The sequence below is a fragment of the Martelella alba genome, from assembly GCF_006516955.1.
GTDB classification, from domain to species: Bacteria; Pseudomonadota; Alphaproteobacteria; order Rhizobiales; family Rhizobiaceae; genus Martelella; species Martelella alba.
The window spans coordinates 1-113,447 of sequence record NZ_VHLG01000002.1 but is presented as its reverse complement, the minus strand read 5'-3'; the positions used below and the strand labels follow the sequence as shown (position 1 = coordinate 113,447).

Annotated in this window: 104 protein-coding genes, 2 tRNA genes, 3 pseudogenes, 1 CRISPR repeat array, 1 riboswitch and 1 other annotated feature (1 of these 112 running past the window's edge); of the genes and pseudogenes, 60 read left to right on the top strand and 49 right to left on the bottom strand. The window is 58.8% G+C overall.

The features are described 5' to 3' along the window. Both fabB and fabA read right to left on the bottom strand, forming a co-directional pair. Positions 1 to 44, bottom strand: the 5' portion of a protein-coding gene (gene fabB, locus FJU08_RS04075; protein ID WP_141147708.1) for a beta-ketoacyl-ACP synthase I. 1,180 nt of this gene lie to the left of the window's left edge; the window shows 44 of its 1,224 coding nt (coding positions 1-44); it begins with the start codon at positions 42 to 44; its stop codon lies off the left edge, out of view. Positions 45 to 86: 42 nt separating this feature from the next. Further along, positions 87 to 602 (bottom strand): 3-hydroxyacyl-[acyl-carrier-protein] dehydratase FabA, encoded by a 516-nt coding sequence (gene fabA / locus FJU08_RS04070; protein WP_141147707.1) that lies wholly within the window; start codon positions 600 to 602, stop codon positions 87 to 89. A 307-nt stretch (positions 603 to 909) separates the two neighbouring features. Between fabA and irrA the strand changes: the two genes are divergently transcribed. Further along, positions 910 to 1,332: an iron response transcriptional regulator IrrA gene (gene irrA / locus FJU08_RS04065; protein ID WP_141147706.1), complete on the top strand. Its 423-nt coding sequence runs from the start codon at positions 910 to 912 to the stop codon at positions 1,330 to 1,332. A 9-nt stretch (positions 1,333 to 1,341) separates the two neighbouring features. Here the strand turns inward: irrA and FJU08_RS04060 are convergent, their stop codons facing one another. From FJU08_RS04060 to FJU08_RS04045, 4 genes are all read right to left on the bottom strand, one after another. Then, entirely contained in the window at positions 1,342 to 2,139 is a 798-nt protein-coding gene (locus FJU08_RS04060) for a YdcF family protein (protein ID WP_141147705.1), read from the bottom strand. 45 nt (positions 2,140 to 2,184) lie between these two features. Then, complete coding sequence (locus tag FJU08_RS04055; protein ID WP_141147704.1) at positions 2,185 to 3,207, bottom strand: aldose epimerase family protein; 1,023 nt, start codon at positions 3,205 to 3,207, stop codon at positions 2,185 to 2,187. A gap of 65 nt (positions 3,208 to 3,272) precedes the next feature. Beyond that, entirely contained in the window at positions 3,273 to 4,214 is a 942-nt protein-coding gene (metA, locus tag FJU08_RS04050; protein ID WP_141147703.1) for a homoserine O-acetyltransferase MetA, read from the bottom strand. A gap of 67 nt (positions 4,215 to 4,281) precedes the next feature. Beyond that, a riboswitch (SAM riboswitch) is annotated at positions 4,282 to 4,359 on the bottom strand. Positions 4,360 to 4,436: 77 nt separating this feature from the next. Further along, entirely contained in the window at positions 4,437 to 4,874 is a 438-nt protein-coding gene (locus tag FJU08_RS04045) for an NUDIX domain-containing protein (protein ID WP_141147702.1), read from the bottom strand. 224 nt (positions 4,875 to 5,098) lie between these two features. Here FJU08_RS04045 and FJU08_RS04040 point away from each other — a divergent pair, with 224 nt between their 5' ends. The 3 genes from FJU08_RS04040 (at position 5,099) to adhE (ending at position 10,942) form a co-directional block, all read left to right on the top strand. Further along, positions 5,099 to 5,308: a heavy-metal-associated domain-containing protein gene (locus tag FJU08_RS04040; protein ID WP_141147701.1), complete on the top strand. Its 210-nt coding sequence runs from the start codon at positions 5,099 to 5,101 to the stop codon at positions 5,306 to 5,308. Between the two features lie 43 nt (positions 5,309 to 5,351). Continuing rightward, positions 5,352 to 7,829, top strand: a complete 2,478-nt coding sequence (locus FJU08_RS04035) for a heavy metal translocating P-type ATPase (RefSeq protein WP_141147700.1) — start codon at positions 5,352 to 5,354, stop codon at positions 7,827 to 7,829. A 443-nt stretch (positions 7,830 to 8,272) separates the two neighbouring features. Beyond that, positions 8,273 to 10,942 (top strand): bifunctional acetaldehyde-CoA/alcohol dehydrogenase, encoded by a 2,670-nt coding sequence (gene adhE / locus FJU08_RS04030; protein ID WP_141147699.1) that lies wholly within the window; start codon positions 8,273 to 8,275, stop codon positions 10,940 to 10,942. Between the two features lie 108 nt (positions 10,943 to 11,050). On the opposite strand, the gene FJU08_RS04025 is transcribed toward adhE, so the two are convergent. Continuing rightward, positions 11,051 to 11,911, bottom strand: coding sequence for a C40 family peptidase (locus FJU08_RS04025; RefSeq protein WP_141147698.1), 861 nt, complete (start codon positions 11,909 to 11,911; stop codon positions 11,051 to 11,053). A gap of 383 nt (positions 11,912 to 12,294) precedes the next feature. On the opposite strand from FJU08_RS04025, the gene FJU08_RS04020 reads away from it, so the two are divergent. After that, positions 12,295 to 12,948, top strand: coding sequence for a tetratricopeptide repeat protein (locus tag FJU08_RS04020; RefSeq protein WP_141147697.1), 654 nt, complete (start codon positions 12,295 to 12,297; stop codon positions 12,946 to 12,948). Between the two features lie 148 nt (positions 12,949 to 13,096). On the opposite strand, the gene FJU08_RS04015 is transcribed toward FJU08_RS04020, so the two are convergent. The 9 genes from FJU08_RS04015 to FJU08_RS03975 all read right to left on the bottom strand — a co-directional run bounded on the left by FJU08_RS04015 (position 13,097) and on the right by FJU08_RS03975 (position 19,431). Further along, positions 13,097 to 13,663, bottom strand: a complete 567-nt coding sequence (locus tag FJU08_RS04015) for a hypothetical protein (RefSeq protein WP_141147696.1) — start codon at positions 13,661 to 13,663, stop codon at positions 13,097 to 13,099. 354 nt (positions 13,664 to 14,017) lie between these two features. After that, a complete protein-coding gene (gene yacG, locus FJU08_RS04010) occupies positions 14,018 to 14,215 on the bottom strand; it encodes a DNA gyrase inhibitor YacG (RefSeq protein ID WP_141147695.1) in 198 nt (65 codons plus the stop codon). Then, complete coding sequence (locus FJU08_RS04005) at positions 14,212 to 14,838, bottom strand: Maf family nucleotide pyrophosphatase (RefSeq protein WP_141147694.1); 627 nt, start codon at positions 14,836 to 14,838, stop codon at positions 14,212 to 14,214. Before FJU08_RS04005 ends, yacG begins: the two co-directional genes overlap by 4 nt. 58 nt (positions 14,839 to 14,896) lie before the next feature. Continuing rightward, the gene (gene infA, locus FJU08_RS04000) at positions 14,897 to 15,115 is read right to left on the bottom strand and encodes a translation initiation factor IF-1 (RefSeq protein ID WP_018067566.1); all 219 of its coding nucleotides are present in this window, start codon (positions 15,113 to 15,115) and stop codon (positions 14,897 to 14,899) included. A 234-nt stretch (positions 15,116 to 15,349) separates the two neighbouring features. Next, positions 15,350 to 15,820 (bottom strand): UPF0262 family protein, encoded by a 471-nt coding sequence (locus FJU08_RS03995; protein WP_141147693.1) that lies wholly within the window; start codon positions 15,818 to 15,820, stop codon positions 15,350 to 15,352. Positions 15,821 to 15,824: 4 nt separating this feature from the next. After that, positions 15,825 to 17,060 (bottom strand): histidinol dehydrogenase, encoded by a 1,236-nt coding sequence (gene hisD / locus FJU08_RS03990; RefSeq protein WP_407943683.1) that lies wholly within the window; start codon positions 17,058 to 17,060, stop codon positions 15,825 to 15,827. A 104-nt stretch (positions 17,061 to 17,164) separates the two neighbouring features. Next, complete coding sequence (locus FJU08_RS03985; protein ID WP_141147691.1) at positions 17,165 to 17,605, bottom strand: DUF2948 family protein; 441 nt, start codon at positions 17,603 to 17,605, stop codon at positions 17,165 to 17,167. Positions 17,606 to 17,713: 108 nt separating this feature from the next. After that, positions 17,714 to 19,006, bottom strand: coding sequence for a UDP-N-acetylglucosamine 1-carboxyvinyltransferase (gene murA, locus FJU08_RS03980; protein ID WP_141147690.1), 1,293 nt, complete (start codon positions 19,004 to 19,006; stop codon positions 17,714 to 17,716). 242 nt (positions 19,007 to 19,248) lie between these two features. After that, a complete protein-coding gene (locus FJU08_RS03975; protein WP_141147689.1) occupies positions 19,249 to 19,431 on the bottom strand; it encodes a hypothetical protein in 183 nt (60 codons plus the stop codon). A 161-nt stretch (positions 19,432 to 19,592) separates the two neighbouring features. Between FJU08_RS03975 and FJU08_RS03970 the strand changes: the two genes are divergently transcribed. Beyond that, positions 19,593 to 19,667, top strand: a tRNA-Thr gene (locus FJU08_RS03970). 336 nt (positions 19,668 to 20,003) lie between these two features. Here FJU08_RS03970 and FJU08_RS03965 read toward each other — a convergent pair. Then, positions 20,004 to 20,144: pseudogene (locus tag FJU08_RS03965) on the bottom strand (transposase); the annotation flags it as partial. A 146-nt stretch (positions 20,145 to 20,290) separates the two neighbouring features. Between FJU08_RS03965 and cas3 the strand changes: the two are divergent. The 8 genes and pseudogenes from cas3 to FJU08_RS03925 all read left to right on the top strand — a co-directional run. Further along, a complete protein-coding gene (gene cas3 / locus FJU08_RS03960; RefSeq protein WP_141147688.1) occupies positions 20,291 to 22,549 on the top strand; it encodes a CRISPR-associated helicase Cas3' in 2,259 nt (752 codons plus the stop codon). Between the two features lie 27 nt (positions 22,550 to 22,576). Continuing rightward, positions 22,577 to 23,275 (top strand): type I-C CRISPR-associated protein Cas5c, encoded by a 699-nt coding sequence (cas5c, locus tag FJU08_RS03955; protein ID WP_141147687.1) that lies wholly within the window; start codon positions 22,577 to 22,579, stop codon positions 23,273 to 23,275. After that, a complete protein-coding gene (cas8c, locus tag FJU08_RS03950) occupies positions 23,272 to 25,044 on the top strand; it encodes a type I-C CRISPR-associated protein Cas8c/Csd1 (RefSeq protein WP_141147686.1) in 1,773 nt (590 codons plus the stop codon). Before cas5c ends, cas8c begins: the two co-directional genes overlap by 4 nt. Then, positions 25,041 to 25,991 (top strand): type I-C CRISPR-associated protein Cas7/Csd2, encoded by a 951-nt coding sequence (cas7c, locus tag FJU08_RS03945; RefSeq protein ID WP_141147685.1) that lies wholly within the window; start codon positions 25,041 to 25,043, stop codon positions 25,989 to 25,991. Before cas8c ends, cas7c begins: the two co-directional genes overlap by 4 nt. Positions 25,992 to 26,008: 17 nt before the next feature. Then, positions 26,009 to 26,662, top strand: coding sequence for a CRISPR-associated protein Cas4 (cas4, locus tag FJU08_RS03940; protein WP_141147684.1), 654 nt, complete (start codon positions 26,009 to 26,011; stop codon positions 26,660 to 26,662). 5 nt (positions 26,663 to 26,667) lie between these two features. After that, on the top strand, positions 26,668 to 27,702 hold the full coding sequence (cas1c, locus tag FJU08_RS03935) for a type I-C CRISPR-associated endonuclease Cas1c (protein ID WP_141147683.1): 1,035 nt from the start codon (positions 26,668 to 26,670) through the stop codon (positions 27,700 to 27,702). Positions 27,703 to 27,711: 9 nt separating this feature from the next. Then, a complete protein-coding gene (cas2, locus tag FJU08_RS03930) occupies positions 27,712 to 28,002 on the top strand; it encodes a CRISPR-associated endonuclease Cas2 (RefSeq protein ID WP_141147682.1) in 291 nt (96 codons plus the stop codon). 210 nt (positions 28,003 to 28,212) lie between these two features. Then, positions 28,213 to 28,645: direct repeats of the CRISPR family, unit length 32 nt; unit sequence GTCGCCCCTCACGCAGGGGCGTGGATCGAAAC. Between the two features lie 102 nt (positions 28,646 to 28,747). Beyond that, positions 28,748 to 28,957 (top strand): annotated as a pseudogene (locus FJU08_RS03925) (integrase core domain-containing protein); the annotation flags it as partial. Between the two features lie 336 nt (positions 28,958 to 29,293). On the opposite strand, the gene FJU08_RS03920 reads toward FJU08_RS03925, so the two are convergent. Then, complete coding sequence (locus tag FJU08_RS03920; RefSeq protein WP_141147681.1) at positions 29,294 to 30,583, bottom strand: MFS transporter; 1,290 nt, start codon at positions 30,581 to 30,583, stop codon at positions 29,294 to 29,296. A gap of 98 nt (positions 30,584 to 30,681) precedes the next feature. On the opposite strand from FJU08_RS03920, the gene FJU08_RS03915 reads away from it, so the two are divergent. Then, positions 30,682 to 31,590 (top strand): LysR family transcriptional regulator, encoded by a 909-nt coding sequence (locus FJU08_RS03915; RefSeq protein ID WP_141147680.1) that lies wholly within the window; start codon positions 30,682 to 30,684, stop codon positions 31,588 to 31,590. 17 nt (positions 31,591 to 31,607) lie between these two features. Here FJU08_RS03915 and FJU08_RS03910 read toward each other — a convergent pair whose 3' ends face one another. Together FJU08_RS03910 and FJU08_RS03905 are read right to left on the bottom strand one after the other, a co-directional pair. Then, positions 31,608 to 32,462 (bottom strand): universal stress protein, encoded by an 855-nt coding sequence (locus tag FJU08_RS03910; protein ID WP_141147679.1) that lies wholly within the window; start codon positions 32,460 to 32,462, stop codon positions 31,608 to 31,610. A gap of 94 nt (positions 32,463 to 32,556) precedes the next feature. Beyond that, on the bottom strand, positions 32,557 to 34,059 hold the full coding sequence (locus FJU08_RS03905) for a SulP family inorganic anion transporter (protein ID WP_141147678.1): 1,503 nt from the start codon (positions 34,057 to 34,059) through the stop codon (positions 32,557 to 32,559). A 72-nt stretch (positions 34,060 to 34,131) separates the two neighbouring features. Beyond that, positions 34,132 to 34,187 (bottom strand) — a sequence feature (sul1 is cis-regulatory element that is thought to sense ions involved in sulfur or methionine metabolism; They are found in Alphaproteobacteria). Positions 34,188 to 34,430: 243 nt separating this feature from the next. Between FJU08_RS03905 and FJU08_RS03900 the strand changes: the two genes are divergently transcribed. The 3 genes from FJU08_RS03900 to FJU08_RS03890 all read left to right on the top strand — a co-directional run bounded on the left by FJU08_RS03900 (position 34,431) and on the right by FJU08_RS03890 (position 38,758). After that, positions 34,431 to 36,620, top strand: a complete 2,190-nt coding sequence (locus FJU08_RS03900; RefSeq protein WP_141147677.1) for a putative bifunctional diguanylate cyclase/phosphodiesterase — start codon at positions 34,431 to 34,433, stop codon at positions 36,618 to 36,620. Between the two features lie 134 nt (positions 36,621 to 36,754). Continuing rightward, positions 36,755 to 37,228 (top strand): NUDIX hydrolase, encoded by a 474-nt coding sequence (locus tag FJU08_RS03895; protein WP_141147676.1) that lies wholly within the window; start codon positions 36,755 to 36,757, stop codon positions 37,226 to 37,228. A gap of 54 nt (positions 37,229 to 37,282) precedes the next feature. Beyond that, complete coding sequence (locus FJU08_RS03890) at positions 37,283 to 38,758, top strand: inorganic phosphate transporter (RefSeq protein ID WP_141147675.1); 1,476 nt, start codon at positions 37,283 to 37,285, stop codon at positions 38,756 to 38,758. A 44-nt stretch (positions 38,759 to 38,802) separates the two neighbouring features. Here FJU08_RS03890 and tlpA read toward each other — a convergent pair whose 3' ends face one another. Next, the gene (gene tlpA, locus FJU08_RS03885; protein ID WP_141147674.1) at positions 38,803 to 39,462 is read right to left on the bottom strand and encodes a thiol:disulfide interchange protein TlpA; all 660 of its coding nucleotides are present in this window, start codon (positions 39,460 to 39,462) and stop codon (positions 38,803 to 38,805) included. Between the two features lie 23 nt (positions 39,463 to 39,485). On the opposite strand from tlpA, the gene argH reads away from it, so the two are divergent. The 4 genes from argH (at position 39,486) to FJU08_RS03865 (ending at position 45,243) form a co-directional block, all read left to right on the top strand. Beyond that, entirely contained in the window at positions 39,486 to 40,892 is a 1,407-nt protein-coding gene (gene argH / locus FJU08_RS03880) for an argininosuccinate lyase (RefSeq protein ID WP_141147673.1), read from the top strand. A 99-nt stretch (positions 40,893 to 40,991) separates the two neighbouring features. Then, positions 40,992 to 41,270: an LPS translocon maturation chaperone LptM gene (gene lptM, locus FJU08_RS03875; protein WP_141147672.1), complete on the top strand. Its 279-nt coding sequence runs from the start codon at positions 40,992 to 40,994 to the stop codon at positions 41,268 to 41,270. 17 nt (positions 41,271 to 41,287) lie between these two features. Next, a complete protein-coding gene (lysA, locus tag FJU08_RS03870) occupies positions 41,288 to 42,550 on the top strand; it encodes a diaminopimelate decarboxylase (protein WP_141147671.1) in 1,263 nt (420 codons plus the stop codon). A 131-nt stretch (positions 42,551 to 42,681) separates the two neighbouring features. Next, a complete protein-coding gene (locus FJU08_RS03865; RefSeq protein WP_141147670.1) occupies positions 42,682 to 45,243 on the top strand; it encodes a TIGR02302 family protein in 2,562 nt (853 codons plus the stop codon). Between the two features lie 70 nt (positions 45,244 to 45,313). Here FJU08_RS03865 and FJU08_RS03860 read toward each other — a convergent pair whose 3' ends face one another. Then, a complete protein-coding gene (locus FJU08_RS03860; protein WP_141147669.1) occupies positions 45,314 to 45,673 on the bottom strand; it encodes a response regulator in 360 nt (119 codons plus the stop codon). A gap of 165 nt (positions 45,674 to 45,838) precedes the next feature. Next, positions 45,839 to 46,381 (bottom strand): hypoxanthine phosphoribosyltransferase, encoded by a 543-nt coding sequence (gene hpt / locus FJU08_RS03855; RefSeq protein WP_141147668.1) that lies wholly within the window; start codon positions 46,379 to 46,381, stop codon positions 45,839 to 45,841. A 241-nt stretch (positions 46,382 to 46,622) separates the two neighbouring features. Between hpt and ftsE the strand changes: the two genes are divergently transcribed. The 4 genes from ftsE to FJU08_RS03835 all read left to right on the top strand — a co-directional run bounded on the left by ftsE (position 46,623) and on the right by FJU08_RS03835 (position 50,250). Further along, positions 46,623 to 47,282 carry a cell division ATP-binding protein FtsE gene (ftsE, locus tag FJU08_RS03850; RefSeq protein WP_181409764.1) on the top strand — a complete coding sequence of 220 codons (660 nt, stop codon included), beginning with the start codon at positions 46,623 to 46,625 and terminating at the stop codon, positions 47,280 to 47,282. Then, positions 47,275 to 48,312 carry a cell division protein FtsX gene (locus tag FJU08_RS03845; RefSeq protein WP_141147666.1) on the top strand — a complete coding sequence of 346 codons (1,038 nt, stop codon included), beginning with the start codon at positions 47,275 to 47,277 and terminating at the stop codon, positions 48,310 to 48,312. The genes ftsE and FJU08_RS03845 overlap by 8 nt, the downstream gene beginning before the upstream one ends. Before the next feature lie 334 nt (positions 48,313 to 48,646). Beyond that, entirely contained in the window at positions 48,647 to 49,324 is a 678-nt protein-coding gene (locus FJU08_RS03840) for a YdcF family protein (RefSeq protein WP_141147665.1), read from the top strand. A 131-nt stretch (positions 49,325 to 49,455) separates the two neighbouring features. After that, positions 49,456 to 50,250 carry a lysophospholipid acyltransferase family protein gene (locus FJU08_RS03835; protein ID WP_141147664.1) on the top strand — a complete coding sequence of 265 codons (795 nt, stop codon included), beginning with the start codon at positions 49,456 to 49,458 and terminating at the stop codon, positions 50,248 to 50,250. 7 nt (positions 50,251 to 50,257) lie between these two features. Here the strand turns inward: FJU08_RS03835 and FJU08_RS03830 are convergent, their stop codons facing one another. Beyond that, complete coding sequence (locus FJU08_RS03830; protein WP_141147663.1) at positions 50,258 to 50,812, bottom strand: gamma-glutamylcyclotransferase; 555 nt, start codon at positions 50,810 to 50,812, stop codon at positions 50,258 to 50,260. Positions 50,813 to 50,857: 45 nt separating this feature from the next. Here FJU08_RS03830 and FJU08_RS03825 point away from each other — a divergent pair, with 45 nt between their 5' ends. Beyond that, complete coding sequence (locus FJU08_RS03825; RefSeq protein ID WP_141147662.1) at positions 50,858 to 51,856, top strand: DUF2125 domain-containing protein; 999 nt, start codon at positions 50,858 to 50,860, stop codon at positions 51,854 to 51,856. A gap of 306 nt (positions 51,857 to 52,162) precedes the next feature. Here FJU08_RS03825 and FJU08_RS03815 read toward each other — a convergent pair whose 3' ends face one another. The 3 genes from FJU08_RS03815 to FJU08_RS03805 form a co-directional block, all read right to left on the bottom strand. Then, a complete protein-coding gene (locus tag FJU08_RS03815; protein ID WP_141147660.1) occupies positions 52,163 to 53,098 on the bottom strand; it encodes a prephenate/arogenate dehydrogenase family protein in 936 nt (311 codons plus the stop codon). Continuing rightward, the gene (hisC, locus tag FJU08_RS03810; protein WP_141147659.1) at positions 53,095 to 54,213 is read right to left on the bottom strand and encodes a histidinol-phosphate transaminase; all 1,119 of its coding nucleotides are present in this window, start codon (positions 54,211 to 54,213) and stop codon (positions 53,095 to 53,097) included. Before hisC ends, FJU08_RS03815 begins: the two co-directional genes overlap by 4 nt. 106 nt (positions 54,214 to 54,319) lie before the next feature. After that, positions 54,320 to 55,069: a class I SAM-dependent methyltransferase gene (locus FJU08_RS03805; RefSeq protein ID WP_141147658.1), complete on the bottom strand. Its 750-nt coding sequence runs from the start codon at positions 55,067 to 55,069 to the stop codon at positions 54,320 to 54,322. Positions 55,070 to 55,154: 85 nt separating this feature from the next. Here FJU08_RS03805 and gloB point away from each other — a divergent pair, with 85 nt between their 5' ends. Then, positions 55,155 to 55,925 (top strand): hydroxyacylglutathione hydrolase, encoded by a 771-nt coding sequence (gloB, locus tag FJU08_RS03800; RefSeq protein WP_141147657.1) that lies wholly within the window; start codon positions 55,155 to 55,157, stop codon positions 55,923 to 55,925. 14 nt (positions 55,926 to 55,939) lie between these two features. Continuing rightward, positions 55,940 to 56,371 carry a cupin domain-containing protein gene (locus FJU08_RS03795; protein WP_141147656.1) on the top strand — a complete coding sequence of 144 codons (432 nt, stop codon included), beginning with the start codon at positions 55,940 to 55,942 and terminating at the stop codon, positions 56,369 to 56,371. Between the two features lie 9 nt (positions 56,372 to 56,380). Here FJU08_RS03795 and FJU08_RS03790 read toward each other — a convergent pair whose 3' ends face one another. The 4 genes from FJU08_RS03790 to FJU08_RS03775 form a co-directional block, all read right to left on the bottom strand. After that, positions 56,381 to 57,262, bottom strand: coding sequence for a hypothetical protein (locus tag FJU08_RS03790; protein WP_141147655.1), 882 nt, complete (start codon positions 57,260 to 57,262; stop codon positions 56,381 to 56,383). 286 nt (positions 57,263 to 57,548) lie between these two features. Next, positions 57,549 to 58,385, bottom strand: a complete 837-nt coding sequence (locus tag FJU08_RS03785) for a hypothetical protein (protein WP_141147654.1) — start codon at positions 58,383 to 58,385, stop codon at positions 57,549 to 57,551. Positions 58,386 to 58,809: 424 nt separating this feature from the next. Continuing rightward, positions 58,810 to 59,691 carry an aromatic amino acid exporter YddG gene (gene yddG, locus FJU08_RS03780; protein WP_141147653.1) on the bottom strand — a complete coding sequence of 294 codons (882 nt, stop codon included), beginning with the start codon at positions 59,689 to 59,691 and terminating at the stop codon, positions 58,810 to 58,812. Continuing rightward, a complete protein-coding gene (locus tag FJU08_RS03775) occupies positions 59,688 to 60,467 on the bottom strand; it encodes a DUF3108 domain-containing protein (protein WP_141147652.1) in 780 nt (259 codons plus the stop codon). The genes yddG and FJU08_RS03775 overlap by 4 nt, the downstream gene beginning before the upstream one ends. A gap of 234 nt (positions 60,468 to 60,701) precedes the next feature. Between FJU08_RS03775 and rpmB the strand changes: the two genes are divergently transcribed. Both rpmB and FJU08_RS03765 read left to right on the top strand, forming a co-directional pair. Continuing rightward, positions 60,702 to 60,998, top strand: a complete 297-nt coding sequence (rpmB, locus tag FJU08_RS03770) for a 50S ribosomal protein L28 (protein ID WP_141147651.1) — start codon at positions 60,702 to 60,704, stop codon at positions 60,996 to 60,998. A gap of 97 nt (positions 60,999 to 61,095) precedes the next feature. Further along, the gene (locus FJU08_RS03765) at positions 61,096 to 61,734 is read left to right on the top strand and encodes a VUT family protein (RefSeq protein ID WP_141147650.1); all 639 of its coding nucleotides are present in this window, start codon (positions 61,096 to 61,098) and stop codon (positions 61,732 to 61,734) included. Between the two features lie 114 nt (positions 61,735 to 61,848). Here the strand turns inward: FJU08_RS03765 and FJU08_RS03760 are convergent, their stop codons facing one another. Beyond that, positions 61,849 to 63,279, bottom strand: a complete 1,431-nt coding sequence (locus FJU08_RS03760; RefSeq protein WP_141147649.1) for a mannitol dehydrogenase family protein — start codon at positions 63,277 to 63,279, stop codon at positions 61,849 to 61,851. 313 nt (positions 63,280 to 63,592) lie between these two features. On the opposite strand from FJU08_RS03760, the gene FJU08_RS03755 reads away from it, so the two are divergent. Next, entirely contained in the window at positions 63,593 to 65,065 is a 1,473-nt protein-coding gene (locus tag FJU08_RS03755; RefSeq protein ID WP_141147648.1) for a hypothetical protein, read from the top strand. A 248-nt stretch (positions 65,066 to 65,313) separates the two neighbouring features. Next, complete coding sequence (locus FJU08_RS03750) at positions 65,314 to 66,249, top strand: hypothetical protein (protein ID WP_141147647.1); 936 nt, start codon at positions 65,314 to 65,316, stop codon at positions 66,247 to 66,249. Between the two features lie 35 nt (positions 66,250 to 66,284). Here FJU08_RS03750 and FJU08_RS03745 read toward each other — a convergent pair whose 3' ends face one another. Genes FJU08_RS03745 through FJU08_RS03735 form a run of 3 tightly spaced genes read right to left on the bottom strand, consistent with a single transcriptional unit; the run spans position 66,285 to position 70,548 of the window. Further along, positions 66,285 to 68,660 carry a glycoside hydrolase family 31 protein gene (locus tag FJU08_RS03745; RefSeq protein WP_141147646.1) on the bottom strand — a complete coding sequence of 792 codons (2,376 nt, stop codon included), beginning with the start codon at positions 68,658 to 68,660 and terminating at the stop codon, positions 66,285 to 66,287. 6 nt (positions 68,661 to 68,666) lie between these two features. Next, entirely contained in the window at positions 68,667 to 69,977 is a 1,311-nt protein-coding gene (locus FJU08_RS03740) for a TRAP transporter large permease (protein ID WP_141147645.1), read from the bottom strand. Between the two features lie 13 nt (positions 69,978 to 69,990). Beyond that, positions 69,991 to 70,548 carry a TRAP transporter small permease gene (locus tag FJU08_RS03735; protein ID WP_141147644.1) on the bottom strand — a complete coding sequence of 186 codons (558 nt, stop codon included), beginning with the start codon at positions 70,546 to 70,548 and terminating at the stop codon, positions 69,991 to 69,993. Between the two features lie 216 nt (positions 70,549 to 70,764). Here FJU08_RS03735 and FJU08_RS03730 point away from each other — a divergent pair, with 216 nt between their 5' ends. The 4 genes from FJU08_RS03730 (at position 70,765) to uxuA (ending at position 75,598) form a co-directional block, all read left to right on the top strand. Next, on the top strand, positions 70,765 to 71,760 hold the full coding sequence (locus FJU08_RS03730; protein WP_141147643.1) for a TRAP transporter substrate-binding protein: 996 nt from the start codon (positions 70,765 to 70,767) through the stop codon (positions 71,758 to 71,760). A gap of 47 nt (positions 71,761 to 71,807) precedes the next feature. Next, entirely contained in the window at positions 71,808 to 73,616 is a 1,809-nt protein-coding gene (locus FJU08_RS03725) for a glycoside hydrolase family 2 protein (RefSeq protein WP_141147642.1), read from the top strand. After that, positions 73,601 to 74,368: an FCD domain-containing protein gene (locus tag FJU08_RS03720; RefSeq protein ID WP_141147641.1), complete on the top strand. Its 768-nt coding sequence runs from the start codon at positions 73,601 to 73,603 to the stop codon at positions 74,366 to 74,368. Before FJU08_RS03725 ends, FJU08_RS03720 begins: the two co-directional genes overlap by 16 nt. Positions 74,369 to 74,440: 72 nt before the next feature. Further along, complete coding sequence (uxuA, locus tag FJU08_RS03715) at positions 74,441 to 75,598, top strand: mannonate dehydratase (protein ID WP_141147640.1); 1,158 nt, start codon at positions 74,441 to 74,443, stop codon at positions 75,596 to 75,598. 128 nt (positions 75,599 to 75,726) lie between these two features. Here uxuA and FJU08_RS03710 read toward each other — a convergent pair whose 3' ends face one another. Then, positions 75,727 to 76,278, bottom strand: a complete 552-nt coding sequence (locus FJU08_RS03710) for a VOC family protein (protein WP_141147639.1) — start codon at positions 76,276 to 76,278, stop codon at positions 75,727 to 75,729. Positions 76,279 to 76,372: 94 nt separating this feature from the next. Here FJU08_RS03710 and FJU08_RS03705 point away from each other — a divergent pair, with 94 nt between their 5' ends. The 3 genes from FJU08_RS03705 (at position 76,373) to FJU08_RS03695 (ending at position 77,955) form a co-directional block, all read left to right on the top strand. Beyond that, entirely contained in the window at positions 76,373 to 77,047 is a 675-nt protein-coding gene (locus FJU08_RS03705) for a TetR/AcrR family transcriptional regulator (RefSeq protein WP_141147638.1), read from the top strand. A gap of 120 nt (positions 77,048 to 77,167) precedes the next feature. Further along, positions 77,168 to 77,488 (top strand): hypothetical protein, encoded by a 321-nt coding sequence (locus FJU08_RS03700; protein ID WP_141147637.1) that lies wholly within the window; start codon positions 77,168 to 77,170, stop codon positions 77,486 to 77,488. Between the two features lie 122 nt (positions 77,489 to 77,610). After that, positions 77,611 to 77,955 (top strand): hypothetical protein, encoded by a 345-nt coding sequence (locus FJU08_RS03695; protein ID WP_141147636.1) that lies wholly within the window; start codon positions 77,611 to 77,613, stop codon positions 77,953 to 77,955. Between the two features lie 36 nt (positions 77,956 to 77,991). Here the strand turns inward: FJU08_RS03695 and FJU08_RS03690 are convergent, their stop codons facing one another. From FJU08_RS03690 to FJU08_RS03675, 4 genes are all read right to left on the bottom strand, one after another. Next, positions 77,992 to 78,963: an esterase-like activity of phytase family protein gene (locus tag FJU08_RS03690; RefSeq protein WP_141147635.1), complete on the bottom strand. Its 972-nt coding sequence runs from the start codon at positions 78,961 to 78,963 to the stop codon at positions 77,992 to 77,994. After that, complete coding sequence (cobT, locus tag FJU08_RS03685) at positions 78,960 to 80,855, bottom strand: cobaltochelatase subunit CobT (protein WP_141147634.1); 1,896 nt, start codon at positions 80,853 to 80,855, stop codon at positions 78,960 to 78,962. Before cobT ends, FJU08_RS03690 begins: the two co-directional genes overlap by 4 nt. Before the next feature lie 10 nt (positions 80,856 to 80,865). Further along, positions 80,866 to 81,858, bottom strand: a complete 993-nt coding sequence (gene cobS / locus FJU08_RS03680) for a cobaltochelatase subunit CobS (protein ID WP_141147633.1) — start codon at positions 81,856 to 81,858, stop codon at positions 80,866 to 80,868. A 64-nt stretch (positions 81,859 to 81,922) separates the two neighbouring features. Next, positions 81,923 to 82,555: a J domain-containing protein gene (locus tag FJU08_RS03675; RefSeq protein WP_141147632.1), complete on the bottom strand. Its 633-nt coding sequence runs from the start codon at positions 82,553 to 82,555 to the stop codon at positions 81,923 to 81,925. A 121-nt stretch (positions 82,556 to 82,676) separates the two neighbouring features. On the opposite strand from FJU08_RS03675, the gene FJU08_RS03670 reads away from it, so the two are divergent. Beyond that, a complete protein-coding gene (locus tag FJU08_RS03670; RefSeq protein WP_141148122.1) occupies positions 82,677 to 82,958 on the top strand; it encodes a BolA family protein in 282 nt (93 codons plus the stop codon). Between the two features lie 6 nt (positions 82,959 to 82,964). On the opposite strand, the gene FJU08_RS03665 is transcribed toward FJU08_RS03670, so the two are convergent. From FJU08_RS03665 to FJU08_RS03655, 3 genes are read right to left on the bottom strand one after another with little or no spacing between them, the layout of a single operon-like run. Continuing rightward, entirely contained in the window at positions 82,965 to 84,275 is a 1,311-nt protein-coding gene (locus FJU08_RS03665; RefSeq protein ID WP_141147631.1) for an HlyC/CorC family transporter, read from the bottom strand. Then, entirely contained in the window at positions 84,262 to 85,389 is a 1,128-nt protein-coding gene (gene aroB / locus FJU08_RS03660) for a 3-dehydroquinate synthase (RefSeq protein WP_141148121.1), read from the bottom strand. The genes FJU08_RS03665 and aroB overlap by 14 nt, the downstream gene beginning before the upstream one ends. A gap of 5 nt (positions 85,390 to 85,394) precedes the next feature. After that, entirely contained in the window at positions 85,395 to 85,991 is a 597-nt protein-coding gene (locus FJU08_RS03655; protein WP_141147630.1) for a shikimate kinase, read from the bottom strand. 96 nt (positions 85,992 to 86,087) lie between these two features. Here FJU08_RS03655 and xerD point away from each other — a divergent pair, with 96 nt between their 5' ends. The 4 genes from xerD (at position 86,088) to FJU08_RS03635 (ending at position 90,116) form a co-directional block, all read left to right on the top strand. Further along, positions 86,088 to 87,047: a site-specific tyrosine recombinase XerD gene (gene xerD, locus FJU08_RS03650; protein WP_141147629.1), complete on the top strand. Its 960-nt coding sequence runs from the start codon at positions 86,088 to 86,090 to the stop codon at positions 87,045 to 87,047. 77 nt (positions 87,048 to 87,124) lie between these two features. Further along, on the top strand, positions 87,125 to 88,078 hold the full coding sequence (locus FJU08_RS03645) for an acetyl-CoA carboxylase carboxyltransferase subunit alpha (RefSeq protein WP_141147628.1): 954 nt from the start codon (positions 87,125 to 87,127) through the stop codon (positions 88,076 to 88,078). A 356-nt stretch (positions 88,079 to 88,434) separates the two neighbouring features. Next, a complete protein-coding gene (locus tag FJU08_RS03640) occupies positions 88,435 to 89,868 on the top strand; it encodes a L,D-transpeptidase family protein (protein WP_141147627.1) in 1,434 nt (477 codons plus the stop codon). After that, complete coding sequence (locus FJU08_RS03635; protein WP_407943682.1) at positions 89,862 to 90,116, top strand: sulfurtransferase TusA family protein; 255 nt, start codon at positions 89,862 to 89,864, stop codon at positions 90,114 to 90,116. The genes FJU08_RS03640 and FJU08_RS03635 overlap by 7 nt, the downstream gene beginning before the upstream one ends. Here FJU08_RS03635 and FJU08_RS03630 read toward each other — a convergent pair. Both FJU08_RS03630 and FJU08_RS03625 read right to left on the bottom strand, forming a co-directional pair. Further along, complete coding sequence (locus FJU08_RS03630; protein ID WP_141147625.1) at positions 90,103 to 91,194, bottom strand: CobW family GTP-binding protein; 1,092 nt, start codon at positions 91,192 to 91,194, stop codon at positions 90,103 to 90,105. The genes FJU08_RS03635 and FJU08_RS03630 overlap by 14 nt on opposite strands. An 11-nt stretch (positions 91,195 to 91,205) precedes the next feature. Beyond that, complete coding sequence (locus tag FJU08_RS03625; RefSeq protein ID WP_141147624.1) at positions 91,206 to 92,303, bottom strand: D-alanyl-D-alanine carboxypeptidase family protein; 1,098 nt, start codon at positions 92,301 to 92,303, stop codon at positions 91,206 to 91,208. A 149-nt stretch (positions 92,304 to 92,452) separates the two neighbouring features. On the opposite strand from FJU08_RS03625, the gene FJU08_RS03620 reads away from it, so the two are divergent. Both FJU08_RS03620 and FJU08_RS03615 read left to right on the top strand, forming a co-directional pair. Next, entirely contained in the window at positions 92,453 to 93,616 is a 1,164-nt protein-coding gene (locus FJU08_RS03620) for a M20 aminoacylase family protein (protein WP_141147623.1), read from the top strand. Between the two features lie 93 nt (positions 93,617 to 93,709). Then, positions 93,710 to 93,786 (top strand) — tRNA-Arg (locus FJU08_RS03615). Positions 93,787 to 94,260: 474 nt separating this feature from the next. Here the strand turns inward: FJU08_RS03615 and FJU08_RS03610 are convergent. Next, positions 94,261 to 95,202, bottom strand: coding sequence for a LysR family transcriptional regulator (locus FJU08_RS03610; protein WP_181409739.1), 942 nt, complete (start codon positions 95,200 to 95,202; stop codon positions 94,261 to 94,263). Positions 95,203 to 95,393: 191 nt separating this feature from the next. On the opposite strand from FJU08_RS03610, the gene FJU08_RS03605 reads away from it, so the two are divergent. The 7 genes from FJU08_RS03605 (at position 95,394) to FJU08_RS03575 (ending at position 102,498) form a co-directional block, all read left to right on the top strand. Beyond that, complete coding sequence (locus FJU08_RS03605; RefSeq protein ID WP_181409738.1) at positions 95,394 to 96,971, top strand: ABC transporter substrate-binding protein; 1,578 nt, start codon at positions 95,394 to 95,396, stop codon at positions 96,969 to 96,971. Between the two features lie 67 nt (positions 96,972 to 97,038). Then, positions 97,039 to 98,019, top strand: coding sequence for an ABC transporter permease (locus tag FJU08_RS03600; protein WP_141147620.1), 981 nt, complete (start codon positions 97,039 to 97,041; stop codon positions 98,017 to 98,019). Next, complete coding sequence (locus FJU08_RS03595) at positions 98,016 to 98,957, top strand: ABC transporter permease (RefSeq protein WP_141147619.1); 942 nt, start codon at positions 98,016 to 98,018, stop codon at positions 98,955 to 98,957. Before FJU08_RS03600 ends, FJU08_RS03595 begins: the two co-directional genes overlap by 4 nt. Before the next feature lie 11 nt (positions 98,958 to 98,968). Continuing rightward, a complete protein-coding gene (locus FJU08_RS03590; protein ID WP_141147618.1) occupies positions 98,969 to 99,955 on the top strand; it encodes an ABC transporter ATP-binding protein in 987 nt (328 codons plus the stop codon). Further along, entirely contained in the window at positions 99,955 to 100,956 is a 1,002-nt protein-coding gene (locus FJU08_RS03585) for an ABC transporter ATP-binding protein (RefSeq protein ID WP_141147617.1), read from the top strand. Before FJU08_RS03590 ends, FJU08_RS03585 begins: the two co-directional genes overlap by 1 nt. Continuing rightward, positions 100,956 to 102,032 carry an alpha/beta hydrolase family protein gene (locus tag FJU08_RS03580; protein WP_181409737.1) on the top strand — a complete coding sequence of 359 codons (1,077 nt, stop codon included), beginning with the start codon at positions 100,956 to 100,958 and terminating at the stop codon, positions 102,030 to 102,032. Before FJU08_RS03585 ends, FJU08_RS03580 begins: the two co-directional genes overlap by 1 nt. Before the next feature lie 97 nt (positions 102,033 to 102,129). Then, the gene (locus FJU08_RS03575) at positions 102,130 to 102,498 is read left to right on the top strand and encodes a hypothetical protein (RefSeq protein WP_141147615.1); all 369 of its coding nucleotides are present in this window, start codon (positions 102,130 to 102,132) and stop codon (positions 102,496 to 102,498) included. A 244-nt stretch (positions 102,499 to 102,742) separates the two neighbouring features. On the opposite strand, the gene FJU08_RS03570 is transcribed toward FJU08_RS03575, so the two are convergent. Then, the gene (locus FJU08_RS03570) at positions 102,743 to 104,035 is read right to left on the bottom strand and encodes an O-antigen ligase family protein (RefSeq protein ID WP_141147614.1); all 1,293 of its coding nucleotides are present in this window, start codon (positions 104,033 to 104,035) and stop codon (positions 102,743 to 102,745) included. Position 104,036: 1 nt separating this feature from the next. Further along, a complete protein-coding gene (locus FJU08_RS03565; RefSeq protein ID WP_141147613.1) occupies positions 104,037 to 105,581 on the bottom strand; it encodes a GumC family protein in 1,545 nt (514 codons plus the stop codon). 326 nt (positions 105,582 to 105,907) lie between these two features. Between FJU08_RS03565 and FJU08_RS03560 the strand changes: the two genes are divergently transcribed. Beyond that, positions 105,908 to 107,263 carry a WecB/TagA/CpsF family glycosyltransferase gene (locus tag FJU08_RS03560; RefSeq protein WP_210245181.1) on the top strand — a complete coding sequence of 452 codons (1,356 nt, stop codon included), beginning with the start codon at positions 105,908 to 105,910 and terminating at the stop codon, positions 107,261 to 107,263. An 83-nt stretch (positions 107,264 to 107,346) separates the two neighbouring features. Here the strand turns inward: FJU08_RS03560 and FJU08_RS03555 are convergent, their stop codons facing one another. After that, positions 107,347 to 108,372: a polysaccharide biosynthesis/export family protein gene (locus FJU08_RS03555; protein WP_328592405.1), complete on the bottom strand. Its 1,026-nt coding sequence runs from the start codon at positions 108,370 to 108,372 to the stop codon at positions 107,347 to 107,349. A 413-nt stretch (positions 108,373 to 108,785) separates the two neighbouring features. Here FJU08_RS03555 and FJU08_RS03550 point away from each other — a divergent pair, with 413 nt between their 5' ends. The 5 genes and pseudogenes from FJU08_RS03550 to FJU08_RS23045 form a co-directional block, all read left to right on the top strand. After that, complete coding sequence (locus FJU08_RS03550; protein ID WP_210245179.1) at positions 108,786 to 110,063, top strand: oligosaccharide flippase family protein; 1,278 nt, start codon at positions 108,786 to 108,788, stop codon at positions 110,061 to 110,063. Positions 110,064 to 110,065: 2 nt separating this feature from the next. Next, complete coding sequence (locus FJU08_RS03545) at positions 110,066 to 111,004, top strand: glycosyltransferase family 2 protein (RefSeq protein ID WP_141147610.1); 939 nt, start codon at positions 110,066 to 110,068, stop codon at positions 111,002 to 111,004. Between the two features lie 22 nt (positions 111,005 to 111,026). After that, entirely contained in the window at positions 111,027 to 112,022 is a 996-nt protein-coding gene (locus tag FJU08_RS03540; RefSeq protein ID WP_210245178.1) for a glycosyltransferase family 2 protein, read from the top strand. A gap of 19 nt (positions 112,023 to 112,041) precedes the next feature. Further along, entirely contained in the window at positions 112,042 to 113,049 is a 1,008-nt protein-coding gene (locus tag FJU08_RS03535) for a glycosyltransferase (RefSeq protein WP_181409736.1), read from the top strand. A gap of 3 nt (positions 113,050 to 113,052) precedes the next feature. Beyond that, a pseudogene (locus FJU08_RS23045) lies at positions 113,053 to 113,264 on the top strand (IS3 family transposase); the annotation flags it as partial. Positions 113,265 to 113,447 lie beyond the last annotated feature (183 nt).

Here is a 113,447-nt window from a genome sequence, read left to right as displayed (position 1 = left end):
ATAGACGACACGATGCCCAAACCTGTGACGACGACACGTCTCATTTTGATTGACCTCTCCTCATATCTCGCGTCAGGCGGGCTGCCTCAGGCAGTCTTGTCCTTGGACAGGCCGACGCGCAGGTCGCTTGCCTGATAGATCGTTTCGCCATCGGCCTTCAGCCAGCCATCGGCTGTGCCGAGAACCAGGCGGCCACGCATGACGCGTTTGAAGTCGATACCATATTCCAGAAGTTTGACCGTGGGGCGAACCATGCCCTTGAATTTCACTTCGCCGGTGGAAAGCGCCATGCCGCGACCTTCCTCACCCAGCCAGCCCAGGAAAAAGCCGGTCAGCTGCCACATGCCGTCCAGTCCCAGGCAGCCCGGCATGATCGGGTTGCCCTGGAAGTGACAGGGGAAATACCAGTCATCGGGGCTTACATCATACTGAGCGCGGATAAAGCCCTTGTCATGGGCGCCGCCGGTTTCCGAAATCTCTGTGATCCGGTGGACCATCAACATGGGTGGCAGCGGCAATTGCGCGTTGCCGGGACCGAAAAGTTCGCCCCGGGCACATTTGAGAAGATCCTCATAATCGAAACGCGACTGTCTTTTTTCCATAAAAACTCTGCTTCCCTTCGTTCGGCGAAGGTTTCTCGTTCGCTTGTACAAGATAAGGGGAAAACACGTTGCGACACTGCACGCAAGCGCTTCCTGCCCAAAATCTCAGAAACCGTCACCAGATCGGTCCACCCGACCGCATACAGGAAGCGATTGCCTGCCGCCAGAGCGAATCCGTATTCGCACCGTATTTGGCGTCTAATTTCCGCCATCGCAAGGGTGTGACTATTGAAAGCGATTCTCAATCCGGTTATATGCTGATGGTAATTGGCTTTTGTTAGCGTATAGGTTTCTTGAATTGACGAAAGTGTCGGTTGCAATTGAACATCGCCTGTCCGAGGACAGGCTCAGGGCGTGCGGGCTCCGGCCGACACGTCAACGTGTTGCGCTGGCCGATCTGCTTTTCGCCAAGGGTGACCGGCATGTGACCGTCGAGGAACTGCATGGCGAGGCCCTGGGCGCCGGGTTCCCGATTTCGCTCGCCACGGTCTACAATACGCTGCATCAGTTTACAGATGCGGGCATGATTCGCGTGCTTGCTGTCGAGGGTGCGAAAACCTATTTCGATACCAATACCTCCGATCACCATCATTTCTTCATTGAAGGTGACAATGAGGTGATCGACATTCCCAATAGCGGTCTGTCGCTGGAGCAATTGCCCAAGCCGCCGGAGGGCATGGAAATAGCCCATGTCGATATTGTTGTCCGGCTACGCCAGAAGCGTAGCTGAAGCGCTGCGTCACGATCTTGCTGACGGCAGAAATGTCTTCGTTCGTCCCATCATCCGATAAGACAGCAGGCCGAACCATTCACGGATCGCCGTGCTGGTGATGTCCGCATTGGATGACGGGCGGTCGAGGCTCAGGCCAAACCGCTCATCACCACGGGTGCGAAAATCCGTTGGCCATGGCAGAACCGCGATGCCCTGCCGCGCAAAAAGCGACATGGCGCGCGGCATGTGATAGGCTGAGGTTATCAGCAGAAGATCGCCACGGAACCCTGTTTGCCGCAGCAATTTGCCGGTAAAGGCGGCATTTTCAGCCGTATTGCGGGATGCTGGCTCTTCAAGCAGGTTGTTCTCATCAACGCCAAGAGCGGCAAACAGCCGGAGCGCGGGAGCCGTCTCGCCTTCTGTGGCGCGGCCGATGGCATTGTCGCCGCCCGAGACCACAATTTTCATCGCCGGATAGAGCCGCGACAGCCGCACCGCCTCGATATAGCGCTCGCCCGCACGGGTCAACGCATAGCCGCCGCGTGCGGCCGAAAGGCTGGTATTGATGCCGCCGCCGAGAATGATGGCGGCCGCAGGGGGCTGGTCAAGTGTCGGGCGGCTGAAGCGCCTTTCCAGCACCAGCATGGCCATGGTGCCGGCATTGGTAAATAATGTCACTGTCAGGATGAGTGCCGCGAGCCCGCCGAAAAGGCCGGACAGCACGCTGCTCCCCGCTGCAAGAGCGAGGAGTGAGAAAAGCATCAGAAGCAGGCTCATGACCAGCGGCTGAATGGCAATCCAGAACAGTTTGGAAAAGACAAACATCGCCGCCTTCTTTCGATAACGCACCTAAAGCGGCAGCGTTCAGGGTTACGCCTTCTCGAAGATGTAATCAGTATCCTGCACCAGTTTCTCGCCGGGGCGAAGCACGGCATTGGGGAAGCCCGGATGGTTGATGGCGTCGGGCCAGACCTGGGTTTCCAGGCAGAAACCGGCATAGGGGCCATAGGGCTTGTCCGCAAGGCCGGGGGCCGGGTCGCCGACATGCACACCGGCATAGAACTGCACGCCTGCCTCCGTGGTCGCAACGGAGAGGCGGATACCGGATGCGGGCGAGAAGGCTTCAACCACCTTGCGCTTGGCGACACGTTCGGCTGACAGGCAGAAATTGCTGTCATAGGGCACCTGCAGCCCGTCTGCACCAAGCTGGCCGATCGTTTTCGGTGTACGGAAATCGAATTCGGTGTCTTCGACCGGGCGCAATTCACCGGTCGGGATCAGCTTGTCGTCGGTTGGCAGGTAATGTTCCGCGGCGATCATCAGTTCATGGTTGAAAATCGTGTCTTCACCGGAAAGGTTGAAATAGGAATGGTTGCAGAGATTGGCGAGCGTCGGCCTGTCGGTCTCGGCCTCGTAGATCACCGAAAGCGTGCCATTGCCGGATAGCGCATAGCGGGCGCGGATCACCGTATTGCCGGGATAGCCGCCGCGGCCTTCCGGATCGGTGATGACGAGGGTGACATGATCCTCGGCGATCTCCTCGAATTCCCACATGCTGACGGCGGTATTGTTGAAACCGCCATGCAGATGGCTGATGCCATTCTCGTTCAGATCAAGCTGGTAACCGATGCCATCGAGGGTGAAGACGCCGTTGCCGATACGGTTGGAGCAGCGTCCGGGCGTTGCGCCGAAAAAGGGAGAATGGGCCGGATAGGGTTCAAAGGTCGGGTAACCGAGCACCAGCGGTGCATCATGGCCGTCCAGTCTGAGATCCTGGATGACAGCGCCCCAGTTGATGATCTTGGCGGTCAGTCCGCCGCCTTTGATCGTGACGCGGTAAACCGTTTCTCCCGTCTCCGTCGTTCCGAAGACTTCCTGTTCCGGCTGAGCCATGGTGCTCACTCCTCCAATGCGAATTCAAATCGATTTGTGTGGCGCGGATTGTGCGCCGGAAGCCTTCAGCCCGCAAGCGGGGCCTGACGTTCCTGACCGATTTCTTCGAGCAGATAGGGGGTGGTCTGGTAGATCTCGTTGATCCAGTTGCCAAACAGCAAATGTGCGTGCGAGCGCCAGCGGTTGAGCGGTGCACGTGTGTCATCATTACCGGGGAAATAATTGAACGGCAGGTCGATCGGCACCTCGGCGGCGACGTCGCGGAAATACTCATCCGCCAGCGATGAGGAGTCATATTCCACATGGTTGAACATGTAGAGACGATTGGCGAATTCCTCATGGGCAAGACACACGCCGACCTCATCAGATTCCATCAGGATCTCGATACTGCCGGCTTTTTCGATGTCGGTGCGGCGCACTTCGGTCCAGCGGGAGACCGGGATCTGGAAATCATCGGAGAAGCCGTTGAGATAGATCGAGGCTGGCTTCAGGTTGCGGTGGCGGAAGACGCCGAAGGCCTTCTTGTCGAGAAGATGTTTCGGCACACCATGGAAATGATAGATGGCGGCCATCGCGCCCCAGCAGATATTCATCGTCGAATGGACGTTGGTGGTGGTCCAGTCGAGGATCTGCTTCAGTTCATCCCAATAGGTGACCTCTTCAAAATCGAGAGTTTCCACCGGGGCACCGGTGATGATGAAGCCATCGAACTTGCGGTCGCTGATCTCTTCCCAGGTGTTGTAGAAGTTCAGCAGATGCTCGATCGGTGTGTTCTTGGCCTGGTGGCCGCCGATGCGCACCAGCGTCAGTTCTACCTGCAGCGGCGAAGCGCCGAGCAGCCGGGCGATCTGCAGCTCGGTCTTTATCTTGTTCGGCATGAGATTGAGAAGCGCGATCTGCAGCGGGCGGATATCCTGCCGCGCGGCAACGGTTTCCGTCTTGACCCGCACACCTTCGGCAACAAGCGTCTCATAGGCGGGCAGCGCATCGGGAATCTTGATAGGCATCGTCTTCACCATCCCAAACAAAAACCGGCCGCAGGCAGATCGCTGGCCGGTCGCAAGGGGCAAAGAAATATGACACCCGGCGGCCCTTTAGCGACTTGTTTAACGTGGCTGCAAGCCGGCCGGCCAAATCACCACAGGAAAGCGCTATTTAGCGCTGGAACTGCCGGACGTCAATCTTGTTGTCCTTGGGTGCGCAAGGCAACGGCTTTCATGTGTTCTGCTTTAGGCGAAAACCGATTGCAGTGACGGCCAGAAAAGCGGGGCATCCATGGCAAGACCAATCTGTGCCCGGGCTTCCTTCCACGGCAGGAAGAACAGGCGAAAGCGGATCGGCGGACTTCCGTCGAAAGCATGGTTTTCGAAGTGGATCCATTCGTGCTGCTGCGGGCTGCCAAGCGTGACGGAGAAGACATGACGGCGGTGGTGGTGCTTTTGACCGTCTCTGTCCCAGTGAACGGACAGATAGGATCCGTGACTTTGCCACACCGCCGCCCCGCTGAGCCCCGTTTCCTCGTAGAATTCGCGTTGGGCACCCGTCAGTGCATCTTCGCCGGGCTCCAGCGTCCCACCGGGCACCTGCATGGGCACGAACGGAAAATCGGGTTCGTCGAAGACCAGAAGTCTGTCGCCGAGCACTGCATAGATCAGAACCTTGTTCATCCGTTCACCCCAGACGGGAGGGTCGTCGAGGCGGCAAAGGCGATCCAGAGATTGAGGTCCATGTCATTCCTCCTGCAGGCTGGTCCGGTCTGCAGCAAAGACAGCGCGGTTGCCTCAGGGCAAGTGGCAATTGGCCTTGCTGCGCGAAAAATCGAGAAAGCCTCTTGACCTTCCAGTCACTGGAAGCCCCATCTTCAGATCATCTCAAGACGGGAGTATCAAATATGACTGAGAAAATGACTTTGTCCATCGATGGCATGGGCTGCAGCAAGTGCGTTGAGAAGGTCGAGAAGGCGCTCAGCGCCATCGACGGCATTTCCGGCGTCAGCGTCAACCTGGAAGGCAAGTCGGCAAGCTTTGAGCTTGCAAGCCCCGCCAGTCGTGATCAGGCGGTCGAGGCGGTGGAAGATTCGGGCTACGACGTGGTCGGCTGAGCCGTCCGCGCCGCCCGCAGAGAACCAGCCAAGGAGCGTTTTCATGGAACAGGCAGTTCAAAAGCCTGCCAGCCGCAGCAGGCTTACACTTCACCTTCCCGTATCCGGCATGACCTGCGCGTCCTGTGTCCGGAGCGTGGAACGTGTGGTCGGCAAGGTCGAGGGCGTGGAAACGGTTTCCGTCAATCTGGCGACCGAGGCCGCCGATGTCGCGCTTTCAGATCCTTCGGCGCGTGAACGCGTCGTTGCCGCGATCGAAAAGGCCGGCTACGGCGTGCCGCGTCGCGAATTCGAGATCGGCGTTTCCGGCATGCATTGCGCATCCTGTGTCAAAAGCACCGAACGGGCGCTGATGAAAGTGCCGGGCGTGATGGCCGCCAATGTCAATCTGGCGACCGAGCGGGCACAGGTCTCAGCCGTTGCCACGGTGGCACTCGATGATATCGAGGCCGCGATTGAAAAAGCCGGCTTCGAGCCGCATCGGATCGGCAATGTTCAAGATGCTGCCGCCGCACAGGATGAGGCCCGCGAGGCCGAGCGCAAGGCGCTAAAGCGTGATCTTGGCATTGCTGCCATCTTCACCCTGCCGCTTTTCGTTCTGGAAATGGGGTCGCATCTCGTTCCCGGCCTCGGCCATCAGCTGATGACCTCGGTCGGGACCTTTCCGCTGCATCTCTTCTATTTCGTGCTGGCAACCATCGTTCAGTTCGGCCCCGGCCGGCGTTTCTACGTCCATGGCATCGCCTCCTTCCGCAGGCTGTCGCCGGACATGAACGCGCTGGTGATGCTGGGCTCCAGTGCGGCCTGGCTCTATTCCACGGTGGCGACCTTTGCGCCGCAGATCTTTCCTGAAGGCTCGGCCCAGGTCTATTTCGAATCCTCCGCCGTCATCGTGACGCTGATCCTGGCTGGCAGGTTCATGGAGGCCAAGGCCAAGGGGCGCACCTCGGCGGCAATCCGCCATCTGATGGGTCTGCAGCCGAAAACCGCGCGTGTCAGACGGGGCGAAGGCGAGGTCGATCTGCCGATCGGTGAACTGAAGAAGGGTGATGTCGTCATCGTTCGTCCCGGCGAGCGGATCGCCGTTGATGGTGTCGTGGCCTCGGGTTCATCCTATGTTGACGAGGCGATGATTTCCGGCGAGCCGGTCCCCGTCGAAAAGAAGGACGGCGATGCCGTGACCGGCGGCACGATTAACAAGACCGGCAGTTTTACATTCCGCGCCACCGCTGTCGGTTCCGACACGGTTCTGGCGCGGATCGTCAAGATGGTTGAAACGGCGCAAGGGGCAAAGCTGCCGATCCAGGCCATGGTTGACCGGGTGACCGCCGTCTTCGTGCCCGCGGTGCTGACGGCCGCCTTCATCACCTTCCTGATTTGGCTATTTGTCGGTCCGTCGCCAGCACTCACCTTTGCCGTGATCAATGCGGTGGCCGTTCTGATCATCGCCTGTCCCTGTGCCATGGGGCTTGCAACGCCAACCTCGATCATGGTCGGAACCGGCCGGGCCGCAGAGATCGGCGTGCTGTTCCGCAATGGCGCAGCGCTCCAGCAATTGCGTGATACCGCGCTGGTCGCCTTCGACAAGACCGGGACACTGACCGAGGGCCGCCCCGAGGTGACCGATATTCTGCTGCGCGAAGGCGGTGACCATGATGCGCTGCTGAGGTTCGCCGCCGCGGCTGAAGCCGGGTCGGAGCACCCGCTTGCTGAAGCGATTATCGCAGCTGCCAGGCAGAAGGGGCTTGCAGTTCCGGCCGCCAGCGCGTTTGAAGCCCTGCCGGGGCAGGGGCTGACGGCGACCATTGATGGCAGCAAGGTTGCAATCGGCGCCAGGCGTTTGATGGGCTCGCTCGCTATCGATACGGCCGCGCTGGATGCCGGGGCTGAAAAGCTTTCGAAACAGGCCCGCTCGCTGATCTACGTCGCGGTTGAAGGAAGGCTTGAGGGTGTGATCGGCGTTGCCGACCCGGTCAAGCCTTCAGCCCGCGACGCCATTGCCGCCCTGCATCATGCAGGGCTGAAAACGGCGATGATTTCCGGCGACAATGAAAAGACGGTGCGTGCGATCGCGGCAGACGTCGGCATCGACACGGTTATTGCCGACGTCATGCCGGACGGCAAGGTCAAGGCGCTGGAGGCGTTGCGGACCCAATTCGGCCCCGTTGCCTTTGCCGGGGACGGCATCAATGATGCCCCGGCACTGGCCTCGGCCGATATCGGCATTGCCGTCGGTACCGGAACGGACATTGCCATTGAAACGGCGGATGTGGTGCTGATGGCGGGCGATCTCGGCGGTGTCGTTTCTGCCGTCCGCCTGTCGCGGGCAGTGATGCGCAATATCGCGCAAAACCTGTTCTGGGCCTTCGCCTATAATGTCGTGCTCATTCCGGTTGCCGCTGGCATTCTCTATCCGGTCAACGGCACGCTGCTGTCGCCAATGCTGGCCGCCGCCGCCATGGGGCTTTCCAGCGTCTTCGTCCTGACCAACGCGCTGCGGTTGAAGCGCTTCCGGAGCTGAGATAATTCGAAAGCAGGATTACCAGGCCCGGCTGACAGTTCAGCCGGGCTTGTTTGGATTTGTCTGACTTGGGGCTTGTAGTCTATTTTCTTTGCGTTAACCTTGTCGCATGCGGTCTCGGGGGCGTTTTGTGATGTTGAAAACCGCATTTCATGAAATTGACAAAAGAAAATTCCGGGAACGGAAAGAAAAGCGCCGGCCGGTTGATCCCGATCAAAAGAGCGTGGTTTAAAACGATTTATATCTGCGTCCGGTGAGACGGAAGGTCTTCATCGGTCCGGGTAGAACGGGCAGGGTGCCTGTCGCATAGGTGCCAAAAAGACCCTGTATCGGAAGTGAAGATTTGAACGTGATGAGGTCGGATTCCCAAGACCGGCTTCAGCTATCCGCCACAAGATCTAGAAGCCATTGTCGTAATGGCGTTGAAGCGCAGGAGAGAACCCATGCCGGCCATCAGCACGACCGAACTTGACCAGCTTGTTGCCCGGACCAAGGCGGCGCAACAGAAGTATGCCAATTACACCCAGGAACAGGTTGATTACATCTTCCGCTGCGCGGCCCTTGCGGCCGCAGACGCCCGCATTCCGCTCGCCCGCATGGCGGTCGAGGAAACGGGAATGGGTGTGATGGAGGACAAGGTTGTCAAGAACCACTTTGCCTCGGAATATATTTACAACAAGTACAAGGATGAGAAGACCTGCGGCGTGCTCTCGGAAGAGCCCGAATATGGCATTCTCACCCTTGCAGAACCCGTCGGGCTGATCTGCGCGATCGTGCCGACCACCAACCCGACCTCGACGGCGATCTTCAAGGCGCTGATTTCGCTGAAGACCCGCAATGGCGTGATCTTCTCGCCGCATCCGCGTGCCCGTCACTCGACCTGCCAGGCCGCCCGCGTCGTGCTTGAAGCCGCGGTGAAGGCCGGTGCGCCGAAGGACATCATCAGCTGGATCGATGAGCCGACCGTTGAGCTGTCAAACGCCCTGATGCATCACCCCGACATCAACCTGATCCTGGCCACCGGCGGTCCCGGCATGGTCAAGGCTGCCTATTCGTCGGGCAAGCCGGCGATCGGCGTCGGTGCTGGCAACACGCCGGCCGTGATCGACGAATTCGCCGATATCAAGCGCGCCGTCGCCTCGATCCTGATGTCGAAGACCTTCGACAATGGCGTGATTTGCGCCTCGGAACAGTCGGTTGTCGTCGTCGACAAGGTCTATGATGCCGTGCGTGAGCGCTTCATCAGCCATGGCGGCTACATCCTGTCGGGCAATGAAGCCGGTGCCGTACGCGACATCATCATGAAGAAGAACGGCGCGCTCAATGCCGATATCGTCGGCCAGTCGGCCGCCAAGATCGCCAAGATGGCCGGCATCGACGTTCCGCCGCGCACCAAGGTGCTGATCGCCGAAGTGGAAGATGTGAGCGACGAGGAAGTCTTCGCCCATGAAAAGCTTTCGCCGACGCTTGCCATGTACCGCGCCAAGAATTTCGAAAAGGCCTGCCAGACGGCAGCCGATCTGGTCGCCCTTGGCGGTATCGGTCACACCTCGGTGCTCTACACCGATCAGGATCTGCAGCAGGGCCGTGTCAGCACCTTCGGCGAAAAGATGAAGACCGCCCGTGTGCTGATCAACTCGCCCGCCTCGCAGGGCGGTATCGGCGACCTCTACAACTTCCGCCTGGCGCCGTCGCTGACGCTTGGCTGCGGTTCGTGGGGCGGCAACTCGATCTCGGAAAATGTCGGCCCGCAGCACCTGATCAACAAGAAAACGGTCGCCAAGAGGGCTGAAAACATGCTGTGGCACAAGCTTCCGCCGGAAATCTACTTCCGCCGTGGTGCGCTTCCCTTCGCACTGGAAGAGCTCAAGGGCAAGAAGCGTTGCCTGATCGTTACCGACCGCTTCCTGTTCGAAAACGGCTATATCAACGAAACCGTCACGGTCCTGAAGGGCCTCGGTATTGAAGTCGAAACCTTCTTCGACGTTCAGGCCGATCCGACGCTGGCTGTGGTCCGCAAGGGCTGGGAACTGGCCCGCTCGTTCGAGCCGGACATCATCCTTGCCCAGGGTGGCGGTTCGCCGATGGATGCCGCCAAGATCATGTGGGTGATGTATGAACATCCCGAAGTCGAGTTTGCCGATCTGGCACTGCGCTTCATGGATATTCGCAAGCGCATCTACAAGTTCCCCAAGCTCGGCGTGAAGGCCAAGTTCGTTGCCATCCCGACCACCTCGGGCACCGGTTCGGAAGTGACGCCATTTGCCGTTGTTACTGATGAACAGACCGGCGTGAAGTATCCGATCGCTGATTACGAGCTGACGCCGAACATGGCGATCATCGATGCCGATCTCGTCATGCATATGCCGAAGTCGCTGACCGCTTTCGGCGGTATCGATGCCGTGACGCACGCTTTGGAAGCTTATGTCTCGGTCATGGCCAATGAATATTCGGATGGCCAGGCATTGCAGGCGCTGAAGCTTCTGAAGGAATATCTGCCTTCGGCCTACAAGAATGGTGCCAGTGATCCCAAGGCCCGTGAACAGGTTCACAATGGCGCAACCCTTGCCGGTATCGCCTTTGCCAATGCCTTCCTCGGCGTCTCGCACTCGATGGCCCACAAGATCGGCGCGGAATTCCACCTCGCTCACGGTCTGGCCAATGGCCTGCTGATTGCCAATGTCATTCGCTACAATGCGGTCGATAACCCGACGAAGCAGACGGCCTTCAGCCAGTATGACCGTCCGAAGGCGCTGTGCCGCTATGCCGAGGTTGCCCGCCATCTGGGTCTCGGCGGCAAGACGGATGAACAGTCGGTCGAGAACCTGATCAACTGGGTTGAGGAATTGAAGAAGGACATCGATATTCCGGCTTCGATCCAGGCTGCTGGTGTGCCGGAAGCCGATTTCCTCGACAAGGTCGATCATGTCTCGGATCAGGCTTTTGACGATCAGTGCACGGGCAGCAATCCGCGCTACCCGCTGATCTCGGAAATCCGTCAGGTCCTGCTGGACAGCTATTATGGCCGAGCCTACCAGGAAGGCGTTGCCTATGAGGAGCCCAAGGGGGCGGAAGAAAACGGGGCTGTTGTGTCGCTGAAGGCGCGCAAGTAAAGCCGACCGCTACCTTCTAAAAGGCCATGCGCCGCGCAGCAGATATGATGCGCGGCGCATTTTCATTTGAATTGTCCCGAACGCGCGGTCCGGGCCGCTTAAGCCGGATCAGACAAAAGCGGCCGGGCGCAGCCAGCTGGTCGGCCGGCCGTAATGGCGGGCGATGCGGGTGACTGCTTCGTCAAGCGGCTCGCGATTGACGCGCATGGTGGCGCCATTGGCGTGAATCATGATTTTTTCATCTTCCATCATGCCGACATGGCCCTTCCAGAAGACGAGGTCGCCGCGTTTCAGTGCCTTGCGGGTCAATGGCTCGCCATCCATCAGTTCCTGCATGTCGCTGTCGCGCGGCACCGTGTAGCCGGCCAGCATCATCGACAGCTGTACCAGGCCGGAACAGTCGATGCCAAGGCCTGAGCGTCCGCCCCAAAGATAAGGCGTTTCAATCAGCCGGATTGCGGTTTTTACCGGGTCAGGCTCGATCACGGTATCGACCGGATGGCAATGATCGGCAAAGACGGCAGTGCCATCCGAACAGGTCAGATAGCGGGCGCCGCGTGTTTCCGTCTCTCCGGTGAAGACGAGGCGGCAGCCCATCGACAGTGCGCTGACCGGGCCGGTGCGCAGATCGGCTTCCGGGTAGAGGAAGCTGCGCGGGGCGCTGACAATATGCGTCACGGCCGGCTCGCGCAGCGAAAGCATGGTCGCGGGCAGATAGCCGACATAGGAATCGAAGCGGGCCTGCACCCAGGCCCAGCCTTCATTCTGCTCAAAGACATCCACCGTTTCGCCAAGCAGAAGCTGTGTATCGATCCCGGCATTGGCTCTGGGTTCGGGACGCAATGGCGCGACAGGCACGATCACCTGTGCCTTTTCCGGCGATACGAAGCGTTGAGCCCTGATCAACCCCGACAATCTGCTGTCGGCAAGGTCGTTACGAAAGGCATGCAGGCGCCGGTCAAGTTCCATGAATTGAGCACTCCGGGATCCGATTATTGTCCGCAGAACCTAGGCCTGCGGCAGGTGAGGATGGGGTCGACATGTTTTTTTCGAAATCCGTGCACCGTTCTGGTTGCATCAAAATTTGTCCGTCAACTCAGGTTATTGGCATCCATGCGTCTTTTCCGTCTGGCATGATCCTGCGACAGTGCGGCAAGGTCGACTGGATGTGATTCTATGCTTATCACGAGAAAAACACGCTTTGGGGAGAAAATAGATTGGCTGTCATCAGACGTAACTTTGGAATTGCGGCCTGTGCCTTGGGATGCCTGCTAACGGCTGTTTCCGGCTGCGCAAGCTCCCGCGGGTATCGGGTTTCGTCCCCGGTGGCTGGCCCGGTCGATGAAATTGCCATGATGTCGCCTTCACAACTGGCGCAGATCAGTCCGCGTCTGGTCAAGAATTATCAGGTGTCGCCGGGCAATCTGGCCAGTGGTATTGCCTATGCCGAATATCTTAAGGCGACCGGGCAGTATCAACAGGCCGAAACCGTTATGCAGGATGTGGTAAAGCGCAATCCGCGATCGGTTGCTGCGCAGGTCTATCTATCGCAAGCCCAGGCCGCCTTGGGCCACTATCCCGATGCATTGCGCAGTGCACGCAACGCCATCAGGCTTGATTCGGGTGAATGGCGTGGTTTCAATCAGGAAGGCCTCGTGCTGGATCAGCTCGGCCAGCCGCTTGATGCGCGGATGCGTTATCGTCAGGCGCTTGAACTGTCCCCCGGCAACCCGGTGGTTCTAACCGATATGGCCACGTCCTACGTGCTGACGCATGATCTCGATACGGCAGAAGATTATCTGCGCCAGGCTGTTTCCCGGCCCGACGCCCAGCCGGAGGTGCGAAGCGATCTGGCAATCGTCGTTGCGCTGAAGGGCGATCGCTCCGAGGCCGAGCGGATTGCAACCACCGGCGTTTCGGCCGATCAGGCGCGGCGCAATCTTGCAGCCCTCGCCGCCGCCATGGCACCGGGCGGTGCCTGGCAGCAATATGCCGCGGACAGTTAGCAGTTCCGGCATTTGCTCTGTTCGGGGTGGCGTGTGGTGGTCAGGCCAGTCATGCGCCGAAAGCAACTAAGCGAAGTTTACCGGCTGATTTCGGCAGGTCGGACGCTCATCTCGTCACGTTATGCGTGAATGAGGGCTTTGGTTGAACTCAGTGAGCCCGCAGATAAGTCAAACCGCAGCCAACAAGAGCCAGACCCAGAAAAAAGACCGGGAGGCGCAGTAACCGCCAGCAGCTCTGCCATTTTCGAGGGGGCGCGGAAAGGGCACTCTCTGTGGCGCAGGGGGCGTTTGGAGACAGGGGGCGGCCAGCCAGCGCCGCCAGCCTCTGATCCGGGGAGAGCAGGGCCATGATCCGGGTCAGATCGTTCCCTTCGGCATGTTCGAGCGCGGCGAATAATACGGTATCGCGCAGGCCGGCGTTCTGCTGAACCAAATCGTCCTCCGCGATCGCTTTCAGCAGTGATGATCTACCCGCAGATGGGGTCGCCATTATGGTGTTGGCAAGCAGGGCCTTCCTGCGCCAGAATGACGCCGTCCTCAACTGCGCCACCAGGGCTTCGGGATCTTCGGTGGAAATCGCCGGATCGGCGGCTTTCGCGCCGCTTCGATGGCTGTGCCTGATGTGGCGCCATTTGCGTGCCTCGGACCTTGTTTCAGGGCACGTTGGGCTAAGCTGGCCAGGATCCTGTTCCACGGTGGTGCGGTTGTTTGTCATCAGGTCATCACAGGATAGCGGAACGATTTGATGGAGCGATACCAGTCGATATCTGACTTCAGGCTGATTATATGGTGGCAACCTAAGCAAGATTTAATCAATTGGCCACATCATCTTTGACGTGAAATCTGTCAAAAATAGGTTTGGTCATTTTCCGTCGGCTATATAATCGGACTATATTAGTCTCTACGGCGGGCCCTGTGCTTTCGGGGCGGGCGATTGACAGCGCGGTTGTTCGAAATTGACCGCGCAGGCTCAGGGCATCGTGCTGCTGATCGCGCGAAGGTGGTCCGATATTTGCAGAAAAGATCCCAATTTTGATCGAATATCGATCAATTATTGGCCGATGTCGCCCTATTCATCGTCAAAGCCGCCGGCTTTTGATTCGTCTTCGGCAACAGGGATGGCGTAGGAGCCCTTGAGCCAGCGAGACAGGTCGAGATCGCGGCAGCGCTCGGAGCAGAAGGGGTAGCTCTCACGTACAGAGGGGCGGCCGCATTCAGGGCAGGGACGCGGTTTGCGAAGGGGTTCAATCGAGGCTTTCTGGGTCATGAATTATCTTCCATCCATCCCGCTGTGCAATCGAAGCCGCGACCGGCAAGCAGGTTTGCAGTCTCGTAAAGCGGCAGACCGACCACGGCGGAATAGGAGCCGAGGATACGGGTCACGAAGGTCGCCGCCAAGCCCTGAATGGCGTAGGCGCCCGCCTTGCCCTTCCAGTCTCCGCTCCTGATATAGGCATCATATTCATGCGGTGAAAGAGGCTTGAAGCTCACACGGCTTTCGACGATCCTGAGCGAGGGGGGCTCGCCGCCGATCACCGCGACCGCAAGCCCGGTATAGACGCGGTGCGTGCGGCCGGAAAGCAGGGACAGGCAATGGCGCGCTTCTGCCTCTGTTTCGGCCTTCGGCAATATCCGCCGGCCGACGGCAACCACGGTATCGGCAGAAAGAACCAGCGTGCCCGCTTCCTCGCCGGCCGGATCGATCATCGCACGGACGGCTTCTGCCTTGCCACAGGCCAGCCGTCCGGCCAGTGCGCGCGGCGTTTCACCGGCAAGCGGCGTTTCGTCGATATCGGCGGGAATGATCCGGTCCGGCGAAATGCCAGCCTGTCTGAGCAGGTCAACGCGGCGCGGAGAGGCGGAGGCCAGTATCAGTCGGTGCGCGGCCACAAATACACCTGTCTTTCTGCCTGCGGGGATTGAGGGGCGCGGCGGAGCGCCACCCGAGTTACTTGAAACGATAGGTGATGCGGCCCTTGGTCAGGTCGTAGGGGGTCATCTCCACCAGAACCTTGTCGCCGGCGAGAACGCGGATACGGTTCTTGCGCATGCGACCGGCCGTATGGGCGATGATTTCATGTTCGTTTTCCAGCTTCACCCGGAAGGTCGCATTCGGCAGCAGCTCGACCACGACGCCGGGGAACTCCAGGACTTCTTCTTTAGCCATCTAGTCTTTGTCTTTCTTTTCCGGGATCAAGGCGCCTTTGCCGATCCCTCTTCGATTTGCGGCGGAAACTACACGTTCCCGTCAGATTTGTGAACCTTGTTTCATGGCGATCAGGCCGCTTTTACGCGCAGTTTGCAGGGCTATGCGCGAAATGCGGGCAAAAAACGATTGCGCTGCCGATCGTGAACGTTAGCGCCTATTTAGTGGAATGCGCGCCGCGCGGCAAGGGGGCGCTCAACCGCGCCAATAGAGCACGCAAACCAGCGTGAAAAGCCGCCTTGCCGTGTTGAAATCGATCTCGATCTTGCCCTTCAATCGGTCCTGCAATGTTTGCGAGCCTTCATTGTGGACACCGCGACGGCCCATGTCGATGGCCTCGATCTTCGCGGTCGAGGCAGTTTTGATCGCTTCGTAATAGCTTTCACAGATCATGAAATAGTCCTTCACGATCCGGCGGAACGGCGTCAGCGACAGGATATGGGTGGCAACAGGATCGCCGTTTTCAAGCCTGATGTCGAAGACCAGCTTGTTCTCTGCCAGCGAGAGGGTCAGCTTGTATGGACCGCCATCATGGCCGAGCGGATGGAAGCTGTTTTCCTCCAGCAGGTCAAAAATGGCGACCGCCCGTTCGTGTTCGACATCGGGCGAGGCGCGGCCGATGCTCTCATCGAGCACAACATCGCTCAGCCTGAAGTCGCCTGCCATGGCTTCATTCTCCGCGGTTAAGCCTGATGGCGACCGATCGTGCATGGGCGCCGAGACCTTCGCATTCTGCAAGCTTTATAGCCGGTGGCGCAAGCGCTGCGAGCTGATCTGGCCCCAGACGAAGGATTGAGGTGCGTTTGACGAAGTCGAGCACGGAGAGGCCCGAGGAAAAACGCGCCGAACGCGCGGTCGGCAGAACGTGGTTCGAACCGCCGACATAATCGCCGATCGCTTCCGGCGTGAAGTGGCCAGCGAAAATGGCACCGGCATTGCGCACCTTGGGGATCAGGCTGTCGGGATCATCAACGGCAAGTTCCAGATGTTCCGGTGCGATGCGGTTGGCAAGCGGCATGGCGGCATCAAGATCGGTAACGGTGATAATGGCGCCGTAATCATGCCAGCTGGCACCGGCGATCTCGCCGCGTGGCAGCGTCTTGAGCTGGCGTTCAACGGCAGTTGCAACTGCCTCGCCAAGGCTGCGGTCGGTGGTGATCAGGATCGACTGGGCGGCGGTATCGTGCTCGGCCTGGGCCAGAAGGTCAGCGGCGATCCAGTCTGGATTGTTCTCGCCATCGGCAATGATCAGCACTTCCGAGGGACCGGCGATCATATCGATACCCACCGTGCCGAACACGGCACGCTTTGCCGCTGCGACATAGGCATTGCCGGGCCCGACAATCTTGGAAACAGGCCTGATCGTTTCGGTGCCGTAGGCGAGCGCACCGACAGCCTGAGCGCCGCCAATGCGATAGATTTCGCTGATACCGGCAATGCGGGCGGCGGCAAGAACGGCGGGGTTGACTGCACCCTTCATCGCCGGAACGACCATGACGATGCGCTCGACACCGGCAACCTTTGCCGGTACGGCGTTCATCAGCACCGAGCTTGGATAGCTGGCCGTGCCGCCCGGCACATAAAGCCCGACAGCCTCGACAGCGGTCCAGCGGCTGCCGAGCTGAACGCCGATCTCATCCTCATAGAGATCGTCCTTCGGCATCTGGCGGGCATGGTGGCTGCGGATGCGGGCCTCGGCGATGGTGAGCGCCTCAATCACCTTCGGGTCGACTGCAGCGATGGCGGCGTCGACTTCGTCGGCGGAAATCGCCATCGGTGTGACGGCAAAATCAACGCTGTCGAAGCGTGCGGAATAGGCCGCAAGCGCTGCATCGCCATTCTCGCGCACATCCTTCAGGATGGCATCGACGGTGTCGCTGACATCCTTCGATACTTCGCGCTTCATTGAAAGCAGCGTTTTGAACTCGTCTTCGAAACCGGCATCCGCCGCGTCGAGCCACTTTACCACGTCAGTCCCCTTGCCTTGAATGATCCATTGCCGGTGGCCGCTCAGCCCCTGTGACGGGGCGTTGCGCGCGCCTCCCAGCTGCCGGAAATATCGCTCAGCGCGACTTCGATCACCTCGACATCGAGCATGATCTCGCCGCCGCCGGAAAGCGACAGAATAATCGATCCGTCCGGCCCCTCGCCATTCTTTTCGAACTGGATGGCAAGCAGGTTGGACACTTTATCCGTTGCCCCGCGGATGATGCCGACAGAGCGGACCGCCTGTACCCGCTTGAAGATGAGACTGGTGCGCCGCCGTTCGGGCTTGCGGAAGAAAGACCGCTTCTTCTCCCAGACGAAACGGTTGGCGCGCAGTTCAAACAGCCCCGATTCTTGCGAGAAGCGTGCGTCTTTCGTCAGGAAGACGGCATCCTGCATGTAGGCCGACAGGATGGCGAGGTCTTCTTCATCCAGCGCCATCAGTTTCAGGAGATCGGCAGACATGGTTGGGCTCCGGCGGGTTGGTTCGGTTCACTCCCGAGATAAGCCGCATTGGCTGCTTTCGCAACCACTTGAAGCCGGCCTTTGCCCGCCTTTCACCCGAAATCGGCTTCAGTCGCTGATGCGTTCGACGATTGCGCCGCACTGGGTCAGCTTTTCTTCCAGCCGTTCGAAGCCGCGATCGAGGTGGTAGACCCGGCCGACCGTGGTTTCGCCCTTGGCGGCAAGCCCGGCGATCACCAGCGAGACGGAGGCGCGCAGATCGGTCGCCATGACAGGGGCGCCATGCAGTTCGGGCGTGCCGGTGATCGTCGCCGTCTGGCCGGACAGGGCGATCCTGGAGCCCAGGCGCGCCAGTTCCTGCACGTGCATGAAGCGGTTTTCAAAGATCGTTTCGGTGATGTGGGAAACGCCATTGGCACGGGTCATCAGCGCCATGAACTGGGCCTGAAGGTCGGTCGGGAAATCGGGATAGGGTTTCGTGACAATATCGACGGGGCGGATATCCGTGCCCGAGGCGACGATGCGGATGCCGTCCTCAAGCGCTGTGACCTGTGCCCCGGATGCGGCAATCGCTTCGATGGCCGTCGGCAACAGCGCCGTGCTGGTGTTTTTCAGCGTTACATCGCCACCGGTCATGGCAACGGCGATTGCGTAGGTGCCGGTCTCGATACGATCGGGAAGCACGCTGTGGCGGGCGCCCGACAGCACCTTGACGCCTTCAATCGTGATCGTGCCGGTCCCGGCGCCTTCGATTTTCGCACCCATGGCCTTCAGGCAATTGGCGAGATCGACCACCTCCGGCTCGCGGGCTGCATTTTCCAAAACGGTCGTGCCATTGGCCAGCGTTGCCGCCATCATTAGCGTATGGGTCGCGCCAACGGAAACCTTGGGGAAGACATAGCGGGCGCCGATCAGGCCGCCCTTGGGCGCCTTTGCCTCGACATAGCCGGATTCAATTTCAATCTCGGCGCCGAGCGCGCGCAGGCCATCAATGAAGAGATCGACGGGACGCGTACCGATGGCGCAGCCGCCCGGCAGCGAAACCCGGGCAACGCCTTCACGCGCCAGAAGCGGGCCGATGACCCAGAAGGATGCGCGCATCTTGCGCACGAGATCATAAGAGGCGGTGGTGTCGACAATGGTGCGGCAGGTGAAATGGATGGTGCGCGAATAGCCCTCTTCCTGGCGTTCGCGGCGGCCATTGACGGAAATGTCGACCCCGTGATTGCCGAGAATGCGCATTAGCAACTCGACATCGGCCAGATGCGGCACATTTTCGAGCGTTAGCGTATCGCTGGTCAGAAGCGAGGCGATCATCAAAGGCAGGGCCGCATTCTTGGCGCCGGAAATCGGAATAATGCCGTTAAGCTGGTTGCCGCCGATGATTTTGATCTTGTCCATTGGGTAATCCCGGGTCGCCCCGCCTCTAGAATGCTTGCGACGCTAAGCGCCAGTTGTCCGCCTGATATGATCGATCACGCTGCTTGACAAGCAATAGCGTGGGCGAAGTCACAACAGGTCAGTGTGGCCATCCCATGGCCGGGAGGACAAAATGCCACGTCAGAGTTTATAAAGTCTTTGCAAACCATAAAAACGAGGCCAGCCTTTCGCAGGGGAAGCTGGATGGGGACGCCTGTCGCTGATCACTTGATGTCCGGATCGCGCGCTGCGGGGATGCCGCCTTCCGATTCGGCCTCGCCTGCACGGCGCGCGCGCGCCTGCTGCTTGCGGCGTTTCAGGTTTTCCTTCAGCTTCGCAGCCTCGCGCGCCTTGCGCTGCTCAGTCGGCGAAAGTGCCTTGTCTGCCTTGTCTTTGCTGGTGGTCATCCGTTCTGTTTCCGTCCGTGTCGCCGCAGGGTTATTCACAAAAACTGCTGCATGCGTCAAAAAGAATTCGAAATAGCGTCTTGCACTTGTGCGCCAGCTATGGCAATAGGCCGCTTGCCTGCAGCGACGACATGTTGTCTGCGGCTTCCGGCGACGGAAGGGCTGCTATAGCTCAGGGGTAGAGCACTCCCTTGGTAAGGGAGAGGCCGAGAGTTCAAATCTCTCTAGCAGCACCAGTTATCCTCCTGAAAATAAACGAATTTTCCGACATTCGGCTCCCTGCTTCCCGGTAGGTGAAAGCAGAGAAAACGGTGATTTCCCGTCTCAATCCGGGGAAAATCCGGGAAGTGCGTTATCTTGCCGTTCTGGTGTAGAAAAGCAAATCGCCGCCCCGATAGCCCTCGCAAGCGGCGCCAATAGCATGGCAAACCAAACCTGTTTTGCAGCTAAACAGGATCAGACAGCGAATTCCGGCACGATCCTAAATGCTGCAAGGCATGCCCGCGAATTCATTTTCGGGGGTGCTTGATGTCGCAGAGCTTTGTTCCTCGGCTGCGCTGCTGCGCAGTTTTCTTGTTGCGTTTGGTCCAGTGACGCATTGTGGCAAAAGCGCTTTCGATAGGGTTTGATGTCCTGATGCTCTGCCAGTGTTGGGCAGGCAAGTCGGAGAAGGTCAGCAATTCCTCGTGGCCTTTGATGAGGCATTTGCTGGCAATCTTCGAGGGGCGTAAAATTATAGACAATCGCGCGATTTTCGCCTTGAATAAGTATCTCTAGGTTGCGGCCGGGGGCTTCTGTCATGCCGGCCTCTGTTGGAGGCGTAATGCAGGGTGATGCCGAGCATGCAAATCGGAGGGGCATGGCTTATTTCGCACATTCGTCAAAGGACCAAGGCAAGACGGACTGGCAATTGCTTCTGGATCACTTGCAGGCTACGGCCGGTCTGGCAGGCGAGCGTGGCGCGCCTCTCGGACTTGAGCGGGCTGCCTTTGTTGCCGGGCTGGTCCATGACCTTGGCAAATACAATACACGTTTTCAGCGCCGGATAGCGGGTGACAATCTTGCGGTTGATCATGCAACGGCGGGCGGCAAGGTTCTCTGTGCGGAGATGACCGACAGTGACAAAGCCATGGCGGAGGTGATCGCCTATGCCATTCTGGGTCACCATGCCGGTCTGCCGGATCGCAGGAATGAAACCAATGCCTGTCTCGACTGGCGCATTGAAAACTGTCCCGAAATCAATCCCGACTGGCGTGCTGAACTGGGAGAACTGCCGAAGGATCTGGCGCCGCTCGAACTCATCGGACGTTTTCCGCGAGACGACAGGCAGAAACATGCTTTTGCATGGTCGGTGATGGGGAGGATGATCTTTTCCTGCCTGGTGGATGCCGACTTTCGCGATACCGAGGCCTATTATGCGGGGCTGGACGGTGGGCAAGTTGACCGGCAATGGCCTGAACTTCGGAGATTGTTGCCGACGCTTTCGGCGCGCTATGAGACCCATATGGCGGGGTTTTCCCGTGATGGCGATCTGAACGTGCTGCGGGGGGAGATTCTCGACCATGTGCGCGGCAAGGCTGACGAAAAGCCCGGCCTGTTCACGCTCACCGTGCCGACCGGCGGCGGCAAGACGCTGGCCTCGCTTGGCTTCGCGCTCGACCATGCCAAAGCCCATGGCCACCGCCGCATCATCTATGCCATCCCGTTCACCTCGATCATCGAGCAGACGGCGGCGATTTTTCGCGATGTGCTTGAGCGGGAGGGTGAGCAGATCATTCTCGAACACCATTCCTCCATTGATGAGCAGGCGCGCAAGGGTCGCGAGCCTGCTCAGCAGCGTGACAAGCTGAAGCTGGCCATGGAGGACTGGGCCGCTCCCATTGTCGTCACCACCAATGTGCAATTGTTCGAAAGCCTGTTTGCCGCACGCACGTCGAAGGCACGCAAGCTGCACAATATTGCCGGCTCGATCATCATTCTTGATGAGGCGCAGACGCTGCCCCGTCAATATCTTCTGCCGGTCATGCGGATGCTTCAGGCGCTGGCCGACCAATATGGCTGCACGATCATCCTGTGCACGGCGACACAACCGGCGCTCGGGCGGCGTGAGGGTTTCGATGGTCTGAGGCTTGACGAGACGCGCGAACTGGCCCCCGATCCGCGCGGCCTGGCCGCACATCTTGCCCGCGCACGCATTCGCCATGCGGGCAGGATGGACAATGAGGCACTGATTGAAGCGCTCTGCGAACAGGATCAGGCGCTGGTGATCGTCAACAGCCGTCGCCATGCGCTGGAACTCTACAAGCAGGCGAAAGAGCAGGGTCTTTCCGGTCTGGTTCATCTGACTACACGCCAATGCGCGGCCCATCGCCGGGTCATTCTGGCCGATGTCCGGGCGCGGCTGGAGAACGGTGAGCCATGCCGGGTGATTGCCACAAGTCTGATCGAGGCGGGCGTTGATGTCGATTTTCCCGCAGTCTTGCGCGCCGAAGCCGGTCTGGACCAGATTGTTCAGGCGGCCGGTCGCTGCAACCGGGAAGGAAAGCGCCCGCCCGAGAAGAGCATCGTGACCGTGTTTACCCCGCCGGATTATGCGCCGCCGACAGAGATCAAGGGGCTGATCGGCGATATGGGGCGGATCATCGGGCAGCATGACGATCTGCTGTCGCTTTCCGCCATCGAAGATTATTTCAGGGAGGTCTATTGGCGGGCGGGGGCGAAAGGGCTGGATAGCAAGAAGATTTGTGACGATTTCTCGGTGACGGGCCGTGGCACAGATTTTGCTTATCGCACAGTGGCGGAAAAGTTCTGCATGATCGAAAGTGGTATGGAGCCGGTCGTCATTCCGTTTGATGAAAAGGCGAAAAAGGCAATCGGTGACCTTCGCATCGAAAACATTCCCTCTGGCCGAATCGCAAGGTTGTTGCAATCTTACGTAGTGCAGGTGCCGCCGAAGGCCCGCGCATTGCTTCTGGCGAATGGACATGTCCGCTTTGTTGAGCCGGAGCTGCGCGGCAACCAGTTTGCGGTGCTTGAGATGGCCTCGCTTTACAGCCCCGAAATTGGTTTGTTGTGGGAGAATGCCGACTATCTGGCTGCGGAGAATATGATGGTGTGAGCGCAGCATCGGGAATGGGGGAAAGAATTGCCTTACGGAATCCGACTGAAAGTCTGGGGAGACTATGGCTGTTTCACGCGGCCTGAAATGAAGGTGGAGCGGGTTTCCTATGACGTGATGACGCCATCCGCGGCGCGCGGCATTCTGGAAGCGGTGCACTGGAAACCGGCAATCCGCTGGGTGATCGATGCCATTCATGTTCTGGAGCCGATCCGGTTCCAGTCGATCCGGCGCAACGAGGTTGGCCACAAGGCGCCCGCTGGCAAGATCAAGTCGGCGATGAAGCGTGGTGATCTCGGCGGGCTTGGCATTCTTGTCGATGAGGATCGTCAGCAGCGCGCGGCAACCGTTCTGGTCAGGCCTGCCTATGTCATCGAAGCCCATTTCGAGATGACGGAACGGGCCGGGCCGGATGACAACGAGGCCAAGCATCTCGATATTTTCAACCGTCGCGCCCGCAAGGGCCAGTGTTTCAACCAGCCCTGCCTCGGAACCCGCGAATTTTCCGCCGCCTTCGAACTGATCGAGCCGGATACGCCGCTGCCGCAGGCTGATACTGAACACCAGACGGCAAGTCTTGGCTTTGGCACACCGCGCGATCTCGGCTTCATGCTTTATGACATCGACCACGCGGCAAAGGGGCGGCCATCGCTGTTCTTCCGCGCGCTGCTTGAAGACGGCGTGGTGAAGGTTCCGTCTCCCGGCTCTGCGGAGATCTTGCGATGACCATTCTGACCTCACTGGTTAAGGCCTATGACCGGCTGCCGGATGCGCCGCCGATCGGCTATTCATCGGAGAAGATCGGCTTTGCCATTTCGCTGAATGAGGATGGCAGCGTTGCCTATGTCATTGACCTTCGCGAGGGAGAGGGGAAAAAGGCGCGACCGCGCCAGATGCTGGTGCCGCAGGCCGTGAAGCGGACGGCGGGCATTTCCCCGAATTTTCTGTGGGACAAGACATCTTACGTGCTTGGCGTAACGGCGGGTGAAGGCAGGCGTACGGCAGAAGAGCATGAGGCCTTCGTTGAACGTCACGTAACAGATATTGGCGATACGGATGATATCGGCCTCAAAGCAGTTCTGTATTTTTTGAAGACCTGGAAAGTTGAAAGCTTTTTGGCGCTTGGCTGGCCGGAAGACATGCTCGACCAGAATATTGTCTTCGTGCTGGAAAGCGAGCGATTGGCCAATATCTACCTGCATGACCGGCCTGCGGTGCGTGCACTCTGGTCGGATCTGTCCGCTGGTTCCGGTCAGGCTGACGAGATCTGTCTTGTTTCCGGGAAAAGAGGGGCCGTCGCCCGCCTTCATCCCTCAATCAAGGGTGTGTGGGGTGCGCAATCGTCTGGTGCTGCACTGGTTTCCTTCAATCTCGATGCCTTCAGATCCTACGGGCACGAACAGGGTGAAAACGCTCCGGTCTCCGAAACGGCGGCATTCAAATATACGACTGTTCTCAACCGCTATCTCGAACGCGACAGCGGTCACCGGGTGCAGATCGGCGATGCCTCGACCGTGTTCTGGGCCGATGCCGCTGATCTGAAACGGGCGGAAGAGGCGGAGAGCCTTTTCACCATGTTCATCGAACCGGAGCGCGGAGAGGGCAGTACGGCGGACGATGACAAGGCCGCAACCCGGGACATTGAAATTCGCCTGAAACGCATTCGCGACGGTGCACCGCTTGCCGCCGTCGAGCCTGAGCTGGCCGATGGCGTGCGGTTTTATGTTTTGGGGCTTGCGCCCAATGCCGCACGGCTTTCGGTCCGGTTTTTCTTTGCCGATACATTTGGTGTGCTGACGGAAAACTATCAGCGATTCCTCGCCGATATGCGCATCGATCCGCCACCGCCGGAGGGCTATCCGCCGCTGTGGCGCTATCTTCAGGAAACGGCTGTTCTCGGCAAGCGGGACAATGTGCCGCCCAATCTTGCAGGCGAATGGATGCGCGCCATCCTTTCCGGCACGCGCTATCCGCTGACGCTGCTGTCATCGGTGCTGATGCGCATCCGCGCCGACGGTCATATCAACGCAAGGCGGGTTTCAATGCTGAAAGCCGTTCTCATCCGCAATTTCAACAGGGAGGCTCCGGTGGGACTTGATTCGGACAATACCAATAAGGGCTACCTTCTGGGGCGGCTCTTTGCTGTCTATGAGCAGATCCAGACTGCGGCGCTCGGCAGTCGGGTCAATGCAACGGTGAAGGACAAGTTTTATGGTTCGGCATCGGCGCAACCGCGCAAGGCCTTTGCCTTGCTGGAAAGCGGCTCCGCCAACCACTTGTCCAAGATTGGCAAGCAGAAGCCCGGCTACAAGGTCAATCTTGAAAAGACCGTGGCCGCGATCATGGAGCAGATGTCGCCGGATAATGATCCGTTCCCGGCCTCGCTCAATGCCGAGGAACAGGCGCTTTTCGGCCTGGGCTATTACCACCAGCGCAACACATTTTTCAGGAAAGCGGCAGAGACAGCCGGAACTCAAGGGGAGAGCGAAGAATGACCGTCCTTGCCAATCGCTATGATTTTGCCGTGATCTTTGAAGTCAAAAATGGCAATCCGAACGGTGATCCCGATGCCGGCAATCTTCCGCGCCTCGATCCCGAAACCAACAAGGGGCTGGTTTCCGATGTCAGCCTCAAGCGCAAGATCAGAAATTATGTCGATCTTGCCCATCACGCCGAGGACAGCTTTCACATCTATGTCGAGGAAGGTGCGATCCTCAATGAAAAGCACCGCGAGGCCTACAAGGCGCTTCACCCCGACGATGCCAAGCTGGAAAAGGCGGCAAAGCTGAACCCGAAGGATGATGCCGAGGCGAAAAAGTTGACGGCCTTCATGTGCGCCAATTTCTTTGATGTCCGCACGTTCGGCGCCGTCATGTCGACCGGTATCAATTGCGGCCAGGTCAAGGGACCGGTGCAGATGAGCTTTGCCACCTCGGTGGAGCCGATCATGCCGCTGGAAATCTCCATCACCCGTATGGCTGCCACCAATCCGGCAGAGGCCAGGCAGAAGCTGGAAGGTGACGATTCCCCCGAGCGGACGGATAACCGCACCATGGGCCGCAAGCACATTGTGCCTTACGGTCTCTACGTTGCCCACGGCTTTATTTCGGCGAAATTTGCCGAGCGCACCGGCTTTTCGGAATCCGACCTCGACCTGTTGTTCGAAGCGCTGGTCAACATGTTCGAGCATGACCGTTCCGCCGCCCGCGGTGAAATGGCAACCCGCAAGCTGATCGTGTTCAAACATGACAATGCGCTCGGCAATGCCCCCGCTCATACGCTGTTCGAACGGGTTCAAATCGGTCGCAATATTGGCGGAGACTTCAAGGTCATCGATGACCGTCTCGACAATTATCCGCCAGCACGCAGTTTCTCCGATTACATCGTGACCATCGACCGGGATAATCTGCCTGCCGGTGTCGAGATCATCGAAAAGCTCTGAGATGAGGGGAGGCGGGGATGGCAGATGAAAGCAGGCTTTCCGATCCCGTCCCCATTTCCGCTCTTCAGCACGCCGTTTATTGTCTGCGGCAGGCGGCGCTCATTCACATCGAGCAGGTCTGGGCGGAAAACCGGTTTACGGCGGAAGGTGATGTGCTGCACGCCGTTGCCGACAAGGGTGGCAAGCGCAAGGCGCGTGGCCTGCGCCGGGTGATGGCGCTGCCGGTTGCAAGCCGCCGGCTCAATATTTCCGGCATCGCGGATATGGTTGAATTCCAGCGTGATGACCATGAAACCGAGACGCCGTTTCCGGTGGAATACAAGCGCGGCAAGGCAAAACTGCACCGCGCCGACGAAGTCCAGTTATGCGCCCAGGCCCTGTGTCTGGAGGAAATGACCGGTTCTGCCGTGCCGGAAGGCGCGCTGTTTTACGGCGAAACCAAAAGGCGCGTTGCGGTGCCTTTCGATGCGGATCTGCGCGGGCTGACGGAGGAGACGATTTCAGCCTTCGCGGCCATTCGCGCTGCGGGCAAAACGCCGCCGCCGACCGAAAAACGGACGCGTTGCCGGGCCTGTTCTCTTGTTGAACTCTGTCGTCCCGAGGCTTTCGGTCGCCCGGTTCGGGCCTGGCGGCGACGGCAGGTGGACGGCATGGCAGATGAGGGGGGATAGGGTCTGTGAAAAAGCTTCTGAACACATTTTATGTCACGACCGAGGGGGCTGCCCTTTCCAAGGACGGGGAGAATCTGGTGGCCTCTGTGGAGGGCGAGGAACGCGGCCGTGTGCCACTGCACATGCTTTCAGGCGTTGTCGCATTCGGCGCTGTCTATGTGTCTCCGCCATTGATGGGCGCGCTGGCCGAGGCTGGCATCACGCTTTCGCTGATGAGCCGCAGCGGCCGGTTTCAGGCGCGCGTGGAAGGGCCTGTTACCGGCAATGTCCTTTTGCGCCGGGCGCAATATCGGGCAAGCGATACCCCGCAGGAAATCGTGCGCTCCTTCGTCATCGGCAAGGTGGCAAATCAGCGCGCGGTGCTGATGCGCTCGTTACGCGATTACGGCGATGATTATGCGCCGGAGGTTCGCGAAGGTATGGAGGCCGCCGCCGCGCGTCTGGCGCGGATTGCCCGACGGGCCGAACACGCCGACGACACCACTGATAAACTGCGCGGTTCGGAAGGCGAGGCGGCGAACATCTATTTCTCGGTCTTCGACCATCTGATCCGCTCGCCGGATGCTGAAATCCGCTTTCGCGGACGCTCGCGCAGGCCGCCGCTTGATCCGGTCAATGCGGTTCTCTCGTTTCTGTATACGCTTCTGGTGCATGATTGTCGCTCTGCGCTGGAAACCGTCGGCCTTGATCCGGCGGTTGGCTTCCTGCATCGCGACAGACCGGGGCGCCCGTCGCTGGCGCTTGACCTGATGGAAGAGCTGCGCCCAGTGCTGGCCGACAGGCTGGCCCTGTCACTGTTCAACCGGCGGCAATTACGTGCAGGCGACTTCGAGCAACGCGATGGCGGCGCTGTGATGCTCTGCGATGAGGCGCGCAAGACGGTGATCATGGCCTGGCAGGAGCGCAAGAAGGATGAACGCCAGCACCCGTTTCTCGGCGAGAAAACGCCGCTCGGTCTGGTTGCCTATATTCAGGCGCAATTGCTGGCGCGCCATCTGCGCGGCGATATTGACGCCTATCCACCCTGGTTCTGGAAGTGAGGCTAGATCATGCTCGTACTGGTCACCTATGATGTCAGCGTAACCGAAGGCAATGGCGCGGGGCGGCTGCGTGCGGTTGCCAAGGCGTGCCGTGATTTCGGGCAGCGCGTGCAGTATTCGGTGTTCGAGATCGAAGTCGACCCGGCGCAATGGACCAAGCTGAAAGCGCGGCTGGAAGGCATTATCAATCCCGATGTGGACAGCCTGCGCTATTATTATCTCGGTGCCAACTGGCAACGGCGCGTGGAGCATGTCGGTGCAAAGCCCGCGATCGATCTCAACGGTCCGCTGATCATCTGATCCGGCAAACCAGACATGTCATGGTAAAAGGCAGGTGCGAACCGCAAGCGTGCAGCAAAATGCGGTGCGTTCGCACAGTGTCTTGCTATTTGAAATTGTTAAACGAATTGCTCTCCTGTTCGCAAATGTCCCGGCGCAGGGCCTGCCAACTGTGCGGTTCGCGTTTTCGTACAAGATTGTCCTTGGCGCAAAAAGGCTTAAGCTCACGCCGTCGCCCCTCACGCAGGGGCGTGGATCGAAACATTCAGTGAGATATCCAGGTTATTGCCACCTGCCGTCGCCCCTCACGCAGGGGCGTGGATCGAAACCGCTGATGAGCTGAGCATAGATAGATGATGTCCATAGTCGCCCCTCACGCAGGGGCGTGGATCGAAACACTCGGGCTTATCGAAGCGCGTGACGTCCACCACGGTCGCCCCTCACGCAGGGGCGTGGATCGAAACTTCAATACGATCTCGAAGACTGTGCCGCCGACCGGTCGCCCCTCACGCAGGGGCGTGGATCGAAACCACACCCCGGCTCTCGACCCGCCACCACCTGGCCACGTCGCCCCTCACGCAGGGGCGTGGATCGAAACAGGTTTTTAACGGCCTGCTTGAAATATGATGGCTGTCGCCCCTCACGCAGGGGCGTGGATCGAAACATTCTGCGCCGTAGTCGAATTGACCTCCATGGCGAGTCGCCCCTCACGCAGGGGCGACAGGCCGTCCGGGTGGTACCAGCCTTCCTCGTCTTCTTCGTCTAGCGGCTGTGGCGGTCGATCAAATATGAAGAAATCTACTTTCACGCCTGCAAGGCTGTCGCTGAAGCCAGAGCCGGAATCGGCTGATATCTGAATTTTTACAACAGCCGCCGTCCGCGTTCATCGCTTGACCGCAAGGCACCGGATCAGGCTTGCTTCAACGCGCTGCCCGCGATATCAGCGGCAGCATCAATAAGGCCGGAAACCACTTGAGAACACGGCATTCCGTTGTTCAAACAAACCGAGCCACCTCTTGTAATTCAGCGTTGCCCTTCCCATATGAGGATCAACGCCGAGCGGCGCATTTAACCTTTGCCTGCGTAGCACTGTCACGAAGCTGTGACGGAAATATGCGTAAAACGAGGTGGCTGAGGTTCTCCGCTTCGAGGGTGTGACCACGGATGTACTGGCACATTGGCTCTTGAAGCGGATCATGAGAGGTCGGGGTTTCCCCGGCCTTTTTTGTTTCGAAAGGGCGCAGGTCCGCGCCCTTCAGAGATACCCCGCTCCTTGGACTGGCCGGGTGAGGCGAAAGCCGCCCGGTCTTTTTTATGTCCGGTTGCCGATCAGCGCTATCGCGCCAAGCACCAGGCCGAAAATGGCAAAGCTTGTGGTCAGGCCGACGACGGCGCCCCAGCCGCCATGCTGGTAGAAAAAGCCACCCACCGAGCCCGAGAGGCTCGATCCCATGTAATAGAACAGCAGGTAGAGCGACGAGGCGTGGCCTTTCGCGCCCTTTGCCGCGCGGCCGACCGAGCCGCTGGCGACCGAGTGACCGATGAAAAAGCCGGTCGCCACCAGTGCAATACCGATGAAGATGGCAACAAGCCCGGACATCAGCGTCAGAGTCACACCGGCCAGCATGACGAGAAAGCCGGAGATGATCAGCGGTGCGCGGCCGAAGCGGTCAGCAAGCGCACCGGCAACCGATGAAGAGACAATGCCGAAACCGAAGGCCAGGAATATCATGCTGACGGCTGTGCCGCTCAGATCATAGGGATCGGCCGAAAGGCGGAAGGTCGAATAGTTGAACAGCGTTACGAAAATGCTGGTCAAAAGAAAGCCGATGGCAAAAAGCCGGATCATTTCACCACGCTTCAAGTGCCCGCCCCAGGCGCGGAAGTGAAAGAAGGGATCAAAGCCCTTCTGCGCTTCGAAATGGCGTGAGCGCGGCAGGAGCAGGAAAAAGCCGATTGCCGAGAAGAGGCAGATGAGGCCAAGCGCTTCCATAGCGATCTGCCAGGAGGTGAATTCTGTCATCAGCCCCATGCCGACGCGGCCCATCATGGCGCCGAATCCGTTGCCGGCAATGTAGAGCCCCATGGCACGGCCGAGATGAGCGGGGTCGATTTCTTCCGCCAGCCAGGCCATGGCAACGGCGGGAACGCCGCCGAGCACCAGACCTTCCATGGCCCGGGCAAAGAGCAGGCCATGCCAGCTTGGCAGAACGGCCGCAGCAATGTTGAAGACGGCCGCCAGCAGCATGGAGATGAACATCAGTCCGCGCCGGCCAAGCGCCTGGGAGAAGGCGCTGGCGAGAAAGATCGAGATGGCTAGAAGCCCCGTGGTCAGCGACAGCGCCAGCGAGCTTGCCGCCGGTGAAATGGTGAAGCTTGTGGCAAAATAGGGCAGCAGCGGCTGAACACAATAAATCAGTGAGAAACTGGCAAAGCCGCCGAGAAACAGGGCGATACCGGCATTGCGAAATTCTGTCGTGCCGTAGCGGATCCATTGGTCAGCGACGGGGGCGGCTATAGGAGGCGCGATCGCCTCGACTGGCTGTCTTCCGGGGTCTGAAATGGAAAAACCGGCAACGGCGGATCGTGCATGGGAGGACATGACAAAACCTTTCCGTTCGTTGCCCGGAAAATATGATTATCTTCTCCATATGTCCAATATCTTGCATTGTCATTTGTGATATGTTTTTTAAATGACGTATGGAACTCCGTCATATTCGCTATTTCCTGGCCGTTGCCGAGGAAGAGAATTTCACCCGTGCAGCTGCCCGGCTTGGCATTGGCCAGCCGCCGCTCAGCCTGCAGATCCGTGATCTGGAACGGGAGGTCGGTGTGCAGCTGTTCCATCGCGTGCCGCATGGCGCGGAGCTGACGGAGGCGGGGCGGAGCTTTCTGGCCGCCGTGAAAGGACTTCCGGGCGCTGCGGAACAGGCAAAACAGGCAGCCCGCCGTGCGGCTGGCGGCATGACCGGTCAGCTTTCGCTCGGCTATTCGGGATCGGTTGCGCTGAATCCGCTTTTCCCGGCCGCCATCCGCGCCTTTCGGCGTGATTATCCCGATGTGGTGCTGTCGCTTTCGGAGATCAATTCGGTGGGCCTGATTGCCCGCCTCGTTGATGGCAGCCTCGATGTCGGCCTTGTGCGGCCGTCATCGGCCGATCCTGATACGCTGGAAATACGGCCATTGATGACCGAGCGGCTTGTGGCTGCCGTGCCGTCCAGCCATGTGGCGGCGGCGGCTCAAGGGCCGGTGAAACTGACGGTGTTGAAGGATGATGCCTTCATCCTCACCCCGCGGGCCATTGGTGTCAGCCTGCATGATGCAACGCTTGCCGCCTGCCGGGCCGCTGGGTTCGACCCCTTGCTTGGCCAACCCGCGCCGCAGATCGCCACCATATTGTCGCTGATAGCGGCGGAGACCGGCGTGGCGCTGGTGCCGGAGACCATGCGCCAGTTCAACATTCGCGGTGTTGCCTTTCTCGATGTCGCAGCACCGGAGCCTCAGCAGGTGCTGGCGGTTGCCCACCGCCGGGCGCTGCCTTCAGCAACCGCACAGAATTTCGCCCGGCTGATCCGAAAGATCGCAGCCGGGCGGCAAAGCGCAACATGAAGGGATGAGGGATTGTCTCAACGCAGCAGCAGCACCGGAATGCGGCAGGCGCGCAGCACCGCCGTTGTGGTCGAGCCGATCATCAGCGAGCGGATGCGTGAATGGCCATAGGCGCCCATCACCAGAAGGTCGGTCTTTTCCTCTGCAGCGATATCCTCAATCACCTTCTCGGCATGGCCGGAGCGGATGATGAGCTTTGCCTCGACCTTGGAATGTTCAATGCGGTGGATGGCTTCCTTTGCCTTTTTCGCCAGCGCGTCGCCCTCTTCGCAGACGGAGACGAGCGTGCAGCTGCAGCCTTCGAGAATGTCGCTTGTTGCGACGCGCTCGATCGCCTTTTCCGCGCTCGGCCCGCCATCATAGGCAATCAGCACCTTGTGGATCGGCTTGAAGGAACGGGCAGCGACAAAGACCGGGCATTTGGCCGAGCGCACCGCGCGCTCCAGATTGGAGCCGAGATGGCCGGAGGCAAAGTCAGCACCTTCACCACGTTTGCCGATAACGATGATGCGCGATTGTGTGCAGGTTTCTTCAATCGCTTCAACAAAATCGCCATTTCTGAGCTTGGTCGTCACATCGGCGACGCCGCCGAGCGCCAGCCGTTCGGTGGCAGATTCCAGCAGCAACCGGCCGCGCTTCTGGGCGGTGCGGGCATTGCGGGCATCCAGATCGGCAAGTTCTTCCAGAAGCGCCGTGCGGGCGCCAAGCCCGATCGTGCCGGCGAGATTGACCGGCGCCTGGTTTGCCACCGGCTTTTCGAGAATGTGGACGAGTTCGATTGGCGCACCAATGCGACCTGCCATCCAGGCGGCGTGGTCGCATACGCTTTCGGCATAGATCGAACCATCAATAAAGGCTGTCAGCTTGTCCATGGGTTTCCCCTCTGGCCGGCCTTGGGTGCCGGCCTTTTTAAAGTGTTGAACCTGGCCGGAACGCGCGGGAGATATCTCCCACGCGCGGGGCGCCTCAGTGGCCCTGGTCGAGCGAGCGCTCAAGCGCATCCGGCTTGTCGTGCACGGCCAGCTTGTCGACGATCGTGGCGCTCGCTTCGTTGAGGCCGATGACCTCCACGTCGGCGCCTTCACGCCTGAATTTCAACACTACCATGTCCAGCGCGGAGACGCTTGATATATCCCAAATATGCGCGCGGGAGACATCGATAACGACCTTTTCCAGTGCCTCCTTGAAATCGAAGGAAGCGTTGAAGCGTTCCACCGAAGCGAAGAACAGCTGTCCATGGATATTATAGGTCCTGACCGTCTGATCTTCGGACAGCGTCGAGGTGACGGAGAACAGCCGGGCGATCTTTGCAGCAAAGAAAATGCCCGACAGAAGCACGCCGGTCAGAACGCCGAGTGCCAGATTATGGGTCGCAACGACGACGGCAACCACCGCCAGCATGACAATGGAGGACGAGCGCGGATGGTGCTTCAGGTTCTTGATCGAGGACCAGGAAAAGGTGCCGATCGAAACCATGATCATGACCGCAACCAGCGCCGGCATCGGGATCTGGCTGACCCATTTGTCGAGCACGACAACGAGGATCAGGAGGACAAGGCCGGCAACGAAGGTGGACAGCCGCCCGCGGCCGCCTGATTTCACGTTGATCATCGACTGGCCGATCATGGCGCAGCCGGCCATGGCGCCGATAAAGCCGGTGGCGAAATTGGCAACGCCCTGGCCAACGCATTCGCGGTTCTTGTTGGAGCGCGTATCGGTGAGATCATCGATCAGCTGCGCCGTCATCAGGCTTTCCATCAACCCGACCAGGGCTACGGCCAGCGAATAGGGCAGGATGATCTTCAGCGTTTCCAGCGTGAAGGGCACGGCCGGCAGGTGGAAGGACGGGAAGCTGTCGGGCAGTGCCCCCATGTCGCCGACATGGTTGACATTGAAGCCGAAGATCATCGACAGCGCCGTGATGACGATGATGGCGACCAGCGGCGAGGGTACGGCGCGGGTGACATAGGGCAGCAGATAGATGATGGCGAGTGCGGCCGCAATCAGCGGATAGGTCAGCCACGGAACATGGATCAGCTGCGGCAGCTGCGCCATGAAAATCAGGATCGCCAGCGCGTTGACGAAGCCGGTCATCACCGATTTCGACACGAAACGCATCAGTGAACCAAGGCGGAGAATGCCGAAAATCACCTGCAGCACACCGGCCAGAACTGTAGCGGCCAGCAGATATTCCAGCCCGTGATCGGCAACCAGCGGCGTCATCAGCACGGCTGTGGCAGCGGTCGCGGCCGAAATCATGCCCGGCCTGCCGCCGACAAAGGCAATGATGACGGCAATCGAGAAGGAGGCGAACAGCCCGACCTTCGGATCAACGCCGGCAATGATGGAAAAGGCGATTGCCTCGGGGATCAGCGCCATCGCCACGACGAGGCCGGAGAGGATATCGGCGCGCGGATTTCCGAACCATTCCTGGCGGTAACGGGTAAGCGAAAATGTGTTTGTAGCCATCTTGTCTCAAAATCATCGACATCCGGGCACGGGAAGGGCGTGTTCGGGGTCGCGAATTTTCAAAATTAAAGAGGTTGTCCGGCGGATCGGCGGCCGGAAGAGCCACCCGGATTTTCACCGGGTCCGTGGTTCATTGATAAAAGTTAATAGATGTGAAGCCGCCGGTAAGCAAGGCGCAGCGTGGGCGAATGTGGCAAAAGTCGCGCATTTGCCGCGGTTTCCCTGCCTGATTTGGAGGATGTGGTTTGTTCGGGCGCAACTGGCGCCATCATCATGGTGTCCCGCCACGGCTGAGGGAAGGCAGTATTTTCTTGCCTCAGATGCCTATTTGCCCATATTCGGTCTTATATTAGCACTTTCCGGGCCTTTGAATGACCAAGCAAATAGAGACTTCCAGCCTGTCACGTTTTCTGCTGACGCGTGCGCTTCCGGCCTTGATTGTGACACTGGCGATCGGGGTCGGCGTTCTAGCGCTTCTGGTCTGGTCCAGCCAGCAAACCGACCGGATTTCCCTTGACCGGCAGGCGCGGCTGGTTGAACTCGTGGTTTCCAAGCTGCAGACCGAGACCGCTCATGATCAGGAAAGCGCAACGGTCTGGGATGATTCTGTCGAACAGGCGCGCGCCGGTGACCGCGACTGGCTCAACAGCAATCTCGGCCAGTGGATGCATGACTATTTCGGCATTGACGGCGCCTATGTGCTGGACCCTGCAGACAGGCCGATCTTTGCCTTCACGAATGGTGCCATGGCCGATCCTGCGGTCTATTTTGATATCGCAGACAATGTCGCGCCGCTGGTAAAGGCCCTGCGTGAGAAGATGCGCGCCGGCGATGACAGCCAGGTCAGTGATACGGTGCTGAGCCCGGGCGTCTCGGATCTGGTGGTGGTGCGCAAACATCCGGCCATCGTCAGCGTCAAGCCGATTGTCTCGGATACCGGCGAAATCACCCAGGCGCCGGGAAGCGAATATTTCCACGTCGCCGTTCGCTTTCTCGATGGCTCGCTGATCGATGAGTTGCAGAACGACTATATGTTCGCCGATCTTCGTTTTTCCTGGACACCGAGCAGCAAATCGGCCGAATCCAATCAGCCGCTGAAATCGGCGGAAGGGAAGACGATCGGCTATCTGGTCTGGCATCCCTACAGGCCCGGTTCGGCTGTGATGGCGAGCGTTGTGCCGGTTCTGGTGGCGGTGTTCCTGCTGGCGCTCATCATGATCGCGGTGTTCCTCATTTTCCATCGTCGCCGGGCGGAGGAACTCAAGGAGAGCGAAGAGCAGATCCGCTACCTCGCCTTGCATGATCCCCTGACCGGGCTTCCCAACCGGCTGCATTTCAACAATGAGGTTGATCTGGCGCTTTCGATGCGGCGGGTGCAGCCGATCGCACTGGTCTATCTGGATCTCGACCGCTTCAAGCAGGTCAATGACACGCTCGGCCATCCGATGGGCGATGCGCTGATCCGCGAATTCAGCCAGCGGCTGCAGGCAATCGTCCGCCCGGGCGATGTCATCGCGCGGATTGGCGGCGATGAATTCACCATCATGCTCAGGGGCGATATCGAGGAGATCAACCGCCTGTGTGAGAAGATGGTGGATGCGGCGCGAAGGCCTTTCGAGATCGATGGCAATACGGTGTTTGTCGGCGTCAGTATCGGTGCGGCGCTTGCACCCGTCGATGGCGTCGACCGCGTGACCCTGCTGAGAAAGGCGGATGTCGCGCTCTACTATTCCAAGACCACCGGCCGCGGCCGCTATTCCTTCTTCTCCGATGATATGGATCATACGATCGAACAGCGCCGCCAGACCGAGGCGGATCTGCGGCTGGCCATGCTGGGCGATGATCAACTTCAGGTACACTACCAGCCGATCCGATCGGCGCAATCACGGTGCACGATCGGTTATGAGGCGCTGCTGCGCTGGAAACATCCCGAGCGCGGCATGATTTCGCCTGAGCTTTTCATTCCGGTGGCGGAGGAGACCGGACTGATCGAGGCGCTCGGGCAGCGCGTGCTGAAAGAGGCCTGCAGGGCGGCCGTGAACTGGCCGGCGATGACCATCGCCGTCAATGTTTCCGGCATTGAACTGAATAATCCGGACTATGCGGGCAGGGTTCATGCGGTCCTTGCTGAAACAGGGCTCTTGCCGGAGCGGCTCGAGCTGGAAATCACCGAGACGACGGCCACCGGCGAAACCGATGCCGCCGTGGAAAATCTCAAAAGCCTGCGCGAGGCGGGGATCAGGATCGCAATTGATGATTTCGGAACCGGCTTTTCCTCGCTTAGCCGCCTGCAAAGCCTCAATGTCAATCGCATCAAGATCGACAGAAGCTTTGTCCGTGGTCTGGGACAAGGCGGCGATGACGAGGCGATCGTGCGGGCCATTGTCGATCTGGCTCATGCCAAGGGCCTGAAGACAACGGCGGAAGGGGTGGAAACGCCATTGCAGGATGAAGGGCTGACGCAGATCGGCTGCGACGATCTGCAGGGTTTTCTTTATTCGCGCCCGCTGCCGCGCCACGAGGTTGACCGCCTCCCGCCGGGACCAGCAATAATTTCTTGAACTGTGGTCATGGGCAGGCCGGTATCTCTGCCGATCCACGCTTGCCGCTGGTCTGTTTTGCCCGTGCCTGCTTGAGCTTGTGCCTGTTTTTGATTAGACAGCGGGTTATTGACCCGCTCCTGAATGGTTTGTTGATGTTTTCTTGGATCTGGAACAGCTATCTTGCCCCGCTGCTCGGCCGGCCTGCACGCGTGCAGATCGCCGCCCTGTGTTACCGCATGGAAGAAAACGGGCCAGAGGTTTTGCTGATCACCTCGCGCACGACCAAACGCTGGATCATTCCGAAAGGCTGGCCCATTTATGGCACTGATGGCGGCGGCACGGCATTGCAGGAAGCCTGGGAAGAAGCTGGTGTGAAACCGCGTGGCGGCGCGCCGGTCCGTATCGGCAGTTATCGTTACAAGAAGATCGTTGATGGCGGGCTGCCTGTTCCGACCATCGTCGATGTCTACGCCATCGAGGTCGAGAAGTTGCTTGACAACTTTCCGGAAATGGATCAGCGGAAACGGCAATGGATGAAACCCGAAGCTGCGGCTGAAGCCGTGGACGAGGAACAGCTTAAGGCGATCCTGATGGATCTTTCCGCACTGCTTGAAAAAGCGCGGTAGTACAAAAGCTGGCGCAACGGCCGGGAAGGCTGCAGGATTTCAAGGAAAATCACATTGACTGATGACGCCACCCGGCAGTGGAAGACGCTTGACAAAGACCTCAACCGGCTTTCGCGTCTGGAACAGGCTTCCATGCATACTTCCCGCCCTCTGGTCGGGGTTGGCATCAGCCTGGTATTTGTTTCGCTTGCCGCTGTAGCCGCAGCCTTGTTTGCCGGCGGTGCACCGCAGGGACTTGCCGTGATCGTGGCGTCAGCCTTTGGCGCTTATATGGCACTGAATATCGGTGCCAATGACGTTGCCAACAATATGGGACCAGCCGTCGGGGCAAAGGCGCTCTCCATGCTCGGTGCTATCGCCATTGCGGCGGTGTGCGAAAGTGCGGGCGCCCTGCTTGCCGGTGGCGATGTGGTCTCGACCATCTCGAAAGGTATTGTCGATCCACAGGCGCTCTCAAGTTCGGCGATCTTTGTGCGCGCGATGATGGCAGCGCTGCTTGCTGCATCGATATGGGTGAATATTGCCACATGGATCGGCGCGCCGGTCTCAACGACACATGCTGTCGTTGGCGGTGTCATGGGGGCGGGCATCGTCGCTGCCGGGTTTGGGACGGTCAACTGGCCGACCATGGGCAGCATTGCCGCCAGCTGGGTTATTTCGCCATTGCTGGGCGGTATTTTCGCCGCCGGCATGCTTGCCTTCATCAAATGGCGGATCATGTATGTTGATGACAAGCTTGCCGCTGCGCGAACCTGGGTGCCGGTTCTTATCGGCATTATGAGCGCCGCCTTCGCCACCTATCTGGCCCTGAAGGGCCTGAAAAAGGTGATCGCGATTGATCTCTCCCATGCCGTTGTGATCGGCATCGCCGCGGGGATTATTCTGGGGCTCGTCTCTGTGCCTTTCATCAGGCGTCAGTCCCGCGGGCTGGAAAACCGCAAGGCGTCGCTGAAAGTCCTGTTCCGCCTGCCGCTGGTGATCTCGGCCGGGCTGTTATCCTTTGCTCATGGCGCCAATGATGTCGCCAATGCGGTGGGACCGCTCGCGGCAATCGCTTCCGTGCATGAGACATCCGAAGTGACCGGGCAGGTCGCAATCCCGCTCTGGGTGATGCTGATCGGCGCGCTGGGGATCTCGTTCGGTCTGGTCCTGTTCGGCCCGAAGCTGATCGGCATGGTTGGCAATCAGATCACCAAGCTTAACCCCATGCGCGCCTATTGCGTTGCGCTTTCCGCCGCCGTCACGGTGATAGCAGCCTCATGGCTTGGTCTGCCGGTCAGCTCGACGCATATCGCCGTTGGCGGCGTGTTTGGCGTTGGCTTCTTTCGCGAGTGGTATATGGAGCGGCGCGCGCAGCAGATCCATCGGGACCGCCCGGTCTCCGATATGCCGCATCAGGAGCGGGCGCGCCGCAAGCTGGTGCGGCGCTCGCATTTCATGACCATCATCGCGGCATGGGTGATTACCGTGCCAGCGGCCGCGCTGCTTTCCGCCGGTTGTTTTCTGCTTCTGAAAGCCATTGGCTTTTAGGCCGCATCCAGATTTACGGCCCCTTTCAAAGGTGGCACCGGATTTCAGGACCCGGTGGCGCCCTTGATCAGCGCCTTGGCATCATCGCTTGCCCATTCCGCCGGCCCGCTCATCGAGCCCAGAAGGCAGCCATTTTCATCAATCAGCACCGTTGAGGGCAGGCCGAAGGCAAGGCCATCCTTCTTCAGCGTATTGAAAGCGGTAAGCGTCGGGTCGTGATAAAAGGCCAGTGACTGAATGCCGATCTCGTCCATGAAACGGACAGGCTTTTCATCGCCGCCGGTATCGATGTTGACGGCGACGACCTGAAAGTCATCGCTGCCGAGCTCTTTTTCCAGCCTATCAAGCGCCGGCATTTCCTCACGGCAGGGAATGCACCATGTGGCCCAGAGATTGAGCAACACCGTCTTGCCCCTGAAGGCTGAGAGCGTGGTATCGCCGCCTTCCTTGTTGAATGCGAGATTGGCGACCGGTTTCGGGGTGTCCGCGACAACGAAGGCCGCAACCTCGCCGGTGGCAAGCGGTCGCAGTTTTTCAGCCGTTTGTTTCGCACCCTCGCACTGTCCGGCGCTGGCAGTTTGGTCCGAACCATTGCCAGTGAAGGCGTTTTTCACGTATACCGCGACAGCGCCGGCCAAAAGTCCGGCAACAAGTGCGATCATCACCAGTCTGGCGGAGAGGAGTTTTTGTCTTTTTTTCGTCATTTCATTCTCCAGATAGGCTCATCATGGCTGACGGCAATTCCTCCAACAAGACCTCCAACCAGATGTGGGGCGGGCGTTTCGCCTCAGGTCCCGATGCGATCATGGAGGAGATAAATGCCTCCATCGGTTTCGACAAGGCACTCTATAACGAGGACATTGACGGATCGATCGCGCATGCCACCATGCTTGCCGCAAAAGGCATCATTTCGGAAGACGACAAGTCGGCAATTGTAGACGGTCTTCAGACAATTCGTCGTGAGATCGAAGCGGGCAGCTTCACTTTCTCCCGCGCGCTGGAAGATATTCACATGAATATTGAAAGCCGCCTGCGCGAGATGATCGGATCGGCTGCCGGCCGTCTGCATACGGCGCGTTCGCGCAATGACCAGGTCGCGCTGGATTTCCGCCTCTGGGTCAAGAAGGAACTGGTGAAAACCGAAGCCGCGCTGACACGCCTTATCGGCGTTTTTCTCAAGCGTGCGGAAGAACATGCCGAAACGGTGATGCCGGGCTTTACCCATCTGCAGACGGCGCAGCCGGTCACTTTCGGTCATCACTGCATGGCCTATGTGGAAATGTTTGGCCGTGACCGTTCGCGCGTGCGTCACGCCATCGAGCATCTTGATGAAAGCCCGATTGGTGCCGCAGCCCTTGCCGGCACCGGCTTTCCGATCGATCGCCACATGACGGCCAAGGCGCTCGGTTTTGCCGGTGGCCCGACCCGCAATTCCATCGATACGGTCTCCGACCGCGATTTCGCGCTGGAATTCCTGTCGCTGGCCTCAATCTGCGGCACGCATCTGTCGCGTCTGGCTGAGGAAATCGTCATCTGGTCGACGTCGCAGTTCAATTTTGTCCGCCTGTCTGACAGTTTTTCCACCGGTTCATCGATCATGCCGCAGAAGAAGAACCCGGATGCAGCCGAGCTGGTGCGCGCCAAGACCGGCCGTATCAATGGTTCGCTGGTGGCGCTTCTGACGGTGATGAAGGGCCTGCCGCTCGCCTATTCCAAGGATATGCAGGAAGACAAGGAACAGGTCTTCGATGCAGCCGCCAGCCTCGAACTCGCCATTGCCGCCATGACCGGCATGATCGGCGATCTCACCGTCAATGCCGCGGCGATGAAAAAAGCCGCCGGTTCCGGCTTTTCCACGGCAACGGATCTGGCCGACTGGCTGGTGCGCGAGGCAGGACTTCCCTTCCGCGATGCCCATCACGCAACAGGCCATGCTGTGGCGCTTGCCGAACAGAAGGGCTGTGACCTTGCCGATCTGTCGCTGGAAGAGCTGCAGGCAATCAATCCGGCAATCACCGCAGGCATTTTCGACGTGCTGACGGTGGAGGCCTCGGTCGCCTCGCGCAAGAGCTTCGGCGGCACGGCGCCCGAGGAGGTGAAGAAACAGATTGCCTGGTGGAAGGCGCGCAACTGATAAAGCTTGGTCGTTCGGGCCGATTGAGGGTGCACAAGCCGCCCTCAATCGGCTATCACCAGATCTAGATCAGAAGGCATAGTCTGCTATAGGGCGATCATGAAGACTTCCACCACAGCCATTCTGGCCATGTTGCTGGCCGCCGTTGCGCTTACCGCTTGCGGACGAAAGGGTCCTCTTGAGGTGCCGCAGCCGAAAACCGAGGCCCAGGCCGCGCGTGACGCTGCCCGTCAGGCCGCTGATGAAGACCAGCCGCAAGTTCAGGTGACGCCAGGCAACAAGCCAATCATTCTTGATGGTTCCGGCACCAACGTCACGCCCGAGGTTCTGAAACGTTCGGCCAATAGCAATAGCTTCTTCCTCGATTCGCTCCTCTAGAAATCCAGGGTCCCAAGGTGAACCATTTTCACTATTCTGATGGCGTTCTTTATGCCGAGGACGTTGCTGTCCCGGCGATCGCCGATGCCGTCGGCACGCCTTTCTATGTCTATTCCACCGCCACGCTGACGCGTCACTATCAGGTCTTTGCCAAGGCTTTTGAGGGTACGGACGCACTGGTCTGCTATGCGATGAAGGCCAATTCCAACCAGGCCGTGCTGAAGACGCTGGCCAGCCTTGGCGCCGGCATGGATGTGGTTTCCGAAGGCGAGTTGCGCCGGGCGCTTGCCGCCGGTGTGCCGCCGCAGAAGATCATGTTTTCCGGCGTTGGCAAGACGGTGCGCGAGATTGATCTGGCGCTGAAGACCGGCATTGCCTGCTTCAATGTCGAAAGCGAGCCCGAGCTTGAGGTGCTGAATGCGCGCGCCGAGGCGCTGGGCAAGCGCGCTCCTGTCTCCTTCCGCATCAATCCCGATGTCGATGCCAGGACCCATGCGAAGATTTCCACCGGCAAGAAGGGCGACAAGTTCGGCATTCCCTTCGCCCGGGCCGAGGAGGTCTATGCCAATGCCGCGAAGATGGAAGGCATCCGCATTTCCGGTATCGATATGCATATCGGCAGCCAGATCACTGATCTTGCGCCCTTCAAGGCCGCTTTCAAGCGCCTGGCATCGCTGGTTGAGACGCTGCGTGCCAATGGCCATGAGATCGATCATGTGGATGTCGGCGGCGGGCTCGGCATTCCCTATAAGGGCGACAATGCACCGCCGCCGGATCCGGTCGCCTATGCCGGCGTCGTGCGGGAGGCGCTGGAGGGGCTTAATTGCACCATCGTGACCGAGCCGGGTCGCATGATCGTCGGCAATGCCGGCATCTTCGTCACCGAGGTCGTCTATGTGAAGGAAACCGATGGCAAGAATTTCATCATCACTGATGGTGCGATGAATGACCTCATCCGTCCGACCCTCTATGAAGCCTGGCATGATATCCGGCCGGTGACGCTGCGTCCCAAGGCCGAGCGCATTGTTGCCGATGTTGTCGGCCCGGTCTGTGAGACCGGCGATTTCCTCGGTCAGGGACGCGATCTGGAGCGGCCCGAACCGGGTGACCTTCTGGCGGTCGGAACAGCGGGCGCCTATGGCGCAGTGCAGGCAGGCACTTACAATTCCCGCCTTCTGGTGCCCGAAGTGCTCGTCAATGGCGACCGTTTCCATATCATCCGTCCGCGCGCGACCTATGAAGAGCTGATCGCGCTCGATTCGGTTCCCGACTGGCTCTGATCACACGGTATTTTGAAGCGGAAATGCACTGAAAAGGATAAGCGGGGTTTACCTCGCTCTCGACACAATGCGCATTATTCTTGATGATGGAATAGGCGCATCATAAGATATGCGTCGGGCGAAAGGACGCCATGGCGGATAAGCCGAACGAGACCAGCGCTAGACGTGATGACCTGCCGGAAGATCTCTTGCGGCGGGTGGCGATCAAGCGCAATCGCGCCAGGCTGTCGCTCTTCATTGACGCATTGGTGCCGCGTCTTGTCTGGCCCGTGTCCCTGCTTTTCCTGTTTGTCGCCTTTTCCTGGTTCGGTCTGTTTGCCGTTCTGCCCTTCGTTCTCAGGCTTGCGCTGCTGATTGTCCTGGCTTTCGGATTTGTCGTCAGCCTTTATCCGCTCAGGCTTTTGAAATTCCCCGATCTTGCGGCGGGAAACCGCAGGCTGGAGGAAAAAAGCGGATTGTCACATCAGGCGATCTCGCTTCTTGATGACCGCCCTGCCAGTCCGTCGCCTGAGGCGCTTGAACTCTGGCATGCCCACCGACGGCGGGTGGCGGCGAAAATTCACCATCTCGACAGCGGTGCACCGGCGCCGGATCTGACCCTTCTTGATCCCCACGGGCTGCGCGCAATTCCGGTTTTTCTGCTGTTTATCGGCTTTTTCTATGCATCGTCCAACGAGAGCGGCCGTATCGCGGATGCTTTTGCGCCACCGGCGCCGGGTCGCGAAACCCTGCTGGCGCTGCGGGTCGATGCCTGGATCTCACCGCCCGCCTACACCGGTAGGGCGCCTGTCTATCTGGCGCCTGAAGGCAGTGCCGAAGCGGTCAGCGTGCCTGAGGGGTCTGTGCTGACAGTCCGGCTTTCGGGCGAGGGGGCAGATTCGCAGATCCGTTTCGTCGGCAAGGATGGCACGGCGGAAAATCCTGACGACGCTTCGGCAAAGGCCAGCAGGCTTGCTTCCAGCGCGGCGTTCAACCTGACGGGAGACGGAAAGCTTGAGGCAGCTGGCCGGTCATGGCCGGTGAGCGTGGTGGCAGACCAGCCGCCGGTGATTGCCTTTGCCGCGCGGCCGCACCGCGCCGCCAATGGTGCCCTGGAGCTTGAATATACTGTCAGCGATGATTACGCGGTGACAAAGGCCTATGCCGAAATCACGCCCGCCGATGCCGATACGAGCGGTGCGATCCCGCTCTATCCGCCACCGGATTTCCCGCTGAACCTGCCGCGTCGTAACAGCGAAGACAACAAGGCCGTCACCAGCCGCGATATTACCGAGAACCCGATGTCCGGTTCGCCGGTGACAATCACGCTTGTCGCCGAGGATGCGCATGGCAATATTGGCCGCTCCCGGCCGGTCAGCACCATCCTTCCAGAACGCAATTTCCACGAAATGCTGGCGGCCGCCGTTGCCGAACAGCGACGGATTTTCAGCCTTGATATGCGTGCCATGCCGAAAGCGATCTCCTATAGCGAGGCAATGACGCTGCGACCCGAGGAGACCATTCCCAACATCACTCATTTTCTGCTGATCAAGTCGGCTCAGACGCGCATGAAGCTTGCCCATGACAGGGCCAGCTATCGCGATGTGGCCGACTATATGTGGCAGATCGCAACGGGGATTGAGGATGGCAGCCTTTCCGATGCGGAGCGTCGGCTGCGCGATGCGCAGGACGCGCTGAGCGAGGCATTGAAGAACAATGCCTCTGATGCGGAAATCGCCAGGCTGATGGAAGAGCTGCGCCAGGCGATGCAGGACTATCTGTCTGAAATGGCAAGCCGGATGAAGGACATGCCGCAGGATCAGGCGGTCGACCCGGCGCTGCAGGAAATGCTGCGCCAGAATGATCTTTCAAACCTGCTGGATCAGCTTGAAAATCTCGCTCGTTCTGGCGATCGGCAGGCCGCGCAGGACCTTCTGTCGCAATTGCAGCGGATGATGAACAATATCCAGCCGCCGTCCTCGGCTGAAGCCCAGAACGCCCAGCAGAATTCGCAACTGCGCCAGCAGGTGGACAAGCTCGGCGATCTGATCCAGAAGCAGCAGCAGCTGATGGGCGAGACCTATACGCTGGAACAGCAGTTGCAGGACCGTCTCGAATGGGGTGACCTGCAGGACAATGACAGCGAGGACGGTAAAGGCGCCGATAGCGGCCAGAAGGCGCCGCAGACCATGAGCGCGGATGAATTGCGCGAGGCGCTGAAACAGCTACGTGAGCGGCAGGATCAGCTGGGCGAGCAGTTGCAGGCGCTTCAGAAGGGGCTGAAGGATCTCGGCCTTCCCGAGCAGGACGGTTTCGGTCAGGCCGGTGAGGCGATGAAGGGCGCATCGGAAGCGCTCGGCGATGGCGAAGGCAGCCAGGCGCTTGATGGTCAGGGCAAGGCGCTTCAGGCGCTGCGCGATGGCGCACAGCAGATGATGAACGCCATGATGGCCAATGGCAACGGCCAGCAGGGCGGTCAGGGCGGCTCCATGGCGCTCGGCTTCGGCAATCAGCAGGGTCGTGATCCGCTCGGCCGCAATCCCGGCTCCAACGGCATGGATTTCGGCTCGTCGGTCAAGGTGCCGGATGAAATCACGGTGCAGCGTGCGCGCGAAATCCTTGATGCCATCCGCCGCAAGCTCGGCAGCGATGCGATCCTGCCCAGTGAGCAGCCCTATCTGGAGCGGCTGCTGCAACCTGACGGGACAAAATAGCAAACAAAATAGCCCGGACCAGGGTTGGTGCCGGGCAGTTTTGCTGTTCTGGTTTTAAGGTCGGGAAAGATCAGGCGGCAAGCGCGCGGGCGACGGCGCGGCGGATATCGGGCAGGGCAAAGGGTTTCTGCACCACGTCGATAATCTTTTCCATCAGATCGTCTGCGCGTTCGCGCTGCTCGGCAAAGCCGGTCATCAGCAGGATTTTCATGCCGGGATGGTTGGAATGGGCAGCATGGGCCAGCGCGATGCCGTCCATGATCGGCATGCGCACATCCGACAGCAGCAGGTCGTAATCACCTTCGGCCAGAAGCTCCAGTCCTTCCGCGCCATCGCCAGCTTCCACCGTTTCGTGGCCGTCGAGCCGCAGGGCCCTTGCCACAAAGGCGCGCAGTGATACTTCATCTTCCGTGATCAGGATCCTGGCCATATCGGTTTCCCGCTTTCTCTGTCTTTCATAAACCTATTTGCTTGCCTGTTGTTCCACAGGCTTTGTTGACAGAGAGATCACCAGAACTTTCTTTGCGAGAAGTAAACATCGCATCATGCTGTTCTGGCGTAGTTAACAAGCTGTATTGCAGCCCTTCAGCATCTATTAAGCATCACCCGTCACGACGCCGACAAAGGGCAGTTCGCGGAAAGCGTGAGCGACATCCATGCCATAGCCGACGACGAATTTGTCGGGGCAGCGGAAACCATAGTGATCGGCTTCCAGCGCTTCCTCGCGCTTTTCATGCTTGTCGAGAAGAACGGCGATCGAAACATTGGCCGCGCCGCGTTCGAACAGCATGTTCTTGGCGAATTGCAGTGTGCGGCCCGACTCGAGAATATCGTCGATCAGCAAAATATCGCGGCCCTTGACATCGCTGTCGATGTCCTTGACCAGACGCACGCCCTGGCTCACAGTCCCTGTGCCGTAGCTTGAAAGTGTCATGAATTCCACTTCCGGGGCGAGACCGGATTTGTGCAGGGCGCGGATGAGATCGGCCGCGAAAACGAAAGACCCTTTGAGGATGGCGATAACCAGCAGATCCCGCACCGGGCCCGAGGCGATCTCAACCGCCAGTTCCTCATTGCGTGCCGCAATGGTTTCGGCGCTATAGAGTTCCTCGATCTTTTTTCCGCGTACGACGTGCATCAACATGCTCCCTGGATAAGGCCTAGATCAGGGTTATTAGTGTTTTTATCGATCTGTAGCAATCTTGCCGGGCGCAATCGCCGGAATTGCAGGGCAAAGAGCGGTGGAAAGTTGTATTTTGGCGTCGCTTGACGGACATGCGGGAATCGGGCGTCAGTTAGGTCTTGTTTACCGGCTGTTAATCATGATCGTTAACATGGAGGACCGAATGCAAACGCGACACGGCCGGGAAGCAATGGCTTTGATCCATTTCGAAAATGTTGGACTGCGCTATGGGATGGGCCCGGAGATTCTCCGGGACATGACCTTCGACATTCCGAAGAACTCCTTCCAGTTCCTGACCGGCCCTTCAGGCGCCGGCAAGACGACGCTGTTGCGGCTGATGCTTATGGCGCTGCAGCCGACGCGCGGACTAATCCGGCTTTTCGGGCGCGATGTTGCTGTTATTCCACGCAAGGAATTTCCGATGCTGCGCCGCCGTGTCGGTATTGTCTTTCAGGATTTTCGTTTGCTCGATCATCTGACGACCTATGAGAATGTCGCTCTGCCGCTCAGGGTGCGTGGCAAGGATGAGATGGCCTACCGCTCCGATGTGATCGAGCTTTTGCGCTGGGTTGGGCTTGGCGACCGGCTGCATGTCAGGCCTCCGGTTCTGTCCGGCGGTGAAAAGCAGCGCGTGGCGATCGCCCGGGCCTTGATCGATCAGCCGGAAGTGCTTCTTGCCGACGAGCCGACCGGCAATGTCGATCCGCCGATGGCACGGCGCATCTTAAGTCTGTTTGTCGAGCTGAACCGGCTCGGCACGGCAGTGGTCATCGCCACCCACGATATCGCGCTGATGGATCGCTATGATGCCCGCCGGATGATCCTTTCGGAAGGAAGACTTGAGATCTATGAGTAGCCCACCGCGCAAACAAAAGGGCCGTGCAGGCGTCCGTGAGGGCAAGGTCAGGCAGGCTGGCCAGCGCGCTGCCGCAACGCCGGTGGCGCCGGCACCTGAGCGGCCCTCGCCAATCGTGCCGCCGGGCAATGTCCAGTCGCGGGCGCTGATGGCGGTGATCGCAATCATGTCCTTCCTTGCCTGCCTGACCCTTGGCGGCGTGTCCATGGTCCGCGCGACGGCCTCTGCGTGGCAGGGCGGTATTTCGCGTGAGGTGACAATTCAGATCAAACCGGTCGAAGGTCGCGATATGAATGCGGATCTTCTGAAAGCGCGCGATATTGCCCTGCAATTCGTCGGTACGCTGGACGGGCGGATCGTCGACGAGGCGGCGACGGAGCGTCTGCTGGAGCCCTGGCTTGGTACAGGTCTGGATTTTGACGAGTTACCGGTGCCGCGTCTTGTGATTATTACCATAGACGAGGCAAAACCGCCTGATTTTGCCGCAATGGGCAAGGCGCTGACCGAGGCGCTGCCCAATGCCTATCTTGATGATCACCGTGCCTGGGTTGACCGGCTGTCTGCCATGGCGGATGCCACGACCAGTATTGGCGTTGCGATCATGGCGCTGGTGTTTTTCGCCATGGTGCTGACGGTGATCTTCGCCACGCGCGGCGCGCTCGCCGGCAGTCGCAATATTGTCGAGGTGCTGCATTTCGTTGGTGCTGAAAGCGCCTTTGTCGCCAATCAGTTTCAGCGGCACTTCTTCCGCATTGCATTGAAGGGGGCGATTACCGGCGGTGTGCTGGTCTGCCTGTTTTTCTTTGCCGTGGGCTTCTGGCAGGGACATTATCTGGCGACGCCGGGGGCTGATCAGACAACGGCACTTTTTGGTGCGATTTCGGTCGGCTGGAGCGCCTATCTCGGCATAGCTCTGACAATCTTGATGATCGCCGTTTTGTCGACGCTGACAGCCCGGATAACGGTGATCAGGACCATTCGCGAAATTGATCTTATCCGTTCCGATCCTGGGCGTCTTGACGGGCTTTGATGATCTGCCTGAGCGGGCGGCACATCACGAGAGGCGAGGGGCGCGGTCCGGAAAGGCGTTTCCTGCCGTCCGGAACTGCGCTCATGCCTCTGAAATGCAGGGAAATGGTCGCACGCGCGATGGTTCGCCCCGAATGCGCCATAGTAAACGTGTCAGTCCCTTGACTTGTGCCCGGTTCTGACGCTGTTTCTGCGGCCCTGAGATTGGCCGTGAGAGGTGCTTCGAGACGGGGCGACGGCGACAAGACAGTGCGTGAAGGCGCGCGCCGGGCCATTGACCGGGGAATTGAAATGACATGCAGGCCTGTCTGGGTCTGAGCTGAAAGGAGTGCTGCGTGCAGCATCGGCAGAACGAAACAGGCGATAGTCCGACGGTATCAGCAAAGACGGCAAAGCCGTGGCGGCGGCTTTTCACCCGTCTTTTTGGCGTGGCCGTTGTCTTGCTGATTCTGGTTGCTGCCGGTTTCGTCTGGTTTTCGGCAAATGTGTTTGGCGCGCGCAAGCCGGATACCGCCAATATCGATGCGATTATCGTGCTGACGGGCGGCTCTCACCGGATTGAGGCCGGGCTTGCGCTTCTGGGCGAAGGCGTTGGCGACCGCCTGCTGATTTCCGGCGTCAATCCCTCGACCAGCCGCGAGAGCATCCGCCGCGTGACCGGTTCGGATGGCAGCCTGTTCGATTGCTGTGTCGATGTCGGTTATGAGGCGCTGAACACGCGCGGCAATGCCAGCGAGGCCGCCCGATGGATCCGCGCCCATGATTACAGGCGTATCCTGATCGTTACCAGCAGCTATCATCTGCCGCGAAGCCTGTTTGAGATGCGCACCCTCGATCCCGAAACGGTTTATGTCGGTTATCCCGTCGATCTCGATGCAGAAGGCGAAGCCTGGTATGCAAATCCACGTCTGCTGCGTCTCCTGGGAACCGAATATCTGAAATATATCGGCGCACATATTCGCGTTTATGCCGGTGTTGACCGGGCCATGGCGATGCTGGCGAATGGCGATTGAGCGCGGCCATTCTGTGTCCATCTGCCGGGTTGTGGTGATTAGCGCGCTGGTGACAGGCGCAAAACCGGTTTCCACTTTCCGCTGATTTGCTCTAGAGAATGTCCGGTCCTAATGAAAATACAGGGTTTGGCATGACTGCTTTGCGATCGGTCGCGTTCAATATTGCATTTTATCTGGGAACGGCTGTGCGCATGATCGTGCTCTCGCCATTCTATTTTTCTGTGTCGCGCAAGCGCGCCTATCGCACCGTGGTGCAGGGCTGGGCGGCGTCAATCAATCGGCAGATGCGGTTTTATGCCGGCGCTGATTTTACCATTGAGGGGCTGGAAAACCTGCCCGAGGGCGCCTGCATCATTGCGCCGAAACATCAGTCTGCCTGGGACACCGTGCTGCTTTTACCCTGGGTTGATGATGCAGTTTTCATGCTGAAGCGTGAATTGCTGCAGCTTCCGCTTTTCGGCTGGTACCTGAAGAAACAACGTCAGATCGGCGTTGACCGGGCCGCCAAGGGCGCGGCCATGGCCGATGTCATGGCCCGCACCAAGGCAGAGCTTGAAACCGGGCGCAAGCTGATCATCTTTCCGGAAGGAACGCGTCGCCCGCCTGGCGCTGAACCCGACTACAAGCGTGGCATCGTCCGCCTTTACAAAGATCTCGGCATTCCGGTGGTGCCGGTGGTGATGCATCCGGGCTTTTTCTGGCCGCGCGGCAGCTGGCGACGGCAGAGCGGGCATTTCACCGTTCGCATCCTTCCGGCGATTGCGCCCGGCATGGATGGCAAGGCATTTTTTGCTCAGCTGGTCGAGACCATGGAGGCCGAAAGTGACCGCCTGCTGGTCGAAACGGTTGCCGCCAACCCGCAACTGAAGCTGCCGCCGGAAACGGTTTCGCGGCTCGAAGCGCTCCAGCAGGGTGTGGCCATCTGACGCGGCCTCAGAACCGCCTTGCGGTCGGGTGCAGGGCCTGCCCCTGCCGGGCAATGGCCTCGGCAATGGCCTCCAGCCGTTCGTCTTCAATTCCCATCTGTTTGAGATGACGCAGGGTATTGGTCAGATAGTCGCGATTGGACCCCGCCTGACCGCTTGCGCTACCGGCAAGGCTGGCTGAGACTTCAATATCGAGGCTGCCGGCATACTGGCTGTGGGCGCGGTCCACAACATAGGTCACCGCCGGCACGATTGGTCCGTTTTCAAGGCTGACAGGCAATACGAGTTCGCGGTAGACTCCCGTCACAAGCTCTCGCTCGCGCAGATATTGCATCACGTCGTCCTGTCGCTTCGTTGAAACGGCAAAGGCAACGCCCTCGCAATAGCCGCCGCGATCAAGACCGAGAACAAGGCCGGGCTTTGCGCTGGTGCCGCGATAGATATGAGAATAGACGCAGAGGCTGCGGTGATAACCTGTCAGCCGCCCATGAGATCGCCGCTCGCTGATGAAACCGGGGTTCCACATCAGCGAGCCGTAGCCAAATACCCAAAATTCGTCCATATGCTTTGCGAGTCCCTCATTATGTTTTCAGAATTGGAGAAGTGAATGGCAGCGTCAAGACGTACGCGCAAACTTCTGCGCGTTATCGGTGTTATTCTGGTCGTTATTGTTGTGGCCTATGGCCTCGGCTGGTTTTACGTTGCCCGTACGGTGAAGGCGCGGATCTTCACCCTTCTCGAAGGGACGCAGACCAAGAATGTGATGGTGGAGTGCGGCGACCTTGGCTATCAGGGCTTTCCGCTTCAATTCGGTTTTTACTGCGGCGACCTGCATCTGCGCCAACGCGATGACCGCTTTACCTTCGATCTGCCCAAGCTTGTTGCCGATGCGCCGGCTTATTCGCCGTGGTCCGTCATGGCCCATCTTCAGGGGCCGGCAACGCTGAAGAACGAGGCGGGTTTTCTGCTGCGTTCCGAGTGGTCCAGCTTTGACACCAAGATGATCTATGGCAAGGGTGCGCCGCGCCTTTTGTCCTTCAATATCGAGGGGCTTTCGACTCAGCTGTCAATGCCGGCCGGAAACCAGAGCGCGCTGACGCTTGAAAAGGCGCAGGGTCTGACCCGCAACCAGGATGGCGATCTGGAGGTAGCGCTGGCTGTTGAAAGTGCCGTCATTCGCCCCGAAAACCGCACCCAGTCGCTGATGCCGATGAGCCTCAATCTGGTGGGTTCGCTCACGGATGGCGGTTCTCTGATGGGCGGTGATCTGAACGTCGAACAGCTCAAGGGCAAAAGCGGCGTCATAGATCAGGCGGAATTGACGGTCGGAGACAATGATTCCTACATCTCCGCCAGCGGTCCCTTTTCCTTCGATACCAATGGTTATCTGAGCGGGCGCTTTAAATTCGAGGTCGCAGGTCTCGATGTCGCCGGTCAGATGGCGCAGGTCGCCTTTCCGGATTATACGCAGGTCATCAATACGATTGTCGGCTTTGCCGGTTCGCTCTCTCCGGGCAACAAGAGCATTACCATCGGCATCAATGTCGATGGCGGCAAGGTCTCGATGGGCTTCATCCCGCTCGGCAAGATCCCGCCGCTGAAATAGCGGCAGACAGAACGGCCGGCACCAGAAGAGTGCCGGCCGTCAGACTGTTGACAAGCCTCGCCACCTTTTCTGGAGTCATGCCTGTGCTTGTCACAGGCATCCAGCCGGCGCGCGTCTGCGCGGCGAAAGGACTGTCTATTCATTGCCTTATTTATCTGGATCCCCGTGACAAGCACGGGGATGACGACGGAGAGAGGGGCAGCTCCACCTCAAACGTGTAATATAAATGGCTTTGTCAGCAGCCTGACGGGCCGGCACCAGAAGGGTACCGGCCGTTTTTCGTGATAGTGCTGTTTGAAGCCCGTCTTATCCGTTTTTCTTGTCGATCCCGTGGCGACCAAAGTCGGCTGCATCGACATCCTGCCCTGCCTCGATGATCGAGCGGCGAACGGCTCTGGTACGGGTGAAGAGATCGAACAGCTTGTCACCCTCGCCCCAGCGGATGGCGCGCTGCAGATAGGCCAGATCCTCGGAAAACCGCGCGAGCATTTCCAAGATCGCGTCCTTGTTGTGCAGGCAGACATCGCGCCACATTGTCGGGTCTGACGCCGCAATACGGGTGAAATCGCGAAAACCCGAGGCGGAGTATTTGATCACTTCCGACTGGGTCACGGTTTCCAGATCGGCAGCCGTACCGACAATATTGTAGGCGATGATATGCGGCAGATGCGAAACGATCGCCAGCACCTTGTCGTGATGGGCGGGCGGCATCGTGTCAACATTGGAACCGATCGCCTGCCAGAAGGCGGTCAGTGTTGCGATTGCACCTTCATCTGCGCCATCCTCTGGCGTGAGAATGCACCAGCGCCCGCGAAACAGTCCCTCAAAGCCAGCATCGGGACCGGATTTCTCTGTACCTGCAATCGGATGGCCGGCGATGAAATGAACGCCTTCAGGCACGTGCGGGCTGATCTGCGCGACCACAGATGTTTTCGTCGAGCCGACATCTGACAGGATAGCGCCCTGTTTCAGGCCCGGTGCGATGGTCTTCGCAACCGCACCGGACGCACCGACGGGAACCGAAATGATGACCAGGTCCGCCCCCTTGACAGCGTCAAGCGCGGATGTCGTGTAGCGATCGCCAAGGCCGAGCTCCTCGGCCCGCGCCAGTGTTTCAGGAGAACGCGTCGACACGACGATCTCATCGGCAAGCTTCAAAGCGCGAATGTCGCGCGCCAAGGAGGAGCCGATCAGACCGATGCCGATCAGTGCGATCCGGTCAAAGTGAATTTCAGCACTCATGCCGCATTGGCTTTCCGTCCGAGAAAGGCCTCAAGCGCCGCGATGACGCCGAGATTGGCCTCTTCCGTGCCGATGGTCATGCGCAGTGCATTGGGAAAGCCATAGCCGGCCACCATCCGCAGGATAAAGCCCTTCGAGGTCAGATAGGCATCGGCATCGGGGGCGCGCTTGCCGTCTTCGTCAGGGAAATGGATCAGGATGAAATTGGCGACCGAAGGTGTGACCTTCAGGCCCAGCGCTTCCAGCCGCTCCGTCACTTCGGCACGCCATTTCTCGTTGTGATCAGCCGCCTTTGCCGTGAATGCAGTATCGTTCAGGGCAGCGGTCGCCGCAGCGATTGCCGGGGCGTTGAGGTTGAACGGACCACGCACACGGTCAAGTGCCTGAACAATGTCCAGCGGGCCGTAGAGCCAGCCGACACGCAGTGCGGCAAGACCGTAGATCTTGGAGAAGGTGCGGGTCATCACCGTGTTGTGGCTTTGGGAAACCAGCTCGATCCCGGCCTCATAATCGTTGCGACGGACATATTCGGCGTAGGCCGCGTCAAGTACCAGAAGGACATTGGACGGCAGTGCGGCCTGCAGGCGGCGGATCTCCGACATCGGCTGATAGGTGCCTGTTGGATTGCCCGGATTGGCGAGAAAGACCATCTTCGTCTTTTCGGTGACAGCTGCCAAAATGGCGTCGACATCAACGGTGGCGTTCTTTTCCTTGACCGTGACGGGCTTTGCACCATTGGCCATGATCTGGATCTTGTAGACCAGAAAGCCGTGTTCGGTGATGATTGCTTCATCACCTTCGCCAAGATAGACGTGGCACAGCAGGCCCAGAAGTTCGTCCGAACCGTTGCCGCAGATGATGTTGTTGTAGTTAAGTCCAAAATTGCTGCTGATCGCCCGGCGCAGATCAGCGGCCTGGCCATCGGGGTAGAGTTCCAGCCTGTCGGCGATCGACTTCATCGCCTCAATGGCCTTCGGGCTGGGGCCAAGCGGTGTTTCATTGGAAGAGAGCTTGTGGACCTTGTCCACACCCTCCGCATGATCCTTGCCCGGAACATAAATGGCAATGTCCATGACGCCGGGGCGGGGAGTGGGTTTCAAAGTCTCGGTGCTCATCTTTTCTAAAACCTCGAACAAGAAACGGCGAAATGCCGGTTTCAACGGAAAAAAGGGTTTAAAACGGAACCGGTCATTTGTCGAGGCGACAATGGCCCGCAATTGCCTAGCTTGCGGGCCCTGTCCGTGTGGTCGGCACACCTTGCGGGGCCAGCGCTGGCACATAGACGCGCTTTGCCCGGCGTTGCGCAACTGGAAGCCCCTGATAGAGCCGTTTTTGCGCTTCGACGATGATCACACCGGAAAAGGCTGGCCAGAGTGCCCGGCCCAGGCGCTCGAAATTGCTGCGCAGTCTGAGGATCCAGCGGACCTTGGCTGGTGGAAAAAACAGCGCGTCGGCAAAGCTTCCGGGGGTGAAATTGGTCTGGCGCAGAAGATCGGTGATCTGGCCGCGCGAATAGGGTCGGCCATTGCCGAAGGGGGTATGTTCCAGCCTTGCCCAGACGCCGCGCCGGTTTGGCACGACGATGACCAGTCGCCCGCCCGGGGCCAGCACCCGCCAGATTTCGGCAAGCGTATCGGCCGGGCTTTCGGAAAATTCAAGCGAATGAACCATCAAGAAGCGGTCGATCGACGAATCGGGCAGTGGCAGAGCCTCTTCCGCCACAAGCGCCGTCGCCGACGGTCCGCCCGAGGGCCAGTTGAGTGCGCCCTGGGTCGCCGGCATGAAGGACATGGTCCGCTCTGTCCCCTGTCCCAGCCGGTCGAGATAGGGCAGGCAGTAGCCGAGGCCGACCAGCCGCTCATCCGGCAATTTCGGCCAGATTGCCGACATGGCGGCAGTGATCGACTGGGCCGCGAGGCGGCCGAGGGTCGAATGGTAAAAAGCGCGGAGGTCGACGATATCTGCGTTCATGACGCGGAGTTAATCGCGACGCCGGTTGGACTTCAAGGGGGAAGTGACTACATTCGGATCAAATCAGCGATCACGAGGAAACATCATGGCCCCACTGGAAATCGCCGTCTTCATCTGCCGCTCCGACAATTATGCCGTGCTTTTGCATGATGGCGAAACAGGGCGGACCCTTGCCATTGACGCACCGGATGCAGACGCGATCACAGCCGAGCTTGAGCGCCGGGGCTGGCAGCTGACCGATATCTTCACGACACATCATCACAAGGATCATGTCGAGGGGAATCTGCAGCTGAAGGCGCGTTATGACTGCCGTATCGTCGGCCCGGTGGAAGAGGCGCTCGTTATTCCTGGCCTTGATCTCGCCGTGGGTGAGGGGGACGAACTGGAATTTTCCGGACGTCGCGTCACCGTGTTAGAGACACCCGGCCATACGGCGGGCCATATCTGTTACCATTTTGCCGCAGAAAAACTGCTCTTTGCCGCCGACACGCTGTTCGCCATGGGGTGTGGCCGGCTGTTTGAACGGCCGGCCCTGGATATGTGGCACTCGTTGTCAAAACTTCTCGCCCTGCCGGATGACACCGAGATCTATTTCGGCCATGAATATACGCTTGCCAACGGGCATTTCGCGCTCAGCATTGACCCGGACAATCCGGTGTTGAAAGAAAGGGTTGAGGCTGTGGCAGCACTGCGCGAGGCCGGTGAGTACACCATTCCGACAACGCTCGGGCTGGAGAAGAAGACCAATCCGTTCCTGCGGGTTGCTGACCCGGCAATCCGGGCGCGGCTTTCCATGGAAACGGCATCCGATGCAGAGGTTTTTGGCGAAATTCGCCGGCTGAAAGACGGCTTTTGAACGGAGTGGCGGCCATGATGGCGCGAGAAATCATTGCAATGCTCGGCATGGAACCGCATCCCGAGGGTGGCTTCTATGTGGAAACCTTTCGTGACCTGTCCGATGGCAGCAAGCGTGGCGTCTCCAGTCTGATCTATTTTCTGCTGGAGGCCGGCGATCGCTCTCACTGGCACCGGCTGCATACGGCAAGCGAAGTCTGGCATTTCTATGCCGGTGCGCCGCTGGTCCTGTCCCGCTTTGCCAAGGGTGGCATCAACGACGATCTAGTGCTGGGAACTGATCTGGCGGCGGGCGAACGTCCGCAGGCCATCGTCCCGGCCGGCTGCTGGCAGGCTGCCGAAAGTCTCGGCGATTTCACGCTTGTCGGCTGCACGGTCGCGCCAGGCTTCGATTTCGACGATTTCGAATTGGCGGAACCGGACTGGTCACCGCGTGAACCGGCCTGAGCGGCCGGATCAGATGATTGAGGATTGAAGGCGGAGATTGCCTTTTCGGGTTGCATTTACCCGTGCTCTGTCATGCCATGCGATCACGGAGGCGAGCGGCCTTTCGCTGCCATACATCAGTTTCAGCCGGGCGCTTTCATCGCTGTCATGAACCGCCTGTTCCAGCAGGACATGGAGTTCGAGAACTTCCGATTGCAGTCCCCTGGGACTGGTGCAGTTCCCGTAGAGGCTATCCCTTGCGGCCTTGAACAGGGTGAAGACCTCGGGTGGCGCGGCACCTTTGATCGGGCGCAGGGCATGAATGACAATGCTGGCGACTGCGGGACGGGCGGCGCCGTCCATGCGCTGGGCTGCGTGCGCCAGCGCCAACAAAAGCGCAATCTCACTCTTGACGTTGCCGCGCTTGCGCTCTGTCTGATAGATCGCGCTTGCTGCACGATGCAGCAGTTTCGGTGCTGTCTTGTATTCTGGCAGGCTTTCGGCGAGAAAGATCAGCTGGTTGCGGATCTTGTCGTCGGGCATGGCGCGGACGGCCTCGAGAAAACGGTTGAACTGGAGTGTGAACTCCAGGGTCGAGGGGCTGCGGGCCTCACTACCACTTGTCCAGGCTTCAACGATCTTGAGAAATGCGGTTTCACAAAGCTCGGCATCCTTCAGCCGGACGACCTCTTTCAGGAGTGCCCGCAGAGGTTCGGAATTCTCCCCGGTACAAAGATGGCGCGCCGCCCGCGCCAACGTGTTTTCGACCAGCATGACGCGGCTGGCTTCGGGAAATCCCTTCATCTTTGACAGGGCTTCACAGAATTTCCGGGCAATATCGGCGGAGATGATGCGCTCATGCGCGGACTGTTCCACATCGAGCTGCCGCCTGCGAACGCCAAATCGGGGCATATGGCGCATCAGTGCCGTAAAGCGGGAGGGCGGGCTTGCATTTGCTTGTAGGGCGGCAATCTTGCGCGCGCTTTTCCGCGGCTTCGCGGTCCTGTAGGTCGTTTCCTGGTCTATACCTGATCCAGACGTGGAAGAGAGCGACATCTATTGCAATCCTTCGGCGTTATTATTTTCGCCCACAGATCACCGCTTCGCTATAATAGCGAAATTGAAATTTTAAATGTTTGCAGAACTTGACGCTCTGCCAATTGTGCTCAAGTGCCAATTGGCTTTTTAGCGCAAGGTTTTAGTCCTGATCGGATATGGTGATCTGGATCAGGTCCGGTGTGGTTCCGTCAGCCTTGGGGCCGAGCGTCGGATAGGACCATTCGCGGCCGGCAGAGGTGAAGACGGGTAATGGCCTTTCGGCTACCTCAGGGCTTGCATAGCGCAGCATGTTTGCCGCCTCGGGGCTGCAACTGTCGCATCTATGTTGCAGTTGTGTGTTCAGTTGCTCTGCCTTTGCGGGGGATGAACCCCTTCGATTGGCATAGTCGCCGAGGCTTTTGGCAACGGCCCTATAGGAGTCGAAGAGCCCTTCGCTGCTATTGTTTTCGGTGATAACAGGCAGTCGTGGAATAAGCTGTTCGAGCGTATCGGCCTGCGCGATATTCTTCTCCCGCACATTCGCTCTGGCATTGGGCTCGATAATACGTGTGGTCTTGGCCAGTTGCCGGACGAAGCTGGCAGAAAAGCGTTCTGCCTTGGCGGCGTCGAATTTGCTGTCGCGGATGCTGTCATGCATTGTCAGTAGGGTTTTGACGGCCGATTTGAGCTTGACCGGCTGCATCTTGGTCTGACCGAAGAGTTTGACCACCGTATCAAGCTGCCCTGTGACCTTGTCGCTCGGTGTTCCGGCGGCGGCTTCGACAAAGCTCATATAATGGTTTTCGGACTGGGTCGGCGACAATGCCGGCAGTCTGTCGCTGGCCGACCAGTGCTCGGCGGCTTTGTCAAAGGCACTGGCGCACAAGGCCGGGTCCTTGATGTTGCGAATCATGCTCAATAAGTGTTGTACCGGTTTGGTATTGCCGCTCGCGCGCGCGAAATCCCATGTTGCCTGGGCGAGGTCCTGCTCGATCATGTCCGGCTTGTCTGCGTCACGGGCTTGCGAAAAGGCCTGTGTCAGTGTTTGAAATCGTGTCTCGGCGTCGCGGCGCTCGGTATCACTTTTGCTCAGCCGGAGCGCGCCGGCCGGGCCGCGGCCGAAAATCTGTGAGAGAGATGTTCGCGTCGCCGGGCTCATCTGGTTCAGATTCTGTCTGTTTGCGCCTGGTGGGCGTGAGCGGTAGAGCGTTGCCCGTTGCGGGCTGGAAGTCTCTGGAGCCTTGTCGGTCTGGGCTTTGTCGGTCTTTTGATTGGAACCCGAGATGTTGTTATTTTGCATTTGCCGACGCTCCTCATGCTGGTTTGTCGTTAAACAGCATCAATCAAGCGTGATAACCAATTCGAATTTCCCGATGTTCTAATAGAATTTGGTGCGACTTCAAACCGGGCGAAGATGCAGGCTATCTCTTTGAAGAACGGCGACTAAAGATCAATTCGCGGGCGGCAAGAACGGCGCCGCCGGTGATCAGAGCGCAGGCCGCCAGCACCTGCCATGTCGGTTTGCCGAAGCCGAAGGCGATCAGAATCAGTGTCGACAGCAACGGGGCTGCGTAACTGGCTGCACCGAGGGCCTGGATATTGCCGCGCTTGACGCCGAAGTCCCAGGCGTAAAAGGCCAGGCCCACCGGAAACAGGCCAAGGCCCGCCACGGCAAGCCACTGGAAGGGCGTTGCCGGCCAGACCGTTGTTTCAAATACGAGATGCGAAAGCAGCGACAGAAGCGATGTCGCAAGGCAGAAGCCGGTGACGACGTCGGTGGAAACCTTGTTGAAGGAGCGGGTCGCCAGGGAGTATCCAGACCAGGTGAAGGCGCAGAGAAAGGCCGCGCCGTAGCCAAGGATGTAAGTGCTGTCGAGGCTGAGCCCGCCATTGCGGGTGACAAGCAGCCCGGTTCCGGCAAAGCCGAGTAGGGCGCCGGCGATATGATGCAGGCGGAGTTTTTCACCCGGCAGCAGTGCCGAGCCAACCACAATCAGCAGCGGCCACAGATAGGCGATCAGCCCGGCATCGACGGCGGGTGCGTTTCTGAGGGCGGTGAAATAGAGAAAGTGATAACCGAACAGGCCGGCAATGCCCGTGATCCAGACTTTGCGCGGCTGGCGCAGAAAAATGCGTCTTTCCGGTTTGAGCACAAGAACCACGATACCCGGAAGAGACCCTATGGCAAAGGCGATGGCAGATAGCTGAAATGGCGGCATGGTTCCCGACGCCGCTGTAAACAGCGCCAGAACCGACCACATGACAATTGCGGAAAAGCCAATAAGCGTTGCGCCCAGTGTCATGAAACGCCGAACTTCGTCGCGTAAATGGTGATCCGGCCAATCTTGAGCGGAATATGGGCCAGGACCGGCACATAGACATTCAGCCTGTCATTGAGCGCGAACCAGACGACGAGTTCGGTTGAATGAGCGAGATAGTCGATGTCCTCGTCCTTGCGCTCAAAGCCGGCGATGGGGTGAAAGCGCATCGCGCAGCCTACGGCGCGTCCGGAAAATCCGTTGGTGGAGAAGGGGCGGCTGCCAGCCGGAGCAAGCTTGAGTTCAAGGCGGGTTTCGCCGTCGAATATCGCCAGTGAACCCTGGCAGGGATTGGCTGACGCCGGCAGCATCATGGCTGAAAGCGGGTCGATAACATTGCGCAGGTGGCGGCTCGTGACCTCGACCCAGTTGGAATCGCGCGGCCCGGGATCGGGCGCGATCGTGGCCTGTGTAACCCGGCCATTGCGGTAATAAGCGAGATAATCGCGTGCGTAGTCGCCATCGCGATATTTCAGGCTGAAGCTTTTTGAGTCGGGCTTGCCGTTTTTCAGCGCGCCCTCGACCTCGGCATCGACCTTGAGCGACGTGATCAAGGTGCCAAGGCCGCTGGCCTCGACAGAACCGTCAATGGCGTAGTCATCACCATCCAGAGTGGTCTTAAATTTGGCGTCAGCAATTTTGATGCCGGAAAATGAGATCGTGTAATCTGTCTGAAGTGTTTCATCCTGCGCTTGTGCCTGGGGCAGGAGCAATGAGGAAAATGCAACAATTACAAAAGTATGATATATGGTTTTCAGCATCGCACCGGTCCGCAAACCTGTTATTTAAAGGTAAGTCATAATCCTTTATGTCGCAGGTGACGGAAAAAAAACAGGCGCAAAATGGACCCGTACACCGAAAAAGAGATGCATTGCCTTGACCTTTTTTTCGCCTGCGACTATAGAACCGCAACTTTCCAATGACACGCCAGTTGGATCGCGGGGCAAGGTTGTCTCGTTTTGAACCATTGGGCGCAGACGAAAATAGGTGAACCCATGTCCCGCACGTGCGAATTGACAGGCAAGGGCGTGCAGTCCGGCAACAATGTCAGCCACGCCAACAACAAGTCCCGCCGCAAGTTCCTTCCGAACCTCTGCCAGGTCACGCTGATGTCCGAAGTCACCGGCCAGAGCTATCGTCTGCGCATTTCCGCAGCTGCTCTCCGTTCGGTTGAGCATCGCGGTGGTCTCGATGCCTTCCTCATCAAGGCTGATGAAAAGACCCTTTCGACACGTGCGCGTCTGCTGCGTCGCGAAGTCGTAAAGAAGACTGCTGAACAGGCTGCTGCCTGATCGCATCTAGTCTTTAACGTGTGGCAGGAGCCGACCGCTCAAGCGGTGCGGCTCTTTTGCTTTGGTTTCAACTGGTGGCATATCCCAGGATAAAAAAATGCGGCAATCAACTTTCGTTCTGATTTTCGGCCTGCTCATGGCAGGCGTCGTTCTGGCCTCCAACATCCTCGTCCAGTACCCGGTCGAGGGGACGCTTTACGGAATTTCGCTCAGCGATCTTCTGACATGGGGCGCCTTTACCTATCCCTTTGCCTTTTTGGTGAATGATCTAACCAATCGTCGCTTTGGCCCTTCGGCGGCCCGCAAGGTGGTGGCTGCCGGCTTTGTTGTCGGCGTTGCCTTTTCCTTTTACGCCTCGGTGCCGCGTATCGCGATTGCCTCCGGTACGGCCTTTCTGGTCGGTCAGCTGCTCGATGTGACGCTGTTCAACAGGCTGCGGCGCGGGCGCTGGTGGCAGGCCCCGCTGGTGGGGTCGCTGATTGGCTCCTGCCTCGATACGGTGCTGTTCTTCTCGATCAGTTTTGCTGCCGTTTTCGGCTTTCTCGGGGCCAATGATGACTTTGCGCTTGGTTTCGCGCCGCTCTTCGGGGTCTTCCCCGTGGCCGAAATCCCGCGCTGGGTGTCGTGGGCGCTGGGCGATCTGTCCGTCAAGCTGGCCTTCTCGCTGGTCATGCTGCTGCCCTATGGGGCGCTGATGACCCTCATTCGCCCGATGCAGCCGGCGACGTCCGGCTGAGTGAAAGACGACCGGTTGAAACCAACGAAAAGAGCGCCTCGAGAGGCGCTCTTTTTGCATTTGTCAGCTTTTGCCGCATGATCTTGTTGATCCTCGCTCCGGCCGGATCAAGCTCTAGATGGCGGCTTCGACGGCGCCGCGCGGTCCCTTGTCGGTGATGGCGTCATAGGCATTCAGCACCGTCTGTTTGAAAACGGGATTGGCGGCGAGTGCCGGCGGGAAGATCTGCTCAATGGCGGTGAGGCGATCGATCAGTGCAGCGCCGGTATAATCACCTGCCAGCGCGAGTAGCTGGTCGGCCAGATGGTCGTTGATCTTGGTGCCCTTGTCGGCTGCTTCTTCGAGAAAATGACACCAGCCAGCAATGGCAAGCGCGAGAAGCTTCCAGTCCGTGCCGCGGGTCAGATGAATGGCCACCGACTGCAAAATACGCTGCGGCAGTTTCTGGCTCGTATCCCAGGCGATCTGGGCGGTGCGGTGCTTGAGCTCGGGATTCGAGAAGCGCTCGATCAGGCTCGTGGCATAGGCATGGGTGTCGACGCCGGGCAGATCGGGAAGGGTGGGGCGCTGCTCCGCCAGCATCAGGGTCAGGGCTGCCGTGCGAAACAGCCCGTCTTCCATACAGGCCGCAATGGTCTCATGGCCGGCAAGCCCGCCCAGCATGGCGAGGAATGTATGTGAGCCGTTCAACATTCTGAGCTTCATCATCTCAAAAGGCGTCACGTCTTCAACCAGCATGGCCCCGCTTGCCACATAAGGGGGCATGTCGCCGGCAAAATGGTTCTCGATGACCCATTGGCGGAAGGGTTCACAGACGATGCCATTCGGGTCTTCAACGCCGTCATTGAGGTCCTGGATCAGCTTGCGGCCATGCTCGTCAAGTGCGGGCACGATCCGGTCGACCATGGTGACCGGGAAGGTGCAGGTTTCGCCGATCCAGGCCGCCAGTGCCGGATCAAGCCGCCCGGCAAAGCTCAAAATCGCGGTTTTCGCCAGCTGGCCGTTGTCAGGCAGGTTGTCGCAGGACAGGATGGTCAGCCCGCCAAGTCCCGCCTGTCGCCGCAGGGAAAGCCCGGCAACGATGACACCGATGGCCGTTTTCGGCTGTTCCGGCGTTTCGAGATCCGCCCGGATGCCCTTGTTTTCGAAATCGAGCGCGCCGGAGGCTATGCAATAGCCCTTCTCGGTAATGGTCAGCGCCACGATCGCCATTTTCTCGGCGGTGAAATAGTTAAGCAGGGCCTTGATGCCGTCACGGCGGGGATGGCAGGTACCGATGACCGCACCGACCCGGCGTGCGGTCACGCCGTTGCCGTCGACTTCGGCGACCGTGTAGAATCCATCGGCCTCGTCGAGCGCGGTCAGTTCTTCCGCGCCGGAATTCAGCCGGACGGCGATCACACCGAAGTCACCGCCGGACCTGTTCATGCCGTCTTCGAGATAGACGATCGGGTGGGCCCGGCCGAAGGCGCCAAAGCCGAAATGGAGAATGCGCGGGACAAGTTTTGCGCGGTCATATCCGGATGAAATTTTCTGAACCGTCATGGTTGGTCTCCGCCGGTTTGATTTAGGGTCCGTCAGGATTGGCGGCTGGTGCTGCTTTGCTGGCAACCGTCCCGAATGGCGCGAGATCGGAACGCGGTTCTGTGCACAGCGCGTGCCAGAAAAACTAACAAATAGCAAGTGTCGCAGGCATACAAGGCGGGAAGGCCTGGCTGTCCTGTCCGGCTCCGATTTCAGGAAAAGCGAATTTGTCTTCAGTCATTATTGCGGGATTATATCGGCAACAGTGGCAGGTAATGGCGACTGCATGGGGCGCTTCAGGACCTGAGGTGCAATTTATTCGCGAGGAAATGCTATGCCAATCGAAAGTGCCACGCAGGCCAGTCCGCCGGTCGGAGCATACGGGCAGAACCATGGTGCGGCCGTACCGATGCAGCCGGCCACAATCAGGTCTGCGCAACACGTGGCGGGACCGGCAATGCCTGTGCAGCAGCCGGTGCAATACGTCTATCAGCAGGCGCAGCCGAAGCCATCCTTCTTGCAAAAGGTGATGTCATTCCTGTGCCCCGAGCTGATGCTGATCCGCGACTTGCAATCGCTCCAGCAGACAGCTCAGCGTTTGATGTTGGAGATTGAAAAGCTGCTTCAGCAGGACGGGCAGACGGGGCAGCAGGCGCCGCCTGCCGCCATGCCGCATGGGCCCGCAAGTGTCTATGGGCAGCAACCGCCGCGCAACGCTTACGCACGGCCCGAGTTTCAAGCCGGCGCGCAGCCCCGGCAGGCCAGGGCTGCGAGACCGGAGGCCGCAAAACCGGATGCCTCGCAGGACCTCCCCTCCAGCGGAGGTTTCCGGACCACATCCGTTGCGCGCAAGGGCCCCGGACTTGGAGATGATGCGGCGCGGTCGGCGCAGATGAATGGCTGGCTCGAAAATATCTCCGATGATCCCGTCAAGGGGATGGAGGATATGTTTCACGATATCGACGGGGAACTGAATTACGCCGAGACGTCAGGGCAATTGCCGGATGCTTCAATCGAGCATTATGCGAATGCCATGGCGCTTTATGGCAGCGTCAATGTGAATGAGGGCGAACGCGAATATCTTGCGCGGTGTGCCTTACAGGTCTTCAGCAAGCTCGCTGATGTCGGGGCGGCAATCAGCCAAGCCGCCTTGCATCCGTCTGGTCCGGGCGTGGCCGCGTCGCAGGATGGCCTTGGCGATGCGCAAGCAACGGATCACGGGGTAGCTGACGTTGTGCACGGCCAGGAGAGCGCGACAAGAGCGGAAGATGGTGAAGATGATGATGTGTATTTTGACGCACGGGACCACTTCGAGGCCGAAGCGCCCGGGGCGTATGACTATGCTCGCGAAACGCCTGTCGTCTGGCGCGATGAAAGCGGGGGTATCAATGTTGATCGATGGGGCCCCTCTGGGCTGACATCGGTGCCGCTCTCGCAGGCCGGGCTTGATACGCAGCAAGGCAGCGGATTGCAGCAGGCCGTTGCCTCTCTGGTCGCGGCGGATGAGGTTGCACCGGTGACGGCGGGCTCTAATTCACAGCCTTCAGTGGCACCTCAGGCTGGCGCAGGCGAGCAGGCGCTGCCGCTGAACAGCGCTGGATCCGTCTTCTCGGAAGCCCAAGCGAAGAGCCAGCGGTCTGCTCAACAGGATCGTGCGGGGGGTAAGCGCTCTTCATCGGCATTTAAGGCTTTAAACCTGAATAAATTGAAAAACATTCCAGATAGGATAAATAAGGAGTTGAATTTGAGTGCGCATTACAAGCTATTTCAGTCGAGTTTTAATAATATATCATCGATAATCAAATAATTAAACAATGGTAATGTAGCAATAATTAGAAAAATACGAATTTTATAAATTTAAAATTTCTGCTAGTTGTATTTATATCAGAATATACAACCTGAAAATGAATTTAACCGGCAGGAATCTTGGAATGTCATATTGTTTCGTTGCAAGAAGGGGTGGCGACAGGCGCCAGTCTGCGCCATCATCACGGCACAAGCTGTACTCCGGCATGACGGTTTTCCGCCTGAAGCAAGGCCTGTTGGAGAAGTAACGTGGCAACCAATATCAACAGCATTTTTGCAAAATTCACGAGTGCCATCAGTCGCTCCGGTGGCGCGTCCATGCCCTCCATGACGAAGGCAACCGGCAGGGCCGCAAAAAGCGGGCAGGATCTCGCCAATCTGAAGCAGGCGCATGCGCAGCAGAACGCGGTCTGGCGTGGCGCTCTGACAAATCTGCAGCAAAGGCAATCGGAGCTGAAGCAGCAAGCGAGCGTGGACCGAACGGTTCGGAGCTTGTCGGGCCAGATGGCCAAGGGTAAGCCCGAAGAAAGTTACTCCAAGGCCATGCGCTATATTGAGGCGCATGTGGCGCGTAGTGAAGCGGGCAAGGGCGCTCCAAGTGCGGGCAGTATCCGGCAGTTCAAGTCGCTCCTTAACAGCATGCATCCGCACAGGCTTCCGTCGGGCGATCGCGCGATCTTTGCCGAGCAGCGTGATCAGATGAAGACGAGACTGGATGCGATCTCAACCGCAAGCGCGCCTGCAAATAAGTCAGCCAGCATGCCCGACCTGCGGCAAATTTCCTTGTCCGGCGCATCGGTAGCCGGGCGTCCGGAGCCTTCGCTGCAACGCGCAACCTCTTCTGCGACGCGTGCTGGCCGTGCGCCGCAGCCGGCAATGCAGCGCTCGGCCTCAGCGCCAGCTCTGCGCAGCAGCAATGCCGCCGAGGGGCGTGAGATCGCCAGTCAGAAAATGACGTGGTCGATTGTCATGCGTAACGACAAGGTGGGCGGCAGCAAGATGATGCTGAATGAAATGAAGAACACGCTGGATTTTCCAAAAGGCGGCAAAGCGCTGTCTCAGGCGCAGCGCAGTCATTTCGAAAGCATGCTGGGCAAAATTCCCTATCAGAAGATGACCGACACCGACCGGGCCAGCTGCTTCGATCTCGAAGCGCAGGTCAGGCAGCGCCTGCGGGAAATGTGATCCCGGGTCAAAGGACCCGGGACCGTTGAATGCTGCTAAAAGCTGACCATATCACCATTGCCAACAGTGATGCCGTTGACGCTGATAGCGCGCTTTTCACCAGCCGGTAGCTGAACGCGCGCCGCCTCATAAGCCGGGCGAAAATCGCCCTTACATGCGATTGAAAGCGCAAGGCTGTCACCGGTGCCCGACAGGCCGAATGTCGTCACGCGGCGGGCCTTGTCCTGCTGCCAGTCGACGGTGCGGCCGTCATCCTCGAAAGCGATGCTCTCGGCGGTGAAATCACCCGGGACAGGGAAGATGGCCAGCGTGCGGGCCGTATCGGCTTCGCTGCCAGCCCGTTCGGCGCCCTCCGACAATGTGATCACGGCGCCAGCACGGACGAAGAGAGGCATGCTCTCAAGCGTGACGGGCAGGGTGACCTCGGTTCCGGGCGGATAATAGCTGCCGCTCCAGAAATCCCACCATCCGGTCTGGTTTTCCGGCAGGTAGACGACCCGCTCCGTCGCGCCCTTGTCAACCACATTGGCGACCAGAAGATCACGGCCGATCATGAAGTCGTCGGTCTCGGCGAAGGTCTTCGCATCCTGCGGATGATCGAGGAAGGTCGGACGCAGCATTGGCTCATGCGCCGTGGTGGCAAGCCAGGTCAGCGTGTAGAGATAGGGCGTCAGCCGGTAGCGGAATTTCAGCGCATTACGGATCAGCGGCAGAACCTCGGGATACATCCAGGCCTCATTGGCCGTTCCGTCATCATTCCAGGAATGGATGGTGAAACGCGGATGGAAAATACCGTTCTGGACCCAGCGGACGAAGAGTTCCGGTTCCGGTTTCGGGCCGGAAAAGCCGCCGACATCGTGGCCGACATTATAGATGCCGGAAAGCGACAGTGACAGGCCCATGCGGATATTGTAGCGCACGGTTTCCCAGCGGGTGTAGTTGTCACCGGTCCAGGTCTGGACATAGCGTTGAATGCCGGGGCAGCCGGCGCGCGAGATCAGATAGGGGCGTTCCTCCGGCGCAAATGCGATCTGGGCATCGCGCGAAGCGCGGCTCATCAGCATGGAATGCAGCGGACGGATCAGCGCGACCGGGATTTCCCTGCCAAAGCCGTGGCATCGCGCGCCGTCATCCCAGATCTCATATTCGTTATTGTCGTTCCAGGTGCAGGCGATGCCCCTCTTTAGCAGCTGCTCGGTGACACCCTCTTTCCACCAGGCGACAGCCGCCGGGTTGGTGAAGTCGAGATGCGCCCCCGAATCGTCCCAATAGACCGCATCGGCATAGGAATTGGTCTCGCTGTCGGTCACGAACAGACCGGCATCCAGCGCCTCGGTGAAACGTGGGTGGTCCTGCAAGAGTGCCGGTTTGATATTGGCGATCAGCGTCAGCCCGGCATCGGCGAACTTGGCCGTCATCGCCTCGACGTCCGGAAACTTCTCGTAATTCCAGTTGAAGACGTAGCGCTTGTCGGCAATCGATGTGTAGCCCGATGACATCTGGAAGCTGTCGCAGGGAATGTCATGCTCGGCGAGTTTGGCAAGGAAACCTTCGAGTTCTTCCTGCGCATTTGGCCGGTCGGTATAGGCCATGGTCGAGCCGGAATAGCCAAGAGCCCAGCGCGGCATGAAGGCTGAACCGCCGGTGAGCCTGGTGTGGCCCTTGACCAAGTCGAGCATGTCCGGCGCAAAGGCGAAGTAGTAATCGAGGTCGCCGTCAAGCGCACGCCAGGCACGGAAGGGCTTGTGGTAATTGTCGAGCTCGTTGCCGAGGTCGAACCAGCAGGTGGCGAGATTGTCGTAAAAGACCGAGAATGCGCCTGCATCGGGCGTCACAGTGAAGGTGACCGGCAGATGCTTGTAGAGCGGATCGGTTGATTTGGCATTATAGCCCATGGCGTCGAGATTGCGCATCTCGTAGCGGCGGCCGGAGCGTTCCAGATCGCCGGATTTCTCGCCGAGGCCATAGACGCGCTCACCGGGTTTGCGCAGCAGGAAATGGCTGGCGCGGTGGTCGCGAATGCCGAGCATATAAGCACCGGTCGGACGTTCCTCTGCCAAAAGGGCAAAGTTGCCATCCGCCTGTCTTGCTTCCCAGCGCATGGTCAGCGGATTGGCGATTGAAAGCCGGAGCGTTTCGGTGGCAAGTGTCAGGCTCTCGCCGTCTTCAATGGTGAAGGCGGGCAGGGAGAAGCCTGAAAGATCATCGCGCGCGCGGCCTTCAAAGGCGACGTCATCTTCTGGGGCGATCGACCAGGTTCGGTCGAGACGCCAGTCGCCATCCTTTTTCAGCGAAACCCGGAAGAGCGCGTCTTCGAGCACAGTGATGACGAGGCTGTGGCGGCCATCGAGGAGGAGGGTGACGCCATGGGCGTCACGCGATGAAAGGGTCCAGTTCTTGAGCGTACGCATTGTCTTTTACCCGGCATATCCGAGGAACAGCCGCGGCAGCGCCAGGCTGATGAACGGGATGAAGGTGACCATCAGGAGAACGACGATCAGCGTGATGAAGTAGGGGATCAGCGGCTTGATGACCTTCGGGATCGTGGTCCCGCCAACCGAGCAGCCGATGAACAGAGCCGATCCGACCGGTGGCGTGCAGATACCGACGCACAGGTTGAGCGTCATCATGACACCGAACTGAACCGGATCCATGCCGAGCTTCTGAACAACGGGGAAGAAGATCGGCGTGAAGATCAGCAGTGCCGGCGTCATGTCCATGAAGGTGCCGACGATCAGCAGCACGATGTTCAAAATGATCAGGATCATGATCGGATTATCCGACAGACCGAGCATGAAGTCCGAGATCATGTTGGGGATGTTGCCGAAAGCCATGGCGCGCGACATGGCGATCGAGCAGCCGATCATCATCAGGACAACGGCAGTGGTGACGGCCGATTCGAGGATGATGGAGGGCAATTGCTTGATTGAGGTCTCACGATACCAGACAAAGGCGAGCAGCAGCGTGTAGACAACGGCAATGGCAGAGGCTTCTGTTGCCGTGAAAATGCCGCCGATAATGCCGCCCATGACGACGATGACGAGACCGAGCGGCAGGATGGCGTCAAGACCCTTCTTGATGAACTCGATGACGCTCGGGCGCGGCTGGGTCGGGTAGCCGCGGCGCTTGGCGATGACGCCAGCCACGATCATGATGCCGAGGCCCATCAGGATGCCAGGGACGTAGCCGGCAACGAAGAGTGCTGCAACCGACGTGCCGCCGGTGATCAGCGAGAAGACGATGAAGGTGGATGATGGCGGGATCAGCAGACCGGTCGTGCATGAGGCAATGTTGACGGCGGCCGAATAGGAGGGGTCGTAGCCTTCCTTTTTCTGCAGCGGCGCCATGACGCCACCGACGGCGGCGGCGGCGGCCACGGCCGAGCCCGACAGCGAGCCGAACATCATGTTGGCGAGCACGTTCACATGCGCAAGCGAGCCGGGCAGGGCAAAGCCGATCACCTTGGCGAAATCAATGAGGCGCCGGGCAATGCCGCCGCGGTTCATGATGTTGCCAGCGAGAATGAAGAAGGGAATGGCCAGCAGGGTAAACGAATCAAGGCCGGATGCCATCTGCTGGGCGACGATGAAATAGGACTGATCAATGCCGACAAAGAGCATGAACGTCACGGTCGCGGCGACACCGATTGAAAAGGCAATCGGAACACCAAGCACCATCAGAAGGGCAAAGCTGCCGAAGAGTACGAAGGGTGAATAGGCTGCAAACATTTGAGGCTCCTCCTCAGTCCAGCGGGCCGCCGGCTTCCGCCGGGGCGTCCCCTACCGGGGCCTGTCCATGCAGAACCCGAAGGACCATCTGCACGCAGTAAAATAGTATGATCGCACCCGAGATCGGGATGGCGATGTAGATGAAACCCATCGGCATCTGCAGTGATGGCGAAACCTGACCATTGGCCAGTGTGCGGCTCACCAGTGCACCGCCACCCTTCATCATCACAAAACCGGCAAACCAGGCGATGATGGCCAGAACCACGATTTGTGCGGTCTGGCGCTTCCAGCCGGAAAGCGCCGGCGCCAGAATGTCGATCGCCAGATGGCGGCCCTGGCCGAAGGTATATGCACCGCCGATCAACGCCAGCCAGATGAAAGCGAAACGCGCGATTTCATCGGTGTAGATCGATGGGGACTGAAGGACATATCTGCTGAAGACCTGCCAGACGACGCAGATGACGAGGGCCGAAAAGCCGACAACGATCACGACGCGAAGGAAAATGTCTACCAGAAATGCGATGCCGTCGATAAGGCGGCTGAATATGTCGGTTTGCCTTGATTGCTGCATCCGACCCTCCCTTGATTTCTGAATCGGTGCCCGACGATTTTTCATCGGGGTCTGTCAGACATAAATATGCCGCAAAGGAAAAAATTGGTCAACCAATTATCTGAATGTGGTTGACAATGTGTCGAAATTGGTCGACCTTTTCTCCAGCCGCCACAAAGAGGGCACCCCAAGGCGGTATTTTTCTGAAGGTCCTGCGGGTGCCGGGAGGAAGGACACATGAAACTGATTTCGAAGCTTGCGCTTGTCTCGGGCGTTGCAGCCATTGCCTTTGCCGCTTCGGCAGAAGCCCGTACCTTGCGTTTGAGCGACAACAACACGCCTGATCACCCGGTCAACAAGTCGATCGAAATGATGAGCGACCGTCTTTCGGAACTGACGGATGGCCGGTGGGACATCCAGATCTTCCCGAATGGCCAGCTGGGCACCCAGCGTGAATCGATGGAAATGGTGCAGAGCTGCGCTCTGGACATGGCCAAGAGCAATGCCTCCGAAATGGAAGCGTTTGATGAAGCCTATTCGGCGCTGAACCTGCCTTATCTCTTTGTCAATGAAGATCACCAGTTTGACGTTCTGACCAGCGATATCGGCCAGGAAATCCTCGATTCATCCCATGACAAGGGCTTTCAGGGCATTGCGTGGCTGATGGAAGGCGCCCGGTCTTTCTATGGCGACAAGGCGATCAACACGCCGGATGACCTGCAGGGCATGAAGATCCGCGTTCAGCCGAGCCCCTCGGCCATCCGCATGGTGGAACTTCTGGGCGGCAGCCCGACCCCGATCGCCTATGGTGAGCTCTACAGCGCGCTGCAGCAGGGCGTTGTCGACGGTGCCGAGAACAACCCCACGGCCATGACCGATTCGCGTCACGGCGAAGTGGCGAAGTTCTTCTCCGTTGATGAGCACACGATGATTCCCTCCGTTGTGGTGATTTCGTCCTGCGCATGGGATTCCATGTCGCCTGAGGATCAGGCGGCCTTCAAGACCGCCGCCAAGGAAGCTGCCAAGTTTCAGCGCGAGCAGTGGGATGCGATCTCCGACCAGGCCATGCAGGACATGCAGTCTGAAATGGGTGTGACGGTCAACCAGGTCGATAAGGCTCCGTTCCAGGCCGCCGTGCAGCCGATGTATGACGAACTGGCGACGAAGTCTCCTCAGGTTGCCGATCTCGTCTCGCGCATCCAGGAGGCTGGCAAGAAGTATAGCGGTCAGTAAGCCGTTCAGGCGGCTTTCTACACGATAAATGGCTGGCGGAGGAAACCATGCTTGAGCGTTCGGCAATCGCAGAAAATGCGCTCCAGGCTTTGCATGATGAGGACTATGACCGTCCTTTCAATCTGCAGAACCTGAACAACGAGACCATGATTTTCATGGGTGGGCGTGACGCAATCTCCCTTGATGGAGACTGGAACTTCTGCGTCGATTTACTCGATACGGGCCTCCGCCAGAAATGGTTTGCCATGGAGCCTGCCGATCCCGGCGATCGGCAGGAGCCCTGGGACTATGATCCCTATATGGGGGAAACCGTTGCTGTTCCTTCCTGTTGGCAGATGCTGAAGGAGAAATGGTATTTCTTCGAAGGTTCTGCCTGGTACACACGGGCCGTTGATTTCATGCCAAAGCCTGGCAAGCGCGTCTTCCTGCGCGTCGGCGCGGCGCAATATGACTGTAAAGTGTTTCTCAATGGCCGGTTCATCGGCAACCATTATGGCGGTTCGACGCCCTTCTTTGCCGAACTGACCGGGCTTTTGAACGACGGACGCAACTGGCTGATGCTTTGCGTCAACAATGTCCGCACCACGGACCGCGTGCCGATGCGTAATACCGACTGGTTCAACTATGGCGGCGTCTATCGCGAGGTTTCGCTGGTCGAAACGCCGGAAACGCTGATCCGCGATCTGTTTGTGCGGCTCAATCCCGATCCTGCCGTCAATGAAATTGAAGTCTCGGTCGAGGCTGAAGGTGTCGATCTTGCCCACTTCGAGATCGCCGAGCTCGGCATTGCGATCGATATTCCGCTGGATGGCGGCAAGGGCAGTGCCGCTATTCCTGCAGCCCCGCTGTTGTGGTCGACAGAGCAGCCGAAACTTTATGATGTGGTGCTGACGGCTGGGCATGACCGGGTCACAGACCGCATCGGTTTCCGCCGGATCGAGCGGCGCGGCCGCGAACTCTTTCTCAATGGAAGGCCCATGTGGCTGCGCGGTATTTCCGTTCATGAGGATGATGCCGTGCTTGGCAAGGTCGTCACCGAAGACGATCTGAGGCGCCGCTACGCTGATGCCAAAGAACTCGGCTGCAATTATGTGCGGCTCGCCCATTATCCCCATCACGAACGGGCGGTGGCGCTGGCTGATGAGGTCGGATTGCTGCTATGGACCGAAATTCCGGTCTACTGGGCGATTGATTTCGACAATCCGGCAACCCTGCGTGATGCCGAAAACCAGCTTCTGGAAATGGTGAAACGCGACCGGAACCGGGCCAGCGTCGTGATCTGGTCGGTGGGCAACGAAAATCCCGATACCGATCAGCGGCTTGCCTTCATGCGCCATCTGGCAGACACGGCGCGCACCAATGATCCGACACGGCTGATCGCTGCGGCCTGTCTTGTCAACCATCACAAGCTGAAGATCGAGGACCGGCTTGCCGCCCATCTCGATATTATCGGCATCAACGAATATTACGGCTGGTATGACGAGGACTTTTCCGAATTGCCGAAGATCCTCGCCAATTCGCAGCCTGACCGTCCCGTGGTCGTGTCGGAGACCGGCGCGGATGCCGATATTTCCGACAAGGGTCCGAAGGCTGGCCTGTTTTCGGAAACCTATCAGGCGGAAGTCTATCGCAGCCAGATTGCTACATTGAAGGAACTTGATTTCGTTCGTGGCATGTCGCCCTGGATCCTCTACGATTTCAGGACCGAACGCCGTCAGGGCATCTTCCAGCGCGGCTTTAACCGCAAGGGCTTGATTGCAGCAGACAAGGCAACCAGAAAGGAAGCCTTTGCAATTCTGGCATCGTTCTACCACGCGATGGCTGAGAAGGAGGCCGAGGAATGGGAGACGCTGTAAAACGCCGCTATCAGGAGGTCGCCGAGGCGATCCGTGCCGAGATTGCGTCTTCGACGCTGAAGCCCGGCGACCGGCTGAAGACAGAACGCCAGATGGCCGAGGAAATGGGCGTCAGCCGTTCGCTGGTGCGCGAGGCTGTGATCACGCTGGAGCTGGAAGGTCTGGTTGAAGTGCGGAAAGGGTCCGGCATCTATCTTGCCGAACCGGCCGCAGCGCCCGAGCCGGAAGTTGCCGCCGATGATAGCCTGACCGACGATATCGGCCCCTTCGAATTGCTGCAGGCGCGCCAGTTGCTGGAATCCACCATTGCCGCCTTTGCTGCCGAAATGGTCTCCATGGCCGATATCCGCCGCATGCGTGAGGCGCTCGATATGGAGCGTGAGGCGATCGAGAAGAATTCAGATGATGGCTATGCGGGCGATGAACTGTTTCACCGGCTGATTGCCGAGGCAACACAGAACTCCGTCATGGTCGATCTTCTCGACGAGCTCTGGGCCAAGCGCAAGAAAAGCCGCATGTGGGCGCAGCTGCATATGCGCGTATTCAACAGTGATTACCGCCGCCGCTGGCTGTCTGATCATCGCGCTATTCTGCAGGCCTTGCAGATGAAGGATCCGGCGCGGGCGCGCCAGGCCATGTGGCAACATCTTCAAAATGTCCGTGAAACGCTGATGGCGCTTTCCGATGTCGATGATCCAGCCTTTGACGGCTTCGTTTTCGGCTCGGATGAGCTTGGCAAGATCGTGGGATAGGCGCGAAGGCGCAGACTGCAACAAACAGGGAAGTCTTCAGGCAAGGCTTCGGAAGAACAACAGGAGTTGACGATGAAGGAAAGCTGGCGCTGGTTCGGACCCAAGGATCCGATTTCTCTGGAGGAGATCCGCCAGACGGGGGCGACAGATATCGTCACCGCCTTGCATGAATTGCCGAATGGCGTGCTATGGGAGCCTGAACTGATCGAAAGCCGGCGCGATATGGTCGCAGCCAGCGGTCTCACCTGGTCCGTGACCGAAAGCATTCCGGTCCATGAGAAGATCAAGACGGCCGAGGCGGGCTGGGAGCAGCTGGCCGAGACCTGGGGCCGTTCGGCGCAGAACCTTGCCAAAGCCGGGGTCAAGACGATCTGCTATAATTTCATGCCGGTGCTCGACTGGACCCGCACCGATCTGTCCTATCGTCTTGAAGATGGCGCGCGTGCGCTGCGTTTCGACTATGCTGCCTATGTTGCCTTCGATCTGTTCATCCTGAAGCGCAAGGGCGCTGAGGCTGACTATTCGGCCGCCGATATCGCCCGCGCCGAGGAGGCCTATAAGGCCATGACCGAGGCTGATCAGGAAAAGCTGATCCGCACCGTGATTGCCGGTCTTCCCGGATCCGAGGAAAGCTATACGCTCGATGATTTCCGTGGCCAACTCGCCCGCTATGATGCCATCAACGCCGAGGCGCTGGCCGAGCAGCTGAGCAATTTCCTCAAGATCGTCGTGCCGATGGCTGAAGAGGCGGGCGCCCTGCTGGCGATCCATCCCGATGATCCGCCGCGCCCGCTGTTCGGCCTGCCGCGTGTCGTCTCGACGGTCGCCGATATGGATCGCATGGTCGCTGATGTGCCGTCGAAAGCCAACGGCTTCACCTTCTGCACCGGTTCCTTTGGCGTGCGCGCCGACAATGACCTGCCTGTGATGCTGAAGAAGCATGGCGATCGCGTCTATTTCCTGCATCTGCGCGCCACCAAGCGCGAAGAGGATGGCATGAGCTTCCATGAAGCGCCGCATCTCGACGGCGATGTTGACATGGTTGCCGTGGTCAAGGCCGCCCTTGAAGTGGAAAAGGAGCATGGTCTCCAGATCCCGTTCCGGCCTGATCACGGCCACGCCATTCTCGACGACCAGACCCGCAAGACCAATCCCGGCTACCCGCTGATCGGGCGGCTGCGCGGCCTTGCTGAAGTGCGTGGCATTGCCCGCGCACTCGCGACCCTCTGAGCCACTCCTCCCAGGAGGCCGAAACGCCCCCGGCTCAGCAATAATAACAAACGGGAAGGGTTTCAGCGCCGTGAGATCCTTTCGCTTCTCCCCCCCGAAGCCATTCCGGCCGCCCCAAAAGGGCGGCCTTATTTTTTCGTGCGGCCGGGAAGCGTGCGAAAGGCTGCCTTCATCGTTCCGTCCGGCCAGTCCGGGTGATCCGCTGCCGCCTGTTTCCAGGCTTTGGCTGTGCGGTGATAGGCGCCGGGGGAGGCGATTGCGGGAATATGGGCAAGCTCGAGATGAAAACCGTTGATCGGATCATCGAAGAAGACGGCGTAGTAGCCCGGTGCGTAGAGCGGATATTCGGCCGGCGGATCGGACACGGAAATACCGCGCGGCAGCAGAAAGTCGCGGTGGAACCGGTCAACCTCGCGCCGCCCCGTGGCCCAGAGCGCCAGATGATGCAGGCCGGTGGTGCGGGCTTCATGATCAAGTTTTCCGCCGGAGCGCGCCGGCTGGATGCCGATATAGGAATGCGGGAAGGGAAAGCGCGCCATGTAATAGGTGGAGCGATAGCCGAGATCGAGCGTCCAGAAGCTCTTATAGCCGAGCCAGCCGAACATTTCGTCGAAGAAAGCAACCGATCTTTCGTAGTCGATGACCGATAATTCGATATGATTGACGCCGCGCCAGCGCATGTCTTTCTCCCTTTTCCGGTGATGGGCGGTGTTGACACCATCTGGTTTCAGAGCATATTAGACCAGTGGTCTAAATTTGACAAGGAAGGGTTTTATGGCCGTTGAAAGAGCGATGGCGGAGGGCGATTGTGCAAGGCAGCGGCTTACCGCGCTGAAGCCGGAGCGACGGGCAGCGCTTTATGACGCCGCCCGGCAGGCCTTCATCGCCGATGGTTTCGAGGCCGCATCGCTCAATGTCATCCTGAAGACGGCAGGCATCTCCAAGGGGCAGGCCTATTATTATATCAAAGACAAGGCCGACCTTTTCGCTGCCGTGATTGCCGAGACGCTTGCCGTGCTGGGCGCGCGTCTCGGTTCACCGCTGGGCGATGATTTTGACGGCGATGCGGAGGCCTTCTGGGCCGCTCTTGGTGCCTATATGGGGCGGCTGTCCGTGACCCTGACAGAGGCGCCTGATCTGGCCACGCTTGGCCGTCGTCTCTATGAGAGCCCGGCGAGCCTTGCTGCCGCCGCCGCTCCGGTTGCAGCGCTTCATGCCGCTGTCGCCGCACTGTTGCGTGAAGGTCAGGCCTGCGCCGCCGTTCGCGATGATCTGCCTGAGGATCTTCTGATTGCGACAGTGCTGGCGGCGGCAACGGCGATTGACCGCTGGTTTGCCGAAAACTGGGCGTCACTCGATGCTCAGGAGGCTTTCAGACTGAACCGGGAGAGCCTGATGATGATCCGCAATCTGGTGGCGCCGGGCGCCAAAACGTTGTCAGGGACCTGAAGGCATCGACGAACCCCCGCCATTTTTCCGGTCCTCCCGTTCCACCTATTTTCGCCTAAAGGTTGTCTTTTATCGTATCGCTGATATGTTTGCGTGTAGTCGCGCTTGCCGGGGGAATGAATGAAGTCCGTTTTCTTCAGGATCATGCATGCCAGTGAATTCTGGCGTGTGTTCAATATCTGGGTCGCCATCAATATGGTCGTTCCGCAGGTGATTGACTATTCACGGATTACCCGGACTTTGCATTTCATTCCATTCTATTTCGTTCTGGTTGTATTATTGGCCTGGCTCAACATCCGCTTTCTGCGTGAACACAAAGCCTTGATGATCATGACTGTTGTCTTGAATATTCTGGCCTTTCTGCTGATCAGTGAACTGTCGTTCCCATATGGGCTGTTAAGTGCCGGTCAGATTTTGCGCAGCATGTATTGGCCGTTCTAGTCAGAGAGCGCGGTGGGCAACTCGCGGTCTGGATAGGTTTGCAGCCGAATATGTATCCTAAAGGTTGTTTTTGGTTGGTTCTTCGATAGGATTGCGTGTGGTTGCGCTTGCCGGGGGAATGAATGAAGTCCGTTTTCTTCAGGATCATGCATGCCAGTGAGTTCTGGCGTGTGTTCAATATCTGGCTCGCCATCAATATGGTCGTTCCGCGCGTCGTCTATCTAGGGGTTTTCAAGCCCGGCTTCCACGGTTTGCCACACTATATTGCGCTGGCCGTTTTGATGGTGTGGCTCAATTTCAAATGCCTGGACGATTACAAGGCGTTGATGCTTACCACGATCGTCCTCAATCTTCTTTCATTGCTGCTTCTCGGAGATTTTTCATTTCCATCCGGACTTTACGGCGCATTTCGCGTCTGGCTCTCCACGACCGACTGGTGGCGGTGGCAACAGATGAACAGCTTCTGACGCGTTGAAAATGCGCTCGGCAGATACCGAACGCCCTCAGCGTTCCAGAGCGAATTCCAGCATCAGCGTTGACTGAAACGGGGAGGCGTTGTCGTCGGAGACGAGGATCAGGCTCAGTGAGCCGTCGGGGCGGCGGATCAGATCCATGCCTTCCATATTGTCGATATGGGTCTCGCGGCCCGAGGCCTGCATGATGACCGGGCCGTCAACCAGTGCACCGGGCTTGATCGATGCGCCGGATATGCGGCGGATGCGCATGCCGACGCCCGCCAGAAGCGAGAAGCGGCGCTCCAGCAGCAGCACATCGCCGCCGGGCAGGAAAACGGCGTCGGTCACGTCGAAGCCGTTGGTCTTCACCACTTTGAAAATCCCCTTGTCCGGGCCTTCAACGATCGCCGCGAACAGATGTCCATCGGCATCAACACTTTGCTCGGTGACGGTGATGACCCGGCCCTTGCCGTCAGCGGCAAGCGCTTCGAAACTGCCATTGCGGCGCAGTTCATTGCGGGGGATGAGGAAATCCGGCCCGGGCTTTGCCGTGGCGGTCTCAAAGCCCTTCAGCGGATAACGGTCGATCCGGTGCTGGCCTTCAAAGCCGACGAGCAGCTGGTCGCCATCGATGGCGAGGCTTTCCGAATCCATTGCCGATTTGCCGGCATGCACGCCATTGCGGTTTTTCATCGGGCTGATGGTCACATCGCGGACACCGGACAGTCGGCCGTCGGCTGAACGGGTGATGGCGCCTTCGATCCAGGTACCATTATCGGCGACGGCGATGAAATGCTGGCCATCGGGCCGAAAACGGATGGCCGAGAGCGACTGGAACGCGGCGTTCGGCGAGGCGAGTTTCAGCCCGCCAAGATAGGTCAGACGGCCAAACTGGGTTTCGCTGCCCTCAAGGGCGAAATGCGGAATGGGCGTTGCTGCGACCGGAACCGGGCCGGAAATGGCCGGCGCGGCGGCAACCGCGACGGCAAAGCCAAGGCAAAGGAGGAAGCGGGCGATCAATGCCCGCGTCGTCCGCGGTTCTGTGCCTGCTGTTCCTCAAACAGGGCAGCCAGCTGCTCGGTCATGGCACCGGCCAACTCGTCAGCATCGACAATGGTCACGGCGCGGCGATAATAGCGCGTCACGTCATGGCCGATGCCGATGGCAAGCAGTTCGACCGGCGAACGGGTCTCGATTTCCTCGATCACGGCACGCAGGTGCTTTTCCAGGAAGTTGCCCGGATTGACCGAAAGCGTTGAATCATCCACTGGCGCACCGTCGGAAATCATCATCAGGATGCGGCGCTGTTCGGGGCGTCCCATCAGCCGGTCATGCGCCCAGATCAGCGCTTCGCCGTCGATATTTTCCTTCAGAAGGCCTTCACGCATCATCAGGCCGAGATTGGTGCGCGACCGGCGATAGGGCTGGTCAGCGGACTTGTAGATGATGTGGCGCAGATCATTGAGGCGTCCGGGCGCGGCGGGCTTGCCGTCTTCCAGCCATTTCTCGCGCGATTGTCCGCCCTTCCAGGCCTTGGTGGTGAAACCGAGGATCTCGACCTTGACGCCGCAGCGCTCCAGCGTGCGGGCGAGGATATCGCCGCATGTGGCGGCAACCGTGATCGGGCGGCCGCGCATGGAGCCGGAATTGTCGATCAGCAGAGAGACGACGGTATCGCGAAACTGGGTGTCGCGCTCCATCTTGAAGGAGAGCGCCTGCATCGGATCGATGATCATGCGGGTGAGCCTGGCGCTGTCGAGATAGCCTTCTTCGAGATCGAAATCCCAGGAGCGGTTCTGTTTCGCCATCAGCCGGCGCTGCATCCGGTTGGCAAGACGTCCGACCGCGCCCTGAAGATGGGCGAGCTGCTTGTCGAGATAGGCGCGCAGGCGTGTCAGCTCTTCCTGATCGCAGAGCTCCTCGGCCGTGACTTCCTCGTCGAACTCTCCGGTGAAGACCCGGTAGTCGAGTTTCTCGTTCAGCTCGTCAAAGGGCGTGTTGGGGCGCCTGGTTTCGCCCGCCACTTCCGAATCGGGATCGGCATCGTCATCGAGATCGGTATCGGCCACTTCCGCGCCGTCGAGCTCGCCCTGATCCATCTCCTCGTCGGCGCTTTCGCTTTCTTCGGCGGGACTGGAATCCTGTCCGGCATCTTCCTCGACATTCTCATCGTTCTGGCGATCGGAGCGCGGCTGGTCTTCCTCCGACATTTCTTCGGCGTTGTCGTCGGTGTCCAGATCCTCTTCGGTATAGTCCTCAGCCAGATCCATGGAGGACAGCATCGAGCGGACGACGCGGGCAAAGGCGTGCTGGTCCTCAATCGCGTCACCGAGGCGGTTGAGGTCAACGCCGGCCTTCTGTTCGATGAAATCGCGCCAGAGGTCGAGCACAGTGCCGGCCGATTCCGGCGGCTTTTCACCGGACAGCTTCTCGCGCACCAGCATGGCGATCGCCTCGCTCACCGGAGCGTCATCGCGCTGGTCAATGGCGGCAAAATTTGCCTTGTCATATTTTTCGGCATGCATGGCGGACAGGTTTTTCGCCATGCCGGGCATGCGTCTGGCGCCGATCGATTCCACGCGCGCCTGTTCGACCGCGTCGAAGATCGCCTGGGCATCCGGGCCGCCCGGCGACATCTGCGCATGGGTGACCGGGTTGTGGCAGGACGAGCGCAGTGCCATGGAATCGCCGAGCCCGCGGATCACCGCAAGCTCCTGCAATGTCGGCTTCTTGGAGAATTCCGGCAGCCGGATCTGGTTGCCGGTCATGCCGGGCCGGTCGTGCGAGAACACGACCTCGGTTTCCTGATCGCCGGAAACCGCGCGCACGCAGCCGGAGATCGAGCGGTGCAACGGCTCAAGGTCCACCGGCGCATACGGATTGGTCTTGTGATTATCGCCGCGTCCGGCCATGGGTTTTACCTCAGGCGCTCATGACGACGTTGGCGGCGCTTTCCTTCAGTTCAGTGCCGAAGGCGCGCTGGTAATGTTCAGCCACCAGGGTGCGCTCCAACTCGTCGCATTTGTTGAGGAAGGTGACGCGGAAGGCAAAGCCGATATCGTTGAAGATCTCGGCATTTTCCGCCCAGTTGATCACCGTACGCGGGCTCATGACGGTCGAAAGATCACCATTCATGAAGGACGAGCGGGTCATGTCGGCAACGCGGACCATGTTGGAAACGGCCTCGCGGCCTTCCTCCGTGGCGTTGAAGCTCTTCACCTTGGCGAGGATGATGTTCACCTCTTCCTGATGCGGCAGATAGTTCAGCGTCGTGACGATCGACCAGCGGTCCATCTGTGCCTGGTTGATCTGCTGCGTGCCGTGGTAGAGGCCGGTCGTATCGCCGAGGCCGACGGTGTTGGCCGTTGCAAACAGACGGAAGGCCGGGTGGGGGCTGATGACGCGGCTCTGATCGAGCAGGGTCAGGCGGCCGGAGGATTCCAGCACGCGCTGGATCACGAACATGACATCCGGGCGGCCGGCATCATATTCGTCGAAGACGAGTGCGACATTGTGCTGATAGGCCCAGGGCAGAATGCCGTCCTTGAATTCGGTGATCTGCAGACCATCCTTGACGACGATGGCATCCTTGCCGACGAGATCGATACGGCTGACATGGCTGTCGAGGTTGACGCGCACGCAGGGCCATTTCAGCCGGGCAGCGACCTGTTCGATATGGGTGGATTTGCCGGTACCGTGGAAACCGGAGACCATGACGCGGCGATTATGGGCAAAGCCAGCGAGAATGGCGAGCGTGGTGTCGCGGTCAAAGAGATAGTCCGGGTCAATATCGGGGACATAGGGGTCGTCGGCACTGTAGGCCGGAACCTCAAGGTCGATATCGATGCCAAAGGTCTCGCGCACCGAGACGGTCGTGTCCGGTCCGTTGGAATAATCCAGTTCAATCTTGCTCATCATGTCTCCGTCGCGGCCCAAGCGTGGGGGTCGCCTTCAGTCTTGCCGCAGTTAAGCCCTTGGCCTAACAGAAACCGGCCTGCTTCAGCAATTGGTAGGCCTGAATAACGGCGCGAAATCTTTCTTCCGAACCACGATCGCCGCCATTCGTGTCCGGATGGTGCTTCTTCACAAGCACCTTGTACTGTTTCTTGATATCACTCGCCGTGGCCGATGCGGTCAAGCCCAACGTGTCGAAAGCTTTCGCTTCCAGCGTCTTCAATTTGCGTTCGGGCTTGGAAGCGTGCGGGGCTGCGGCATCACCGTCATGAACAAAGCCGAAGGGATCGCGCATTTTATTGAAGGAGGCGGCACTGCCCGAGCGCTTGGAGCCGTTCAGTGGCGTCTGGCGCGCGGCGCCATTCACGCCAACCGTCCAGGTCGGGCGGTGGCCGGTCAGCGCTTCCTTCTGGTAGCGGGCGATTTCGCCGTCGGAAAGGCCTTCAAAATAATTGTAGCCCTTATTGTATTCCTTCACATGCTCAAAGCAGAACATGAAAAATTTCCCCTCGGCATTGCGGCCGACGGGAGCGCGGTGATTGGCCGGCTTGTCGCATCCGTCCCACTGGCAGATGGGCGCAGAGGTTTCTGCCTTGGCTTGAGCCGGGCGTTTGCGCCGCGTACGGAGGCGGTCGAAATATTTGGAGTCGAGATTCATAGCGGCTGATTATGACCCTCAGTCCCTTCGACAACAAGAATTGACAAAGGGGTTTGTTGCTGGCTTTGTGACCGGTTATCCTTTGCGGCGCGCAAAGCATGTTCAATCGATGGAGAAAATGATGTCGGCAAAAACCGCGATCGAAGAGAAACTTCAGGGGCTCTTCAACCCGGAGCGCCTCGTCCTTGTGGATGAGAGCGAAAGACATGCCGGTCATTTTCATGAGCCAGACGCACCTGAGATCACCCATTTGCGCGTCCGGATCGTTTCGTCCCGTTTTGAAGGGATGAGCCGCATTGCACGGCATCGTGCCGTCAATGAGGCATTACAAGAAGAAATTGCCGCAGGGCTGCATGCCCTGGCAATCGAAGCGGCTGCCCCCGGAGAGGCAACACGCTGGTAGTTCGTTTCAAAGCGTTGCGGCCGTCTCGTCGCCGACGGGGCGGATTCTCAGCTTGGTGATGCGGTTCTTTTCCCGCTTCATAACGATAAAACGCTTGCCGTAAAAGGTGAAAGCCTGACGTTCTTCAGGAATTGTCTGGCTTTCGTGGATGACTAGACCGGCAATCGTGGTCGCTTCCTCGTCCGGCAGGTTCCATTCGAGCGCCCGGTTGAGGTCGCGAATCGGAACCGTGCCATCGACGACGATCGAGCCGTCTGCCTCCTGCTGCACACCGGAAATCTCCAGATCGTGCTCGTCGGCAATGTCACCGACGATTTCTTCGAGGATATCTTCCAGCGTGACGATGCCCTGCACCTCGCCATATTCGTCAACCACGACGGCGATATGGACCTTGCGGCGCAGAAAGGCGTTCAGCTGATCTTTCAGATTGGTGCTGTCGGGCACGAACCAGGGTTTCTGCGCGACCTTGGCGATATCAATGTTGAAGGGCGTGGCGCCAGGCTCCGCCAACGCGCGCGAAAGGTCCTTGGAGTGGACCATGCCGATGATATTGTCGATCGAGCCGCGCCAGACGGGCAGGCGCGTATAGGGGCTTTCCAGCACGGTGCGCACGGCAAGCTCCGGCGGATCTTCGGCATTGACCGCACGCATGGCGGTGCGGTGGATCATCACATCGGAGACTTCCAGCTCACCGAGGTCCAGAACGCCGCCAAGCCGGTCGCGGTCGGCCTTGATCACCGAACCTTCCTTGTGCAGCAGGTCAACGGCGCCGCGCAGCTCATCCTGCGCCGAGAGCATCGAACCGCTTTTCGACAGCGTGACGCCAAAGGCGCCCAGGATCATGCGGACGATGAAATTGACCGCGCTTGAAAGCGGGCCAACCACCAGTACGACAATGCGCACCAGCGGCGCGACGAAGAGCGCGAAGCGGTCGGTTGCCGATATTGCCCAGCTTTTTGGCAGTACTTCAGCAAAGACCACCAGAAGCGCCGTCATGATGAGGGTTGCGTAAGCTACGCCCGAATCGCCGAAAATGCCGAGAAACAATGTCGTTGTCAGCGAGGAGGCGAGGATGTTGACCAGATTGTTGCCGATCAGCAGGGCGCCGATCAGCCGGTCGCGTTGCGTTGTCAGCTGATTGACGGTTGCCGCGTGCTGATCGCCCTTTTCCTCAAGCGAATACATGCGCGCTCTTGAAACGGCCGTCAGCGCCGTTTCGGAGCCGGAAAAGAAAGCCGATATCACGATCAGCGCGAAAATAATCGCCAGTGTCGTGCCGTATTCGGCGAGAAAATGCGTGATGTCACCCATGACCATTGGGATGCTTGTCCGTCAGAAATGCCAGAACTTCAGAGGCCGGAACATCGTCTGCGATGAAAGCTTCGCCGATGCCGCGCGTGAGAATGAAGGTCAGTTTGCCGCCCTTGTTCTTCTTGTCCTGTCCGATTGCCTGCATCAATATATCGGGTGGCGGCAGTTCGCCGTCAATATCATTCATGCGCGTCGGCAGGCCGGCTTCGCGCAAATGTTTCGCAATCCGCCCTGCATCATCGGGGCTGGCGAGGTTCATGCGGGCGGAAAATTCGTGTGCCAGCACCATGCCGATCGCAACACCCTCGCCGTGAACCAGCCGGGCGCTGTCGTAATTGGTCGCCTTTTCCAGTGCGTGGCCAAAGGTATGGCCGAGATTGAGCAGTGCCCGCGCGCCGTTTTCGCGCTCGTCGGCCGCAACCACGTCCGCCTTTGCCCGGCAGCTGACCGCGATCGCCTCTGCGCGGGCATCGGAGCCCGCAAAGATCCCCTTGCGATTCTTTTCCAGCCAGTGGAAAAAATCGGGCCGGTCGATCAGGCCATATTTGACGACTTCTGCATAGCCGGCGGCAAATTCCCGGTCGCTCAGCGTATCGAGCGCGCCGGTATCGGCCAGGACCAGGCCTGGCTGGTGAAATACACCGATCAGGTTTTTGCCTTGCCGGGCATTGATGCCGGTCTTGCCGCCAACCGATGAATCGACCTGGGCCAGCAGCGAGGTCGGCACCTGAATGAAATTGACGCCGCGGCGGACAATCCCGGCGGCAAAGCCGGTCAGATCGCCGATCACGCCGCCGCCGAGTGCGATCACGGCATCGCCGCGTTCGATCCGCGCTTCCAGCACCTCGTCGACCACGGTCTGAAGATTGTCGAAGCTCTTGGTCTTCTCACCGGCAGGCAGCGTTACCGAGAAGGTTTCGATGCCGTCAGTCTGCAGGCTCTCGCTCAGCCGGTCGAGATAGAGCGGCGCGACATTTTCATCGGTGATGATTGCCACCTTGCGGCATTTCAGGCGCGCGAGGATCTCGCCGCCTGCATTTCCGATCAGGCCGGTGCCGATCAGAATGTCATAGCCGCGCGTGCCAAGCTCAACGCGCACAATCTTCTTGTCGTCGAGCATGTCACTCACGATTTTGTCTCCGACTGTTCGTTATAGAGTGCTGCGAGTGCTTTCAAAACGTCTCGCATCACCGTTTCCTTGCGGACATTGCGTGACATGACCGTGACCTCGGCCAGCCCATAGATGGGGTAGCGGCTTTCCATCAGTGCGCGCAGTGTTTCCTTCGGGTTTTCGGTTTTTAGCAGCGGACGGGTGGAGCGCCGTCTGACGCGGTCCCACAGTGTTTCCAGATCCGCCTTCAGCCACATGGACAGGCCCGAGCGGGCAATCATCTCGCGATTGACGGGATTGATGAAGGCACCGCCACCGGTCGAGACGATCGCCGGGCCTTCCGTCAGGATGCGTTCGATGACGCGTGTTTCGAGGGCGCGGAATTCCGGTTCACCATATTTCTGGAAAAGTTCGGATATCGACATGCGGGCGGCCTTTTCAATCTCCGCATCGGTATCGATATAGGGGATGGCGAGCGTATCCGCGACCATTTTGCCGATGGCGGATTTGCCGGCGCCCATGAGGCCGACGAGAATCAAGTTGCGCCCAGCAAGGCCGCGCAACGCCTTCTGACGAAGATTCAGAGGTCCGGTTTCTTGTATTGCGTTCATCTCGCGCCCATTCTTTTGGCTCACCTATCGGCAAATGCGCGGTAAGCGTCAAGGGATTGCGGCACATATTGCCATCTGGACACGGGAAAAGGGTAAATGGCGGCAGATTTGTCCGGCGCCCATGTGGAAGCCTTCATCGAAATGCTGAGTGCCGAGCGAGGTGCGGCGGTCAACACGCTGGAAGCCTATCAGCGCGATCTTGATGATCTGCGCGACTTTTTGACCGATCGCGGCGTCGTGCTGGACAAGGCAAGCTCCGATGATGTGCTGGCCTATCTTTCCGATATGGCAAGACGTGGCTTTGCCGCGACATCACAGGCAAGGCGCTTGTCGGCCATTCGTCAGTTCTATCGTTTTCTCTATGCCGAAGGTCTGCGCGGTGACGATCCGACGGGGATCATCGACACGCCGAAAAAGGGCCGGGCGCTGCCGAAAACCATGTCGGTGGCGGATATCGACCGGCTTCTCGATCAGGCGCAAAGTGAAGCCGCTGCCGCAGGGGAGGCGGGCGACAAGCTTGGGCGGCTGCGTATGGTTGCGCTGATGGAAACGCTTTATGCCAGCGGCATGCGGGTGAGCGAACTGGTGACGCTGCCAGCCTCGGTGCTGACGCGCAAGGGCCGGTTTCTCACCATTCGCGGCAAGGGCAACAAGGAACGCATGGTGCCTTTGTCTAAGCGTGCAATCACGGCGCTTGATGCCTATGGCGCAGCACTTCAGGCCGCCATTGCCCGAGGCGACCTGCCCGAAAGCGAATTTCTGTTTCCCTCAGCTGGCCAGGAAGGTTATCTTTCGCGCCAGGTTTTCGCGCGCGAACTGAAAGGGCTGGCCGCCCGCGCCGGGCTGAAGGTGTCGAGCATATCGCCGCATGTGCTTCGCCATGCTTTTGCCAGCCATCTTTTGCAGAACGGCGCAGACCTGCGTGCGGTGCAGGAACTGCTTGGTCATGCTGATATTTCGACCACGCAGATCTACACCCATGTGCTGGAGGAAAGGCTGCGCGAGCTTGTGGAAACTCATCACCCCCTTGCAAAAAGTGCAAAAAAACGGGATTAAGCGGCAATCTGTATGTAAATGAGAGTAAGGGATGCTCTCCCGGCCGGCCTTAGGGAAGCAGCAGAAAGCGTAAACGAATGTACAGCTATCTCGATTTCGAACGACCCATCTCCGATCTGGAAGCCAAGATCATTGAGCTGAAAAAGATCGCGGGGGAAGACGAAAGCATCGATACCGCCGATGAGGTTCGGCGCCTGGAAGGGCGTGTCACCGAGGCGATGAGCGACATCTACTCGAAGCTTACTCCCTGGCAGAAGGCGCAGGTTGCCCGTCATCCGCAGCGGCCGCACTTCATTGATTATGCCAAGCGTCTGTTCACTGAATTTACGCCGCTTTCCGGTGATCGTAATTTTGGTGACGATGCCGCGATCCAGACCGGGCTTGCACGTTTTCGCGGTCGCCCGGTTGCCGTGATCGGTCAGGAAAAGGGGCACGACACCAAGACCCGCATCAAGCATAATTTCGGCATGCCGAAGCCTGAGGGCTATCGCAAGGCGATCCGCATCATGGATCTCGCCGACCGCTATAATCTGCCGGTCATCTCGCTGGTGGATACGGCCGGCGCCTATCCCGGCATCGGCGCCGAAGAGCGCGGCCAGGCGGAGGCGATCGCCAAGTCCACGGCAAAATGCCTGTCGCTCGGCGTTCCGATGACCTGTGTCATCATCGGTGAAGGAGGCTCCGGCGGGGCCATTGCCATTGCCGCCGGCAACCGGGTCTATATGCTTGAGCATTCGATCTATTCAGTCATTTCCCCGGAAGGGGCCGCCTCTATCCTGTGGCGTGATGCCGCCCGGGCCAAGGAAGCTGCGACCAATATGAAGATCACCGCCCAGGATCTGCGGACGCTTGGTGTTATCGACAATATCGTGCCCGAGCCGGTTGGCGGTGCCCATCGCCATTCCGAGACCGTTATCGATGCCACCGGCGACCAGATCGCCGAGGCGCTTGCGGCGATGGAAGGCATGTCGCCTGATGAACTGCGCAATGACCGCCGGGAAAAATTCCTGGCTATCGGCCGCAATCTGTAAAAGATCCATTACCCGAGATGAACCGAGGCCGCGCGGATTGCGCGGCCTTTTTCGTTCTACAGCATGGAACCGCTCAATTTTCGTTCTCTTTTGCGTGAGTTTGGACTTTCTGACACGCATGACGCTAGCGGCACATGTGAAAACGCGATAAACGGGGCATGCGATTTGTCGCTGCGGTTGGGGACGTGGATGTCAGGCGCCGAAATGCCATTTGTCAAAATTGATCGTTGAACATGGCTGTGTTCAAGAAAAATAAGATTGCGGTTAACGATTTTTGAACATTGGCAGTGCATAAGAAAGGTCCCAGGCAGGCGAGATGCATTGCACTGAGGGCGAAATTCCGGCAGGTTTCTGTTATGCGACTTAACCCACTCATCCCTCTGCTCTTTGCCACCGTAGCACTGACGGGATGCAACAGCTTCTTCGATAGTTCCGCCTTCTCCTCGGTTCAGGAGAAGATGAATTATCCGTTGCCGACCAAGATCGAGGCGCGCATGCGCGCCAACGATATGGCCAGAAATGCGCCGATCACCATCCGCATCTTCAAGGAAGAAGGTGTGCTGGAGATCTGGAAGCAGAAGCGCGACGGAACCTATGGCAAGCTCGAATCCTATGAGATCTGTGCCTGGTCCGGCAAGCTTGGCCCGAAGAAGAAGGAAGGCGACCGGCAGGCGCCTGAAGGCTTCTATCCGCTGACAACGGGGCTGATGAACCCCTATTCGAAATATTTCCTGGCGATCAATACCGGTTATCCCAACCGCTACGACAGTGCCAATGCGCTGACCGGCAGCAATCTGATGATCCATGGTGCCTGCTCGTCTGCCGGCTGCTATTCGATGACCGATGAACAAATCCTGGAAATCTTTGCCTTTGCGCGTGACGCCTTCAAGGGTGGTCAGCAATCGATCATGCTGCAGGCCTATCCCTTCCGCATGACGGCGGCCAATATGGTGCGCCACCGCTATAACGAGAATTACGATTTCTGGGAAATGCTGAAGCCCGGCTATGACTATTTCGAAGTCACGCAAAAGCCGGCCAAGGTGGATGTTTGCGATCGCCGCTACGTCTTCAACGAAAAGCCGGCCAATGCGGGAACCTTCGTATCCTCCGCAGCATGCCCGGCCATGGTGACGACGGTTTCGGCTGATGAACAGGCCAAGATCACCGAATATGAGGCAGACTATCAGAAAGACTATGACAGGGCGTTGAAGAAGAATGCCGACATGGTCTGGATCGACCCGACGGAAGCCCAGCGCAAGGCACTGGTTGCCGATACGCGTCCCGATCCGACCGACGCGCTCTATCAGCCGACCGGTCCCTCGCTTGAGGCAGGGCGCTATCTGACGGTAGAGCAGTATCAGATTGCGCTTGCCAGGGATGGTGGAAAGACCATTCCGACGATTGATGTCCTGACCCAGACGGCTGCCATTCCCGAAAGCCCTGAAGCTGAAAGTGCACAGGATGCCGCAGTCGTCACCGCGCTTGGCGATGCTGCCGCACCGGAAAAGGAAAGCGGCTGGCTTGCCCGCCTGCTGCAGATGGCGCAGGGCAACAATCAGGCTGATGACACGCCGTCGCTGCGTGACAGTATCCCCGCAGGACTGGCGACCGGTGAGACGGCGGTGGCCCCGAGCGATATCGCTTCGGCCGAAGCGCCCTTGCCGCCGGTTCCCGATGTTCCAGTCTCCTCCTCGGTTCCAATTCCGGAGCCAAGCCCGCTTGCTGCCTATGCCGAGGTGGATGCCAACAAGGGCGACCGCGAGAAGAAGCCCTTCTGGAAGTTCTGGTGACACCGGGCTCAGTTGCGCCTGAAATACTGGATCTGCGCGGGCTGAAATGCCCGCTCCCTGCTCTCAAGACGAAAAAGCGCCTTGCTGGTCTTCAGCCGGGCGCTTTGCTCATTGTGATCACCAGCGATCCGCTTGCAGTCATCGATATCCCGCATCTTTGCCGGGAGGAAGGTCACTGCCTGTTGCAACAGGACCGGGCGGAGGAATGCGACCGCTTCACGATAAGGCGGGGCCTCAGCCCGGCTTGAAGCCGAAGGCGGAAAGCGGGTTTTCGGTCAGCGCTGCCCTGTCCGGGCGATCAATTGCCGGGCGGCCGAGGAAAGCGTCAAAAAGGTCCTTAACCACATCTTCCTTCAGATCGGCGGTGATCAGCACCAGACGGCTCGATGGCGTTTCGCCGTCTGGCCAGGCCTTCAGCCGGACAGGTGGATAGATGATCTCCTGAACGCCGTGAATGGCAACAGGCAGGGGCTCGCCTTCAAGCGCCACAACACCTTTCATGCGCAGGATGGAAGGGCCATGACGGGCGGCCAGCATGTCGAAAAAGGCCATCAGATCGGCGCGGGCGATCGGCCGGTCGGCCGAAAGGGCAAAGGCTCGGATGTGCTCGCCATGCCGGTTGACGTCGTGGTGATGGTGGTGGTGGCCGCTATCGGCTTCGTTCAGCCATTGTCCGACCTCTGGCTGACGCCGCGTTGCATCGAACAGGCCGGCTGCCAGAAGCGCGGCCTGCGGATTGGCCAGATCCGCATTGTCGAGCATCTCGGCATTGGGGTTCAGCGCAGCAAGACGCTGTTTCAGTGCCGTCGTCTTCTCTTTGGGTGCGACGTCGGTTTTGGTGATGATCAATCGGTCGGCGACCATTGCCTGGCGCACCGCTTCCTCATGCTTTTCAAGCGTTGAAAGCCCGTTTTGTGCATCGGCAAGTGTGATGACGCCATCAATGGAAAAAGCGGCGGCAATGGCCGGATGGGCAATGACGGCTTTCAGCACCGGAACCGGATCGGCAAGACCCGTCGTTTCGATGACGACACGGCCGATGGGGCGTATTGCCTCCGTCTGCATCCGGTCGAGAAGATCGGCAAGCGTATTGATCAGCTCACCGCGAACGCTGCAGCAAAGGCAACCATTCGACAATTCAACGATGTTTTCGCCGGATTGTTCGACAAGCAGATGGTCGATTCCGACCTCGCCGAACTCATTGATGATGACGGCGGCATCGGACAGCGCCGGATCGGTGAGGAGCCGGTTCAGCAGTGTCGATTTGCCGGCGCCGAGGAAACCGGTGATGATGGAGACGGGAATGGGGCTGGTAATCTGGTACATGGTACCAAGCTTTACTGCGCCGGCCGAGCATAGGGAAGAGGGATTGTCTTCAACTGGTCGAGTTCGGCCGCTGCCATGTCCGTATCATTCGGCAGCCGCTTGGCCGGCACGGTGGCGTAGTCCTTGGGCAGCGGCTTCAGATAGGGTGAATTCAGCGGATAATTGCCGTCTTCATCAATCACGCCGATCCGCGCCTGGATCGCTTCGGGTGTGCACATGGTGGACGAAATGTCGGCGACCGTCTTGTCGGCATCAGGGCCGGGACGGAATGCACTCAGCAACGGACCATTCTCGCTTGCAACCGTCAGGCCGGACTGAAGCAGCCTGGCGGATGTTTCAGTGCGATCAGGGATTGAGGATGCGCCGAGGACGACACTGACGACGCTGTGGCCGTCCCGCTTCGCCGTGGAGACCTGATTATAGCCCGCCGCACAGATATAGCCTGTCTTCATGCCGGTCGCCCCGTCAAATGTCGGCAGAAGAAGATTTGTATTGCGGTAGCGGCCACTATCGGCCGAAATCCCGGGAATATCGAAGAAATAGGCAAATTGCGGAAAGTTCTTCTGCAGCGCCAGCGCCAGCGCGGCCATGTCGCGCGCAGTGGTATACTGGCCGTCTTCAGGCATGCCGTTGGCGTTGACGAAATGGGTGTTGTTCATGCCAAGTTTCGCGGCCGTGGCGTTCATGCGGGCGACGAAGGCCTGTTCGCCGCCGGGTTCATTCTCGGCCACGGCCTTGGCTGCGTCATTGGCTGAATGGACCAGCATCATTTTCAGCGCGCTGTCGAGGGAGATCCGGGTGCCTGGCGCAAAATACATCTTCGACGGGGCTTCATTGGCTGCTGCGGCCGAAACCGTGATCGGTGTGTCGAGGCGCTGCCGCCCTGCTACCAGATCCTCAAAGACAAGATAGGTGGTCATCAGTTTGGTCAGGGATGCCGGATACCAGCGCCTGAAGGCCTCATCAGCAAACAGAACACGCTGGGTCTTGGCATCCACGACAATGTAGGGATTGGCGCTGGCGCCTGCGGCCGGCAGCAAGGCCGTTACGACGAGCGTCAACAGGATCAGGGGAAGGCGCCGCAGCGCCTGCGATGTTCTGCCTGTCATAGGTTGTCCGCCACTCAATGTCACCGGCCCCGAATGTGATGCTTTTCTTTATACATCAACTCAACGGATGCGAAAGCATGTTGCATGTTTTGCTCTGTCATCCCACATTGCCGCATTGGACTGATCGATTTCAAAACCTGGGTTCCCCTATGCCATTGCTCAATTCTGCCGCCGCTATTGCCCGCGAGGCCACCGCCTGGCGCCGCCACCTGCACCGGAACCCGGAACTGCTTTATGATGTTGGCAACACTGCGGCCTTCATTGTCGAAAAGCTGAAAGAGTTTGGTGTCGACGAAATCGTTGAAGGTATCGGCAGGAGTGGTGTTGTCGGCATTATTCACGGCAAGGGAGAGGGTGGACGAACCATAGGCCTTCGCGCTGACATGGATGCCTTGCCGCTGGACGAAAGGACCGGCCTCGACTGGGCATCGGACCGGCCGGGACAGATGCATGCCTGCGGGCATGACGGACATATGGCAATGCTTCTTGGTGCGGCCCGGCTGCTCGCCGACCGGCGAAATTTTTCAGGCTCGATTGCACTGATCTTCCAGCCGGCCGAAGAAGGCGGTGCCGGAGGCAAGGCGATGGTCGACGATGGCTTGATGGATCGCTTCAACATCGCCGAAGTCTACGGCATGCACAATTTTCCGGGGATTCCGCTCGGTCAGTTCGCAATCCGCTCCGGCCCGATCATGGCGGCAACCGATGAGTTCCAAATCGTTATCACCGGGCGTGGAGGCCATGCCGCACAGCCGCATAAGGCGATTGACCCTGTGGTGATTGGCAGCCAGATTGTCTCCGCCGCGCAGACGATCACCTCCCGCATGGCCAGTCCGCTTGATGCGCTGGTGGTCTCGATTACCGAATTCCATGCCGGTTCGACCCACAACATCATTCCCGATCAGGCCAGGCTCGGTGGAACCGTGCGCTCTTTCACACCGGAAAATCGCGACCTCGCCGAGGACCGGCTGAAGGCGATCGCAACCGGCATTGCCGCTGCGCAAGGGGCGCGGGCTGAGGTCCGTTACAGCCGCAACTATCCCGCGACCGTCAACCATGCGGTCGAAACCGGGCATGCTGCGGACGCCGCCATTGCCGTTGCCGGCAGGGACGCGGTTGATACTGATTTTGGCCCCTGGACGGCGGCTGAGGATTTTTCCTACATGCTTGAAAGCCGGCCGGGTGCCTTCATCATGATCGGCAATGGCGACAGCGCTGGACTTCACAATGCCGCCTATGATTTCAACGACGAGGCGCTGCCTTACGGCATTTCCTACTGGGTCACGCTCGCCGAAAGCCGCCTGCCTGCCTGATTGCCGGTGCTGACGGTTCAGGGAAAGCGAGCTCGATTTTATCGCGGCAGGGCTTTTCATCGCCGTGAAGCTTTTGTATGGAGAAGGCTGAGTGGTCCCGTAGCTCAGCAGGATAGAGCATCAGATTCCTAATCTGAGGGTCACGCGTTCGAATCGCGTCGGGATCACCAAATTTTCATATTAAAATCAATATCTTGTGTGGGATATCTTTTTTGATGTTGCCTCGGAAAATTTCCGGGTACGCGCGGGGTAAGCAGCAGAGGCGGTTTTGCGCCTCTTGCCTGACGGCTTGCGTCGTCAATCCCTAAACCCCTTTTGATTCTATAAAATTGGCGCTGTCATCGCCGTCAATGCTGTCATTTCTTTTGTTATTCAATAGGTTGGAGTTCAGCCGAATAGAGTTGAAGCCCTGAGACTTTAGGCTTTGCATCTGGTCTCAGACTGGGCAACCCGCGCGGTGCCAAATACCCGCATAGCCAAAAGGCACAGTAAGGACCCGCGCCACCCGCAAATCCTATTCCGTTGAGGAGTGGGTCGGCACTCCAGCGCGTAATGTAGGCTAGGGGGCTGCCGCGCTTTTTCCGGCGGGTGCGCGGTGGACGGTGTCCGTCGCCAAGGATTGCCCATCTGGGCGTCCTTTGAGCTCAATCAGGCTGCTGGTCGTGTATCAGGCGAAAATGCTTTCCTCCGCTTAGCAGAGACTCGGCAATGGTTTCGCGAATGGCATCAATGAACAGGTTCGCTTCCGGGCTGAAGATGGCGCCACGTTCGCGGATCAAGGCGAATTCATTGGTCATGGACGGTCCGAAAGGGCGCATTTCGATATTGGTGTCCGGGTAGCCGCTGGCAATAACCGCATCGAGAATTGCAATACCGATGCCAGCTGAGACAAATGCGCAGGTGGCGGTCAATGCACCAGTCTCAATAAGCCCATTCAGAACCACGCCCTCTGATCGGAAGGCCTCGACAATCTCGTAGCGTTCCTCATGGCGGCGGGAGAGCAGAATGACCGCCTCGCCCTCCAGATCGTGAGGAACCAGGGTCTTTTTTCTGGTCAGGCGATGCCCTTGCGGCAGAACGCAGACATATTCCGATTGGAGAATCGGAAACATGTCCACACCGCGATGTGTGATCGGCAGCCGGGCTATCCCGAAATCCCAATCGCCGGCCGCGACAGATTCCACAGCTTCCCCGGCGGGAAGATATTCCAACGTCACACCTAGCCCCGGTTGCTTTTGCTGCAGGCGCTTGATTGCTGCGGGGACGATATTGACGACGAAGCTCTGCGGCATCACGACGTTCAGCCATCCCGTTGCTTTGGCCTGCAGGCGATCAGCGGCATTGGACAGTTTTTCAATCGAACTCAGGGTTCTGTCGACTTCGGTGAAGAAATTACGGCCTTCGTTCGTTGGTACGAGGCGTTTCTTAATGCGCTGAAAAAGCTGTACTTTCAGCTCTTCTTCCAAAGCAATGACCAGGTTGCTGACAGTTGGCTGCGATAGGCCCAGTGCCCGTGCCGCGCCGGTTATCGAACCGGTGCTGACAACGGCTCTGAACGCTTCAAGCTGACGCATCTTAATTCGCACGGCCTTGTCCCTTGCGGCTTGGAAACCGGTACGCGACCAAAACGTGCACCGCGCCAATCTATAGTTCATTTGCGCTTACATGGAGAATACAAAATTTTACAAATGATCTCATTCAATTAATAAATGATTGTTTTTTATGTGTTTTTTGGATTCATTTCCGATCAGCTTAAATTCTCAAAAAGGGGAACATGATGAGAAAAATCCTTTTGGCTGCATGCACGGCGGCGTTGCTAGCCGGTTCGGCTATTCCAACGCTTGCAGAGAAAGTGACGTGGTCCTATTCGGCTGATGTCTCCACGCTTGATCCTTACGCGCTGGATCAGACGTTCAATCTCGGCGTTCTTGGCAATGTCTATGAAGGTCTTATCGAGCGTGGTCCGCATATGGAGATCCAGCCGGCACTTGCCACAAGCTGGGAAATCGTCGATCCGAAACGCTGGCGCTTCCATCTGCGACAGGGCGTCACCTTTCAGGACGGACAACCTTTCACCGCTGATGACGTGGTGTTCTCTGTCGAGCGTTCGCTTTCGGAAGGTTCGCTGATCAAGAGTTCAAAGATGCACAGTGTTGTCGGTGCCGAAAAGGTTGATGACTACACGGTGGACATTCTCCTGAGCGAGCCTAACCCCATTCTGATCAATGACTGGGGTAACTGGTACATTATGTCGAAAAGCTGGGCTGACGAACACGGCGTGAAAGCCGATCCCAGCGCGGAAGACATCCAGCACAGCTATGCCTCGACCCACGCCAATGGCACCGGTCCCTACAAGATCACCGATCGCGAACCCGATAGCAAGACGGTTGCGGTACGCAATGACGGCTGGTGGGGCGACGCCACCAACAATGTCACCGAGGTGGAGTTCCGGCCGATCGGTTCCAACGCGACCCGCACGGCTGCTCTTCTGTCAGGTGAGATTGATCTTGCCGTTCCGGTTCCGCTGCAGGATCAGCAGCGCATCGAGGATGCACCCGGCGTCCGGTTGCTGGCCGGGCCGGAACTGCGCGTTGTCTTCGTCGGCATGGATGTCGATCCGGCACCACTTCCGGGCAGCGACACTGATGCAAATCCGCTCTCCAGCCGCGACGTGCGTGAAGCGGTCTATCGGGCCATCAATGTCGATGCCATTCAGCGTGTGATCATGCGCGGCAAGGCCATTCCGACGGCCGCCATGGTGCCACAGGAGTTTCATGGCTTCCCGAAGGACATGACACGGTTCCCCTATGATCTGGATAAGGCCAAGGAACTGCTGGCATCTGCAGGCTATGCGGATGGTTTTTCCACGACGATGGAATGCCCCAACAACCGCTATGTCAATGATGAGGCGATCTGCACTGCAATCGTCGGCATGCTGGCCAAGGTCGGCATTACCGTCAGTCTTGATGCCATGCCGGTTAGCCAGCTGGTCACCAGCCTTGCTGACACCAGTCGCCGTCGCGGTCTCTGGTTCCTGGGGCTTTCACCGGGCAATATCGATGCCAATGGGCTGATGCAGGAATCTGTTCACACCCGCACCGGTTCCTGGGGAACCTGGAATGCCGGTCATCTGAACGACACGAAACTTGATGCGATCATCGAGGCTTCCGTCAGCGAATCCGACCCGGCAAAGCGCGACGCGCTTCTGGCACAATCGCAGCAGATTGTTCACGATCAGGTCTACTTCATCCCGATCCATCAGCAGACGCTCTCCTGGGGTGTCAGCGACAAGCTGGACGTCGTCCAGCGTCCGGATGACGTGTTCGTCTGGAAATATGCCAACGTCAAGGACTGACGCCGAATGAAACGGCCCTGCCCGGTGATGATTGCCGGGCAGGGCATGGCCTTACCAGGACAAGACCATGATAAGCTTTATGCTCCGGCGCGCATTGCAGGCGATTTTCGTCATGCTGTGCGTCGCCTTCATCGCATTCCTGATGTTCAGCTATCTCGGCGATCCCGTGCTCAATATGGTTGGCGCTGATGCGTCCCTTGCCGAGCGCGATGCCGTTCGCCAGGCGCTGGGCCTCAACGATCCGCTGCCAGTGCGCTATGCCGCCTTTGTCTGGCGCATGCTGCATGGTGATTTCGGCGTATCCTACAGGCTGGGCATGCCGGTAGCCTCGCTGATTGCCGCCCGCCTGCCGGCAACGCTGGAGCTTTCTTTCTGTGCGGTGTTCCTGTCGATTATCGTCGGCATTCCGGCCGGGATCTACACGGCCATTCGCCGCAACAGCCTTTCCTCGCATGTTCTGCTGATCGGTTCGCTTGTTGGTGTTTCTCTGCCGACATTCCTGATCGGCATGTTTCTGATCCTGTTCTTCTCGGTCGATCTCGGCTGGCTGCCTTCGTTCGGGCGTGGGGACACGGTCTCCCTCGGTGGTTGGAACACGGGTTTTCTCACCTTGAGCGGTCTGCGGTCTCTGATCCTGCCAACCATCACGCTGGCCTTCTTCCAGACGACCCTTATCGTCCGACTGGTGCGCGCCGAGATGCTTGAAGTGCTGGAAGAAGACTATATCCGCTTTGCACGCGCCCGCGGTCTTTCCGACCGTGTCATCTGGTTCAAGGAAGCACTGAAGAACACGCTGGTGCCGGTCACCACCATCATTGGTCTGCAGATGGGTGCTGTGATCGCCTTCTCGATTATCACCGAAACCGTATTTCAGTGGCCGGGGCTAGGACTGCTTTTCATCAATGCCGTCGAATTTGCCGATGTGCCGATCCTGGCGTCCTATCTGGTTCTGGTCTCAGCCTTTTTCGTCGTGCTCAATCTTGCGGTTGACCTTCTCTACTATCGTATTGATCCGCGCCTGCGCGGTTCGCAGGGAGCCTCCCGATGAGCGACAATACACTTCCGGCGGGCGAAGGGCGTTCCCTTCTGGTCCGCATTCTCGACAGCGATCTCTGGTACAGTTTCAGCCGGTCTCCGGTAGCGATCATTTCCGCCTTCATCTTTCTGGTTCTCACCTTTTCTGCCATTTTTGCCGGTGTTGTGGCGCCGCATAATCCCTTTCTGGCGCCGGATCTGATGAATGGCCTGCTGCCGCCGATGTGGGAGCCGGGCGGCGTCAGTGATTTTCCGCTCGGAACAGACGATCAGGGGCGCGGCGTGCTGTCGCTGATCCTTTACGGCATGCGGGTATCCCTGTTCGTCGGGCTGGCGGCGGTATTGCTGTCGGCCGCACTCGGCCTGTTCCTTGGGCTTCTGGCCGGTTTTTTTGGTGGTGTGATTGATGCCTTCATCATGCGTGTCGCCGATATTCAGCTGTCCTTCCCCAATATTCTGGTGGCGCTTCTGATTGATGGTATCGTCAGCGCAACCTTTGGTCATGAGATGCAGAACCGGCTCGCTCTGCCTGTACTGATCCTGGCGATCGGCCTGTCCGATTGGGTCCAATATGCCCGAACGGTGCGCGGTTCGACGCTGGTGGAGCGACGGCGCGAATATGTCCAGGCTGCCCGCATCATGCATCTGTCGCCCGTCACCATCCTGTTCCGGCATATCCTGCCGAACATTATGGGGCCGGTTGTGGTTATCGGTACGCTGGGTCTTGCCAATGCCATTATTGCCGAGGCGACGCTCTCCTTCCTTGGCGTCGGCCTGCCGCCGACACGGCCCTCGCTCGGCACGCTGATCCGTACCGGCAATGACTATCTCTTCTCCGGTGAATGGTGGATCACAGTCTGGCCTGCGCTAGCACTCGTGCTCCTGTCGCTTTCCGTCAACGTCTTTGGTGACTGGCTGCGCGATGCACTCAATCCGAGGATCAAGGGATGACGGAGGCGACCATGAACAACATAACAGCCGCAGCGCCGGTTCTGACGATCGACCACATGAGCGCGGCTTTCAAGACGCGGCGTGGCTCCGTCGAGGCCCTGTCCGATATCAATCTGCAGCTTCAGGCCGGCGAGATCCTGGCACTTGTCGGTGAATCCGGCGCAGGCAAGTCGCTGACCAGCAGCTGCGTCAATGGGCTCCTGCCGCGCAACTGCTCGATCACGTCGGGCGAAATCAGGCTGAGCGGAAAGCGTATCGACCGGCTTGGAACGCGCGCCATGGAAAAGATCCGCGGTGCCGAGATCGGCACCGTGTTTCAGGATCCGCTGACCAGCCTCAATCCGCTTTTCACCGTCTGTGAACAGATCGTGCGTACCCTGAAAGCGCACAGGGTGATGACGCGGGAAGCGGCCGAGGCTGAGGCCCTGAGGTTGCTGGAGGAGGTCGGTATTCCCGCTGCACGTCAGCGGCTGCACTGCTATCCGCATGAATTCTCCGGCGGCATGAGACAGCGTGTCGTGATTGCCATGGCTCTGGCATTGCGTCCCGGCCTGATCATAGCCGATGAGCCGACGACCGCGCTTGATGTCTCGATCCAGGCGCAGATTCTCGATCTGTTGCGGCGGCTCAGCCGGGAACACGGTTCTTCCGTCATTCTTGTCACTCACGATATGGGGGTCGTCGCGGAGACGGCTGATCGTGTTGCCGTGCTTTATGCCGGGCGGATCGTCGAGACCGGGCCGGTGGCGGATGTGCTGCTCAAGCCAGCTCATCCCTATACGAAAGGGCTTTTGTCGGCGATCCCATCGCTCGAGCGCAAGGTCGAGCGGCTGCCGCAAATTCCAGGCGCCATGCCTTCCATGCACGCCGTTCCGCACGGCTGTGCCTTTCATCCGCGCTGTCCTGTCGCAACAGATGCCTGCATGGCTGAGCGTCCTGCCTTCGTTTCGGCAGGGGAGCGCCTGGTGGCCTGCCTTCACGCCGGGGAGATCCGTTGATGAGCGATCAATCAATCAAAACCGCCGCCGCTGGCGATCTGGTAGCTTCAAATCTTGCAAAGATCTACAAGGTCTCTGCCGGACCAGGTCAGGCAAGAAACATTGCTGTCCACGCTGTCCGCGATGTGTCGCTGGCGCTTCAGCCCGGCAGGACAATGGCACTGGTGGGTGAGAGCGGTTGCGGCAAATCGACCATCGCCCGCATGCTGGTCGGGCTGGAGCCGATCAGTGGTGGCGATATTGCTCTTGATGGTATCGATCTTTCGGCAAAAGGCGCGCGCAAGGCCGCCTGGAAGCGCCATCGTCGCATTCAGATGATCTTTCAGGATCCCTATGCCAGCCTCAACCCGCGCTGGCGGATCGCACGCATTCTTGCCGAAGCACTGCGCGCCTCTGGCCGAATTGACCGGGCGGAGTTGAAGCCCCGTATTCTGGCCATACTTGAACAGGTCGGTCTTCCCAAAAGCGCTGCAGACAAGTTTCCGCATGAATTTTCCGGTGGTCAGCGCCAGCGCATCTCGATTGCCCGTGCGCTTGCCTGCGATCCTCAATTCCTGATCTGTGATGAACCGACCTCGGCGCTGGATGTTTCCGTTCAGGCGCAGATCCTTAATCTGTTGAAGGACATCCAGAGCGATTTCGGTCTCTCCTTTCTGCTGATCACGCATGATCTGTCGGTCGTTCATCATATGGCTGACCATGTCGGGGTGATGTATCTTGGCCGGCTGGTTGAGGATCGCGCGGCGGAGGCGCTGTTTGCCGCGCCGCTGCATCCCTACACAAAGACATTGCTGGAAACGATCCCGCGTGCTGACAAGCCGGGGCGGATCCCGCCAGCCATGACGGGCGAAGTTCCCAATCCGCTGCAGCCTCCAGCCGGATGCCCGTTCAATCCCCGTTGTTCCGCGGCGAGTGATCGCTGTCGCAGCGAAGCGCCGCTTCCTTTCGCGGTTCCAGGTGGAACCGTTTCATGCCATGCCATCGAAGAAGGCCGTTTATAATGACGCATACCCAATCCAATCCCGAAACCCGGCAGTTTTGTTTCGATCCGGAAGCTCTGCATATGGATCTGATGTTAAGGGCACCGCGTCGGCTTGGCTTCTCCGATGGCGTTGATCTGGAACGCTGGAGCGACGAACTGCGCGCCAAGCTGACCGAACTCCTGAGAATGCCCGCCCATCCCGGTACATCGGCAAGGCCGGTCATGCTCGGTGAAGCGCAGGACTGCGGCGACTATCTGCGCCAGCGCCTTGTCTTTACCGCCGAGCCGGGTGCGGATGTGCCTTGCACACTGCTGCTGCCGAAGGGCAAGGAGGGGCCTCTGCCGGTGATGATCTGCCTGCAAGGGCATACGACAGGCGCGCATATTTCTCTCGGTGAGGCGAAATATGAGGGCGATGAAAACTCGCTCGGCGGTGATCGCGATTTCGCGCTCCAGGCCGTCCGGCGTGGTTTTGCGGCGCTGGCGATGGAGCAGCGTGCTTTCGGCGAGCGCCATGATCACAGACCTGAGGACCATCGCCGCACCGGTGATCTTGCCCGCAACGATGACAACCGCACCTGCAAGCACCCCGCCATGACTGCGCTTCTTCTCGGCCGCACGCTTCTCGGTGAACGGGTCTTTGACGTCATCCGCGCCTGTGATGCCATTGAGGAAATCTCAACGCTGGATGCCGGTCGCATCTACATCATGGGGCAGTCTGGCGGCGGTACCGTCGGCTGGTATGCAAGCGCCGTCGAGCCACGGCTCAAGGCCTCCATGCTTGCGTCTTTCTTTGGCACTGTTGCCGGCACAATTGGTGCGATCGACCACTGCACGGACAACTACTTGCCTGATATGCTGACATGGCTTGATTTCCCCGATATTGCCGGTGCCATGCGCGGGACCAAGATCCTCGTCGTCATGGGCCGGCTCGACCCGCTTTTCCCGCATGCGAGCGTGCTGGAAGCAAGTGATCATGTAGCGCGGATTTTCAAGGCGCAGGGACGGGAGCAGGACTTTGCGCTGGCTGTCGGAGAGGGGGGGCACCGCTTCTACGCAGATCTTGCCTGGCCGAAATTCCTCGCGATGATTTGACGTCCAAGGCGGCTGGCTTGATCCTTCTTTTGTACCCGCCGGTTCTTCGGCGGGTTTTGCCGTCAGCAGTTTGCGCCTGTTGTCCGACGGATGTGACGTGGAACAGGATCTGGGGGGCGCCCTTGGCTTTGGACCAGGCTTCGGCCTGGCTGAGAAGGCCAAGCGAGACCCTGCCGCCGGAAAGGCGTATGCGGATCGACCTGCGGACATTGAGGGTGTGGATCGTGGCCAGCAGCACGTCGCTGCCAATGTGATATTCGCCGAGCGAGTACCAGAGAAAGCCGGCCAATTGTCCATCCTTTTCGGCGATGAACATCGCCGTGCTGTCCGGCCGCGCAATCGCTCCTGCGACAATGCGTTCGACCTTTTCCGGCTGAAAGGGAATGTCGCCAAAGCAGCTTTCAAGATGCGCCGCGTGTGCCAGCGCGACAATCGGCCTGATCCTGGCGCCGCGCTCGATCTTTGAGAAAGCCAAGCCCCGCGCGTCTTGCGGCAAAATCTCCGCATCGCGCCTGACCGGCACCTGAACGACCATTCTCGCCCCCGAAAGAATTACAGTTTGGTAACGTTGGGAATGCCACAGGATGATGTCAATGAAAGCAGTATCTTTAAATTGTTGCTATTGAAAAGCAGATAAAGAGCCGGGAGCGCTCCGTTCAACGTGACACTTGGCAGAGCATTTCACATTGCTGACGGGCCTGGATCCGCTTTCAAGATCTCCGTTCGCTCTGATTTATGGGGTTCGCCTGAATTTCGCGCGCGTGGATTCCGAGCATCAACAGGGCAGGCCACATCAGATAAGCTTCGATTTCGAGGTTTTCTCCGAATGTTAGCACGATCAGCACGAAGACAATCGACAGCGGAAGGCGCCCGCGGGGGTGGCGTACGCAATCAACGAGCACGATAGCAGTCTGTACGAACAGGGGAATAAGCAGAGCCAGAAAACCGGTCAGCCCCTTCACGAAGAGCAATCCGAACCAGGTATGGTGCGAGCCAATCGGCATATACTCAACCAGATGAGGGCCGGGCTGAACTGTTCCGTGACCAAACCAGTAGGCCTCCGACCAACGATCATAGGCAATGCGCTGCAGAGCTTCCCTCACGCGGGTGCTGTCGGCTCGGGCATTCTTGAAGGCATAAATGCCGCCCTCGATCATCGAAAACACAGCGCCGCCGAAGATCGCCATCAGCGTTGCAAATGCTGCTGCCAGACGCCATGCAAATACTTTTGCGACCAGCGGCAGCATGCGCGGCCCGACGGTGCAAACGACAACGCCCACAAGGCTCATGCGCGACTTCGTCAGCACGATCATGACAATGCCTGCCGCAATGCCGCAGCTTTTCCAGAAGGGGTGCTTTTCCTCCAGGGCAAAGGCCACCATAACGATTCCGAGGAGGCCAGCAAAAGGTGACCACGGCGCATAGAACTGCCAGCGCGGCGTCCATGTCGAAGGGTCTAGAGTGTAGAGGTATACAGAGAAATATTCAGGTCCCGGTCCACCGACCGCTTTCAGAGGGGACACGAATATTCGCTCTGGTAGTCCGATATAGGGCGCTACAAACAGCACCGGCAGCACAATCAATGTTGTCAGGCCGATCACGCATTGGCCACGTACCAGCACTTCGCGGCGAATCTGCAGGACCACACCGGCAAGAGGAAACAGAGCCAGAAGCGCCCATCCTTTCGCCCAGCCAATACTCGATTTTATGGTCTGCTTGAGTCCCAGCCCCCATTGCAGATGCCCGCCCCAAAGCGCGATCAGCATGACGGCCATGCCCGCGATCCAGAGCCATACAACGAATGGTATCGGTGCGGCTGGTCTGAGCGAAGGTCTTAATGCCGCCCCGAAATATAGCGCGATCAGTGCCAGGATAAGCAGCAGCCAGCCCAGGACTGGTCCCACAACATACAAGGCCCCAAAGGCATAGAACAGCCAGGTCAGGACAAGCGTCTTGTAGACAAGCATCTCGGGTATGTTGCGAGCATGAAAAGACACCGACATCTCACGCTCCATCGGTGAAGAGGCGCATCGTGCGGCCGAGGACGGGCTGACGGATCCAAGCCAGGAGTAGGCTGAACAATGCGAAGGCGCTGCCGGCGACACCGCCGGCGATGGCAATCTTGATATTCGGCGACGTTGGAGTGGCTTCGAGGGACGGGCTGCTGACAACCTGAACCATGGGGTAGGAGGCAAAGATGTCCGACCTGGCCGTGTTGATCCGCGCCAGAGCAGAGGCGAATACCGCTTCTGCGATCTTGTATTCGCGTTTCAGCGCATCCAGTTGCGCTGCGGACACTGAGAGCAAGCGCACCCGCTCTTGACTGCGGGCAAGCGAAGTCCGCTTCGTGGCGATTTCGGTTTCGAGGCCGCGTGCTTCTGCTGCGAGTGTAACCAGAGAAGAGAGCAGGGCAGCGCGCTGGCCATCGGCGAGCGCATCGACCGAGCTGGCCAAATCCAGCGTATCGAAGCCTGCAAGAATGATGCCCCGATCCGAAAGACGCTGGCGCAGACCGGCAACACGATTGTCGGCGGTGAAGCGTCTGGGGTGGTTTTGCCCCAGATTGACGGCAAGCCTCGCCAGTTCGGCGTGGTTGCGGGCCAGATCGTCGGCAAGCGTCATATATTCGGGATCCGCACGTAGTTTCAAGATGATGGCGGCGAGATCCGGTGTTGTCTCCAGTGCCTGGCTCAGCGTTTCGATCCGCTGATGCAATTCGTCGAGCTGGGCACGGCTGGCGGCGATCTCCAGCTGCAGATCTTCGTTATCGGCGATGATCGCATCATATTGCTCGTTCGACGTCAGCCCGCTCTCATGCTGGAGATCCGCGATCGCCCGGCGTGCATCCTCAACTTTGACCTTATAGGTGTCTATTGCCGAAACAACCGAGCTTTCCCGGCGGTTTATTTCGTCGTCACGCAGCGTCTGGAGTTCATAAAGGAAGGCGTCCAGCAACGCCTTATTGCGCGCGCGTGCTTGTTTCGGCGTGTTTCCGTCGATGCTGATCTGGATGAAGCTGGTCTGGTCCATGAGCTTGATTTGGGGCTTGCCAAAAGTGGCGGCCGTCTCACCAGCCGTTTCGGCTGCCCGATCCAGAACCTGCGGTGACGACAGAAGCTTCTGATATGTCACGGTTGGGCTTAGCGTTGAACTGGAATAGGCGGAATTTGCCGAGGATGAAGCCTGGCCGATTTCCGAAAGATTGATTGAGGTCGATGCGCCAGCGCCGGGCAGGATCAGCTCCATCTCGGAGGAGAAACGCAGTGGTGCATAGCGAATGTAGCTGACGACTGGCATCCATATGGCTGCAAGCATGATTGCACCAAGAAGGATGTAGCGCGGCAGGCGGCCGGAATCGTCCGGATTGCCGCCGGTGGCAATGCGCCAGACACTCAGGCGGCCGCCTCGCGTGAGATGCAGCCGACGCGGAATGGCGAAAACGCCCCTTAGAACTGACTTCCAGACCCGCATAGCGGCATTTTGCGGATTGTGGCGGACTGAGTTTTTGCCACCGGCCGACTGATTGCTGTCATCGACTTTCGTCTTCATGAAACGGTCCCCCGTGGTGAATTTGTCTGTTTGATACCGCTTCGACCGCAAGCTGTTGGGGGGCCTTGGCATGGCGGACGAACCCTTTCGCATGTCAGGCTACGCTTTTGGATAGCATTTGATGCCGGGGTATGCGGTGTGCTTGCGCCGACGCTGCTCACGTCTTCCATCGGATAGGTTGGTCACCCGATGGCGCAGGCGAGATCGGTCGCTCCCGCGATTGCCTATCCTTTAAGAACGGCTCTCTCTCCTTCCTCGATAAGGCGCCCCAGCAAGGTTTGCGACATGTTTGCCCCCAGTTCGCAACACGTCAGATGGAGGGTCATATGGTTGCTTTCGGAACAGTTTCGCTTTTCGGACTTCCTATCGTCAGCGCTTCGCAGCAGGAGGCTGTCAGCGCTCTTCTGGACGCGCCCGAGGTTCCTCGCACGGTGGCATTTATGAATGCCCATTGCATGAATACACATCGGGATGATGCATCTTATCGTTGGGCCATCAGCAGGGCCGATTATCTGCTTCCCGACGGTTCGGGAATGAAGCTTGCAGCCAAGCTGCAGAACAAGAGCTTTGCAGCCAATCTCAATGGCACAGATCTGTTCGTTCCGCTCTGTCGGGAAGCCGCAAGACGCGGCCGTTCGGTCTTTTTCTTCGGCAGCCGGGAGGGGGTGGCCCAGGAGGCTGCAAAGCGGGCATGCGCGCTTGCACAAGGGCTCAAGATCGCCGGGACACGTGATGGCTATTTCAGCAGGGATGACGAAGCCAGCATAATCGCGGAAATCAATCATTCGGGGGCTGATATAGTCCTCGTAGCGCTTGGCGTGCCGATGCAGGATGTCTGGATCGCCCGCAACCGGCATAAGCTTCGCGCCGGCCTGGTCATGGGGGTCGGTGCCCAGTTCGATTTCTGGTCCGGGCGGGTTGCTCGTGCACCGCTGGTCTTTCGAAAGGCTGGATGCGAATGGGTATGGCGGTTGTTGATGGAGCCGCGGCGGATGGCGAAGCGTTATCTGGTCGGCAATGCCCGCTTTGTTTTCAATGCCGTTCGCGAAGCATGGGCGACGCGCGCTGCGCGAAATACGCGGTCGAATGTGCGCGGCAAGCGCATCCTTGATATCACAATTTCTTCGGCGGCTCTTGTGATGCTGGCGCCGTTGATGGCGACAACAGCACTTGCCATTGCCATGACTTCAAGGGGACCGGTTCTCTTCCGTCAGACGCGGATTGGCGAGAATGGCGCTCCCTTCACCATGTATAAATTCCGGTCGATGTATAGAGATGCGGAAGCCCGCCGCGCGGCGCTGCTTGAACTCAGCGACCGAGAAGGTATCTGCTTCAAGTCGCGTAGGGATCCTCGCATTACGCCGGTGGGCCGGGTTATGCGGAAGTTATCAATTGATGAGCTGCCGCAGCTCTTTAATGTCTTGAAGGGCAATATGTCGTTGGTTGGTCCACGCCCGGCGTTGCAGCAGGAGGTTACTGCCTATACAGCCGAGGCGCTGTCGCGGCTGGCTGCAAAGCCTGGGATCACGGGACTCTGGCAGGTTTCGGGGCGTGCCGAAATCGGCTTTGAACGGATGCTGCAGATGGACAAAGCCTATATTCAATCGCGCAGCATCGTGCTCGACCTGACGATCCTGGCTCTGACAGTTCGTGCTGTGCTCTCGGGGCGCGGTGCCTACTGAACTTCGCGTCCAGCGCTGAAATGGCGGGTGCCCTTCGCTCGGGCGTCTGCCATTTTTGTTTGAAGACTGAGATCCCGACTGGCTTACATGATCACGCCGAGCGCACCGATGATGCCGATTTTGGTCGCCAGATCGGTGATATTGATCACGGAAGAATCATAGCAGGCCAGCGCATCGCCTGGCATCAGATAAGGATCAAAGTCGTCACGGTCGCCGCGCCGCAGCAGCTGTTCAAGATTGCGCTCGATGACGATCGACTGGCCAGTGATCGGGTTGCGTGTAAACAGCACGGCAGATCGGTTGGAATTGGTGAGCCTTGCGCCGCCGACACAATTCAGACTGAATACGGCCTGCAAGAAGCGCGTGCCATAGCGCAGTTCCACCGTATCCTTGGAAATGGCTGCCTGGGCGTTGGACGAGGCTGGGACGGAAAGGTTTGACATGAAAACCTTGACGCCCGGTGGTGACACCGCTGATGGCACCATCAGCTCTTCCTGGAAACAATCGCGGCTCGGGATTTCAATCTGGTCTCCTTCGAGCAGAAGGGGATCCGGATAGGCATGTCCAGTGATGACAGGTCGCATATCGTAGACGTTTTTATGTCCGCCGCGCACAACGGCCACGCGGGAAAGGTCTGCATCCGGACGCACACCACCGGCCGATTGAAGCGCCCGGGCCAGACGCCGTTCGCTTGTCCGGCCGCCAATGGTTTCCTGCCGCAGTCGATCGATGGACGTACTGGCGATAGCACCGACGGTCACGGATCCGGGCTCGAAGACCGCACCGGCGACAAAAACGCGTGCCGGTGCGAAATCCATGACCCGGATCGAGACCAATGGTACAATATTGTAAAGCCCGCCATCGATGAGAACCTTGCGAACAGCAGCCTCGACCGCGTCGACGGACCGCCCCTTGGCGATCACCGGTGGTACATGCATCAGCCGCAACATACCATCCTGGGAGATTTCGTATTTTCCCGAGATCACGTCATCGTCGGAGATCGATACGTCGATCAGATCGCCGGGCGATAGAATGTCGATCTCAGGCGGCAAGATGTGGCTGCCGGCAGGCCCCAGCTTCTGGTCAGGCGCGCAGCTCTGGGCGTTCATCAGCACGGAAGATCTGTTCTTGCGTTCCGTCCCAGTATCGGACGTTGCTCGATACTGTGCCTGATAGCTTTCGCCTTGCTTCACGTTTTCGGTGTTTTGGATTGGTTCGAGCGAAGCGCAACCTTGCGTAAGGGCGAGTATCGAAACGACCGCGATACGGCTGAATGTCAATGTCGGACGGTTTTTCAACTGCACGAACCCATACTTGCAAATACGACCTCAAGATTTGGCCGTTGATACGCCTAATAAGTCACACGCTTATGCTGTCTGTCGCCTATGCCAAAGGATAGGCCCCGAAACCAAAAGCGTGTTCGGCTGACCTTCGGAACCGTCACAGAGCAACACCTCATAACTTATAAACCTAACACAACAAAACCTGGCGTCCACTGATCAAGACAGGTCTGGATAGGTAGATGAATTCTTTAAGACTGAAAATGGCGAGGCTTTTATCTTCACCGCTTCTGCGTGGAACGTCTGCCTATCTTGCGTCAGAGGCTGCAGCAAAAATGTCGCGGCTTGCAACTGTTGTCGTCATGGCACGGTTTCTCTCGCCGGCTGAAATAGGCATGGCCGCAGCCGTGATGGCAGGCTCTGACATTTTGAAGTCGCTTGCTGAAAACGGTGTCGGGCAGCGTATCATCATTGCCGAAGATGCTGAACTTGAGGCGGTCTGCAAGCGCGCGCGCCACATTTTCTGGGCATGGTGCTCTGGGTTGACCTTGCTGCAGATTGCCGTCGGCGCCACGATCTGGCTGTTCGGCGGCAGCGTTATGGCTTTTGCGCTGATGGCTCTGCTCGGTCTTGAATATCTGTTTATGCCGGGGGGCCTAGTACAATGTGCGCTCGCCATGCGCCAGGGGATGTTTGCACGTACAGCAGCTGTCTCCGGCGCTCAGAATGTTGGCGCTAATCTGATGACCTGCATCCTCGTCGCATTGTTTCCGAGCCCTGTCGCCGTTGTCTTGCCGAAACTCATCTCGGCACCCGTTTGGCTGTTCGGCATGCGCCGGCTCGTACAGTGGCAGCCGGACAAGGATATAGCCGCCGCGCCACTGAAACCCTTCCTTCGTTTTGGCGCTTCTGTTCTTGGCATTGAATTCGTCAAGAGCATAAGAGGTCAGGCCGATAAACTGATTGTTGGTGCGGCGCTCGGCACTGAAGCGCTCGGCATCTATTTCTTCGCCTTCAATGCCGGGGTCGGGATATCAACCTCGCTAGCGACGGCTTTGTCAACGGTGCTGTTTCCCTATCTGTCGACAAGTGTCGATCGTCCGGCCGCCCTCAAGCGTGGCCTGATGCTGGCCATGACCACGATCGCAATGATAGCGCTGTCGCAATCCTTTGCTGCATCATCCTACGTACCGTTGATCTTCGGTGAGAAATGGTCGTCAGTTGCGCCGCTTGTCGCGATCATTTGCCTCACCGCGATTCCGAACATGCTCTGGTCGGTCACGGGGCAATGGCTGCGCTCGGGCGGGCGTGCAGACCGTGAGCTGGTTCTGTCTCTGACTGCCGGCGCAAGCATCACGGCAGTCTCCCTGATCGCTGCGCCCTATGGCCTGATGGCGCTTGCCTGGGCAACGCTCGCAGCTACGACGTTTGTTCAGGCCGTCATCGCTATGCCCGTTCTTCTGAACGCATTCTCAACACGTTTTCCGGCCGGTTTGAGCCGCTCGCTCCAGGGAGCCTGATCATGCCCAAGATTTCCATCGTCGTTCCTTGCTATAATGCTGAGAAAACCATCGCCGCCACGCTGACATCGGCGCTGGATCAGAGCTTTCAGGACTTCGAAGTCATCGTCGTCGATGATGGGTCAACGGACGGAACAGTGTCCGTCGTCGATGGCTTTGTTCAAAAAAGTCACCGCGTTCGGCTCTATTCCCAGACGAATGCCGGTCCGAGCGCTGCGCGCAATCGCGCTGTCTTTGAACTGGCGCGCGGTGAGCTGATCGCCTTTCTGGATGCTGACGATATCTGGCCGATGGAGCGGCTGGCGATTTTTGACAAACGGTTTGCCGCCGCGGATGCTCCGGACTTGGCTTATGGACGTGTTGCGTTTTTCAGTCGCTCCGTCTCGGACGTCGAAGCCCGTTCGTCGGTATCGAAGTCGCCGCTGACGGTGGCGGATCTGATCGCCGAAAACGAGACATGCACAATGTCCAATATCGTTGCAAAACGTCAGGTCTTTCTCGCGTTAGGTGGTTTTGATCCGGGAATCGTTCACGGGGAAGACGTGGAGTGGCTGGTGCGTCTCGCGGCAAAAGGCGCGCGGATTGAGGGCATCGATACGGTCTTGACCTGTTACCGGGCAAGCCGCGGTGGCCTGTCGTCGGATCTTCCGGCTATGCGCCAGTCCTGGAATGCCGCTCTCGCCAGCGCCAGTAAAATGAATGTTGCCTTGTCAAACGATGAAATCAAGGCGGCAAAGGCAACACATCTGCGCTACCTCGCCCGCCGGGCGCTTCGGCTGGAATGCGCGCGCGGAACCGCGCTCAAGCTCGTAACGCAAGCGCTATGGCTGAGCCCTCGCGGCTTTTTCAGACACCGTCGTCGCGGCGTTCTGACACTCGCTGCCGCAATGGTCGAAGCACTGAGTCCGCGCCTTTTCAATCGCATGTCGCAAAGCCAGTAATCATCATTTGGAGGATCTCGTCGTGAAAAATCACGCACCTATCGCCAGCATCGTCGTTCCGGCTTTCAATGCCGCCGTCACCATTCGCGAAACCATCGCTTCTCTTCTCGATCAGACCTTCACTGATTTCGAGATCATCGTCGTCGATGACGGATCGACTGACATGACTGCCGCCACGGTCAAACGCTATGCTGATCCACGTATCCGTTTGATCTCCCAGCCGAATCGCGGCTTGGCCGGCGCTCACAATACAGGGATCGCTGCTGCAAGGGGTGTCTATATCGGCTTTTGTGATGCCGATGATCTGTGGCTTCCCGAAAAGCTTGAACTGCATATTCGCCATCTTGAGGAAAACCCGGACGTCGGTATCAGCTTCTCCGGCTCGAGCCTGATTGACTGTGATGGGAAAGCCGTTGGCATCAAGCAATCGCCGAAACTGAAGAACATCACTGCAGCTGACGTTTTTTGCCGCAACCCGATAGGCAATGGTTCCGCCGCTGTCATCCGCGCGGAAGCGCTTGAAGGCTTTGCCTATCGTCCGGTCGGCGAGGTCGAGCGTGACTGGTGGTTCGATGAAAATTTCCGTCAGTCGGATGACATCGAGGGCTGGCTGCGTTTTATCCTGACGCAGGACTGGAGAATTGAGGGTATTCCGGGGCATCTGACGCTCTATCGTATCCATATTGGCGGGCTTTCCGCCAACGTCGAGAAACAGTTCAAAACCTGGCTTGCAATGCGTGACAAAATGGCACGCATCGCGCCTGAACTGGTTGCGCGGCATGGTGAACGGGCTGCCGCTTATCAGCTTCGCTATCTGGCGCGGCGCTGTGTCTCCATGCGTCAGGGCAGGAAGGCTTTCTCGCTCGCACTGCGTTCTCTGGCGAAATCGCCGCGCCCCTTCATCGAAGAACCAGTGAAGTCCACAGTCACCCTTGCCGCAGCTGCCTTTATCGCGCTCGCAGGCGAGACGATCTACAGCAATGTCGAAAGCCGTCTTCTGGGCGGCAGCAACGTCTAAATTTCAGGAGGAGCAGAATATGACCGTCTATCACCTTGTTGATGATGCTGGCTTCGGCGGTGTCAACCGGATGCTCGATCATTTGGCCGCTACAATCGGAAATGATGAGGAAAAACATGACATCGTTCGCATCAGGCGTGGCCAGCTTTCGGCACCGCGTCTGTCTGATGCCAAGGCCGTTATATCTCATCTTTCGGTTTGCTGGCGGAACATGCCGCTGATCACAGCGTTGCGTGCGCGGTATGCAGCAACACCACTCATCCATGTGGAACACAGCTATTCCGAACGTTTCGTTGCCGCACAAGTGAAAAACCGCGACCGTTTTGAGACGCTTGTGGCGGCGGCCTATGCTCTGTTTGATACCGTTGTGGCGGTCAGTCCGCAGCAGGGGCAGTGGCTTGGCCGGAAATTTGTCGACCCTGAACGGTTGGCAATTATCAGCCCCTGCGTTGATCTGGATGATTTTTTCGCTCTGCCTGACCCGGTGAAAAGCGGAAAAACGGTGATCGGCGCGCTTGGTCGTTTCGACAGGCAGAAGGGTTTCGATATCCTCATCGAAGGATTTGTTCGATCTGTGCGTCAGGATTTCGAATTGCATTTCTATGGCAGCGGCGCGCAGGAACAGCAGTTGAAAGCACTGGCAGGCAACGATCCGCGTATTGTGTTCCATGGCTATGTCGAACATCCCGCCGCGGCCATGGCCCGCTGTGACATGATCGCCATGCCGTCGCGCTTCGAACCCTATGGTCTTGTGGCTCTCGAGGCGATGGCTGCTGGCAGACCCGTTATAGCGTCGTCTGCCGACGGGTTGGCCGGCCATATCGAAAACGGAGCCATTGCAGTCGGCGACAACACCCCGGATGGCTGGGCCCGTTTCCTGAATGCATTCGACGTGCATGCCGGTCTGGGTGATAGCGGCCGTGGGAGGGCCTGTGCAAGACGCGCTGGGGATCGTTTTTTGGACGGGTGGCTCGCTTTGTTGCAGGCTCTTTCAGGCCAATCAAACCGGTTGCAGATGGCCGCATAAACAGAACGGGCGTCCAACGGGCGCCGGTTCCGGCTTTTGAATGTATTGGAGATTTCAACCGGAAGGGACCGGACATCGAGCCTTGCTTCTCGCTGCCGGGCGAGTGGGGCGTGTGCAATCTCGACCAGATCATCGAATGGCGGGGCAAGCCGCTGGCAAGCAGGGGTGATAACGGGCCGGATCACGTCAGTTCAACGCTAACCGTATGGGCCAAAAGCTAGGGCACCGGACAGGCAGAGTTTGCCACCAGTCCGGTGCTTGCGAGATGGCGCGCAGACCGATGAGAGAACCGTATCAGAACCGGTAACCGAGCCGGATGGAGCCGACATGGGACTGATAGCCATCGGCGAAGCTGCCGTCATATTCGAGCTTCACCTGCAATCCGTGAATGGCCTGGA

Excerpts from the sequence above, each read along its gene's own strand:
- fabA (WP_141147707.1), bottom strand. The coding sequence starts at position 602 with ATGGAAAAAAGACAGTCGCGTTTCGATTATGAGGATCTTCTCAAATGT.
- FJU08_RS04060 (WP_141147705.1), bottom strand. The coding sequence starts at position 2,139 with ATGTTTGTCTTTTCCAAACTGTTCTGGATTGCCATTCAGCCGCTGGTC.
- FJU08_RS04055 (WP_141147704.1), bottom strand. The coding sequence starts at position 3,207 with ATGGCTCAGCCGGAACAGGAAGTCTTCGGAACGACGGAGACGGGAGAA.
- metA (WP_141147703.1), bottom strand. The coding sequence starts at position 4,214 with ATGCCTATCAAGATTCCCGATGCGCTGCCCGCCTATGAGACGCTTGTT.
- FJU08_RS04045 (WP_141147702.1), bottom strand. The coding sequence starts at position 4,874 with ATGAACAAGGTTCTGATCTATGCAGTGCTCGGCGACAGACTTCTGGTC.
- FJU08_RS04040 (WP_141147701.1), top strand. The coding sequence starts at position 5,099 with ATGACTGAGAAAATGACTTTGTCCATCGATGGCATGGGCTGCAGCAAG.
- FJU08_RS04035 (WP_141147700.1), top strand. The coding sequence starts at position 5,352 with ATGGAACAGGCAGTTCAAAAGCCTGCCAGCCGCAGCAGGCTTACACTT.
- adhE (WP_141147699.1), top strand. The coding sequence starts at position 8,273 with ATGCCGGCCATCAGCACGACCGAACTTGACCAGCTTGTTGCCCGGACC.
- FJU08_RS04025 (WP_141147698.1), bottom strand. The coding sequence starts at position 11,911 with ATGGAACTTGACCGGCGCCTGCATGCCTTTCGTAACGACCTTGCCGAC.
- FJU08_RS04020 (WP_141147697.1), top strand. The coding sequence starts at position 12,295 with ATGATGTCGCCTTCACAACTGGCGCAGATCAGTCCGCGTCTGGTCAAG.
- FJU08_RS04015 (WP_141147696.1), bottom strand. The coding sequence starts at position 13,663 with ATGACAAACAACCGCACCACCGTGGAACAGGATCCTGGCCAGCTTAGC.
- yacG (WP_141147695.1), bottom strand. The coding sequence starts at position 14,215 with ATGACCCAGAAAGCCTCGATTGAACCCCTTCGCAAACCGCGTCCCTGC.
- infA (WP_018067566.1), bottom strand. The coding sequence starts at position 15,115 with ATGGCTAAAGAAGAAGTCCTGGAGTTCCCCGGCGTCGTGGTCGAGCTG.
- FJU08_RS03995 (WP_141147693.1), bottom strand. The coding sequence starts at position 15,820 with ATGGCAGGCGACTTCAGGCTGAGCGATGTTGTGCTCGATGAGAGCATC.
- hisD (WP_407943683.1), bottom strand. The coding sequence starts at position 17,060 with ATGAAGCGCGAAGTATCGAAGGATGTCAGCGACACCGTCGATGCCATC.
- FJU08_RS03985 (WP_141147691.1), bottom strand. The coding sequence starts at position 17,605 with ATGTCTGCCGATCTCCTGAAACTGATGGCGCTGGATGAAGAAGACCTC.
- murA (WP_141147690.1), bottom strand. The coding sequence starts at position 19,006 with ATGGACAAGATCAAAATCATCGGCGGCAACCAGCTTAACGGCATTATT.
- FJU08_RS03975 (WP_141147689.1), bottom strand. The coding sequence starts at position 19,431 with ATGACCACCAGCAAAGACAAGGCAGACAAGGCACTTTCGCCGACTGAG.
- cas3 (WP_141147688.1), top strand. The coding sequence starts at position 20,291 with ATGGCTTATTTCGCACATTCGTCAAAGGACCAAGGCAAGACGGACTGG.
- cas8c (WP_141147686.1), top strand. The coding sequence starts at position 23,272 with ATGACCATTCTGACCTCACTGGTTAAGGCCTATGACCGGCTGCCGGAT.
- cas7c (WP_141147685.1), top strand. The coding sequence starts at position 25,041 with ATGACCGTCCTTGCCAATCGCTATGATTTTGCCGTGATCTTTGAAGTC.
- cas4 (WP_141147684.1), top strand. The coding sequence starts at position 26,009 with ATGGCAGATGAAAGCAGGCTTTCCGATCCCGTCCCCATTTCCGCTCTT.
- cas2 (WP_141147682.1), top strand. The coding sequence starts at position 27,712 with ATGCTCGTACTGGTCACCTATGATGTCAGCGTAACCGAAGGCAATGGC.
- FJU08_RS03920 (WP_141147681.1), bottom strand. The coding sequence starts at position 30,583 with ATGTCCTCCCATGCACGATCCGCCGTTGCCGGTTTTTCCATTTCAGAC.
- FJU08_RS03915 (WP_141147680.1), top strand. The coding sequence starts at position 30,682 with ATGGAACTCCGTCATATTCGCTATTTCCTGGCCGTTGCCGAGGAAGAG.
- FJU08_RS03910 (WP_141147679.1), bottom strand. The coding sequence starts at position 32,462 with ATGGACAAGCTGACAGCCTTTATTGATGGTTCGATCTATGCCGAAAGC.
- FJU08_RS03905 (WP_141147678.1), bottom strand. The coding sequence starts at position 34,059 with ATGGCTACAAACACATTTTCGCTTACCCGTTACCGCCAGGAATGGTTC.
- FJU08_RS03900 (WP_141147677.1), top strand. The coding sequence starts at position 34,431 with ATGACCAAGCAAATAGAGACTTCCAGCCTGTCACGTTTTCTGCTGACG.
- FJU08_RS03895 (WP_141147676.1), top strand. The coding sequence starts at position 36,755 with ATGTTTTCTTGGATCTGGAACAGCTATCTTGCCCCGCTGCTCGGCCGG.
- tlpA (WP_141147674.1), bottom strand. The coding sequence starts at position 39,462 with ATGACGAAAAAAAGACAAAAACTCCTCTCCGCCAGACTGGTGATGATC.
- argH (WP_141147673.1), top strand. The coding sequence starts at position 39,486 with ATGGCTGACGGCAATTCCTCCAACAAGACCTCCAACCAGATGTGGGGC.
- lptM (WP_141147672.1), top strand. The coding sequence starts at position 40,992 with ATGAAGACTTCCACCACAGCCATTCTGGCCATGTTGCTGGCCGCCGTT.
- FJU08_RS03865 (WP_141147670.1), top strand. The coding sequence starts at position 42,682 with ATGGCGGATAAGCCGAACGAGACCAGCGCTAGACGTGATGACCTGCCG.
- FJU08_RS03860 (WP_141147669.1), bottom strand. The coding sequence starts at position 45,673 with ATGGCCAGGATCCTGATCACGGAAGATGAAGTATCACTGCGCGCCTTT.
- hpt (WP_141147668.1), bottom strand. The coding sequence starts at position 46,381 with ATGCACGTCGTACGCGGAAAAAAGATCGAGGAACTCTATAGCGCCGAA.
- FJU08_RS03845 (WP_141147666.1), top strand. The coding sequence starts at position 47,275 with ATGAGTAGCCCACCGCGCAAACAAAAGGGCCGTGCAGGCGTCCGTGAG.
- FJU08_RS03835 (WP_141147664.1), top strand. The coding sequence starts at position 49,456 with ATGACTGCTTTGCGATCGGTCGCGTTCAATATTGCATTTTATCTGGGA.
- FJU08_RS03830 (WP_141147663.1), bottom strand. The coding sequence starts at position 50,812 with ATGGACGAATTTTGGGTATTTGGCTACGGCTCGCTGATGTGGAACCCC.
- FJU08_RS03825 (WP_141147662.1), top strand. The coding sequence starts at position 50,858 with ATGGCAGCGTCAAGACGTACGCGCAAACTTCTGCGCGTTATCGGTGTT.
- FJU08_RS03815 (WP_141147660.1), bottom strand. The coding sequence starts at position 53,098 with ATGAGTGCTGAAATTCACTTTGACCGGATCGCACTGATCGGCATCGGT.
- hisC (WP_141147659.1), bottom strand. The coding sequence starts at position 54,213 with ATGAGCACCGAGACTTTGAAACCCACTCCCCGCCCCGGCGTCATGGAC.
- FJU08_RS03805 (WP_141147658.1), bottom strand. The coding sequence starts at position 55,069 with ATGAACGCAGATATCGTCGACCTCCGCGCTTTTTACCATTCGACCCTC.
- gloB (WP_141147657.1), top strand. The coding sequence starts at position 55,155 with ATGGCCCCACTGGAAATCGCCGTCTTCATCTGCCGCTCCGACAATTAT.
- FJU08_RS03795 (WP_141147656.1), top strand. The coding sequence starts at position 55,940 with ATGATGGCGCGAGAAATCATTGCAATGCTCGGCATGGAACCGCATCCC.
- FJU08_RS03790 (WP_141147655.1), bottom strand. The coding sequence starts at position 57,262 with ATGCCCCGATTTGGCGTTCGCAGGCGGCAGCTCGATGTGGAACAGTCC.
- FJU08_RS03785 (WP_141147654.1), bottom strand. The coding sequence starts at position 58,385 with ATGATCGAGCAGGACCTCGCCCAGGCAACATGGGATTTCGCGCGCGCG.
- yddG (WP_141147653.1), bottom strand. The coding sequence starts at position 59,691 with ATGACACTGGGCGCAACGCTTATTGGCTTTTCCGCAATTGTCATGTGG.
- FJU08_RS03775 (WP_141147652.1), bottom strand. The coding sequence starts at position 60,467 with ATGCTGAAAACCATATATCATACTTTTGTAATTGTTGCATTTTCCTCA.
- rpmB (WP_141147651.1), top strand. The coding sequence starts at position 60,702 with ATGTCCCGCACGTGCGAATTGACAGGCAAGGGCGTGCAGTCCGGCAAC.
- FJU08_RS03765 (WP_141147650.1), top strand. The coding sequence starts at position 61,096 with ATGCGGCAATCAACTTTCGTTCTGATTTTCGGCCTGCTCATGGCAGGC.
- FJU08_RS03760 (WP_141147649.1), bottom strand. The coding sequence starts at position 63,279 with ATGACGGTTCAGAAAATTTCATCCGGATATGACCGCGCAAAACTTGTC.
- FJU08_RS03755 (WP_141147648.1), top strand. The coding sequence starts at position 63,593 with ATGCCAATCGAAAGTGCCACGCAGGCCAGTCCGCCGGTCGGAGCATAC.
- FJU08_RS03745 (WP_141147646.1), bottom strand. The coding sequence starts at position 68,660 with ATGCGTACGCTCAAGAACTGGACCCTTTCATCGCGTGACGCCCATGGC.
- FJU08_RS03740 (WP_141147645.1), bottom strand. The coding sequence starts at position 69,977 with ATGTTTGCAGCCTATTCACCCTTCGTACTCTTCGGCAGCTTTGCCCTT.
- FJU08_RS03735 (WP_141147644.1), bottom strand. The coding sequence starts at position 70,548 with ATGCAGCAATCAAGGCAAACCGACATATTCAGCCGCCTTATCGACGGC.
- FJU08_RS03730 (WP_141147643.1), top strand. The coding sequence starts at position 70,765 with ATGAAACTGATTTCGAAGCTTGCGCTTGTCTCGGGCGTTGCAGCCATT.
- FJU08_RS03725 (WP_141147642.1), top strand. The coding sequence starts at position 71,808 with ATGCTTGAGCGTTCGGCAATCGCAGAAAATGCGCTCCAGGCTTTGCAT.
- FJU08_RS03720 (WP_141147641.1), top strand. The coding sequence starts at position 73,601 with ATGGGAGACGCTGTAAAACGCCGCTATCAGGAGGTCGCCGAGGCGATC.
- uxuA (WP_141147640.1), top strand. The coding sequence starts at position 74,441 with ATGAAGGAAAGCTGGCGCTGGTTCGGACCCAAGGATCCGATTTCTCTG.
- FJU08_RS03710 (WP_141147639.1), bottom strand. The coding sequence starts at position 76,278 with ATGCGCTGGCGCGGCGTCAATCATATCGAATTATCGGTCATCGACTAC.
- FJU08_RS03705 (WP_141147638.1), top strand. The coding sequence starts at position 76,373 with ATGGCCGTTGAAAGAGCGATGGCGGAGGGCGATTGTGCAAGGCAGCGG.
- FJU08_RS03700 (WP_141147637.1), top strand. The coding sequence starts at position 77,168 with ATGAAGTCCGTTTTCTTCAGGATCATGCATGCCAGTGAATTCTGGCGT.
- FJU08_RS03695 (WP_141147636.1), top strand. The coding sequence starts at position 77,611 with ATGAAGTCCGTTTTCTTCAGGATCATGCATGCCAGTGAGTTCTGGCGT.
- cobT (WP_141147634.1), bottom strand. The coding sequence starts at position 80,855 with ATGGCCGGACGCGGCGATAATCACAAGACCAATCCGTATGCGCCGGTG.
- cobS (WP_141147633.1), bottom strand. The coding sequence starts at position 81,858 with ATGAGCAAGATTGAACTGGATTATTCCAACGGACCGGACACGACCGTC.
- FJU08_RS03675 (WP_141147632.1), bottom strand. The coding sequence starts at position 82,555 with ATGAATCTCGACTCCAAATATTTCGACCGCCTCCGTACGCGGCGCAAA.
- FJU08_RS03670 (WP_141148122.1), top strand. The coding sequence starts at position 82,677 with ATGTCGGCAAAAACCGCGATCGAAGAGAAACTTCAGGGGCTCTTCAAC.
- FJU08_RS03665 (WP_141147631.1), bottom strand. The coding sequence starts at position 84,275 with ATGGTCATGGGTGACATCACGCATTTTCTCGCCGAATACGGCACGACA.
- aroB (WP_141148121.1), bottom strand. The coding sequence starts at position 85,389 with ATGCTCGACGACAAGAAGATTGTGCGCGTTGAGCTTGGCACGCGCGGC.
- FJU08_RS03655 (WP_141147630.1), bottom strand. The coding sequence starts at position 85,991 with ATGAACGCAATACAAGAAACCGGACCTCTGAATCTTCGTCAGAAGGCG.
- xerD (WP_141147629.1), top strand. The coding sequence starts at position 86,088 with ATGGCGGCAGATTTGTCCGGCGCCCATGTGGAAGCCTTCATCGAAATG.
- FJU08_RS03645 (WP_141147628.1), top strand. The coding sequence starts at position 87,125 with ATGTACAGCTATCTCGATTTCGAACGACCCATCTCCGATCTGGAAGCC.
- FJU08_RS03640 (WP_141147627.1), top strand. The coding sequence starts at position 88,435 with ATGCGACTTAACCCACTCATCCCTCTGCTCTTTGCCACCGTAGCACTG.
- FJU08_RS03630 (WP_141147625.1), bottom strand. The coding sequence starts at position 91,194 with ATGTACCAGATTACCAGCCCCATTCCCGTCTCCATCATCACCGGTTTC.
- FJU08_RS03625 (WP_141147624.1), bottom strand. The coding sequence starts at position 92,303 with ATGACAGGCAGAACATCGCAGGCGCTGCGGCGCCTTCCCCTGATCCTG.
- FJU08_RS03620 (WP_141147623.1), top strand. The coding sequence starts at position 92,453 with ATGCCATTGCTCAATTCTGCCGCCGCTATTGCCCGCGAGGCCACCGCC.
- FJU08_RS03605 (WP_181409738.1), top strand. The coding sequence starts at position 95,394 with ATGAGAAAAATCCTTTTGGCTGCATGCACGGCGGCGTTGCTAGCCGGT.
- FJU08_RS03600 (WP_141147620.1), top strand. The coding sequence starts at position 97,039 with ATGATAAGCTTTATGCTCCGGCGCGCATTGCAGGCGATTTTCGTCATG.
- FJU08_RS03595 (WP_141147619.1), top strand. The coding sequence starts at position 98,016 with ATGAGCGACAATACACTTCCGGCGGGCGAAGGGCGTTCCCTTCTGGTC.
- FJU08_RS03590 (WP_141147618.1), top strand. The coding sequence starts at position 98,969 with ATGAACAACATAACAGCCGCAGCGCCGGTTCTGACGATCGACCACATG.
- FJU08_RS03585 (WP_141147617.1), top strand. The coding sequence starts at position 99,955 with ATGAGCGATCAATCAATCAAAACCGCCGCCGCTGGCGATCTGGTAGCT.
- FJU08_RS03580 (WP_181409737.1), top strand. The coding sequence starts at position 100,956 with ATGACGCATACCCAATCCAATCCCGAAACCCGGCAGTTTTGTTTCGAT.
- FJU08_RS03570 (WP_141147614.1), bottom strand. The coding sequence starts at position 104,035 with ATGTCGGTGTCTTTTCATGCTCGCAACATACCCGAGATGCTTGTCTAC.
- FJU08_RS03565 (WP_141147613.1), bottom strand. The coding sequence starts at position 105,581 with ATGAAGACGAAAGTCGATGACAGCAATCAGTCGGCCGGTGGCAAAAAC.
- FJU08_RS03560 (WP_210245181.1), top strand. The coding sequence starts at position 105,908 with ATGGTTGCTTTCGGAACAGTTTCGCTTTTCGGACTTCCTATCGTCAGC.
- FJU08_RS03555 (WP_328592405.1), bottom strand. The coding sequence starts at position 108,372 with ATGAACGCCCAGAGCTGCGCGCCTGACCAGAAGCTGGGGCCTGCCGGC.
- FJU08_RS03550 (WP_210245179.1), top strand. The coding sequence starts at position 108,786 with ATGAATTCTTTAAGACTGAAAATGGCGAGGCTTTTATCTTCACCGCTT.
- FJU08_RS03545 (WP_141147610.1), top strand. The coding sequence starts at position 110,066 with ATGCCCAAGATTTCCATCGTCGTTCCTTGCTATAATGCTGAGAAAACC.
- FJU08_RS03535 (WP_181409736.1), top strand. The coding sequence starts at position 112,042 with ATGACCGTCTATCACCTTGTTGATGATGCTGGCTTCGGCGGTGTCAAC.